This is a genomic window from Dyadobacter sp. (assembly GCF_017744695.1).
In the GTDB taxonomy this organism is placed as follows: Bacteria; Bacteroidota; Bacteroidia; order Cytophagales; family Spirosomataceae; genus Dyadobacter.
The window spans coordinates 115,344-230,686 of record NZ_JAGIAS010000012.1 but is presented as its reverse complement, the minus strand read 5'-3'; the positions used below and the strand labels follow the sequence as shown (position 1 = coordinate 230,686).

General features: G+C 51.0%; 91 protein-coding genes and 1 pseudogene (1 of these 92 only partly in view). 48 read left to right on the top strand and 44 right to left on the bottom strand.

The features are described from left to right. Positions 1 to 125, top strand: the 3' portion of a protein-coding gene (locus J7619_RS31365) for a prohibitin family protein (protein ID WP_291208611.1). Its footprint begins 781 nt before the window's first position; only the last 125 of its 906 coding nucleotides appear in the window; its start codon lies beyond the left edge, outside the window; it ends in the stop codon at positions 123 to 125. A 198-nt stretch (positions 126 to 323) separates the two neighbouring features. Here J7619_RS31365 and J7619_RS31360 read toward each other — a convergent pair whose 3' ends face one another. Beyond that, a complete protein-coding gene (locus tag J7619_RS31360; protein ID WP_291208608.1) occupies positions 324 to 2,288 on the bottom strand; it encodes a KUP/HAK/KT family potassium transporter in 1,965 nt (654 codons plus the stop codon). Positions 2,289 to 2,521: 233 nt separating this feature from the next. Between J7619_RS31360 and J7619_RS31355 the strand changes: the two genes are divergently transcribed. From J7619_RS31355 to J7619_RS31345, 3 genes and pseudogenes are all read left to right on the top strand, one after another. Next, positions 2,522 to 3,451 (top strand): pentapeptide repeat-containing protein, encoded by a 930-nt coding sequence (locus tag J7619_RS31355; protein ID WP_291208605.1) that lies wholly within the window; start codon positions 2,522 to 2,524, stop codon positions 3,449 to 3,451. A gap of 12 nt (positions 3,452 to 3,463) precedes the next feature. Beyond that, positions 3,464 to 4,225, top strand: a pseudogene (locus tag J7619_RS31350) (ABC transporter ATP-binding protein). Position 4,226: 1 nt separating this feature from the next. Further along, complete coding sequence (locus J7619_RS31345; protein WP_291208602.1) at positions 4,227 to 4,994, top strand: ABC transporter permease; 768 nt, start codon at positions 4,227 to 4,229, stop codon at positions 4,992 to 4,994. A 22-nt stretch (positions 4,995 to 5,016) separates the two neighbouring features. On the opposite strand, the gene J7619_RS31340 is transcribed toward J7619_RS31345, so the two are convergent. After that, complete coding sequence (locus tag J7619_RS31340; protein WP_291208599.1) at positions 5,017 to 6,078, bottom strand: aldo/keto reductase; 1,062 nt, start codon at positions 6,076 to 6,078, stop codon at positions 5,017 to 5,019. Positions 6,079 to 6,280: 202 nt separating this feature from the next. Between J7619_RS31340 and J7619_RS31335 the strand changes: the two genes are divergently transcribed. After that, complete coding sequence (locus J7619_RS31335) at positions 6,281 to 7,177, top strand: AraC family transcriptional regulator (RefSeq protein WP_291208596.1); 897 nt, start codon at positions 6,281 to 6,283, stop codon at positions 7,175 to 7,177. A gap of 40 nt (positions 7,178 to 7,217) precedes the next feature. Here the strand turns inward: J7619_RS31335 and J7619_RS31330 are convergent, their stop codons facing one another. The 3 genes from J7619_RS31330 to J7619_RS31320 form a co-directional block, all read right to left on the bottom strand. Further along, entirely contained in the window at positions 7,218 to 7,628 is a 411-nt protein-coding gene (locus tag J7619_RS31330) for a hypothetical protein (protein WP_291208594.1), read from the bottom strand. Further along, positions 7,625 to 8,143 carry a hypothetical protein gene (locus J7619_RS31325; protein WP_291208592.1) on the bottom strand — a complete coding sequence of 173 codons (519 nt, stop codon included), beginning with the start codon at positions 8,141 to 8,143 and terminating at the stop codon, positions 7,625 to 7,627. Before J7619_RS31325 ends, J7619_RS31330 begins: the two co-directional genes overlap by 4 nt. 115 nt (positions 8,144 to 8,258) lie before the next feature. Continuing rightward, a complete protein-coding gene (locus J7619_RS31320; protein WP_291208589.1) occupies positions 8,259 to 11,453 on the bottom strand; it encodes an ATP-binding protein in 3,195 nt (1,064 codons plus the stop codon). A gap of 415 nt (positions 11,454 to 11,868) precedes the next feature. Here J7619_RS31320 and J7619_RS31315 point away from each other — a divergent pair, with 415 nt between their 5' ends. Beyond that, positions 11,869 to 16,017 (top strand): DUF6923 family protein, encoded by a 4,149-nt coding sequence (locus tag J7619_RS31315; protein ID WP_291208586.1) that lies wholly within the window; start codon positions 11,869 to 11,871, stop codon positions 16,015 to 16,017. 83 nt (positions 16,018 to 16,100) lie between these two features. On the opposite strand, the gene J7619_RS31310 is transcribed toward J7619_RS31315, so the two are convergent. After that, on the bottom strand, positions 16,101 to 16,730 hold the full coding sequence (locus J7619_RS31310) for a response regulator transcription factor (RefSeq protein WP_291208583.1): 630 nt from the start codon (positions 16,728 to 16,730) through the stop codon (positions 16,101 to 16,103). Positions 16,731 to 17,025: 295 nt separating this feature from the next. On the opposite strand from J7619_RS31310, the gene J7619_RS31305 reads away from it, so the two are divergent. Further along, on the top strand, positions 17,026 to 17,676 hold the full coding sequence (locus J7619_RS31305) for a response regulator transcription factor (RefSeq protein WP_291208581.1): 651 nt from the start codon (positions 17,026 to 17,028) through the stop codon (positions 17,674 to 17,676). Between the two features lie 736 nt (positions 17,677 to 18,412). Further along, on the top strand, positions 18,413 to 18,874 hold the full coding sequence (locus tag J7619_RS31300) for a hypothetical protein (RefSeq protein ID WP_291208580.1): 462 nt from the start codon (positions 18,413 to 18,415) through the stop codon (positions 18,872 to 18,874). A gap of 9 nt (positions 18,875 to 18,883) precedes the next feature. Here the strand turns inward: J7619_RS31300 and J7619_RS31295 are convergent, their stop codons facing one another. After that, positions 18,884 to 19,366, bottom strand: a complete 483-nt coding sequence (locus J7619_RS31295) for a CinA family protein (RefSeq protein WP_291208577.1) — start codon at positions 19,364 to 19,366, stop codon at positions 18,884 to 18,886. Between the two features lie 146 nt (positions 19,367 to 19,512). Here J7619_RS31295 and J7619_RS31290 point away from each other — a divergent pair, with 146 nt between their 5' ends. After that, positions 19,513 to 20,283: an SDR family NAD(P)-dependent oxidoreductase gene (locus J7619_RS31290; RefSeq protein WP_291208575.1), complete on the top strand. Its 771-nt coding sequence runs from the start codon at positions 19,513 to 19,515 to the stop codon at positions 20,281 to 20,283. 9 nt (positions 20,284 to 20,292) lie between these two features. Here the strand turns inward: J7619_RS31290 and J7619_RS31285 are convergent, their stop codons facing one another. Then, positions 20,293 to 22,392, bottom strand: a complete 2,100-nt coding sequence (locus J7619_RS31285) for an HRDC domain-containing protein (RefSeq protein ID WP_291208572.1) — start codon at positions 22,390 to 22,392, stop codon at positions 20,293 to 20,295. 158 nt (positions 22,393 to 22,550) lie between these two features. Here J7619_RS31285 and J7619_RS31280 point away from each other — a divergent pair, with 158 nt between their 5' ends. Beyond that, on the top strand, positions 22,551 to 22,739 hold the full coding sequence (locus tag J7619_RS31280; protein WP_291208570.1) for a hypothetical protein: 189 nt from the start codon (positions 22,551 to 22,553) through the stop codon (positions 22,737 to 22,739). A 29-nt stretch (positions 22,740 to 22,768) separates the two neighbouring features. Here J7619_RS31280 and J7619_RS31275 read toward each other — a convergent pair whose 3' ends face one another. From J7619_RS31275 to J7619_RS31255, 5 genes are all read right to left on the bottom strand, one after another. Next, on the bottom strand, positions 22,769 to 23,356 hold the full coding sequence (locus J7619_RS31275; protein WP_291208567.1) for a dihydrofolate reductase family protein: 588 nt from the start codon (positions 23,354 to 23,356) through the stop codon (positions 22,769 to 22,771). Between the two features lie 113 nt (positions 23,357 to 23,469). After that, positions 23,470 to 23,934 (bottom strand): hypothetical protein, encoded by a 465-nt coding sequence (locus tag J7619_RS31270; RefSeq protein ID WP_291208565.1) that lies wholly within the window; start codon positions 23,932 to 23,934, stop codon positions 23,470 to 23,472. 261 nt (positions 23,935 to 24,195) lie between these two features. Then, the gene (locus J7619_RS31265) at positions 24,196 to 26,490 is read right to left on the bottom strand and encodes a multicopper oxidase domain-containing protein (RefSeq protein WP_291208562.1); all 2,295 of its coding nucleotides are present in this window, start codon (positions 26,488 to 26,490) and stop codon (positions 24,196 to 24,198) included. 72 nt (positions 26,491 to 26,562) lie between these two features. Beyond that, positions 26,563 to 27,411, bottom strand: a complete 849-nt coding sequence (locus J7619_RS31260; protein WP_291208560.1) for a DUF3347 domain-containing protein — start codon at positions 27,409 to 27,411, stop codon at positions 26,563 to 26,565. Positions 27,412 to 27,500: 89 nt separating this feature from the next. Continuing rightward, entirely contained in the window at positions 27,501 to 27,863 is a 363-nt protein-coding gene (locus J7619_RS31255; protein ID WP_291208558.1) for a hypothetical protein, read from the bottom strand. 352 nt (positions 27,864 to 28,215) lie between these two features. Between J7619_RS31255 and J7619_RS31250 the strand changes: the two genes are divergently transcribed. Further along, a complete protein-coding gene (locus J7619_RS31250) occupies positions 28,216 to 29,274 on the top strand; it encodes a DUF6625 family protein (protein WP_291208557.1) in 1,059 nt (352 codons plus the stop codon). 79 nt (positions 29,275 to 29,353) lie between these two features. On the opposite strand, the gene J7619_RS31245 is transcribed toward J7619_RS31250, so the two are convergent. Next, positions 29,354 to 30,148 carry an FkbM family methyltransferase gene (locus tag J7619_RS31245; protein ID WP_291208554.1) on the bottom strand — a complete coding sequence of 265 codons (795 nt, stop codon included), beginning with the start codon at positions 30,146 to 30,148 and terminating at the stop codon, positions 29,354 to 29,356. Positions 30,149 to 30,263: 115 nt separating this feature from the next. Between J7619_RS31245 and J7619_RS31240 the strand changes: the two genes are divergently transcribed. After that, on the top strand, positions 30,264 to 30,587 hold the full coding sequence (locus J7619_RS31240; protein ID WP_291208551.1) for a hypothetical protein: 324 nt from the start codon (positions 30,264 to 30,266) through the stop codon (positions 30,585 to 30,587). Positions 30,588 to 30,591: 4 nt separating this feature from the next. Here J7619_RS31240 and J7619_RS31235 read toward each other — a convergent pair whose 3' ends face one another. Further along, complete coding sequence (locus J7619_RS31235; RefSeq protein WP_291208548.1) at positions 30,592 to 31,623, bottom strand: YafY family protein; 1,032 nt, start codon at positions 31,621 to 31,623, stop codon at positions 30,592 to 30,594. A 99-nt stretch (positions 31,624 to 31,722) separates the two neighbouring features. Between J7619_RS31235 and J7619_RS31230 the strand changes: the two genes are divergently transcribed. Continuing rightward, on the top strand, positions 31,723 to 33,177 hold the full coding sequence (locus J7619_RS31230) for an RtcB family protein (protein WP_291208546.1): 1,455 nt from the start codon (positions 31,723 to 31,725) through the stop codon (positions 33,175 to 33,177). 105 nt (positions 33,178 to 33,282) lie between these two features. Continuing rightward, entirely contained in the window at positions 33,283 to 34,773 is a 1,491-nt protein-coding gene (locus J7619_RS31225; RefSeq protein ID WP_291208544.1) for a TROVE domain-containing protein, read from the top strand. Positions 34,774 to 35,248: 475 nt separating this feature from the next. On the opposite strand, the gene J7619_RS31220 is transcribed toward J7619_RS31225, so the two are convergent. Then, on the bottom strand, positions 35,249 to 39,211 hold the full coding sequence (locus J7619_RS31220; RefSeq protein ID WP_291208541.1) for a hybrid sensor histidine kinase/response regulator transcription factor: 3,963 nt from the start codon (positions 39,209 to 39,211) through the stop codon (positions 35,249 to 35,251). A gap of 236 nt (positions 39,212 to 39,447) precedes the next feature. On the opposite strand from J7619_RS31220, the gene J7619_RS31215 reads away from it, so the two are divergent. The 3 genes from J7619_RS31215 (at position 39,448) to J7619_RS31205 (ending at position 46,395) form a co-directional block, all read left to right on the top strand. Further along, entirely contained in the window at positions 39,448 to 42,459 is a 3,012-nt protein-coding gene (locus J7619_RS31215; RefSeq protein ID WP_291208538.1) for a SusC/RagA family TonB-linked outer membrane protein, read from the top strand. 14 nt (positions 42,460 to 42,473) lie between these two features. After that, positions 42,474 to 44,201: a RagB/SusD family nutrient uptake outer membrane protein gene (locus tag J7619_RS31210; protein WP_291208534.1), complete on the top strand. Its 1,728-nt coding sequence runs from the start codon at positions 42,474 to 42,476 to the stop codon at positions 44,199 to 44,201. Positions 44,202 to 44,475: 274 nt separating this feature from the next. Then, entirely contained in the window at positions 44,476 to 46,395 is a 1,920-nt protein-coding gene (locus J7619_RS31205; RefSeq protein ID WP_291208531.1) for a tetratricopeptide repeat-containing sensor histidine kinase, read from the top strand. Between the two features lie 13 nt (positions 46,396 to 46,408). Here the strand turns inward: J7619_RS31205 and bla are convergent, their stop codons facing one another. After that, the gene (gene bla, locus J7619_RS31200) at positions 46,409 to 47,293 is read right to left on the bottom strand and encodes a subclass B3 metallo-beta-lactamase (protein ID WP_291208529.1); all 885 of its coding nucleotides are present in this window, start codon (positions 47,291 to 47,293) and stop codon (positions 46,409 to 46,411) included. A 215-nt stretch (positions 47,294 to 47,508) separates the two neighbouring features. Here bla and J7619_RS31195 point away from each other — a divergent pair, with 215 nt between their 5' ends. The 3 genes from J7619_RS31195 (at position 47,509) to J7619_RS31185 (ending at position 52,114) form a co-directional block, all read left to right on the top strand. Beyond that, positions 47,509 to 48,978, top strand: coding sequence for a hypothetical protein (locus tag J7619_RS31195; RefSeq protein ID WP_291208527.1), 1,470 nt, complete (start codon positions 47,509 to 47,511; stop codon positions 48,976 to 48,978). 77 nt (positions 48,979 to 49,055) lie between these two features. Next, the gene (locus J7619_RS31190) at positions 49,056 to 50,885 is read left to right on the top strand and encodes a cytochrome-c peroxidase (protein WP_291208524.1); all 1,830 of its coding nucleotides are present in this window, start codon (positions 49,056 to 49,058) and stop codon (positions 50,883 to 50,885) included. A gap of 419 nt (positions 50,886 to 51,304) precedes the next feature. Beyond that, positions 51,305 to 52,114, top strand: a complete 810-nt coding sequence (locus tag J7619_RS31185) for an alpha/beta fold hydrolase (protein ID WP_291208521.1) — start codon at positions 51,305 to 51,307, stop codon at positions 52,112 to 52,114. Here J7619_RS31185 and J7619_RS31180 read toward each other — a convergent pair. From J7619_RS31180 to J7619_RS31115, 14 genes are all read right to left on the bottom strand, one after another. Then, complete coding sequence (locus J7619_RS31180; RefSeq protein ID WP_291208518.1) at positions 52,104 to 53,342, bottom strand: RNA polymerase sigma factor; 1,239 nt, start codon at positions 53,340 to 53,342, stop codon at positions 52,104 to 52,106. The two genes, J7619_RS31185 and J7619_RS31180, sit on opposite strands and share 11 nt — an antisense overlap. A 9-nt stretch (positions 53,343 to 53,351) precedes the next feature. Next, entirely contained in the window at positions 53,352 to 53,687 is a 336-nt protein-coding gene (locus J7619_RS31175; protein ID WP_291208515.1) for a YciI family protein, read from the bottom strand. Positions 53,688 to 53,887: 200 nt separating this feature from the next. Further along, on the bottom strand, positions 53,888 to 55,780 hold the full coding sequence (locus J7619_RS31170) for a PKD domain-containing protein (protein WP_291208512.1): 1,893 nt from the start codon (positions 55,778 to 55,780) through the stop codon (positions 53,888 to 53,890). 33 nt (positions 55,781 to 55,813) lie between these two features. Then, the gene (locus tag J7619_RS31165) at positions 55,814 to 56,671 is read right to left on the bottom strand and encodes an anti-sigma factor (protein WP_291208510.1); all 858 of its coding nucleotides are present in this window, start codon (positions 56,669 to 56,671) and stop codon (positions 55,814 to 55,816) included. 66 nt (positions 56,672 to 56,737) lie between these two features. Beyond that, on the bottom strand, positions 56,738 to 57,400 hold the full coding sequence (locus tag J7619_RS31160) for an RNA polymerase sigma factor (protein ID WP_291208507.1): 663 nt from the start codon (positions 57,398 to 57,400) through the stop codon (positions 56,738 to 56,740). 42 nt (positions 57,401 to 57,442) lie between these two features. Beyond that, positions 57,443 to 58,909: a hypothetical protein gene (locus J7619_RS31155; protein ID WP_291208505.1), complete on the bottom strand. Its 1,467-nt coding sequence runs from the start codon at positions 58,907 to 58,909 to the stop codon at positions 57,443 to 57,445. A 20-nt stretch (positions 58,910 to 58,929) separates the two neighbouring features. Then, complete coding sequence (locus J7619_RS31150; protein ID WP_291208503.1) at positions 58,930 to 60,189, bottom strand: caspase family protein; 1,260 nt, start codon at positions 60,187 to 60,189, stop codon at positions 58,930 to 58,932. A gap of 32 nt (positions 60,190 to 60,221) precedes the next feature. Next, complete coding sequence (locus J7619_RS31145; RefSeq protein ID WP_291208501.1) at positions 60,222 to 61,016, bottom strand: hypothetical protein; 795 nt, start codon at positions 61,014 to 61,016, stop codon at positions 60,222 to 60,224. Positions 61,017 to 61,123: 107 nt separating this feature from the next. Then, positions 61,124 to 62,599 carry a DUF4384 domain-containing protein gene (locus tag J7619_RS31140; RefSeq protein ID WP_291208498.1) on the bottom strand — a complete coding sequence of 492 codons (1,476 nt, stop codon included), beginning with the start codon at positions 62,597 to 62,599 and terminating at the stop codon, positions 61,124 to 61,126. Positions 62,600 to 62,639: 40 nt separating this feature from the next. Then, positions 62,640 to 63,230: a hypothetical protein gene (locus J7619_RS31135; protein ID WP_291208495.1), complete on the bottom strand. Its 591-nt coding sequence runs from the start codon at positions 63,228 to 63,230 to the stop codon at positions 62,640 to 62,642. Between the two features lie 79 nt (positions 63,231 to 63,309). Then, positions 63,310 to 64,128 (bottom strand): hypothetical protein, encoded by an 819-nt coding sequence (locus J7619_RS31130; protein ID WP_291208493.1) that lies wholly within the window; start codon positions 64,126 to 64,128, stop codon positions 63,310 to 63,312. 11 nt (positions 64,129 to 64,139) lie between these two features. Then, complete coding sequence (locus J7619_RS31125) at positions 64,140 to 64,751, bottom strand: hypothetical protein (RefSeq protein ID WP_291208490.1); 612 nt, start codon at positions 64,749 to 64,751, stop codon at positions 64,140 to 64,142. A 21-nt stretch (positions 64,752 to 64,772) separates the two neighbouring features. Continuing rightward, positions 64,773 to 65,846 carry a caspase family protein gene (locus J7619_RS31120; RefSeq protein ID WP_291208487.1) on the bottom strand — a complete coding sequence of 358 codons (1,074 nt, stop codon included), beginning with the start codon at positions 65,844 to 65,846 and terminating at the stop codon, positions 64,773 to 64,775. 269 nt (positions 65,847 to 66,115) lie between these two features. After that, positions 66,116 to 66,985, bottom strand: coding sequence for a GNAT family N-acetyltransferase (locus J7619_RS31115; protein WP_291208484.1), 870 nt, complete (start codon positions 66,983 to 66,985; stop codon positions 66,116 to 66,118). Positions 66,986 to 67,206: 221 nt separating this feature from the next. Here J7619_RS31115 and J7619_RS31110 point away from each other — a divergent pair, with 221 nt between their 5' ends. The 5 genes from J7619_RS31110 (at position 67,207) to J7619_RS31090 (ending at position 74,605) form a co-directional block, all read left to right on the top strand. Continuing rightward, positions 67,207 to 67,902 carry a response regulator transcription factor gene (locus tag J7619_RS31110; RefSeq protein ID WP_291208481.1) on the top strand — a complete coding sequence of 232 codons (696 nt, stop codon included), beginning with the start codon at positions 67,207 to 67,209 and terminating at the stop codon, positions 67,900 to 67,902. Positions 67,903 to 68,055: 153 nt separating this feature from the next. Then, positions 68,056 to 69,306, top strand: a complete 1,251-nt coding sequence (locus J7619_RS31105) for a TolC family protein (protein WP_291208478.1) — start codon at positions 68,056 to 68,058, stop codon at positions 69,304 to 69,306. A 15-nt stretch (positions 69,307 to 69,321) separates the two neighbouring features. Next, entirely contained in the window at positions 69,322 to 70,410 is a 1,089-nt protein-coding gene (locus tag J7619_RS31100; RefSeq protein WP_291208475.1) for an efflux RND transporter periplasmic adaptor subunit, read from the top strand. A 209-nt stretch (positions 70,411 to 70,619) separates the two neighbouring features. Continuing rightward, a complete protein-coding gene (locus tag J7619_RS31095) occupies positions 70,620 to 73,739 on the top strand; it encodes an efflux RND transporter permease subunit (RefSeq protein WP_291208472.1) in 3,120 nt (1,039 codons plus the stop codon). A gap of 158 nt (positions 73,740 to 73,897) precedes the next feature. Next, positions 73,898 to 74,605 (top strand): hypothetical protein, encoded by a 708-nt coding sequence (locus J7619_RS31090; RefSeq protein ID WP_291208470.1) that lies wholly within the window; start codon positions 73,898 to 73,900, stop codon positions 74,603 to 74,605. A gap of 73 nt (positions 74,606 to 74,678) precedes the next feature. Here the strand turns inward: J7619_RS31090 and J7619_RS31085 are convergent, their stop codons facing one another. From J7619_RS31085 to J7619_RS31075, 3 genes are all read right to left on the bottom strand, one after another. After that, entirely contained in the window at positions 74,679 to 75,113 is a 435-nt protein-coding gene (locus J7619_RS31085; protein WP_291208467.1) for an FKBP-type peptidyl-prolyl cis-trans isomerase, read from the bottom strand. Positions 75,114 to 75,307: 194 nt separating this feature from the next. Beyond that, entirely contained in the window at positions 75,308 to 76,168 is an 861-nt protein-coding gene (locus J7619_RS31080; RefSeq protein WP_291208464.1) for an alpha/beta fold hydrolase, read from the bottom strand. A gap of 79 nt (positions 76,169 to 76,247) precedes the next feature. Beyond that, positions 76,248 to 77,132, bottom strand: a complete 885-nt coding sequence (locus tag J7619_RS31075; RefSeq protein ID WP_291208461.1) for an alpha/beta hydrolase — start codon at positions 77,130 to 77,132, stop codon at positions 76,248 to 76,250. A 152-nt stretch (positions 77,133 to 77,284) separates the two neighbouring features. On the opposite strand from J7619_RS31075, the gene J7619_RS31070 reads away from it, so the two are divergent. From J7619_RS31070 to J7619_RS31040, 7 genes are read left to right on the top strand one after another with little or no spacing between them, the layout of a single operon-like run. Further along, positions 77,285 to 77,641, top strand: a complete 357-nt coding sequence (locus J7619_RS31070) for an S-adenosylmethionine decarboxylase family protein (protein ID WP_291208458.1) — start codon at positions 77,285 to 77,287, stop codon at positions 77,639 to 77,641. Positions 77,642 to 77,643: 2 nt separating this feature from the next. Next, entirely contained in the window at positions 77,644 to 79,521 is a 1,878-nt protein-coding gene (locus J7619_RS31065) for a DUF4178 domain-containing protein (RefSeq protein ID WP_291208455.1), read from the top strand. 12 nt (positions 79,522 to 79,533) lie between these two features. Beyond that, on the top strand, positions 79,534 to 79,713 hold the full coding sequence (locus J7619_RS31060) for a hypothetical protein (RefSeq protein ID WP_291208453.1): 180 nt from the start codon (positions 79,534 to 79,536) through the stop codon (positions 79,711 to 79,713). Positions 79,714 to 79,737: 24 nt separating this feature from the next. Beyond that, positions 79,738 to 79,944, top strand: a complete 207-nt coding sequence (locus J7619_RS31055; RefSeq protein ID WP_090387275.1) for a DUF350 domain-containing protein — start codon at positions 79,738 to 79,740, stop codon at positions 79,942 to 79,944. Beyond that, positions 79,945 to 81,477, top strand: a complete 1,533-nt coding sequence (locus tag J7619_RS31050; protein ID WP_291208448.1) for a polyamine aminopropyltransferase — start codon at positions 79,945 to 79,947, stop codon at positions 81,475 to 81,477. Continuing rightward, a complete protein-coding gene (locus J7619_RS31045; protein ID WP_291208445.1) occupies positions 81,474 to 83,084 on the top strand; it encodes an FAD-dependent oxidoreductase in 1,611 nt (536 codons plus the stop codon). Before J7619_RS31050 ends, J7619_RS31045 begins: the two co-directional genes overlap by 4 nt. A 7-nt stretch (positions 83,085 to 83,091) precedes the next feature. Then, positions 83,092 to 84,141, top strand: coding sequence for a hypothetical protein (locus J7619_RS31040; RefSeq protein WP_291208442.1), 1,050 nt, complete (start codon positions 83,092 to 83,094; stop codon positions 84,139 to 84,141). On the opposite strand, the gene J7619_RS31035 is transcribed toward J7619_RS31040, so the two are convergent. From J7619_RS31035 to J7619_RS31025, 3 genes are read right to left on the bottom strand one after another with little or no spacing between them, the layout of a single operon-like run. Continuing rightward, complete coding sequence (locus J7619_RS31035) at positions 84,138 to 87,239, bottom strand: T9SS type A sorting domain-containing protein (RefSeq protein WP_291208439.1); 3,102 nt, start codon at positions 87,237 to 87,239, stop codon at positions 84,138 to 84,140. The genes J7619_RS31040 and J7619_RS31035 overlap by 4 nt on opposite strands. A 27-nt stretch (positions 87,240 to 87,266) precedes the next feature. After that, the gene (locus J7619_RS31030; RefSeq protein ID WP_291208436.1) at positions 87,267 to 88,019 is read right to left on the bottom strand and encodes a LytTR family DNA-binding domain-containing protein; all 753 of its coding nucleotides are present in this window, start codon (positions 88,017 to 88,019) and stop codon (positions 87,267 to 87,269) included. Further along, entirely contained in the window at positions 88,016 to 89,752 is a 1,737-nt protein-coding gene (locus J7619_RS31025) for a sensor histidine kinase (protein ID WP_291208433.1), read from the bottom strand. The genes J7619_RS31030 and J7619_RS31025 overlap by 4 nt, the downstream gene beginning before the upstream one ends. 258 nt (positions 89,753 to 90,010) lie before the next feature. On the opposite strand from J7619_RS31025, the gene J7619_RS31020 reads away from it, so the two are divergent. Then, positions 90,011 to 90,787 (top strand): phytanoyl-CoA dioxygenase family protein, encoded by a 777-nt coding sequence (locus tag J7619_RS31020; RefSeq protein ID WP_291208431.1) that lies wholly within the window; start codon positions 90,011 to 90,013, stop codon positions 90,785 to 90,787. Between the two features lie 114 nt (positions 90,788 to 90,901). Here the strand turns inward: J7619_RS31020 and dgoD are convergent, their stop codons facing one another. The 4 genes from dgoD to J7619_RS31000 form a co-directional block, all read right to left on the bottom strand. Then, positions 90,902 to 92,050: a galactonate dehydratase gene (gene dgoD, locus J7619_RS31015; protein WP_291208428.1), complete on the bottom strand. Its 1,149-nt coding sequence runs from the start codon at positions 92,048 to 92,050 to the stop codon at positions 90,902 to 90,904. A gap of 30 nt (positions 92,051 to 92,080) precedes the next feature. After that, positions 92,081 to 92,719, bottom strand: coding sequence for an START domain-containing protein (locus J7619_RS31010; RefSeq protein WP_291208425.1), 639 nt, complete (start codon positions 92,717 to 92,719; stop codon positions 92,081 to 92,083). Between the two features lie 160 nt (positions 92,720 to 92,879). Then, the gene (locus J7619_RS31005) at positions 92,880 to 93,557 is read right to left on the bottom strand and encodes a hypothetical protein (RefSeq protein ID WP_291208422.1); all 678 of its coding nucleotides are present in this window, start codon (positions 93,555 to 93,557) and stop codon (positions 92,880 to 92,882) included. A 53-nt stretch (positions 93,558 to 93,610) separates the two neighbouring features. After that, positions 93,611 to 94,894, bottom strand: coding sequence for a Gfo/Idh/MocA family protein (locus J7619_RS31000; RefSeq protein WP_291208419.1), 1,284 nt, complete (start codon positions 94,892 to 94,894; stop codon positions 93,611 to 93,613). Between the two features lie 230 nt (positions 94,895 to 95,124). Here J7619_RS31000 and J7619_RS30995 point away from each other — a divergent pair, with 230 nt between their 5' ends. From J7619_RS30995 to J7619_RS30985, 3 genes are all read left to right on the top strand, one after another. Continuing rightward, complete coding sequence (locus J7619_RS30995) at positions 95,125 to 95,433, top strand: hypothetical protein (RefSeq protein WP_291208416.1); 309 nt, start codon at positions 95,125 to 95,127, stop codon at positions 95,431 to 95,433. 70 nt (positions 95,434 to 95,503) lie between these two features. Next, entirely contained in the window at positions 95,504 to 96,004 is a 501-nt protein-coding gene (locus J7619_RS30990; RefSeq protein WP_291208413.1) for a DUF6934 family protein, read from the top strand. 37 nt (positions 96,005 to 96,041) lie between these two features. Further along, the gene (locus tag J7619_RS30985; RefSeq protein ID WP_291208411.1) at positions 96,042 to 96,197 is read left to right on the top strand and encodes a hypothetical protein; all 156 of its coding nucleotides are present in this window, start codon (positions 96,042 to 96,044) and stop codon (positions 96,195 to 96,197) included. 20 nt (positions 96,198 to 96,217) lie between these two features. Here J7619_RS30985 and J7619_RS30980 read toward each other — a convergent pair whose 3' ends face one another. Further along, on the bottom strand, positions 96,218 to 96,982 hold the full coding sequence (locus J7619_RS30980) for an NrtR DNA-binding winged helix domain-containing protein (protein WP_291208409.1): 765 nt from the start codon (positions 96,980 to 96,982) through the stop codon (positions 96,218 to 96,220). Between the two features lie 250 nt (positions 96,983 to 97,232). On the opposite strand from J7619_RS30980, the gene J7619_RS30975 reads away from it, so the two are divergent. Continuing rightward, entirely contained in the window at positions 97,233 to 99,971 is a 2,739-nt protein-coding gene (locus tag J7619_RS30975) for a PQQ-dependent sugar dehydrogenase (protein WP_291208407.1), read from the top strand. Positions 99,972 to 99,995: 24 nt separating this feature from the next. Further along, entirely contained in the window at positions 99,996 to 101,066 is a 1,071-nt protein-coding gene (locus J7619_RS30970) for a sugar phosphate isomerase/epimerase (protein ID WP_291208405.1), read from the top strand. Positions 101,067 to 101,194: 128 nt separating this feature from the next. Here the strand turns inward: J7619_RS30970 and J7619_RS30965 are convergent, their stop codons facing one another. Continuing rightward, on the bottom strand, positions 101,195 to 102,616 hold the full coding sequence (locus tag J7619_RS30965; RefSeq protein ID WP_291208401.1) for a PLP-dependent aminotransferase family protein: 1,422 nt from the start codon (positions 102,614 to 102,616) through the stop codon (positions 101,195 to 101,197). Positions 102,617 to 102,717: 101 nt separating this feature from the next. Between J7619_RS30965 and J7619_RS30960 the strand changes: the two genes are divergently transcribed. The 4 genes from J7619_RS30960 (at position 102,718) to J7619_RS30945 (ending at position 105,577) form a co-directional block, all read left to right on the top strand. Next, positions 102,718 to 103,179 carry a cupin domain-containing protein gene (locus J7619_RS30960; protein WP_291208398.1) on the top strand — a complete coding sequence of 154 codons (462 nt, stop codon included), beginning with the start codon at positions 102,718 to 102,720 and terminating at the stop codon, positions 103,177 to 103,179. Positions 103,180 to 103,231: 52 nt separating this feature from the next. Continuing rightward, positions 103,232 to 104,107 (top strand): dihydrodipicolinate synthase family protein, encoded by an 876-nt coding sequence (locus tag J7619_RS30955; RefSeq protein ID WP_291208396.1) that lies wholly within the window; start codon positions 103,232 to 103,234, stop codon positions 104,105 to 104,107. A 72-nt stretch (positions 104,108 to 104,179) separates the two neighbouring features. After that, the gene (locus J7619_RS30950; RefSeq protein WP_291208393.1) at positions 104,180 to 104,851 is read left to right on the top strand and encodes a hypothetical protein; all 672 of its coding nucleotides are present in this window, start codon (positions 104,180 to 104,182) and stop codon (positions 104,849 to 104,851) included. Between the two features lie 72 nt (positions 104,852 to 104,923). Beyond that, a complete protein-coding gene (locus tag J7619_RS30945; RefSeq protein WP_291208390.1) occupies positions 104,924 to 105,577 on the top strand; it encodes an outer membrane beta-barrel protein in 654 nt (217 codons plus the stop codon). Here J7619_RS30945 and J7619_RS30940 read toward each other — a convergent pair. Continuing rightward, positions 105,567 to 105,947 carry a glyoxalase/bleomycin resistance/extradiol dioxygenase family protein gene (locus J7619_RS30940; RefSeq protein ID WP_291208387.1) on the bottom strand — a complete coding sequence of 127 codons (381 nt, stop codon included), beginning with the start codon at positions 105,945 to 105,947 and terminating at the stop codon, positions 105,567 to 105,569. The two genes, J7619_RS30945 and J7619_RS30940, sit on opposite strands and share 11 nt — an antisense overlap. Positions 105,948 to 106,279: 332 nt before the next feature. Here J7619_RS30940 and J7619_RS30935 point away from each other — a divergent pair, with 332 nt between their 5' ends. The 6 genes from J7619_RS30935 (at position 106,280) to J7619_RS30910 (ending at position 115,151) form a co-directional block, all read left to right on the top strand. Beyond that, positions 106,280 to 106,963: an outer membrane beta-barrel protein gene (locus J7619_RS30935; protein WP_291208384.1), complete on the top strand. Its 684-nt coding sequence runs from the start codon at positions 106,280 to 106,282 to the stop codon at positions 106,961 to 106,963. A gap of 247 nt (positions 106,964 to 107,210) precedes the next feature. Continuing rightward, the gene (locus J7619_RS30930) at positions 107,211 to 107,924 is read left to right on the top strand and encodes an RNA polymerase sigma-70 factor (protein WP_291208381.1); all 714 of its coding nucleotides are present in this window, start codon (positions 107,211 to 107,213) and stop codon (positions 107,922 to 107,924) included. Positions 107,925 to 107,968: 44 nt separating this feature from the next. Further along, a complete protein-coding gene (locus tag J7619_RS30925) occupies positions 107,969 to 108,988 on the top strand; it encodes a FecR family protein (RefSeq protein WP_291208379.1) in 1,020 nt (339 codons plus the stop codon). Between the two features lie 32 nt (positions 108,989 to 109,020). After that, complete coding sequence (locus J7619_RS30920) at positions 109,021 to 112,473, top strand: SusC/RagA family TonB-linked outer membrane protein (protein WP_291208376.1); 3,453 nt, start codon at positions 109,021 to 109,023, stop codon at positions 112,471 to 112,473. A 19-nt stretch (positions 112,474 to 112,492) separates the two neighbouring features. Further along, positions 112,493 to 114,025 carry a SusD/RagB family nutrient-binding outer membrane lipoprotein gene (locus J7619_RS30915; protein ID WP_291208373.1) on the top strand — a complete coding sequence of 511 codons (1,533 nt, stop codon included), beginning with the start codon at positions 112,493 to 112,495 and terminating at the stop codon, positions 114,023 to 114,025. Positions 114,026 to 114,032: 7 nt separating this feature from the next. Then, complete coding sequence (locus J7619_RS30910; protein ID WP_291208371.1) at positions 114,033 to 115,151, top strand: mannonate dehydratase; 1,119 nt, start codon at positions 114,033 to 114,035, stop codon at positions 115,149 to 115,151. Positions 115,152 to 115,343: the final 192 nt, after the last annotated feature.

Here is a 115,343-nt window from a genome sequence, read left to right as displayed (position 1 = left end):
TGACAGACAAACAGCTTCAATACGAAAATATCAAAGCACAAAAAGAGCTGGCGGGATCCCCCAATTCAAAAATTGTCATCATTCCTGCAAAAGGGAATATACCACTGCTATTGAGCGACAAATAATGTATTTAAAGTATTGACGATCATAAAAAAACGCTTTTCACTAAACAGTTCCAACCATGAAACCTCGAAGTCGTAACCGGGTCAAACCTTTCAGCTTCCTTCTTCTCATTCTCTCCATCATGTCAATCACTGCCTTCGCCTGCCGGATATATTTCGGTTAGCGCTTTCCCGGGCAGGTCCGGCGGCAAGGGCATTTTACTAGCTGCCGGCTGCCGGGTTTCGGCGTATTACATATTCATCCAAAGGCTGATACACGAGCGGATATTTTTCATAAATAACATTGCTTTCATCTAACCCGAAGTTGGCTCCTTCCTGCACGCCGATCATTTTCAGGTTGTAATAGGATTTAATCAGAAGGTTTTTCCAAAATGATAAGGCATTGTCATAGGACAGGTAAGAGCTGCCCACTATAAATCGGTAATCTCCCATATCGCGCCGGTCATATTTCTTTTCCTCGGCCTGCTCGTAGACCAATTCCCCGGTTGAGATCAGGTCCTGAACAATGCGGCGGAAGAACAAATCGACTTTGGGCTCGATGCGAAATCCGATGTGGATATTGATAAAGTAGGCATCGTTCGGCGAAATCGTTTTTACATCGTAATGCAACGTGTACGGCTCATCGGCCACGTTAACATGAATGAACCAATAGATATCCGCGCGCTTGGCCGGACTATTGAAAATTGAATCCAGCGCCCTGGTTTCAATCAGATCACTTTTACTGCTTGAAGTGAGGTATATCAGGTTGGTCGCATAACTTCGGATGGCGTAGTTCGTAGAAAGGTCGCTTAGCTTTTGCGCGACAATCGGGGTAATCGGTGAAAAAGCGATCAGTTTTTCCTGCATGCGGCGGCCTTGCTGCCAGGTAAGCATGGTCAACGAAAGAATAGCTCCTACCACGAGCATAATCCAGCCTCCTTCGTGCAGCTTTTGCAGGTTAGCGGTAAGAAACGAACATTCGACGGCCAGGAATACGGCTGTGATCAGTCCCACCAGGGCCATATTTACCCGCCGGGTAACCAGGTATAGCGCCATCAAAAAAGTGGTAATCAACATGGTCAACGTCACGGAAAGGCCGAATGCTGCCTCCATGTTTTTTGATTCGCGGAAGTGCAGGACCATCAGGATACAAGCGCACATGAGAAACCAGTTGAAGAATGGAATGTACATTTGCCCGCGGATTGTGCCCGGGAAGATCACCCGGTTTCGGGGCCACACGCCGAGCCGGATCGCCTCATTAACCAATGTAAAACAGCCAGAGATGAGCGCCTGACTGGCGATCACCGTAGCCATCGAGGCTAAAATGACGGAAGGGATGTAAATGCCCTGGGGGATAATGTTGTAGAAGGGGCTCAATGCATTGGCTTTTCCCACACCCAACAGCCAGGCCGTCTGTCCGGCGTAGCTCAAAATCAGACAAAACTTTACATAGATCCAGCTTACACGGATATTGTTTCGTCCTACATGGCCCATGTCGCTGTAAAGTGCTTCTGCACCCGTGGTACACAAAAATATGCCGCCCAAAAGCCAAAAGCCAGCCGGATAGTTCACCAGCAGCTCGTAGGCATACCAGGGGTTTATGGCCTTCAAGACGGACCAGTCCGACGAGAGCGCCATTAAACCGATCACGCCGATAAACGAAAACCAAATGAGCATCACCGGTCCGAAAAACTTTCCTATCTGCTGGGTACCGAGCTGCTGAATGAGGAAGAGCACAACGATTATCGCTATAACGATCGGGACTGTGTTCAGATGCGGGTCAAATTTTTGAAGCCCTTCGATCGCAGAGGCGACCGATATGGGTGGCGTTATGATCCCGTCGGCGATCAGGAATGCGCCGCCCAGGATGGCGGGCACGATCAGCCATTTACCAAAATACCTCCTGATGAGCGTGTAAAGCGAAAAGATCCCACCTTCACCATGGTTGTCCGCTTGCAAGGTGATGAGAATGTATTTTAAGGTAGTCTGAAGCGTAAGCGTCCAGATAATACAGCTGAGAATGCCTAACGCTTTGGTGGGCGAAACAATTTCTCCTTCATGGAAAAGCGCATTCAGTGTGTAAAGTGGCGAGGTCCCGATGTCGCCGAATACGATCCCGATGGCTATCAAAAGCCCGGCTGGTTTGATCTGTTTGTGAAATGAGTGATAGTCTGCGCTGTGTTCCAAAATGAAAGTTGTTTTCGATTTTTACGAAATAAATCAACTTTCGCAGGAATCTGCAAGATTTCGACGTTTGGGCCTTCAAATCGGCGTGTTTTATAAGGGCTGCAACGCGTTGGATGCAAATAACAACCAGAAGTAGCGTCGATACAACCAAGAGTAGTCGCATTTTTACAGGCCGCTTGGCGTCTCCAACATAGTTTTGCGATATCGAAATCAAAAAACAAAACACAATTCGGATGGACAGCAAGGTAATCGGCGAAAAGATCGCCAAAGCACGAAAAGAGAAGAATATGTCGCAGGCGCAGCTCGCCCAGCAGATATTTATCAGCCCGCAGGCAGTCGGCAAATGGGAGAGAGGAGAATCGATGCCCGACATCACCACATTCGACCGGCTGGCGGAGATTTTAGGGGTAGATCTCAATTATTTTTCCGAAAACGCGCCGTCTGTGGCTGCCGAAATATCTAATGCATCCGAGTTGGCAAAGCCGTCGGCTCATGTAATGGAGAATGCCAACGGTTCCCACGACCGTCAGGTTCTGATAAACCTCACCGCGGCCGATCTTCAAGGAAGCGATTTTGCAGGTGTTGTTTTGCACAAAGGAAAATTCAAAGCCAGCTCGCTACGCGGGGCAGACTTCTCCAATGCCGACCTGACCGGAAGCTCCTTTGACGCCACGGACGCCCGGGAAGCGAATTTTGATGGAGCCGACCTGACAGAATGCAACTTTTCAGTCACTGACCTGACCGGCGCAAGCTTCCGTCAATCCATCCTGGTGCGCACGATGCTAAACATGTCGGGCCAGGGCGCAAAATTTGTGGACGCAAACCTGGTGGATGTGAAGCTGATCAAAACAGACCTCAGAAAAGCAGTATTCGAAAACTGCACATTTACTGGAGTGGATTTCAGCTACTGCGACCTGCGTGGCGTTGACTTTGCCGGTCAAACCTTCGATGGCGTCCGGTTTGACAAATCGGCCCTGAACGATGTGTCCTTCCGGGGTGCAACGCTCAGAAATGTCTCCTTTACAGTTCCTTTCGCTTTGACAAACAAATCACACCTGGCCCTGAAAACCATCAACTTCGATGGGGCCACGATGGACAAGCTCACCTACCTGGCCCTCAAAGGCCTCAGAGTCGTCGATTTGTCAAACGTTACAATCATCTAACCCAAGTCAATCATGCAAAAACTGGCAATACAAGTTGAAGGGCTTCAGAAGTCCTTCAACGGGCTTCCTGTGCTCAAAGGGGTGGATTTCGGGGTAGAAAAGGGCAGCATTTTCGCACTGCTCGGCACCAATGGCTCCGGAAAAACCACAATTGTCAAAATCCTGACCACGCTGCTCAAACCCGATAGCGGGAAAGCCATCGTCAATGGGTTTGATGTTACCGTAAGTCCCGATCAGGTCCGTCAGGTCATCAGCCTGACTGGGTAGTTTGCCGCCGTGGACGAAATGCTTAGCGGGCGGGAGAACCTGATCCTGATCGCCAGGCTACGGCACCTTCAAAATCCTCGTCAAATCGCGGACGATCTGTTAAAACGCTTTGGCCTAACCGAAGCTGCCGGCCGTATGGCATCCACCTATTCAGGCGGAATGCGTCGAAGGCTCGATATCGCGATGAGCCTGGTCGGCAACGCCCCGCTCGTATTTCTGGACGAGCCCACCACTGGTCTTGACCCGGAGGCCCGCATCGAGGTCTGGAGAATCGTTAAAGAACTCGCGGCCGGTGGCACCACCGTCTTTCTGACCACCCAGTACCTGGAAGAAGCCGAACAGCTCGCCGACAGGATCGCTATTCTGGACAAAGGAAAAATTATCGTCAGCGGCACGCTGGCAGAACTGAAAAAGCTGTTCCCCGCTGCGACAGTAGAATACATCGAAAAACAGCCGAGCCTGGAAGAAATCTTCCTTGCGATCGTTGGCGCTAACCAGGAAAAATAAAATGGAAGCTACAAAGACCTATTTTTTTACAGACACTGCCGTCATGCTGGGCCGTTCGTTGCGACATGTTTTCCGCAGCATGGATACGATCATTACCGTTACCTTAATGCCCATTGCCATGATGTTGCTCTTCGTATACGTACTTGGTGGGGCTATTCAGACCGGTACGGACAACTACGTTAACTATTTGCTGCCTGGCATCCTGCTGATCGCCATTGCAAACAGCATCGGATACACTTCCTACCGGTTATTTTTAGATATGCAGAAAGGCATATTCGAGCGGTTTCATTCGATGCCGATTGCGCGCTCGGCCGCATTGTGGGGACATGTGCTGACCTCTCTCGTATCGAATATGATCTCCCTTTTTATCATCGTGCTGGTAGCGCTGCTCATGGGTTTCCGCTCGCCTGCGGGCGTGTTCGAGTGGCTGGGCGTAGTTGGTGTTCTCGCATTATTTACCTTGACATTGACCTGGATTGCGGCCATTGCAGGTTTATCTGCAAAAACTATCGATGGCGCAGCCGCAATCGCTTATCCGATCCATTTCCTACCACTGATCAGCTCGGCATTCGTACCTACTGCCACGATGCCGCCGGCAGTCCGCGTGTTTGCGGAAAATCAGCCGGTGACATCGGTGGTCGAGACGATCCGTGCGCTATTATCCAATCAACCGGCAGGCGATCAGCTTTGGCTTGCGCTCGCCTGGTGTGGAGGAATTGTAGTTTTTGCATACGTGCTTGCAATGCGAGTGTACCGCAGGACAAGCTGAGGCGAAAGATCCCTCGGCACGATTACTTATTCACCTGCTGCGCAGACTGTCCGGTATAACGGTCGCCCACAATGGTGATCTTGTTGAGATCCGCCGTCAACTGGGTGAGCTCTTGAGGTGTGAACTGGTAATCCATCGCCCAGAGGTTTTCCTGCAAATGCGCGAGTTTGGTTGTTCCGGGAATAGGCACGATCCAGGGTTTCTGTGCCATCAGCCACGCCAATGCTACCTGTGCCGCTGAAAGCCCGCGTTGGTTGCCAAAAGTTGTGAGTGTATCGATCATCACCCAATTCGCCTTGATCGCCTCCGGCTGGTAGCGGGGAAGCGATGGCCGGTTGTCGTTGGCCGGGTTGTATTTGGTATGCTCGGTGATGTATCCGGAAAGGAACCCGCGGCTCAGCGGGCTGTATGGGACAAAACCGATGCCAAGCTCTTCGCAGGTTTTGACCACATCTTTTTCAGGCTGGCGCGTCATCAGAGAATACTCGCTTTGCAAGGCGGTGAGGGGTTGCACCACGTGCGCTTTGCGAATCGTTTCGGAGTTGGCTTCGCTCATCCCGAAATGCTTAACCTTACCTTCATAGATAAGGTCTTTTACCGTGCCGGCCACATCTTCGATCGGCACATTCGGATCGACACGGTGCTGGTAGAGCAAATCGATGTAATCCGTTTTCAGTCTTTTCAGAGATTGTTCCACCACTTGCCGAATATGCTGCGGATCGCTGTTGGTCCCGGCCAGTTTGCCATCCTGAATGTTGAAGCCGAATTTGGTACAGAGCACGATATCCTTCCGCCTCGCGCCGAGCGCCTCGCCGACGAGTTCTTCATTGCGATAGGGGCCGTAGGCTTCGGCGGTATCAAAGAATGTGACGCCCATGTCCAATGCTTTGTGAATGAGCGAGATCATGTATTTCTTCTCCGGGATAAAGCTCCGGTGGTAGCTCATCCCCATACAACCCAGGCCGAGGGAGGAAACCTCGATTTTGTTTTTGCCGATCCCAAGCGTCCTTGTTTTAAGGTTCGCAGCTGGGTGGGCTGGCTGTGCGTTGGGCGAGGTGAATGGACCGAATAAACCAGCACCCATTGCCGTAGTAGTTTTGATAAAGTTTCTCCTGTTCTCCATTTGTGTATCTTGACCTAGTTTGACAATGCAAATTTCAATCGCCCCGGCGAATGAAGAATGACACAGATTACGGTTTGAACTACCATTATTACTGATTCGGATGCCGGTACTTTTTGATCGCGCATGCAGTGCTTAAATTTGAGTTTACAACAGATATAAGAACATGGAAGAAATAGTGAAGCTCGATAGTGTGGCCTTTTACAACAACCTGAGAGGTGTAGCAACCCAGCATCCGCTTGTAACCCTGCTTGACTTGTCCAAAGCAGGTCCAATGCCTGCCCAAACGTTCAATTTTGGTCTTTATGCGGTGTATTTGAAAGAGCTCAATTGTGGGGAACTGAAATACGGCCGAAGCCACTACGACTATCAGGAAGGTACGCTGGTGTTCGTCGCCCCGGGGCAGATACTGGCGGTGCAGCCGGCTGTAAAGACATTCGAGCCAAAAGGGTGGGCGCTGCTTTTCCACCCGGAGCTCATCAAAGGAACTTCGTTAGGCAGGCACATTCACGAGTATTCTTTCTTTTCCTACGATGTCAACGAGGCGCTGCACGTCTCCGAAAAAGAGCGGCAGATCGTGCTGGATCTTTTCGGAAAAATCCGGCATGAACTCGACCAATCCATCGATAAACACACCCGCAAACTGATTTCGGCCAATATAGAGTTGCTGCTGGATTATTGCACCCGCTTCTATGACCGGCAGTTTATCACCCGTGATCATTCAAACAACAGCATCATCGAGCGTTTCGAGGGAGTTTTGAATGGCTACTATTCGTCGGACAAACCATTTGAAAACGGCCTGCCTTCGGTAGCCTGGTGTGCTGCCGAGCTGAACCTTTCGGCCAATTATTTCGGGGATGTAATCAAAAAAGAAACCGGCAAAACAGCTCAGGAATACATTCAGGAGAAGGTAATCGATTTGGCGAAAGAAAGGGTTTTCGACCTTGAGAAGTCCGTGGCCCAGGTGGCTTATGATTTGGGCTTCAAATATCCTCAGCATTTTACGCGGCTGTTCAAGCAGCGCGTTGGTTGCACACCCAGCGAATACCGGACCTTGAATTGAGCGGGACTCTGGGAAGACATTATCTTTCTAAACACAATATTCACAGGGCCAGACCGGATTTAAGTTTTATGAACTCCCTGCGGTTGTAACCATCAACCAATTCGTTGGCATAAACTATTCTAAGCAGGTCAGCGTAATGCCTGGTAAATGAAATTCGCCCGTTTGTTAGTGTGTACAGGTGATCAATTCTGGATTTGGTCATTTTAATTGGCACCAGGCTGAAATACAGCGAATTCACCAGGCTTTGCTTGCGAAGTTCTTTACTCCGGTCGCTAAGATTAAAAGAGAGCGATACCTTGGTCTTGATTATTTTGTGGAACATGCAACTCTTTCCGGCAATTGTTTTGCCTTCCTGCAAAACGGCCGGCTTCTGCTGCTTATTTTCTGTCAATGATATGACAATGCCATGGTCAGGTTCGGATGGCTGCTGCTGACCGATCGCAATCTTCAAATTGGGCGACAATTTGCTAAGTTCAGACGAAGCTTCGGCGATAGTGACTGAATCCTCACGGTTAATCCAAAAGTGCTGCTGGTATCTACACCCATCGAAGACAAATCCCCAAAGCCGAGAAATGACGCTACTTCCTCCACATTTCCGAAAAATAGCGGTATTGCAGCACTATCAGGCGCTTGCGCAAGCCGACATTTCAGCGGCAATCCAAGCGCATTGATTTCGGCAATTACCTCCCGGACCGACGCGGTATCCGCCGCCGATGCACGTCCTTTGATAACGATGGAGGGATCAGTCGTCCATTTCCAAAGGTTATCATTATTTCCCTTGGAAAAATCTTCATGAAAAACGGTCTCATAAAAGTAATTGACCGTGCGTGCATCATATTTTCGCTTTAAAGCCAGAAGGTCCCGTTCCTGTATGGCATTCCTGTCACGATTACACGATGTAAATGCCATTAGCAACGCAATAAACATCCGGACTTTTGGCAAAAAGTAATTTAATCTGCAAAGCATAATCCTAATATAGATTGGGCATAACCAACTTTCAAAAAAAGTCCGATAAACAGGAGGGAAGCCATCCAAATCTGTCGTGTGTACCTCGGCTGACGTCAATGCAAGTGTGGGTCGTTTAGCCAAACCTCAGATTCACCGTAGTACCTTCGTCTACTTCGACGGTGATTTCAATCCCCAGAATCTGTGCAATTTCACGGACCATCATCAATCCGAGCCCGTCGTACTTTTCCGGCATCGGTTTGGCCCGGCTTATCTCTGTCAGCGAGAGGTTCAACCAGCTCACCAGGTCGGCGGGCATTCCCGGCCCTTTGTCGCGAATGGTCATGTGAAGCGTACCTTGCAGCTTTCTGGCGCCAATGTGAATGGTATTGCCATCTTTGACCTTTACCGCGTTGTCGATCAAATTGTGGATGATCACGCCAAACAGGCTCGCATTGATCATCACCAAAAGGTCCTCAGGTATGTCGATTTGCAGCCTGCCGTTTTGAGCGGCCAGGATGGGCTTGAAAAGTTCTGTTTTTTCGATAACAAGCTGGCGGAGGTTGGTTTCCTGCACCACCGATTGCGTGTTCGACATTTCGGATTTCGTGAAAGCGACCATCGAATCAAGCAGGTTCACCAGCCGCTTGCTGGTTACGCCTATGGTAGAAGCCAGTTGCTGCGCATGAGGAATCTCGTCGCTTTCCAGGTAATTTTCAATTCCCTCCGAGGCCACGCGGATGTAATGTACAGGCGTGCGCACATCGTGCGAGATGGAGGCAATCATCCGCATATGCAAGCGTAGCTGCCTTGTCAGCTCTTCTTCCGACGACCGTAGAGAGTATAAAGTCTCCCGAAGTTCCTGGGTCCGTTCCGCGACGCTCAGTTCCAAATTGCGGTTGCGCTTTTGAACCCGCCAGACACTCATTCTTTGAGTCGTATACACGACCAGTGCGCCGACAAGCGCCATAAACGCCCTGAAATACCAGGTCTGGTACCATTTCGGGAGTACATTTAATTCCAACGACTTGTAAGCCAGCTGCTTTTCCCCAAAACCGGTCCGTTTTCTTACATGCAGCACATACTTTCCATAATTAAGGCGCGAAACGTTGATCCCCTCTCCGGCGTGAAGCGGTACCCATTCCTGATCGGCCGGAGCTTGTCCTTCGGGCGTGAGCGCGTAGAACAATACCAGATTTTCGGTGTTTCCGAAAAAAGGTGTGCTGACAAATATGTTCCGGTTTTTTTCATCCTGGGATAAAGTCAGATAATTTCCGGTGATCGGGAGAACTTTCCCCTGGCTTTCGACCCTGTCAATAAATATGCCGGGAGTACCTGAATCGTCCGATAGCGCTTCCGGTACAAAAAATAGCAGACCGTTCATGGACGGCATTGAAACATATCCGTTATCCAGCCTTACTGCACAGGGGCGGCATCCGCCGTTGAACTCGTTGGTTTTGAAGCCGTCGTCTGTACTAAAATGTTTGTAGTAGGGAACCCCGCCAGAACTCTTTTCCCCGGCATAGGCGAGCAGCTCGCTTTTCTTTGCCTGGAACAACCCTTTGTTGGTTGGAATCCAGAAAAAGCCGTTGTTATCCTCAAATATATAGTGCGAAGCGGCGAGATAGCCGACGCGGTCCAATGGAAATGCTGTAAGCGCCCCGTTCCGATACAAAACGAACCCGTTGTTGTAGCTGGTGATCCATAAATGCTCACCGGCGGGTTCCCGGGAAACGTATAAACTTCTGACATTATACGCAGCTGTGCCCGGAATTAATGTGAGTTTATTGTCTTTCAGATTCAGCGAATAAACTCCCGCACCGGTCCCGACCCACATGTGGCCATCTTTCCGATGTAGCAAAAAATTGATTCTTTTTTCTTTCAAACGAAGGTCGGCCCAAAGGGATAGGCCAATTGTGTCCCCTTCATATTTCACGCGATACAAGAGATCACGGGTCATTGCAACCCACAATGCGCCGTCATGCCCTAAGTAGATATCGCTGATTTCGCGTTTCAGGTCCCATTTGTTTTTGATGGTGGACCCATCGTTGGCAAAACAATATAAGATATTACCCGTGGTGGTCCAGATATTGCCAAAGCGGTCCGTCGCAATCCGGTATTCGGTCATTCCGCGCCTTGCCGCCCGTATTTTCTTCGCAGGTGACGCGGATATTTCTCCTTTTAAATCAAATATGCGGCCGTTTGGCGTTTGCACCGAACTGGCTCCCAGTCTCATCTGAGCATAAAATACGTCGTCGATTCCTCCGGCTATGGGGGACACTGTCCGAAAATCATTTTTCTTCACAACAAACAGGCCTTTGATCGTGCTACCCAGAAACAACCTGCGGCTCGCCGGGCTGTACAGTATAGTGCCAATGAAGTTGGATGCCAGATCGAAACCCGTTAACACAAGTTGCGTTCGCAGTGTCGCGTCTCCGCCGTCGCTTAGTATGTAGAGGTTATTGCCGATGGATAAAAATACCTGATCCGCGGTATTGTTCCAGTATAGCTTCGTTTTTTCGGACCTGCGCAAGTACAGCGGATCTTTTTCAATATCACCCGATAAGCGGGTTTCACGGATGATGGCACCGGTATTGTCAGGACCATCTGCAAATGAAAGCCTTTTGAGTACCTGATCTTCCGCGCGGTAGAAGAGTGATTTCCCCAGTCGGAACCATTCCCGCGAATTCGTCTCGTTGATCACAATCGCTTTCTGCACTCTCCAATCCTGGTAATACGTCAGTTTTCCATGCCGAAAGTGAAAGTATGCCCCTTCATTCCCGGTAATGGGTATAATATAATCCCTTGGTCTAAAGTCGGGCCTTACCAAATCCATGACGCCTGTGGGGAAATCGGCGTCGCGATCTCCCTGAACGGAACCAATCGCTTTAAAAATGTCGGTAAAAACTGCGGAATCCAGTGCAGCGGTCCCATGTTCTATCCGCAGGTATTGATGCCGGAGATATCCTTCATCCACCTGACGGGCATAGAGCCTGTTGAAAGGGCGCTTCATCGCGGGTAGGATGTACTGGAAGCGGTTGGAGGCAATGCGGGTATTAGATCGGTCAAAAACATAAAAGAAGTTGCCGTCGAAACGTACCAGGCCATTTTCAGTGGTGAGCCAGACAAACCCGTCTGCTCCCTGCGCCAGGCCTTTTACGCTGTTTTGAGGCAGACCGTTCTGGTCATTGTAATGGCTGACCGAATAGCTTCCCGGTTGATAATGAGCTTGCTGCCCCCATACCGGATGTGGGCAACCAAGAGCAACTGAACAAATTAAAATAGTAAAAATCGAATGGCAAATCCGGCGAAGTCGGGTAATAGTAATCATACTCAAAATTCCATCGGGCGACGGTAGTGAAACAAAATACGGAAGTATAAATGAGAAATCAGCTAGAAATACTTCTATTAGTTAACACAAAATATTCTTCTTCTCAGCAATATGCCGTTGCGTCCTCATTGGCGCTATCCCGCGAAAGGGGATGTCCATCCGCTCACCAATTCTTCCATTTAGCAGGTAAGTGCGTCGTATGTGCCGACCTAATCTCCGGGATATATCAAATAGAATTATTTCTAAAATCACCGTGATATATTACTAGGATCCTACTCGAATTGTAGACTTAATTTTGCTGCCTATCGATTCAAGCGCCCTTTTTTACCTCCGTATCACACTATACATACAAATCCCTATTTGAAGAGAATTCGAATCAATTGTGTTCATTTTCTAACTATAAACCACTCGCCAAATGAAGAAAAATCTATTAGTGAGGGCGCTTTTACTGCTTATGGGAGTGCTGTGCTATGGGGCGGCCATAGCGGTCAACATCTCGGGTACTGTCTGGGTCGATACCGACAACGACAAGGTTGTCGACGCCGGCGAAACCAGTACCAATTTCGGCGGCACGATGTACGTCAATGTTGTGAATGCGTCCGGCACAATCATCGCGTCCACCCAGGTAGGTTCCGCGGGTGGCTATTCATTTGCCGGCCTGCCCAACAATTTGACAGGTTACAAGCTTGTGTTGACGAACACTGCTACCAACCCAAAAGGGGGACGAGTACCCGGCATCTATTACGTGGCCGAAGATGTGGTCGGATCCAATAACACGGCCAACCAGGCCAATGCGCCCCTGTTAGGCGAGATCGCATTGACGAATCAGGCTACCAACATGACAAACCAGAATTTCAGGATGGGTTGGCAGGGGGCATTCGGCTGCCTGGACGGCATCGCCTACCAGATCGCAATTACCAGCGGGGCAACGGAGTCTTCGCTTTTCAGTTACAACGTCAGCTCCGGAGTACGTACTCAGATCGGTAACATTACGCCGTATAGCATGAACTCCCTGATTTATAGTACCGCAGCCGACAACTTCCTTTGGGCGACACTGGATAATTCGAACGACATCGTACGTATCGGATCGGGAGGGGGTACTGTTGTTTATGACATCGCTAACCTGCCAACGGGAACCTACTATGTGGGCGTAGAATTGCCCAACGCCTATATGATGATTTACAGCACATCGGATATCCAATTTTTCGTGGTGGATGTAGATCCTTCGCGGGCTACATATCTCGAACTCGTGGACCCGGCTAACGGGTATGCCTTGAAAACTGGCCCAAGCTATGGTATTCCGGTCTCAGCCGCCTTCAATACCTCGGACATGGCCTATCTGGCCTCCACCGGCCTGGGCTATGGCATCAATACTTCCGCGCAGATTACGACGATCAACCCCGTGACCGGTGCCGTTAGTGTCAATGCAACCGCCGTAGCGGGGTTGCCACCTGCTGCGTACGGTGGTATGTTCAGTGATAAGGCAGGCAAATTATATGCATTCAATAATTCTACGGGTGGTTTCTACCGCATAGACCCGGTTGCCAATACGGCCACTCTTCTCTCTACCAGCGCGCCGGGCGGAGGAAACGACGCGGCAAGCTGCCCTAACGCATTTGTGGAATGTGATACCGACATTCCGGTGGTACCAGGCGACGTGACGCTTTGCCCGGGTACTCCAACTACCTTCACAGTCGCACCGGACGGCAACGGCCCTTTTACCTACCAGTGGCAGCAAAGCACTAATGGCGGTGGGACGTGGGTGAATATGCAAACCATTCCGTTTTCCGGAGCCAACGGCAGCTATTCAGGTGGCGGTACCGCTACGCTCACTGTAACACCGTCAACTACCGGCTGGAACAACTATCGCTATCGCTGCGTGATTACGAGTAATCTTTGTACGACAAATTCTTCATCTGCCACGATGAACGTGTTTGCCGTTCCCGGCGCTCCTACCTTGCGGGTCGGTACCGAGGCGCCCATATGCCCGGCAACGACCTACGACCTGAACCGATTGGTAATAGGCACCCCGCCAGCGGGCAGCACCCTGCGTTTTTATACCTCCAACACCCCTTCACCAGCTACATTGGTTGCCGATCCGGCGCATGCGCCCGCAGGCACGTATTACGCCCGTTTCGAAAACGACGGCTGTTCCGGTCCGGTAAGCCAGCCGATTACCATTACTGGCTGCCTTACACCGTTCTCCTGTGAAAACGGCGTGGCCTACCAGGTAGCCGCAGCAGCCGGTGAGCCGGTTTCCTCGCTTTACGCATATAATGTGACCGATGGCACCCGTACGCTCATTGCCCCGTTGAGCGAGACGGTCAATTCGCTCATATATAGCGAAGTAGATAACACGCTTTGGGCGACTAAAAACGGGACCGGTACGATTGTGCGGATAGATGCAGCAGGGACCCTTGTTGAATATGCTATTCCAAATTTGCCGACGACCAATTATAATGTCGGGACTTCGCTTCCGGGCGGTTATATGCTGATTTACACCTCTAACCAGCCTAATTACTATGTGATCGATATCAATCCCGCCCGAGCCAGCTATCTGCGCCTGGTGGACCCCGCTAACGGCTTCGCGCCTCAGACAGGCCCGACATATGGCAAGGCAGTCAGTGCGCCGATTAACGTAGCGGACTTGGTTTATGAGCCCGTAAGCAATCTGATTTACGGTGTGGAAAGTGTTACCGCACGGCTCATCACGCTGAACCACCTCACCGGGGTGACCACCTTGGGATCCGTAGTCGCAGGTTTGCCAACGGGCACAACATTCGGCGCCGTATTCGCCGATCCCTCCGGCAAATTGTATGCTTTTGCCAACGACCCGGGAACATTTCACCGCATTAACCCAACCGCGGCCACATCCACACTGCTTTCGACCAGCATTACCTCCAATAGCAACGACGGGGCCAGTTGCCCGAATGCAATTCTGGAAAACCTGCCTTTCGACTGCACGGATGGTATTACTTACCAGGTGGCCGCTGCTGCCGGCGAGCCGGTATCGACTTTATATGCCTATAATGTCGGCACGGGTGCACGTACCGAAATCGCTCCGCTGCCGATGACGGTCAACTCGCTGATCTATAACTCCGCGGATAACATGCTATGGGCAACGAAGAACGGTACCAACAGCATTGTACAGATCGATCGTGAGGGTGGTACGGTGGAATATCCGATCGCCAACCTGCCGGCATCCGGCAACTTCAATGTCGGCGTAGAGTTGCCTAATGGTTATATGATGGTTTATCAAACCGGTACACCGAGCTTCTACGTCATCGATGTCGACCCGAACCGTCCATCGACTTACCTGAAACTGGTTGACCCAACCAATGGCTTCGCGCTTCAAACCGGGCCAACCTACGGCGTGGCATTGAGTAGTACTTTCGGAGGGTCTGATTTTGCCTACCTGCCTTCGACCCAACTGGTCTACGGATTCACTACCGACGCCCGCATTTCGACGATCAACCCGCTCACAGGAGCTGTTACCACAGGCGCGACGCCGGTGTCAGGCCTGCCCGGCAACAGCGGTTTCGGAGCTGTTTTCGCAGATGCTACCGGTAAGCTGTATGCATTCCACAACGAGTCGGGACGTTTTTACAAAATAGACCCGGTAGCCAATTCGGCCAGCTTTATGTCGACCTCGATCCCGTCTAACAGCAACGACGGCGCCAACTGCGTCACCGCGACCCTTTGCGATATTGAACTTACGCAACCCGATCCGCAAATGCAGACCACGCAGCCAGGTAAGCCCGCTTCATTTACAGTGGAAGCAACCGGTACCGGCACGCTGCGCTATCAGTGGCAGGTCAGCACGGATGGCGGTAATAACTGGACAAACCTGGCCCCGGGCGGCGTAACCGACGCCAACGGGACCTATTCGGGCGCGGCCACCGATTCATTGTCGCTTACACCGGCCACCACCGCCTGGGATGGCTATCAATATCGTGTCATCGTCGATAGCGACAGCGATATCTGCACACTTACTTCGGCATTGGGGACGCTGTACGTCAAGCCGCTGCCTGTCACACTGGTATCATTCAGTGTAAAAAAGGAGGGAAGCAGTGCGAAGGGTATTTCCGTCCTGAACTGGGCTACCACCGAAGAAACCAACAGCGACCGTTTTGAGATCGAGCGCAGCAGCGATGCACGCAAGTGGATAAATATCGGTGTAAAAGCATCGCATGGAGAAAGTGCATCGCTGAAACGATACGATTTCATCGACAATGCACCTGCCGAAGGGATCAACTACTACCGTTTGAAAATGGTCGATAAAGATGCCACATTCGCTTACAGTAGCATTCAGCGTGCGGAGTTCGACGTCTCCGGATTATTGGCCGCTTATCCGAATCCGGCAAGCGATCGTTTGAAAATCACAGATTTCGCACGGGTCCGGAAAGTGACTTTACACAATGCAACGGGGGTAAAAGTGTTGGACAACCCGTCGGTACCAGCGGAAGGGCTGGATATCAGAAAACTGGCTGCCGGCATTTACTCCGTTACACTCACATTCGATAATGGCGTCCAGCGTGTGCAGAAAGTCATGATCGTAAGGTAATCAGGCGATAGCATGTTAACACAAGATGGCCATCTCATTGCGGGATGGCCATCTTGTGTTAAATCATTAACCGGACTAATGCGCTACACCGCGGATACTTTCCAGTAAAGTTCGACGGAGTCGTTGACCTGCATTTTTTGAAAGATCCGCTTCTTATAGGTGCTCACCGTGTTATCCTTCAAGTGCAGGCGCGCGGCGATCTGCCTCGTGGACCCTCCCTGGACTAAAAGCTTCATGACAGCGTTCTCCTGTTTTGAAAGTTTCTCTGTAAAATCCAGAGAGAAAGGGTGCCAGTGGTTAGCAGGCAGGTAAGGTAAATACAGTGATTGCAGCTCCATACTCAGGTATTTACCGCCCGCCAGAACCGTCAAAATCGCTTTCGACAGCTCCTCTATGGAGCATCTCTTGGAAACAAACCCGGAAGCTCCGGCTTTTAAGAAAGGCAATGCAAAAGTCTTTTCTGGAAATGATGAATAGAATAGAATTGGCGCATCCGGTTGATAGCAAAGCAATTCGGCTATCACTCCGAGTGTTTTGGTTTTGCCACTATTGATCTCCGTAATAACCAGGCCGAATGTCCTGGTTTTCAACAATTGCAGCGCGGATTCGAAATCTGTTGCCTCATATGGCCGGTAACCGCCGGGCAGTGTCTTTAAAAAATCCCGCATTCCGAGGCGGAGCGTGGTGTGAGGGTCGATGATAAGTACATTCATTGTAGCAGATCTGCAACAGAGCCAGGCAACAGCAATTACGCTCCGATAAGTGTCATAGGATATTTTCGTAAAGGTATCCGAGCAAGCCAAGCCGGAGTATCGTGATATCACACCGCGCTGTTAGAAATTTTTCGAGAGGGGGCTATTAAAATGCAGGTGGAATCCGCACGACAACGAGCATTTCGATCCTTCACATTCAGGTATTCCAAAATGACTCGCACCAATGCACCTTATCGAAATATTACTATTACCTTGTACTAGGCTATTCGCTAATTTTGGTTTTCAATAAATCCTTATGAAGCAAATCCTCATCGTTGACGACCACTTCCTGACCGGTCTGGGTCTTGAACTATTGATTAAGAAAGTGATTAAAAAGTGCTCGGTATATATGGCCGGGAATTTTGAGGCGGCATCGCGGAAGTTGAAAGACCAGCGGATCGACGTGATGCTGCTGGATCTGGGTATTCCTGGCGGGCATGCATCGGAAATGATCCAGACTTTTCTTAAAGTTCAGCCGGACCTGAGAATCCTTGTCTGCAGCGGGAGGGACGAGCTCGTCAATGCACCCGGATGCATTCATGCGGGTGCATATGGTTTTCTTCCTAAAAATGCCCCGGATACGGAGGCGCAGACAGCGGTTGAAATGGTTGTACAGGGCAAGAAATATATCAGTGACCGTGTGCAGGCCAAAATTGTGGATGATTTTATGTACGGGCAAAACAGTGCCCTGAATCCGATAGAAACACTTTCGCCGAGGGAAAAAGAGGTAATGGACCTGATGTTGAAAGGATGCACCAGCAAGCAGATCTGCAACACGCTCCGTATTAAGTTCTCCACCGTCAGTTCCCACAAAAACAGGGTGTATCAAAAAATGAGTGTAGAAAACAGTATTGAACTCTTCAAAAAAGTGGAGTACTACACCGACGAGGCGGCCACGCATGATTAAAGGGGGGCGATGATAAGAATATTCCTACGCGTCGATCTTTAAGTTCTGGCAATAAAAATTTGGCGGCCCGAATCTGTGTCGGGCCGTCAAACCGGAATCAATTTTCAACTAGTGCGTGTGCGGTATTTGTTAGCGTTATGGGATACTACTAGTGCGTGAATGGCCGTAGCCTTTTCCTGGATAGCGGGAGGTTCCGGCAATCTACCTCCATCTCGAAACTTTCCATCAAAAGATTCTACATATGGTTTGTCTGTTGGTTTTCCCGGTTTTGAAAAATCCAGAGGTGCGCACTCTTGATTTTCAGAACCTCGGATGTCGGGTTGGTATATACCGACAAATATTTCGAGCCGGTATAGATTTACTCCCATCTTCGGTGTAACGTCGAAAAATTGGTAATCCTTCCACAGGGTAGTGGGTCCAACGGCGAAGTGAAACTGTATGTATAGTGTTATTGCCAGGGAGCCAGCTAATGCAGCTCATTCAGGTGAAGCAAAACTAGGCAGGGTATGCCACACTTTTTGTCAAAGTATTACACGTTAACTTGCAAATTATTATGATAGTGTTTAAGTATGGGAAGAGATTGCTTTCAAACAAATCGAATCCAAAGGCCGACTCGTCAGTCGCCCATTCGGTTGCTTGTTTGATAGATGCGAATAATATAGCTGTGATCAGCTACTTTCGAAATTTGAAATAGTTTGAATGATACTAATTTGCAAAAGAGTCAGTCTGAATCATAATGAACCAATCCATCACGGTAGATAAGGTACGTTTTCCGGTAATCACTTTCGACCGCTTTGCATTTAATGTTGTCCCGGACCTGGATAAATTGACCCGGACTACTTCGGCCGGCCTGGCAAACGGGCTGTTTAAGAATCTGCAAATCATCGATTCCGACGGAACGCTCTATTTCGTTACCGCGGCGACCAAGGTGAAAGGAATCGGACCGTTCTGGGGATATACTATTTTCCTGAACCAAAACATCCGTCTGAATCTGGTTTTGTCAACGGAAACAAGAGAGCTGAAACTGCCTGAGATGAAAGCCAAAGTAATCTCCGCGATTAACAAAAAACGGGATTTTTGGAGCTCCGGCGGCAACGTAAGCAAGATCCGTAGTTTAGTGAATGATGCCGCTTCTATCGAGGACCTCATTCAAAAGCTCGACACTGTTGTTCATGGAAGGCCGACTTATGGCGGATGAGGCCGACCGTCACATTGCCTCCAATTCATTCATAATTGTCTTTGCTGCTAAATCGGCCGTCAGCAAAACGATCTGCTCGGGAGATCCTTCGAACACATTTCGCACCGCGATCGATCGCCCCTCGATCAGAATATGAATGAACATGGTACCGACCGGCTTTTGGGGTGTTTCGCTTCCGCCGAGTGTGGTGAGGCCAGTCACAGCGACCTGAATATCGGAGCTGATCAGGTCGCGGAGGCGAAAAGCCAGCTCCCTGGTTACCTCTTCGGATTCAGGTGTAAACTGCCGGATCAGACCCGGATCGATCCCTAAAACATTTTCCTTCACACAGACATCGTAGCAGACCAGCCCGCCTTTCAGCATACCGCCGGAATCGGCGCACAGCGAAAATTCGGAGGCAAGACGTCCGGCAGTCGCGCTTTCGGCGAAGGCAATGCTTAGTCCCCGGTCTTTCAACATTTTACCGCAGTCAAGTATCAGTTTTGAGGGCATAATCGGATACAGTTAAGCGAGGTCAGGTGCCTGGCGTGGTTTTAGTACAGGTAGTCCAAGGCTTGTCAAACTAAAAAAATGTGCCACCATCTTTTCAAAACCTCTGTCAGCTTTCGATCTCAAAGACCTTAAACCAAGCGGACAACATGAATAAAAAACTTTCTAAAAGCCTCAGTTTAAAAGGAAAGACCGCCCTGATCACAGGATCCAGTCAGGGGATAGGGGAGGGAATAGCGCTGGCTTTCGCAGAGTACGGCGCGGATATCATCCTGCATTACCGGGAGGACCAGGACCAGGTGGCCAATGTGCTGGAAGAAATCGGCGAATTCGGTGTGAAGAGCTCGGTCATCCGCGCCGATTTTTCCAAAACCGGAAGTGTCGCATCCCTGGAAAAGCAACTCAACAAAAAAGTGAAACCCGATATCCTGGTCATCAATGCCTCATTACAAATAGCAAAGCCATGGGAGCAGATTACGCAGCGCGATTTTGATATCCAGATGAACGTGAATGTCAAATCGACGATGCTGCTGATACAACGGTTTTCGCCTTCCATGATCCAAAAAGGGTGGGGGCGTATCATCACGATCGGCAGCGTTCAGCAGGTAAAACCCCATCCCGCGATGCTGGTATATGCGGCCAGCAAAGCCGCGGTGCTGAATATGGTCCGGAATCTGGCCATGCAGCTGGCCGACAAAGGGGTGACCGTCAACAACCTCGCGCCCGGGGTCATAGATACGCCCCGCATCCGCGAGCCGCTGCCCGAGGTGGATGAACGGATCATGAAAAGGCAGGAAACACCGCTGGGCGGCGTCGGAGAGCCGCTGGATTGCGCCGCCATGGCGGTGCTCCTGGCCTCCGACGCCGGAAAGTTTATCACCGGCCAGAATATTTTCGTCGACGGCGGGATGAGCTTGTGAACCCGACCGTTAAAAAAGTTGGGACGTCCCGTTGTTTGCCAGAATAATGCGGATAATGTCCTGACCGAAATCGGAGGCCCTGGCTTGTCCGAAGTTTTTGATTTGTGACAACTGGGTTAGTGTATTGGGCATTTTATCGGCCACCTGCCCCAATACGGTGTCCGACACGATGGTGTACGGTTGGGCGTTTCGCTGTTCGGCGATATGGGCCCGCCATTCGACGAGTTGATCAAAGAGCGCCGCATTAACAGGCTCTTTGCTGCGGCTTTTTCCAGATTTTGTTTCGGCCTTGTCGGAGCGATGCTGGCTTAGCGCACTTTCGGCAATCACAACAAGTTTGTCCAGGCTTGTTGCTTCCGATAGCCTCAAAAAGATGCCTGCTTTCAGCCCGAGGCAGTACGTCAGTCGCGCTGCGGGCAAATGAAAATCAGGATCGGTCACATGCTGATCACATTGGGCAAGCAGATGACCAGCCTCGCGCACAGCTTCGTCGAGTTTGGAGAAGAAATAGCCGATGGCTTTGGTGAGCCTCTCCGGCAGTGCTTCTGAAAGCTGGCTTTGGGACGAGTCGAGGAGCGTCAGCAGTTCCTGTTTGCGAAAACTGGCCGCGACCCTGATCAACTCAGCGTCAATCAGCCTGGATATGGTGTTAGTCCCTTGTTGGACGGACGCATTGAGCGTGTTATTTTCTCTGATAAATCCTAGTACCTGCTCCCAGCATTCCGACAGGATCGTAAAATCAAACAGATCCAGCACGGCCTCCCGCATACTATCATGCCGCATGGCTGGCAATGCTGAGTTGTCGCACGCATTAATGGAGGCGTTTTGCATAAATGCTTTCACGGCAGGTGCTACCATCACACTGGCGGTGCTGACGGGTTGAAGGAGCACAAGGCCTTCCAGCGAGCGGCACCGGCTCAGGGCCACATACACCTGACCGGGTGCAAATGCGGTCCGGACGTCGACCACGAGCTTGTCGAAGGTCAATCCCTGACTTTTATGAATGGTTACCGCCCAGGACAGTCTCAAAGGTAACTGGGTGAATGTTCCCGCAGTCGATTCACTGATTTTTCCTTCCGTCTCGGACAAAGCATATTTCACATTCTGCCAGATCTCGGGAGTTACGATAAAATCAGAGCCGTCATCAAAAAAGGTGACGTGCACACGCCCGTTCTCGATACGCGACACCCGCGCCGCGCGTCCGTTGTAGTATTGCTTTTTCCCGGAGCTATCATTTTTAATAAACATCACGTAAGCCCCTTCTTTGAGGATAAGCTCCTTTTCGGCGGGATACGCTTCGGAAGGAAAGTCGGCGGAAATCGTCGCGCTGAAAAGATGCTCAGGGGCCTGCAATTCGTCGAGCCGTTGTTGGTTGATCTCTTTGACCTTGTTGTTATGCGTGGAAAGTGTGACGTAGTCTGACAGCTCAAAATCCGGCTGGGGTATGTGCCGCGCGTTTAGCGCAGAGAGCGTGTTTTCCGTGACCTTGCCGTCCCTGACGCTGTTGAGGATATCGATAAAAACGGGGTCGCTCTGACGGTAAACACGCGATAGCTCAAAGGTGAGAAAGCCTGAGGTACGCCAAACGATACTGTCGAAAAAATACGGGCTTTTATAAAAAGGGCTTAATATATCCCAGTCGTTGTTGGTGACAGGCGGTAACTGGTAAGGATCGCCGATCATCAGCAGCTGAACCCCTCCGAAGGGCCGTGCCGATGCTCTCACCAGCCGAAGTAGCGCGTCGATGTAGTCCAGGGTGTCGGCGCGTACCATACTGATCTCGTCGATGATCAGCAATTGCATCCGGCGAAGCATTTTCTCGTTCTCCGGGTTGACCGAACGGATTGCCGGCTGGGGCGTGCTTTTTCCACGAACACCCGGCATGAGAGGGCCCAATGGGACCTGGAAAAATGAATGTATGGTGGCCCCGCCGGCATTAATGGCTGCCACGGCCGTCGGGGCTACCACGACCATTTCTTTGGCTACGTTGGCGCGAATATGTTGCAGAAAAGTGGTTTTACCTGTGCCGGCCCTTCCGGTTAAAAAAATGGGCTTGTCGGTCTGCGTCAGGTAATTCAGGATAGTTTGATGATGAAGATCTGGTTGCATGCTGGTTTTTTACCGCAAATTAACCGGAATCCAACCAATTTTATAAATGCTTCGGGAATATCGATTGTGGCTAAAAGTTACTATTTTGACCTGACGTTCCTGAATCAGAACTGTGAATAGGGTAATCCTGATCCCGGGACATCACTCAGCTACTGAATATGCAAAAGATCTACATTACAACAGCCCGTGTCTTAATCCTGATAGCGATTGCCGCAATCCTGATGTTGCTTATTCAATTCAAGCTCCAACATTGGGAGATAGGCGCAACCTTGCCCGTGATACTTGGCGTACTGACGGCCATCGTGTTGTTCGATATGCTATGGAGCAGAAGCAGGGGGCGGAAATGACCAGCTCGTGCGCTGACGGTTGAGACTTTTTATCCGTAAGACTGCACGACAATCCCTCCCGGGAAGGCCTTCACCTCAATCAATTTAAGATAAAGGGGCATCTGAAGGCCCGTGAAGATCGGTAGTCCCGAGCCTAAGGCGACCGGGTGAACGGCCAGGTGATACTCGTCAATGAGCCCTGTTGCAATGAGGCATTGCATAAACTCCGCGCCACCGATCGCCACGATCGGCTTCCCTTCCTCGGATTTAAGTTGCCGGATGCCTTCGGCAAGGTCGCCGTCCATAACCCGCGCCTGAGACCAGGAGTCAGCGGCGGAGGACAATTCCGGGTTACTTGTGTGCCCTGTGCCGATCCCTTTAAATCCATTCCGGGTAAAAACGGCCTTGGGAATTTCATTCATGGGTGCGGCAAACGGGCCGGTCGCGGTCGGCCAGTAGGGGGCCATGGTCTCGAACGATTTCCTGCCCATGATAATCAAGCCGGCCTCGCGGATCTTTCCGACACTCCAGGCCAGCGACTCGGCGTCCCCTGTTTTGAAAAGCCAGTCTTTGCCGCCGTCGGCGTCGCTTACAAAACCGTCGACCGAAACCGACATTTTCATGATTAATTTTCGCATAGCTCAGTGTTTTTTTAACAAATGTACCGAGCTTAAAATCAACGTCCGGTGGGTTAAAACGACAATCCTGAGGGGCGATTGCGACAGGATGAGGCTAAGGTCCTTTTCGTACTTCAATAGGGGATATAGCCGTGTTCTTTCTCTGCCGGCCGCATTTTTTCGCACTGGATCACGAGCTCGTCCGTCATGGCGCCTATTTGTTTCCGATGCTGATGGAGGATTTTGGTGTTGATATTGGAGTCTTCCACCAGGTCGAGTAGTGTCTCATATTCGGCGATGATTTGCCGGTGGGCAACCGCAATCCTTTCGAGGACCATGCGGATGTCCCGTTCCGGGGCCATCATAATGCTTCCGTCGCTGTCCGGACGAAACCTGTCGCCCATGCAGCATCGAAGGCCGTCGTAGAAGTTTGCCATTTCCTTTTTCAGCAGTGAGCAAATCATATAGTCCCTGCTTAGCAACGTTCTTAGTTGAAACGGGATCTCCTCGCGCATCGCAGCTGTCAGTACCAGTTGCTGGGTTTTATAAAGACGCCAAATCTTTACAACCTGTATCACAATCGCTTTCACGTTTTCCATAATCAGTTGATGTTTACATGAATAAGTAATATCTGCCTGACTCACCACTGACGGGGGCGGAATAGGTATTGGTTGAATGAATGTATCCACAATATGCCGGGATTCCAATACGTTACACCGGATAATTGCGCCGTTATTGGAATTATTCTATTATTTTATTTAACATTTTAAATCCGATTTCAAGGATTATTCCAATTTCGAAAAAGGCCCTGATCCCGCATTTGCTACGGGATCAGGGCCTTTTTCGAAGAGATTGGCTTGTCAGTAGTTTAAAGTGAGCCCGAGCCCGAAGCCCATGTCGCTGTCGTAATGGGCTGTGGCACCTACGTTACGGGTGAAAATATACCGGAGGGCAGCCATGTATTCTTTGTCGGTATTGACCATGAGGTTCATCCGCAGGCGACGTGAGACGGGTATATCCATCCTTTCCAGCTGGAAACGCACATTACCGTCGGTGAAAATCTCCGCCTGGGCGGTCACCAGCATCGGCAGCACATAGTTTACACCCGCGCTGAACAGCGCTCTCTGGTCCTTGGTATTTCGCTGGCCGAACAGGTTACTCTCCACCTCATCCATTCCCATTCTCCGGTACCGCCAGTCGAAGCCGATGAAAGGCATCAGCCATTGCATTCTGCCGATGTACCGGCCCAAGTGGGTTTCTACCTCGTAACCGTGGTGGTCGTTATAACCCAGCCTCCATTCGGAACCAATGCTCCAGCGGGTATTTTGTACCATCGCCTGGCCGTCGTTCCCGTTGGTGGCAATGTCGTTTTCAGCCATGAAATGAAACATCCGGTCGTCGGCAAACAGTTTGCGTTGCGCGAACCTTGGGTTGGGTATTTCAGGATTGGCGGGTGAATTCTCGTAGGAAAATATCCCGCCCATACCGCTCATCATGTGGTACAGGATATGGCAATGGAAAAACCAGTCCCCGCTTTCGGTAGCGGCAAATTCCAGCGTATCGGTTTCCATGGGCATAATGTCGATTATATTTTTCAACGGCGCATTGGCTCCCTGGCCGTTAAGTACCCTGAAATCGTGCCCATGCAGGTGCATCGGGTGCCGCATCATGGAATTGTTGTAAATGATCATCCGCACGTTCTCGCCCTTTTTGATCAGGATTTTGTCCCGTTCCGAAACCACCTTGTTGTCCATACTCCACACATAGCGGTTCATATTCCCGGTGAGTGTGAAACGGAGTTCTTTCACGGGCGCATCTTTGGGGAGCGAGGTGTTTTCCGGCGCTTTGAGCATGGCATAGTTCAGCGTGGTGATCGACGACATTGCATTGCTATTGTACCTGTCGGCATGATTGGCGTGGCTGTCGGCCCCGTGTGTTCCGGACTTCTCCATCTGCATGCCGCCCATGTCGGTTTCCTTTTTCCTGCCTTTCAAAGGGCCGGTGATTTCGGGGTACATCACTACATTCATATCCATCTGGTTCAGGCTCATTTTCATGCCCATGTCATCCAGATTGCCGTCCATTTTCATCATCCCGTTCATCATTTTCATCCCTTCGAAATATTTGAGGCGGGGTAATGGCGACGCGAGTTGTCGGATACCCTCACCCAGGTAGAGCGAGGCCGATTTCGTGCGATCCTCCGAGGTAGCCAGAAACTCGTAGGCAACCGGCGCAGCGCCCGGTTTTACATCCGGGATGGTCACGATGACGTCATAGGTTTCCGAAACGGCGATGATCAGCCGGTCCACTTCCACGGGCTCCACGTCGTTACCGTCCGTAGCGACGACGGTCATTTTGCCGCCGGCGTAGGTGAGCCAGAAATAGGTAGAAGCACCTCCGTTGGAAATCCGCAATCGTACCTTATCACCCGGTTTGAATTGGGAGAGCTGGCTTTCATGCTTCCCATTGATCAGAAACCGGTCGTAATACACATCGCTGACGTCCATGGCGGTCATCCGCTTCCATTCGTTTCCTATTTTGGTCTTGAAATAGCCCTGCGCTATCGCTTCGGAATAGCTCTGCGTCGCGCCCTTTTTGATGGCGAACCAGTCGCTGGCATTGTGCAGCATGCGGTGTACATTGTTCGGGTTCATGTCCGTCCATTCGCTGAGGATAATCGGCACGGTCGGTATGGGCAGTTCCTTCTTTTTATTGAGTATCATGGAGCCGTACATGCCTATTTGTTCCTGCAACTCGGTATGGCTATGGTACCAGTGCGTTCCGTGCTGGATAATGGCGAAGCGGTACAAATGCGTCGTGTGCGGCTTGATGGGCATTTGCGTCAGGTTCGGGACGCCGTCGTATTTGTTGGGCAGGAACAATCCGTGCCAGTGGAGCGATGTCTCTTCGTCGAGCTCGTTGTGCACGTAAATTTCAGCGGTATCGCCTTCCGTAAAGGTCAGGGTAGGCATCGGTATCTGCCCGTTTACCGCGATGGCACGTTTGGGCGTGCCCGTAAAATTGACGGTGGTGTCTTTGACATACAAGTCGTACCGCACGACCTTCTGGGCAAACAATGCATGGGAAAAAACAGTAAGGAAAACCGCCCATAAAATTACAGGCGTTATCCGTGGGATTCCTTGAAAATCCTTCATAACAGGTGCGTTAATTAAGAAGAGGCCGTCCCGAAAGTATCGGACCACAATGCCTGTCGGGACGGCTGTTGACTATTTGAGCGTTTCGGTGGTTTTGCCGCAGTTTAACATCTGAGCGCCATAGTACGGGTTTTTAATGGCAGGTACCTGGCTGAGCCAGTTAGCTCCTTTCCCTTCTTTTGCCATGGGGCAATGCTGGTAATAGACTGCCTCCGAAGGTTTTGCGGCCTTGATGACCTTGTACATATTCTCCGAAAGTGAAGAAAAATGGTCGCGTTGGTGGCCTACGTCTTTGGTCTCGGAAATGTGGTCCGCGTCGAAATCCAGGTCTTTCATCACTTTCATCCACACGTTGTGCTGTTCCTGGCCGAGTTCGTTCATTTTTACCTCCTTGATAGCCTTAACCAGACTGGCTGCCTTTGCGGAAGCAGCATTACCGTCGGAAGCTACCAACGCGTCTTTGATCCCGTAATAAGCTTCCAGCACCGGTTTCAGGGGATCGGCTTCCGCCGGTTTGGCTGCGGCGGCGTCCATGGCATGGTGCTCATGCGCGGCTGGTTTTACCTCTGCGGGCTCGCTTTTGCCGGCACGTTCGTAACGGCAGCATGCTTCCAGTTCGGCGTAAGCCTTGTCGGGAGCGAGGTAGCGCTGGTTATCGAAGCCCGCCAACGCGATCTTTTTCAGGATTGCGTCCAACGACGTCTTTTTGCTGTTGTAGGTCACCGAGGCAATGCTCGTTTCTTTGTTCCAGCTCGCTTCGGAAATGTTCTTTTCAAATGCAGCCGATTCGATACGCGCTTCGCATAGCGCACAGGAACCGCTTATTTTCACATTCTCGGTCACCGGATTCTTAATCGCTGCCTGGGATAATAAGGCCGATAGCAATAGCACCATTGCCATCAATATTTTTATTGATTTCATCGGAATAAGTTTAAGCTGTTAATCAGTTTGAATGGCGGGGGAAACGCATTGCGGATTCCCGAATGGGCGCACCTGTGGCTGTCAGGTGCTTAACAGCTTATATTGGGAGGCATCCAAAGCGTGAGATAGACGGGCTTGGGAATAACCTGCCGGAAAAACCACGACATCGTCTTGTCAACCCTGCCAAATGGTTTTTCGGAAAAATCGACGGGCTGAGTTTTCACCGCGAAAGCGGCAGCCGGGTGTGCACAGTCGCAGCCGGATTCGCCGCAGTGATGCATGCATTGTTTGCCATGTCCCGCTTTGTGGTAGTTGCGGCAGGCGTTCCGGGGGGCCTGGACGTGCCTCGTCTCTTTTGTAACGAGGGCGTGTTGGCTACCGCATGCGTAACCCGACCTACCCGAAACAAGCAGGCAAAAGATCGTGAGCACCCATATTAGACAACCTCTCATTTGTACCACAGACGGTTTTTGACCGTACAAAGATCACTGTTTGCCCGCCGGTTTTTCTACATAATTTTTATGCCGTATTACATAATTATGGGATTGAGGAGGGAAGCGCTCAAAAGTTCAAAAAGACATTTAGTAAAACGTCATTTTTGTTCTGCAATACCGTATAATAAGTTATTTGATTATTCGTCGGGGAATTGAAAAACTTTTATCTGGAAATGGCTATTTGATTTGGGAAAATAGCTATTTTTCATGCATCAATTCTTTTTCAAAATATAATTCTGGTTATTATTAATTAAGCCTTATATATTTTGAAAAGAAATACTACTCATCCCTCATTGCAAACTCTATCGCCGTGAAAATTGTCTTTATAATACCTTACTTCGGTAAGCTGCCCTCTAACTTCGATCTGTGGCTAAAAACCTGCAAAGCCAATCCCGAAATCAACTGGTTGATCGTAGGCGATAACGACCTTCCCTCAAATCTGGCAGAAAATGTGAGTTATTTTTATTTTGAGGATATAGCGGCATTGGCCAAATTCATTCAGGCCAGGTTGAATCTCAAAATTAGAATCAACAACGCCTACAAATTCTGCGATTACAGGCCATTGTACGGTGCTATATTTGAAGACTACCTGGAAGGATATGATTTTTGGGGTTTTTGTGATATGGATGTCTTTTTTGGGAGACTGGCTAACTTTCTTACCCCTGAAATTCTGAATAATCACGACATCATTCAACGCTGGGGACATCTTACGCTGGTCCGGAATAATGAAATATGCAATAAACTTTATGAAAAGTGTTTTGATTATTCCACAATGGGATCGGTGCTGAACTGGGATATGAACCAGGGAACGGATGAGCGTATCATGCCCTATGTTGGCCAGAATGCCGGTTTAAGATGTTATTACAATCAAACCTGGATGGCTGATGTCGCTCCGCACACATTCCAGTATCGTATGGACAAGTTGGGAAGCAATAATTATACTTCACAAATTTTTGCCTGGGAAAGCGGAGTGCTTTATCGCTATTTTTTAAATGATGGGCATATACACCGCGATGAATTTATGTATATCCACCTTCAAAAGCGGGATATCGAGATTCTTAACAGGATAACCGGAGATTTTATGATCACTCCCAACGGGGTTTATCAAAAAACGAGGGAAGTAAACCTGTCCGATTTTTTCAGCGACTCCCGATTAAAAGAGCGGTTTGACATGCGCTATAAACAAATGTTCAAAGGCCTGGTCCGAAAACGCGTTTTAGACACGCTTTTGAATGGAAATGTCTTCAAATACCTGATTTATAAGCGATATCTGTCCAATTTGTGGAAACAAACCCCCGATATCACCGTTACCATTCGCGAGCATAACGCAGCGGAACTGGTGACCGAGGAGGCCGGGGTAATAGGCTAGGTCTCGCGATACGCATACTGCCCATTGCAAAATGGATTTACAAACCCGGACAAGTTTCGGGTTTGTTAAACGTAAATGCTTAAAAAAGATCCAGATTGTAAATGATAATATTCTCGCCGGCTTGTGCGAAACGATATTGTGTGAAAGCTTCGTTGATTGCCGTAAAGAAAGGTTTCGAGCAGCCGGGGACCATCCAGTCGTGCAGCTCGATTACAATCACCTTTACTTTGGGAAGCCAGCTCATGTAATTTTCAGAAAACAGTTGCTTCTCAGCGGTTTCAATATCCAGTTTCAGCAAATCTATCTGCTCCCAACCAAATTCATTCATCACCGAATCGATCGTACAGGTATTGGGTTCTCCCGCCACCTCAGCGTCGGCGTCGTCCATTTCCTCTACCACTATTCCCCATTTCCCGACGCCGAATTTATCGGAAATTTTCGCCACGGTCCGGCGGGGCCATATAGCGGCCTGTTTTACATGCACATTGGGGTAATGCTTCGTGTTGCCTATAACAGCAGCCGCATTTTCTGAATCCGGCTCGATGGCTACGATTTGCGCTTTCGGAAATTTAGTGGTGAAGTAAATGCTGGCCAGACCTATATTAGCCCCGCCGTCAATAATTGTTTCGGGCACGAAACCCAGCGGGACATTGTATTCATTTTTAATAAAAACCTGCACAAATACCTTTTCATCCGTTGTTTTGGGCCTTAAATGAATAGGGTATTTTACTTTGGGATGGTTGATCTTCCGGTTGCTCTGCAAAATGCGGCCAATAAAAAAGGAGGTGCCTTTTATGACGCCAAGTTCAGAATGGTACGAGGCCAGCTTTTCGAGATAACGGAACATTTTTTTGATAGGGAAGATATGGATCATAAAGCTGGATCTGTTCTGTTTCTACTGGTTCTCCAAGGGCTTTTTATACGTAGCACCAATCATTTTTTTAATGTCAAACTTGGGCAGTGATATTGTCCGACATATTTCTTTATTCGTGAAAGCGATTATTAGCTATATGGCTTTTTTCGGACAAAGCCTTCCTAATCCAAAATCATTCAAACCGGTAATTCCGCCGATCCCATTCTCCGCCGCCGAAAACGTGGCCTGGAAAGGGATGTCTTTCAGTACCAACGTCGGGTCCATCAGCAGTTTGAACGAAAGCCTGAAATCGCTCAGCGACCAGCTGGGCCAGCTCAACGCGTGGTCGTTCAGCAGTGCCGGCTGGGACACCAGTTGGAGCGGCACCGACGCCTACCGGCAGCGGAATATCAGGAAACAATACCTTGGGATAATCGAAGAGATCAGGAATATGTTTTGAGATATCAAACGAGCTTTCCCGGTACATTGTATTGTTCCGCTGCTCGGGCTAGCTGATCCAGAATCTGCTTTTTGAGGATTCTTGGGCCTAATACGGTGATTTTTGCTCCGAAGCCCAGCAACTCGCGTTCGAGCTCGAAGTTGAGTACGACCCGGATGCTGAAAATTTTGCCCTCTGCGTCGCTGGCGATCAGCTTCTGCGAAGCATGAAGCGGCTTGGTGATTACATAGGGAGCGTGGGCATGCTCAATGCGGAATATAACTTCGGTGTTTCGCTGACCGGCTGTTTTGGTAACACCGATTACGTCATTATAATAAGTGCTGAGGTCGATACCGGTATTCTCCCGATAGGATTCCGACGGCTCTTCACCCAGAAGTTGAATGCGATCGAGCGCCAATGTGAGGAGGGGAGAACGGCGCTGGTGCGATTGACCTAACACAAACCATCGGTTGCGGTATTCCTTAAGTAAGTAGGGACTGAAACAAAAAGTGTTCGCTTGCCTCGCCTTGAAAGATTGATAGGTCATGCATAAAGTCGTTTTAGAGATGATTGCGCGTCTGATTTCCTCAATATGTTCCAATCCTTTCAGGTGATCATTCTTTTCAAAATCGACCACGGGCATGCTGCGGGTGCGGCGCGCGTGGATCTTATCTTCCAGGCGGCTCACCATTTCATTCAGGTCTGCAAAGTGGTTGAATCCTTTGAATTGCCGCAATAGTCCCGATACCTCGCTCAGCACCTTCATGTCCTGGGGAGTAAGCGGAATGTTCGTAATGCTGTAATTTTTGTCTTCGTAGGTGTAATACTTCCTGTCAACCACGATAATGGGCGCCTCATAGCCCAACTTATCACTTCGCATCATTTCAATGTCGGCTTGCACGGACCGCCTGCTGACGCCTTTTCTAATTCCCTCGTATTCATACAAGGCTTCCGAACAAGCTTCGATCAGATCATCCAGCGTCCATTTGCGGAACCGGTTCTGCAAGCATTGATCGATAGTCCGGTAACGGATCAGTGCATTTCGGTTAACAGGCATGTTGAAATTTTTCTGAAAAAATATCAAAATAAAATTGACTGCGCAAAAAGACTGCGCAGTAGGCCTGTTGCTTTGTAACTGTCAAACAGAAACACAGTCATGGAAAAAGAAAAAATCAGCAATGGTGAAATAGGGGCACTCGGAATCGAAAACCTGGATTTGCTGGTGGCATTCAGCCGCGTAGCCAATGGCCTTTTGAAGCACGAAGTGATGGACAAGGTCAGTATCCTGACCAATCTCGAAGCCCTGATCGCCGATCCGATGCCGTATGCCTTGAAGCGTAATGGAAAGTTCAAGAACATAGCCGACCGGGTAATCGAGCTGCGTAAGGACGGCAACTTCGTGAAACAGGTGCGTAGCATCCATAAGCTGAAAGAAGAGATCGCCGATTTCCCGGTATTCGGTTTAGAGCACATTGAGGTGGGCGCCCTGGCACAGATGAAAACGGCGGTTCAGCTACCCATCGCCGTTGCCGGCGCCCTCATGCCCGACGCCCACCAGGGTTACGGGCTGCCGATCGGCGGAGTGCTGGCAACCACTGCCAACAAGATCATACCTTACGCAGTCGGCGTCGATATAGCTTGCCGGATGTGCCTGTCTATTTTCGATATGTCAGGTTGGGTGATTGACAGGGAAAAAGACAAACTCGAAAAACTGCTGGGCGAACACACGCATTTTGGCATGGGTTCGACCTCTGCCCGACATCTGGATACCAGTCTGTTTGATCGGGCTGAGTGGAATGCAACCAAGGCGTTAAGGTCATTAAAGACGAAGGCTTTCAATCAGTTAGGGACGTCGGGGACTGGTAATCATTTTGTGGAATGGGGAGAGCTTTCTGTGGAAGATAATATGCTGGAAGGTATTCCCGGAGGCACCTATCTGGCATTGCTGTCGCACTCAGGTTCGAGAGGTTTTGGAGGGAATATCGCGGATATTTATTCCAAAATAGCCATGGAAAAGACCCGGCTGCCGAACGAAGCCAAACATCTTGCCTGGCTTGACCTGAATGCCGATGAGGGGCAGGAATACTGGATAGCCATGAACCTTGCGGGAGATTATGCATCTGCCAATCATCACGAAATCCATAACAAAATTGCTCAGGCGCTGAAAATCACTCCCGCTATGCGGATCGAAAATCATCACAATTTTGCCTGGAAGGAGCAGCTTGCGGATGGTACCGAAGTGATGGTGCACAGGAAAGGCGCGACGCCGGCAGGCAGCGGCGTGCTCGGAATCATTCCGGGTTCGATGAGTACCCCGGGATTTGTCGTACGGGGAAAAGGGGAGGCGAGTTCGCTCCAATCGGCGTCCCACGGTGCAGGAAGAGTCATGAGCAGAAGTGCGGCATTCAAAACGATCCGCAAAGAGGATGTTGACAAAAACCTGAAAGATAACCGTATCACGGTGATCGGTTCAGGATTGGACGAAGCACCTATGGTTTACAAGGACATTCATACGGTAATGGCGGCTCAAACAGGCCTGGTCGACGTCCTTGCCCGATTCCAACCACATATCGTGCGCATGGCGGACCCGAAGGAAAAAGCGGAAGATTAACAAAGAACACGAAAGGAGGACATCATGAAATTCAATACGCCGGTTGTTAAAACCAACACAACCCTAAACTAAGAAGGAGCCAAAGCTTACAAACTTGACCCGGCTATGGAGCTTTACACAGCTGTTGTGACCTGGTCTTTGAATGACTCTTTTTATGAAAAGAACGACCAACGCATCATGCGGATCAGGTCGCTGGTAGAGCAGGTAGACCGGGTATTTGTAGCAAAACTGGCAGTCTACGCCCGGCATTTCATGTATATGCGCTCAGTGCCGCTGGTATTGCTTACGGAACTCGCGCGCGTACACAAGGGCGACGATCTGGTAGCAAAAACGACCGCAAAGGTGATAGCGCGCGCCGATGAAATTATGGAACTATTGGCGTGTTACCAGCTTCTGAATGAACGAAAAGGCGTGAAAAAGCTGAATGGACTGTCAAAACAACTCCAGAAAGGACTTGCATCGGCCTTCAACAATTTTGATGCGTACCAGTTCGGTAAATACAATCGGGACAATAGTGCCGTGAAATTGCGCGATGCATTGTTTCTGGTTCACCCAAAAGCGAAGAGCGCAGAACAGCAAGTGGTTTTCAACAAGATTGCAACCAATCAGTTAGATACGGCATACACCTGGGAAACGGAGTTGTCGGCATTGGGCCAGGTGATTTTTGCCAACGAAACAGAGCGCGCGGCTGCCTTCCGGGCGAAATGGGAAGATCTGATCGATAGCGGAAGGTTGGGTTATATGGCACTATTGCGAAATCTCCGCAACTTGTTGGAGGTGAACATCTCCCCGGTGCATATTGAAAAGGTTTGCGAAATATTGTCATCGCAAAAGGAAGTGGCCAAGGCGAAGCAGTTTCCGTTTCGGTACCTGTCGGCTTACCGCGAGCTTTTGAAAATGAAAAAGCCGGAAGGCAAAGTTTCAAACAGGCTGACGCAGCTTTTCGGAAGCGAGCCTGACAATCGCGAACGGTTTATCCAGGCATTGGAAAAGGCTATTCTCCAAAGTGCAGAGGCGATCAGCGGCTTCGGGAGGGGAACGAGCGTGTTGCTGGCCTGCGATGTTTCGGGATCAATGCAAACTCCCGTTTCGTCGATGTCGAGTATAATGCTGTACGATGTAGGCCTCGTGTTGGCTATGTTGTTGCAAAGCCGCTGTGCCAATGTTGAGGTAGGGATGTTTGGAGATACCTGGAAGCGGATTCGTGTTAGCCGGAATAATATCCTGGCCAATGTGCAGCAGTTCTATAACCGGCAGGGAGAGGTGGGATATGCTACCAACGGGTATCTGGTGATCAAAGACCTGCTGCAACGCAAAGTGGTGATAGATAAGGTAATGCTTTTTACCGATGGCCAGCTTTGGAATAATGCGGGAACCGAGAATATCCGGACATTGTGGGTCCGTTATAAACGCGAGCTTGCTCCCAACGCGCGACTTTACCTATTCGATTTGCAGGGTTATAAACAAGCGCCGCTGCAAATAATGGTGAATGACGTCTATCTGATAGCAGGTTGGAGCGACAAAATCTTTGGTGTACTCGATGCTTTGGAAAACGGGGCTTCCGGTTTGGATTCCATCCATAATATATCAATGTAAAAATGGCGGTGCCGCAATGGCGCCGCCGCAAAAACAAGGATGCCGTAGAAATGGGATACTTCGCTACATTTAGGGGGAAGGCATTGTGATGCTAATCATGATGGAGGTTCGAGTCCTCGCGGCGAGCCCCCGCCCCGGATCGATTGTTGCTCCTTGATTTCAAGACATTGGAAAAGTGCCGTAAATGCGTGATACTTCGACTATCCCTCGCCGTGTCGCCGGGCGCCGGGCCGCCGGTTCGAGCCCGGCCTGTTGCTTGCAGCAGTGGCTCAGTTGGTAGAGCAGGAGCACCGAAAGGTGCATTCACGTATTGCTTTTTGCCTTTTCCAACCCTATTGAAGGATGTCGTACATGCGTGATACTTCGTATGGTGATGCTGCCCTCGCTGGCAGCCGGGGTTCGAGTCCCCAAAGCGCACGCCTGGCTTGTTACTCCTTCATTTTTAGCCTAAACAAACTCTTTTCCCATCCAAAACTCACAACGCATTCACATACCCCGACGGGCTTACGCCGAACTGTTTCTGAAAATCGCGGGAGAAGTTGGTCGGGACGCTGTATCCAACCATGTCGGCCACCTCGTTGATTTTGTAATTTTTCTCTGCCAGCAATTCCGCCGCTTTTTTGAGGCGCGAGAGGTTGATCAGCTCGTTGGGCGTCATGTCGGAAATACCCTTGATCTTCCGGTAAAGGGTAGGGCGGCTCATATTCATTTTGGAAGAAAGCATGTCCACGTCCAGGTCGCTGTCGGCGATGTGGGCCGAGATAATTGCGTTGAGCTGTTCGAGAAAATCCTTGTCTGCGCGGGAGAATGCAATGCCTTTGATGTGTGTAAGCGGCGAGCGGGCGAAATAGTCCTTGATAATGTCGCGGTTTTGAAGCAGGTTGCTGATCTGCGCCGACAAGTGATCGAGGGAGAACGGCTTTTCGATATAAGCATCTGCACCCACTTCCAAACCTTCGATTTTCGAGCTGATCGAATTTTTGGCCGTCAGCAAAATAATGGGAATGTGGCTGAAACGCACATCGTTTTTCATTTCGCGACACAGGGCAATGCCGTCCATTACCGGCATCATAATGTCGCTGATCACCAGGTGAATATGCTCTTCCTGCAACAGGTCGATGGCCTGCCGTCCGTCTCCGGCCCTGAAAATGTTGTATTCCAATGCCAGTTCCCGGCCCAGATAACCCAGGATTTCGGTATTGTCCTCCACTAGCAGCACGTTGGGTTTGCCGGGATTTGGCTGCTCAGCCATTTGAGCACTTTTGGTACCGGCCGTTTCGTCGCTTTCCCTGTTCAAATCCAGCTCGTAATCCTGGTGAATAGGGATCGAAAGGAGGAAGGTATTCCGGTCGAGCTCCGAGCGTTTCAGTTCGAGTGTGCCCTTGTGCAGCTCTGCGAGCGAGCGCGCGAGCGGCAGTCCGATGCCCGTTCCCGGTTCCTTGCTATTGCCCTCGGCGCGGTAGAACGGTTCGAAAATACGGTCGCGATCGTCGTAACCGATCAACGGGCCGTCGTTGGTGAACTCGATATGGAATAACAAATCGTCGCTGTTGAAAGGAGAAAGCTTCACTTTAACGCTGCTTTCAGCGTATTTGATCGCATTGCTCACCAGGTTGCTTGTGATTTTCTTGCATGCTTCCTCGTCTACGAATGCCTGCAAGGTAATGCGGGGGAGTTCGAGTTTGTACTGCAATTGCTTTTGCTCGGCTGCCGGTCGGAACGTCGCGAAAACGTCGCTCAGCAGATCGTTAATATCGGTTTTGGTAAAATTGAGGCTGTAATTGTTGGCCTCTGCCTTGCGGAAGTCGAGGAGCTGGTTGGTCAGGTCTATCAGTCGGGAGGTGTTTTTATCAATCATATTCAAACTCTCAGTCATTTCAGGATCCGACTTTTGCGTTGCCAGCAGCTTATCGAGCGGCATTTTGATCAGCGTCAGCGGCGTGCGGATCTCGTGCGCCACATTGGTAAAAAAGTCGATCTTGGCATTATAAATTTCCCGCTCTTTCCCCATTTCGATGGTCTCGATCTGTCGTCGGTTCTTCTCATGAAGGGCGAGAAAATAATAACGGAAAATCACTACAATAATACTCACTACCAGCACCACATAAAACAGCCAGGCCCAACCGGTCGCCCAAACGGGCGGCAGAATGGTAATCCGCAGCCTGGTTTCGCGGTTATTCCAGAGGCCGTCGTTATTGGCTCCCCGGATTTTTAATGTATAATCGCCCGGCGGCAGCTTCGAAAAATGAATGCGGCGGTTGCCATGGAACGGTACCCATTCCCGGGCGAGGCCTTCGAGCTGGTACTGATAGGAATTCTGTTCGGGAATGACATAACTCAGCACGGCGACATCGAAACTCAGGCTCGAACTCTGGTAAGGCAGGGTAAGCTCGTCGGCGTACATGATCGATTGTTTTAGCGGCGCGTCGTCCTGTCGTATGTCGACGTCGCGGTTATTGACCTGTAACCGGGTAATGTAAACCGGTGGTACGAATGTGTTCCGGATCAGTTCCGACGGTTTGAAACCCACCATTCCCGCCACAGTGCCGAAATACAGCGTGCCGTCGGCATCTTTGTAGGAGGAGTTGTAGTTGAACTGATCGGTAGGAAGGCCATTGCCGATGTGGAAGTTGGTGAAACGGTCGGTGCGGCTGTCGAGCCTGGCGAGCCCGCGCGAGGTGGTCACCCAGAAATTCCCCGCATTGTCTTCCAGGATTCGGAAAACCTGGTTATCCGGCAGGCCGTTGGTCTTGCGGTAGTTCCGGAATTGCCCGGTTTCGGGATTGTAGCGTGAAAGGCCGTGTTCAGTGCAGAGCCAGATGCTCTTGTCGGAGCTTTGGTAAATACTGTTGACGTAGTTATCGGGCAGGCCGCCGGGGCGATCGGCGCTGTATTGCAAATGTCCTTTCTGCTGTGTTTTGGGGTTGAAATAGCGGACCCCGCCCCCGTAGCTTGCCACCCAGAGGGTCCCTTCGGAATCCTCGTGAATACTCTGGACCTGCGTATTGAAGAAGGGTAACCGCGTAAAGTCGTCGGTCTCGCGGTTGTATTGGCAGAGGCCCGACCACGTGCCCACGAGGATGTCGCCGGAGCGCGTTTTGTATATAGTGACGATAAAATTACCGCTCAGCGACCGGGGGCTGGATGTTAAGTTGTAATGCCGGATCACGCGTTCGGTGCGCAGGTCCATCACGTCGAGCCCATGCTCGTAGGTGCCTATCCAAAGCTCGTTGCCGTCGACCACCATTCCGTGGAGGTTGCGGTAGGCAATGCTCCCGGGCCGGCCATCGGGCAGGAATGCTTTGAACTGGCCTGTACGAATGTCGAGGCGGTTGAGCCCCGCATCCTCGGTGCCGACCCACAAATGGCCGTATTGGTCTTTGGTGATCTCATGCACAATGCTGCCGCTGATACTGTTTCCGGGTTTGGGAAAAAACTTGCGGAAGTTGTTGAACTGCGTCGAATAGTAATTGATGCCGCCAAACTGCGTCGTGATCCATATCCCGCCCTCGCGGTCGCGCAGGATCGAGTTCACGATATTGTCGGTAATCGAGTAACGGTTGAATTGCTCCCGCACGATGTGTTGCGAGCGGCCCGAGATCAGGTCGAGAATGTACAGGCCCGATTCGGTGCCGAGCCAGAATTCGCGGTCGCTTTTCTGGAAAATGGTATGGACCTGAACGTCCTCTCCCGGCAAACCGGCGGCGGTGAGGTTACGGACCTGTTTTTTGACAAAATTCAGCAGCAACACCTTCTTCATCGAGCCGATCAGCAGCGCCGAGTCGCCTACCGAATGCAGGGTGGTGGACCCGTAAATATCTTTAATGCCGGACAGCTCTCCCAGGTTGAATGCCTCAAAACGGCCGGTATCCTGGTGGTAATGCCGCACCACGCCATTGCCGCACGCCACCCATACAGCCCCTTCGGCCGATACATGCAGCGAAACGGGCTGGTCGTTGCCGAGGCTAATGCGCGCAACGCGACCCGTGCGTACATGGTAGCGGTACAATGTCCGATCGGAGATGATCCAGATATTGCCGCTGCGGTCGCCGCGGATTTCCAGCACTTCGCCGGCGGGGATCAGTTTGAAGGGGGCAAAGCGGTCGGCGACGGGATCATAGCGGTACACGCCCCTGTGCGTACCCACCCAGAGCTTTTCGGAGGAGTCTTCGTATAATGCAAAAATGGAGTTGCTGCCGATACTCGTCGAATCACCGGCAATGCTCTGGAAAATCCGGAAATTATGGCCATCGAAGCGGTTGAGGCCGTTGCGGCTGGCAAACCACATAAAGCCTTTTTTGTCCTGTACCATCTTGCCCACGGCATTGCCTGAAAGACCGTCGGAAACCTGGTAGTTCCTGAAATAGAAGGGGATGTCCTGCGCAATTGCCTGCGTGGCGACAAAAAGGAAAAGCAGGATGGAAACAAGTATTCTCACCAATTTAAGCTACATATAAACACACGACCCGACACAACCAATAGGTAAAGATATCCACTAAAATCTTAGTTAAATCATAAAAACAGGTGGTGAGACATTTTGATTCAAAATTGAGACAAAACGATCACCCGGTTATCCGCTAAACCCGGAACTTCGCAGCAGTCTTAATTAATCCAATATTATAGTTAAAAAGTAACAACGCTGCGGAGCCTTTCACCTTACTATCCTTCATGAAAATGAAATTATACAAATCTACCGGCCAGGGCAGACGCTTGTTACCGGTCGGACATTCTCTTGCGCGGGCAACCGCCTGGTTGGGCTGTCTGCTGCTGCTACTTTCGGCCTGGCAAGCCAGCGCTCAGAATACCGTACAAATTTCCGGTAAAATTTCGGATTCCAAAGACGTATTGCCGGGGGTAGCGATTCTGGAAAAAGGAACGAACAACGGAACGGTCTCCCAGGTGGACGGGACTTTCAAGTTGCAAGTTGGTAACCCTAATGCGACGTTGGTTATTTCAAATGTGGGTTACATCACTCAGGAAATAGCGCTCGCGGGCAAGACGTTTATCGAGGTAAACCTTGCCGAAGACCAGAAGCAGCTGAACGAGGTAGTCGTGATCGGTTATGGCTCTTTAAATAAAAAGGAGGTTTCCAGTGCTATTACGCACCTTTCGGGCAAAGACCTGCTTCGCGTAGGCGGTAACAACCCACTGATGGCCATCCAGGGCAAGGTAGCGGGCCTTTCGGTGACCAACACGGCTGCGGCGGACCCGAACTCTTCGCCTAATATTCAGTTGCGGGGCGCGTCGTCGCGCAGTGCGGGCCTGGGGCCTTTGTTTGTCATCAACGGCGTGCCGGGCGGTAATATCGACAACATCAACCAGAACGAGATCGAATCGATCGACGTCCTCAAAGGTGGTGCGGCATCGGCTATTTACGGTACACGCGGCAGTAATGGGGTAATCGTGATCACGACCAAAAAAGGGTCGGAAAGCTCGCGTATATTCTATGACGGTTATACCACTTTCGACTGGGCTACCAACCAGCTGGAAGTGCTTTCGAAGGACGAATTCCTGCGTAACAAGCGCGGCGTCGACTTCGGCGGTAATACCAACTGGATGAACGAGGTGAAACGCAACCCATCTTTCTCGCACAAGCATACCCTCCAGTTCTCGGGCGGTAATGGCAAAACCAACTATTTCACTTCCCTCGACTACCGCGATGCCAACGGCCTTGACCTTCGTTCGAGCAAGCGCGAGTACGGTGGAAGGATCAATATCAACCACAAGACGGCCAATAACCTCGTCGAACTGGCATTTACCGCTGCGCCGCGCTATACCAAAAACAGCGACGCCGATTACAGCGGTTTTAACTACGCACTGACCCTGAACCCGACGCTCTCCGTACGCGACTCAATCGGCAAGTATGCTTATCTGACATCCGGATTTTTTGCCAACAACCCGGTTGAAGTCGCTAAGGGCGTGAAGTCCGACCGGGAATACAAGCTCCTGGATATGAACGGTTCGGCTAAGATCAATATCCTGGAAAACCTGAACACGGTGGTGACGATCGGGGAGGTGAACTCGTCGATGAGAAGGTATCTGTTTACTCCTTCGACGCTGACGACGGTCATCAATGGCAGCAAACGGAACACCGGCGAGCAGATTTTGGAAGAAAACGACCAGAAAAGCTTCGAGTGGATCGGTAACTATTACCTGGACCTGAACAAGCATTCCGTGAAGTTGCTCGGCGGGTACTCATTCCAGTATTTCACCTCTTCCGGTTTCAATGCGAAGAATGAGAATTTTCCTTCCAATGTATTGACCTACAATAACCTGGGTAGCGGATTGTGGAACTTGCAGCAGGGAATCAACAATGTAGGTTCTTACAAGAATTCCTCTAAACTGATCGCATTCTTCGGCCGTTTGAACTACGATTTCGATCAGAAGTACTACCTGTCGGCCAGCTTGCGCCGGGAGGGGTCTTCAAAATTCGGTTATTCCAATAAATGGGGGTACTTCCCGGCGGCTTCGGTGGCCTGGCGTGCCACGCAGGAGAGTTTCCTGAAAGATATTCCCTGGCTGAACGAGCTGAAAGTACGTGCGGATTACGGCGAGACGGGTAACCAGGATTTTGGCAACTACCTTTCGCTTGATACATACGGCGGTTATGGTTACTATCTGTACAATGGCATCAACTACCAGGTTTGGGGCCCGAACCAGAATACCAACTACGATCTGCGCTGGGAAAAAGCGGCCAACTTTAATGCCGGTCTGGATTTTGAGCTTTTCGGTAGCAAAGTTTCCGGTAGTTTGAACTACTACATCCGTACCAACCGCGACTTGCTGGGGAATTATAATGTATCCAACCCGCCGAACATTCAGGGACAGACTTTCGCGAACGTGGGGACCATGCGTAATACGGGCATAGAGTTGCAGTTGAACGCATCGGTAATCCGTAAAGGCGATTTCTCTTATGACCTCGGTTTCACAGGCGCTTATAACAACAACAAGTTCGTATCCTTCTCGAATGCGCTTTTCAAGGGGCAGAAGTACGTCGATGTTGTAGGTATGCCGGCTCCGGGCAGCCCAGGTACGTTGCAACGCTTGCAGGAGGATACCCGCATTGGGAGCTTCTACGCGCTCAAATCGGCGGGTGTGAACGAGCAAGGCGCGTTGCTGGTGTATAATAAAAAGGGTGAGGTAATCCCCGGTAACCAGGCCACGAACGACGACAAGCAGTTTGTAGGAAACGGCCTGCCGAAATTTACGATGGGTCTTTCCAATAATTTCAAATACAAAAAATGGGACCTGAGCGTATTCCTGCGCGGTGCGTTTGACTATAAGCTGTTCAACACTTATGCATTCTACCTGGGCACGCCTGCGACGCAGGAGAATGCCAATGTGCTGAAATCGGCTTATGACGGCAGCAAATATTCGAAACTGACGAACCCCGCGACGTATTCAACGTTGTCGGATTACTTCCTCGAACAAGGCGGGTTCTTGAAAGTCGATAACGTGACGCTGAGCTATACCCAGCCGGTTCAGACCAAATTCCTGCAATCGGTGCGGATTTACGCGACCACCCGTAACCTGGCGACTTTCACCAAGTTCACCGGCGGTGATCCCGACCTGATCAACGTGAACGGTCTGTACCCTGGTGTAAATAAAAACCCGGATAACAACGGTACGCTCGATTACTACCCATCGACCACCCAGTTGCTGCTGGGCGTTCAGCTCACCTTCTAACATTTTGAAATACAATGAAAAGCATTAATATATTTAAAAGCACATCCAGAATCGGGGCAGGCATGCTGTTGCTCGCGACAGTGGGCTGTACCAACCTCGACGAGGAGCTGTACGACCGGATTACTTCCGGCAACTTCCTCCAAACCCGCGAAGACGTAACCCGCGACTTCCTGCGCGCATTCGAGCACAGCTATTGGAGTATCCAGGGCGGTAACACGTTTATGTTGCAGGAAAACAGCTCCGACGAGATCATGACCCCCAACCGCCAGGGCGACTGGTTTGACGGCGGGCAGTTTCAGCGGGTGCATTACCACACCTGGACACCCAACGACGGCTTTACCGCCGATCCATGGAATGCATTGTATGGCGGTATAACGCTCGCGACCAACTCGCTGGAAGATTTGCAGGGAATCAAGGACCCTTCGAAATTCGACATGACCCAGGCCGAACTCGATGGCATGATCGCCGAGTTGCGCACGCTCCGCGCGTGGCTGAATATCCGCCTGCTGGACTTCTATCGCAATATCGTGATTGTGACCAAGGTGAAAGGCGAAACTACCGGCGGACCACAAGTTACGCCTCAGGAGGCATTCGCATTCATTGAGCAGGAATTGAAAGAGTCACTACCTAAACTGCCGACGGTGCAGAGCCTGGGGGCAAATGCGGTAGGTCGCTGGACGCAGGGAGGTGCGGTATCGTTGCTGGTGAGGTTGTATCTCAACTCGAAAGTCTACACCGGTACCGATCGCTTTGCAGACTGCGCGAAGCTTTGCCAGGAAATGATCGACGGGAAATACGGAACCTACGTGCTCGAATCGCGCTGGGACGCACCATTTGATTATAACAATGCGACCTCGAAGGAAACGGTGTTCGGTTTCCCCGGCAGTTTCGGGCTTACCCACTGGCAGTATGACGGCGGGATGTACTTCTGGATGCTGCCCAACCTGGCGCCCAGCTATTTCGGGTTCACCGATTTTGGCAATGCCAACCCGAAATATGCGATGCAGCCGGGCCTGGATGTGGACGGAAAAGAGTATCCCCATGCATTGGGCAAGCCGTTTGTGAAGTTCCAGAAATATCCGGATGATGTTCGCTTGAAAAAATACAAGAATCTGGGCAACAGCAAGCGTGAGGGGATGTTTCTGCACGGTTACCTGACCTATACCAATTCGGCTGGCAAGCCTGATACCGTTCGTGGTTTCAAAGGCCCTTATGCTTTGTATTTCCGCGACCAGGTGGGTAAGTTCCTTGATGCGAAACCGGGCACACCGATCGCCGACAAGACTTCGAATATGAACAATGCGGATAACAACTCGGGTATTTTCCCGGTGAAATATCCATTCTATCCAAGCGACGACCTGAACAAGATTGCGTCGGCCTATGCGGAGATCCGTTTCGCGGAAATCTACTATTCACTGGCTGAATGCAAGTACCGGGCGGGCGATAAAGCGGGCGCTGCGGCATTGCTGAATGCAGTCCGCAAACGTAACTACCCGGCCGGCTCGCCAAGCCTTTACAAAGCGGACGGCAGCCAGCTTACCGACCAGGAAATGCTCGACGAATGGGGTAGGGAGTTCCTCGTGGAAGGCCGTCGTCGTACGGACATGATCCGCTGGGGCGTGTTCAACAAAGGTACATGGTGGGACAAGACCGCGGACGCCGACAATCACACCGAGATTTTCCCGATCGGGCAAACGGTGCTGAACTCATCGCCGCAGCTTAAACAAAACCCCGGCTATTAGCCAATTTAATCAATTCCCGTCGGTTTAAACCGACGGCAAGGATCTAATTTTCTGATCAATTTCCGTCGATTGAATCGATGGATGAGATTTAAATTTTTCTGATCAATTCCCGTCGATTGAATCGACGGATAAGATTTAACTAAAACCGATGACTGAACACTGTCGCAAGGAGCGGCGGGATGAATCCCGCGCTCCGGGACGGTGGATGCGCCCCGCAAGGGCGCATTTTTATTTTTCTTGGATTTAAATCGAAAGTTTGTAATATTTATTTGAAGTGTTTCGGAACTACTATGGCGTGATTTGTTACATGAGGGCTGTTTTCATTTGCTTGGTGGTATTACTGGGGCCGTTCCATTCCGCCTGGGCACAGATCAACAAAATCCGCGAGCTGCAAATGAGCCTTTCCGGCATTCGCGACAGTTCAAACTATGTGGATGTTATCAACCGGATTTCCCTGCTTTTCTACGAACAAAATGCCGACAGTACACTCTACTATGCATTGCAAGCCAGGCAAATAGCCTATCGGAACGACTACGAAAAAGGCCGGGCGGATGCCACCAATAACCTGGGCGTGGTGTTCGATATCAAGGGCAATATCCAGCTCGCATTGCGCTACTATAATGATGCTTATAATCAATATGTAACGCTGGACGATTCGTCGAATATCGTGCAGACGCTGATGAATATCGGTTCGGTATACAATATCAGTGGCCGCCACGACAAGGCGCAGGCCAATTACGACAGGGCCATGGCGCTTGGCGACCGCATTGAGCACGATTCCATTACGGCGCTGGTGATCTATAACTACATGCTGCTGTATCCCCAGAAATTCAGCAGCACGCGTCGACGAGCGCTCATCGACAGGGCATACAAGATTGCCGAAAAGTACCGGGACGTCCGCCTCGAACTGGCAATCGACCAGCTCAGGGCGACCGAACTGATCGACACCGGGCAACGTGAGAAGGGGCTGGCATTTCTGGAAGAGACGCTCAACAAAGCCCTGGCATTGGAACTGAACTACCTCAGTATGGATCTTTTGCTCGACCTTGGCGATCATTACCTGGCTGAGGATCGCGACAAGGGCATTCAGTTTTACAACAAGGCCCTCGAACTGGCGGAGCAAAAAAACTATCGCATGTACGCACGCGACGTGTGCAAGAAACTGTACGACTACTATGCGGCCCGGAAGGAGAATGCCGAAGCATTCATTTACAGCCAGAAACTGCTGAAACTGTTTGAAGAGCAGGCCGAAATCGACCGGGTTTCGGGAATCGATTATATTGAATATGCCGTCAAAGACCAGCAGCTGATCTCGGCGGAGATGAAATCCCGGTACAATGCGGAAATGCTTACACTGGCCGTAGCGGTGTGTGTGCTTACGTTGCTGAGTATCGTCGTGCTCTGGCGGAACTGGAAGCTGAGCAAAAAGACCAATCGCGTACTGACCATGCAGTTCCGGCAACTGGAATCGACTACCGACGCTTTGGAGCAAAGCAACCAGAACTACGCGCGGCTGATCAAAATTCTGGCGCACGACCTCCGCAATCCGATCGGCGGGATTAATGCATTGTGTTCGCTGCTGCAAGACGAGGACACAACGGCCGGGGAGGCGCAGCAATATGTGGAGCTTATCCGCGAATCGAGCACCACCTGCCTGCACATGATCAGCGATCTGCTCCAGACGGATTTTGATTTCAAGGAAACCGAGTTGCACAAAAAGCCCGTGGATTTGCCGGTTTTTCTGGACCACGCCGTGACATTGCTGACTTTCCGCGCTGCCGAGAAAAACCAGCGCCTTATCCTGGATGATCCTGCGCGGGCGGTCGTGCATGCGGACCCGGATAAGTTACTCCGGGTCTTGAATAACCTCATTGTGAATGCAATCAAGTTTAGCCCCGATGGAGAGACGATCCGGGTCAAAACGACGCAGTCGGATAAGGGCGTTACCATTTCCGTCGAGGATCACGGGTTGGGCATTCCCAAAGAGGCCATACCCAACCTTTTTGATCCATTTACCGCTTCCAGGCGCCCAGGCACGGCCGGTGAACAGGCATTTGGTTTAGGATTGTATATCTCCAAACAGATTGTGGAGGCACATGGAGGCAAGCTCTGGTTTAAAACCGAGGAGGGCAGCGGCACTACATTCTACGTTTTCCTGCCCGGAGAGAATGTCGATTCACTCTCTCCGGCCTGATCAGGAACATTGATCATTTCTGTTTCAGCTTTTCGTCATACCGTTTTTTCAGCCCGGCGAGCGATTTGTCGTAGCCTGCTTTGTCAAAAAAGGCTTCCGGACGGTACGGGTCCGTAGGTTTATGTTTTTCGTGCAGGGAAAACTGGCTCGCGTGCGACGACAGCCAGATATCGAACTGCTCGTTTTGCATGCTAGCCAGTGTTTTTGCATAATCCTTGCCTACTTCGGGATACCCGGGCATACCGGATAGTTTGGTTTCGTCCAGGATGCTCGGCATATTGGCGATCAGTACTTTGTAGGTGCGTTTTTCATCCCTTACTGTCAGTAAAAAGCTGCTTGCGCCGGGCGTATGGCCAGGATGGTGCAGTAATTTTACTTGCATGGTGCCCAGTTTGATAATTTCCCCGTTTTTGAGCAGTTGATCCGGCTGTACCGGTTCGAAAGTGGCTCCGTGCCCACCCAATGCATAGTCGGAAGCGCCACCGTCGGCCATGGCTTTGGCGTCTTTTTCCTGGATCATGAATTTGGCGCCGGTGGCCTTTTTGATAGCCGCGATACCCGCTACGTGGTCGTAGTGCGCGTGCGTGGCCAGCAAAATTTTGATATCCTCAAATTTGAAACCCAGCGCCTGTACGTGCTTGCGGATGAGCGGTACCGATTCTTCGAGGCCTGTGTTGATCAGTATATGCCCTTTGGGCGTGGCAATGAGGTAGCAAGCCAGGTCGTAAGTGCCTACATAATAAAGGTTTCCGGCGATGCGGAACGGGCGGTAGTCCTTCGACCATTCCTGCTGGACGAATGGCAATTTTCTCGTTTTACTTTGCGCCTGCGTGGCAAAAGGAGTGAGGAGAGCTCCTGCAATGAGTGTTGTTACAAGTGTTTTTTGAAGTGTCGGCATAGGATCGATGGTAAGCGCGCAAAGATAGGCGCGACGACGCGGGTGTGCAAGGTGAATTGTTGACCGCCGACCGTTGGGCCGTCAGGCCCGGCGGTCGCCCGTCAGGCCACGCCCGCCATGCCTTCTTAACAAACTGATAATAAATGCATAAACTCCGCGAAAAGTGAATGGCTGTTCTTTGTGCTACTATTTCACTTAATCAGTTTATGTTCACCATGAAGCCTTTATTTACTTATTCCGCATTGGCCGGCCTGCTTGCGCTGGGCGCGTGTACGGATCACCGCGATCCGAACAGCCCGGACATTACCTTGCAAAACCGCTCGGTAACGCCCGTGTTGGCCAAATTGCTCCCGGGCGCGACTTCCGGACGCGTAGCGGCAAGCAATGTGAAACTCTTTTCACTCCTGAGCAGCGACGATCAGCTCGAACAATCGCCCGCTTACGTTTTTGGTGGGTCGGCCGACGGCGCGGGGCTTTTCCAGAATGCCGATGGCAACTACACGATCCTGGTGAACAATGAAGATAACTTCTCCGTATCACGCATTACGCTCGATAAAGGTTTCAAGCCTGTAAAAGGGGAGTATGTGCTTAACTCCGATGGTGGAACCTGGCGTTTGTGCTCAGCCACGCTGGTAACGCCTGCCGAGCACGGCTTCGGTCCGGTATTCCTGACTTCCGGCGAAAGCGGCCAGGAGTCGCGTACGCATGCGCTCAACGTAGATGCGAACGTAAGCCAGGCGAATATCTCCCGCGAAGTGGCCGGTCTTGGCCGTTGGAGCGCTGAAAACGCGGTTCCGCTTCCTAAAACGGCGTATCCGGGCAAAACCGTGATTGTGATCGGTGACGACGATTCGGATGTAAACGGTGGCCAGCTGGCGATGTATTTGTCGAGCACCGTGGGCGATCTCGATAACGGTTCGCTCTATATGCTGAAACGCGCTGACAACAACCAGCGAGAAATGGACATGAAGCCAGGCTCTACCTATGATGTGGAGTTTGTGAAAATCGATAACCACAAGACTCTGACCGGTGCGCAGATCAACGGAAAAGTGAATGATCTGAAAGCTATCAAATTCGGACGTGTGGAAGACGTGGATTACCGCAAGGGTGGAGCTGCGCAAGGCCGCGAGGTGATTTTCTCAGTAACGGGCCAGGAAGACAAAGGGGTGAATGCAGACTATTCACGCTCGAAGTATGGCCGTATTTACCGCGTCGTACTCGATGCGAACGACCCGCTCAAAGGCAAACTGGAAGTATTGCTCGACGGCGACGACCGCACCGGCATCGCCAAAACTTTCCAGAACCCGGATAACGTTTGCGCGACTTTCGACTACGTGTACATCATGGAGGACCCGAACGGTTACGGCGACGAAAAACACGACGGTTATGTATACCAGTTCAATCTCAACACGAAACAATTGACGCCTGTTCTCGAAATCGACCACCGTCGTACGGAGGCTGATGCGGCCAAATACAACGTAGGCGGTACTTCCGCATTCGGTTCGTGGGAAAGCAGCGGGATGATCGACGTGTCGGATGTTACCGGCCGCCCGAACACATTCATGCTCGGCATTCAGGCGCATACCTGGCGCGGCGATAAATATAAGGGAGTTGACGGCGGCTCGGTCCGTAAATCGGAGAACCAGGCCAGCCAGCTGATCCTCATTGAAGGTCTGCCTCGTTAATTACATAGTTTTCAGACTCCTGGCCGGAATTTTCGGGCCAGGAGTTTTCCTTTTGAATTAATACCCACTCCTGCAACATGCTGAAATTCGAGCGTAACCCCAATTCATTTATTTACCGCCACAGGAGGCTGCTCTTTTCCATATTCCTGATCATCGTTATCCCGCTGATCGTCTGCCTGATCTGGTGGTTGACACGCCCGGAGGCCGTTCCTGCCAAAGAGGTGAAACGGACTTTTATGCAAAACATCACCTCGCTCGACAGTGCCGTGAGCCGTTTGCAGGCCAATATCCATGCGAAACAGCCGGCCGCCATCCAGGAATCCTTCAAGCGTGCCCGCATTGCCTACAAGCGCGTCGAATTCATTTCCGCTTATTACAGTCCCGAAACCACCCGCGCCCTCAACGGCCCAAACATCCCCGAAGTGGACGACGACCTTCGTGTGAATGAGCCGCAGGGTTTTCAGGTTTTGGAAGAAATGGTATTTCCGGAAGTCGCAACTGACGCTTATCCCGATATGGAGCATGCCGCCAACGTGATCCGCGCGAATGTGAACCGGCTTCGGAAGATCTCGGAAACTAATGACCTTACCGACAGCCACATATTCGATGCCATGCGGCTGGAAGTTTTCCGGATCGTGTCGATGGGCATCACCGGCTTCGATTCGCCCGTTGCTTTCCATTCGTTGCCCGAAGCGGCCGCTGCGCTGGAAAGCGTGCATGAACAATGGGGGCATTACACTCGGAACAGTAAAAATAATGCATTGGGAGCCAGGCTCGATAGCACCTTTCATGCAGCTATCCGGTACGTCCGCAAGTCTCCGGATTTCAATGCGTTCGACAGGCTGGTTTTTATCAAGCAATATGCCAATCCGCTCAGCAGCCAGTTGCTCGACGCGCAGAAGGTACTGGGGATCCCGGTTTTTACGGAGAAAAGATTGCTGTCCCCGTCCGCACGTACGCTCACGGATTCGGGCGCATTCAATGCCAATTACTTCATCAACTTTGAGGAGCAGGCCATGACGACCCAGCGTGTTGCATTGGGCAAAATGCTGTTTTTCAATCCAATATTATCCAATAACTCGGGCCGTACGTGCGCTACCTGCCACCAGCCCGACAAAGCTTTTACCGATGGTGAGCCCAAGAGCTTTGCGGTCGGATTCAACGGCCAGCGGATCAGCCGCAATGCGCCTACCTTATTGAATGCGTCTTTCCAGGCCGTCCAGTTCGCCGACTCCCGCGTAACTTTCCTGGAAGACCAGGCGAGCGACGTGATCCGCAATCCTGATGAAATGCATGGTTCGCTGCCCGACGCCGTAGCTGCTTTGCGCAAGCAGGACGGATCACGCAAGCTTTTCGAAGATGCTTACGCCGACGGCGTGACGGAAAGCAATCTTAAAAATGCGATCGCGAGCTACATCCGGTCATTATCATCACTGGACTCGCGCCTCGACCGCCATTTCCGTTGTTCCGAAAATGCATTGACCGTCGAGGAAAAGGCCGGGTTCAATCTTTTTATGGGGAAGGCCAAATGCGCTACGTGCCATTTCTTTCCGCTTTTCAATGGTACCGTGCCGCCTGCTTATGTCGAAACCGAGAGTGAAGTGCTTGGTACGCCTGCCACCGCCGAGGGCAAAGCCGTGGATCCGGACGTCGGAAAATTTGTGCTGACCAAACGTGAACCGCATCGTTATGCATTCAAAACCCCCACCGTCCGTCACGTAGCGCTCACCGCGCCCTACATGCACAATGGTGTTTTCAAGACACTGGAAGAGGTGGTCGATTTTTATGATCGCGGCGGCGGGAATGGGTTGGGCTTTAATCTGGAAAACCAGACATTACCTTTTGACGAACTCAACTTAACCGATGCCGAGAAAAGAGCGCTGGTTGCGTTTATGAAGATTTTGTAGGGCCTGGTAATGGTTGTTACATCCCTACGGGATTTTACGAAACAAGCGTACGGTTATCTTCTACCCATATTACGTGCCTGACGGCACTATTCTAGGCAAATGCCCAATCGCGTCAGCGATGTAACGCTGGTAGCCAGTCTCATTTTCCGGACGGCTTGCAAATGCCGTAGGCATGTGACAACAAATTAAGCGAGCGTCCAGCGTCGTCATTTTCTACCCATGTTAGGTGCCTGTCGGCACTATTTTAGGCAAATACCCAATCGCGTCAGCGATGTAACGTTGGTAGAACCTGGCGCCCGTCCTGAATCTTTTCAAAATGCCGTAGGCATGTAACTTTTTTTAAAACGTACTGACAATAGGTTGTCATTCTGGCGTGGTTTATTTGAAGTAAATTAATATTCACTTTAAACAACAGCCCTATGAAAACGATCATCAGCAACGGAACCCCAATTAGTTACAACGTGTACGGCACAGGCCCCGCGACGTTGCTTTTCGTCCATGGCTCGTTCATCGACCAGACCTACTGGAAGGAACAGGTTTCTTTTTTCAAAGAGAAATACAAAGTGGTCACGATGGATCTGGCCGGCCACGGCGAGTCGGGCACTAACCGAGACGAATGGACGCTCCAAAGTATGGCCGACGACGTGGTCAACCTCATCAGGGAATTGAACCTGGAAGATGTGATCCTGGTTGGGCATTCCCTCGGCGCGAACCTGATTCTGATGGCTGCTGCGGCTTATCCGGGCCCTATTATCGGTTTTATCGCCATCGACAATTTCAAAAATCTCGCTACACCGCTCCCCGCTGAATACGACAGTCAGGTAGAAGCGATCATTGAAAATTCCAGAACGGCCTACGCCGATACCAATGAGCAATACGCCCGGATGGTGCTCGTCACCCCTGAAACCCCGCTTTGGATTACCGATAAGGTCGTGGCCGCGTTTCGCAACTCTTATGAGCCGATGGGACAGCAAACCTTGCCGCAATTTTTTGTGATGGACCGCGTCGAACGGGCAGCTTTGCCGCTGTTGAAACCCAGAATGAACCTGATTAATGTCAACTATATGCCCACCAACGTAGAGGCGTTGGAGAAGAACGCTGTAAATGGCTATACACTGATCGAAATCACCGGTACCTGTCACTACCCGATGCTCGAATCGCCGAAAGCGTTGAATGAGGCTTTGGACGAAGTGATCGACAGTGTGCTGGAAGCGAAAATCATGGCGTAGTGCCCGTCAGCCGCGCATATTCGTATTCGAGCGTCCGGATTTCGGCAGGTGATTGGGAGAGGCCAATGGCCCGGCGGTAATGTTCGGCTGCTTGTTCGGCGGAGACGGGGGTATAGAGATAGCCGAGCAATGAATGGTAGTAGGTGTTGTTTTCCAGCCCAAGCTTCCGGGCTTCTGCCAAACCGGCCTCATGGCCGTACACTTTGGCAAAGGCGAATGTCCGGTTGAGCGCTGTTGCGGCCGAGTACTCGATGACGATCAGCTGGTTGTATAAATGCAGGATATGCTCCCACTTCTGCGTCCCGGGCGGGGTGGTATGCCAATAGGCAATGCCGGCCTCGATGTGGTATTTGGAAACCACGCTGCCCGAGCAGGCATTGACCAGGTAGTAATGGCCGCGGTCGATCAGCTCCGTGTCCCACATGTCCTGGTCCTGCGCTTCGAACAAAATGGTTTGGCCATGACCGTCTAGTCGCGCTTCGAACCTGGAACTTTGGTAACACATCAATGCCAGCAGCGCTTCCACCAGCCGTGAGTTGGTGACCGCATTTTCGGTCAGCATATGGGTAAGGCGCATGGCCTCCGCGCACAGGTCCTTGCGTATGAGGGCGTTGCCTGATTTGGAAAAATACCCTTCATTGAAGAGCAAATAAAGTGTGCGGAGCACGACATCGAGGCGCGTCTGCACTTCCGTGGGGTGTAAAGGTTCTAGCCGGAACTGGTCGTTCCGCAGGTTAGCCCGCGCCCGCAGGAGCCTTTTTTTGATAGTCTCAGGTTTGGAGAGAAAGGCGTCGGCGATTTCGGTGATGCTGAAACCGCACAGGATTTGTAATGCGAGGCTGATCTGGCTTTCGGGGGAATTGGCGGGGTTGCACACCGCGAAAATCATGGCTAGCTGACTGTCAGCGATTGTTTCAGCCGAGAAGTCGAATGCAGGTTCCGATTGGCCCGGGCCGCGCAGCAGCGTGGGGGAGACCTGCGTTTCGAAAATCCGGGTATGTTTGAGGTAATCCTTTGTTTTGTTTTTGGCAACCGTGTACAGCCACGCGGTCGGATTTTCCGGAACACCTTGCAATGGCCATGTTTCGCTGGCTTTCAGAAAAGTTTCGCTCACGATATCTTCCGCTATTTCAATGTGTTTTAATCCAAAATGACGGCATAGTACCGCCGTCATTTTGGTATACTCCCTTCTGAAGAGGCCGGGCAGTATTTCGGGGATTTCAGCCATTCGAGTAAGTTACTTGCGCTGTACGATTTCCCTTACTTCGATATTCCCCCCGATTTTGAATATCGGGTTGGCTTTCGCGAGCTCCACGGCCTCTTCGATGGTGTCGGTTTTGACGATCACATACCCGCTGACGAATTCCTTGATTTCGGTAAAGGGGCCGTCGGTAACCACATTGTCGGCATACACCGTTTTGGCGCTTTCATTCGAAAGCGTATTGCCTTTGTCGGCGAGTTTGTTCTGCGCGGCAATACCCGCAAGCCAGTTCATGCGCTCCTGTATCTGCTCCGGTGTAGGACGGAAATCGGTCTGATTGTTAAGCCGGAAGATTAATGCGAATTCTTTCATGATGGAATTGATTTGATTTCCCTTACGACGACCGAACGGTCCGGACGGGGACAATACAATTTTAATTAAACCGGATTGTAACAAAAATGCAAGATAATCGTCTATGCCATGTCAAGTGTAAGCAACGGCTTCACATCCAAAAACAAAAGAGCAGGCGTTTCGTCTGCTCTTTTTTAGTATTTGAAAGAAAGGGAAGTGTTTTACAGCTTGTAGCGGACGATGAAGGTGTTATCCACACTGCTGACCCCGGTTAATGGGACATTATTGAATGTGGCAGTTCCTCTGAACCAGCCTGTGGCGTAGACATAACCGGATGCAACGCAAATTCTGTTCACACGATCGTTGCCTGTGCCACCATCAGACACCGTGAACCGGCCCGTCGCATTGAGTTCTGAGGGGTCTACCTCGGTGATCAGGATATCGATATTTCCCTTGCCGCTTTTCTGTGGACCGGTCGCCATCGGGAAGCGACCGTTGTCTTCAAATGAGCCTGCGATCAGAATATTTCCGTTGGTACTTAGTGCAACGCCCCCGTGGAAATCGTCTTTCAATTCATTGAAGCCGTTTTTGCCTTTCTGCACTTCTCCGTTGGCATTCCATTTGCCCAGGTATACATTTTTAAATGTTGAGGCAGATAAACCCAGTTCGGTGATGTTTCCATCATGCATGCCCGTTACGTAAACATTTTTGGAAGCGTCCACCACAATATCGTAGGTGAAATCGTCGGCACCGGAACCTGCGCGTTTAGCCCATTGAAACTGACCGGAGCTTGCGGCCCATTTGGCCACGAACACATCGTATTCCCCCGCAGCAGATAGTGACTGCACAACAGAGGGGAATGACATTGTTCCCGCAAATGCGCCTGTGAGGTAAATATTTCCATCAGTATCGATGGTCATATCCTCAACCTGTTGTTCTCCGCCACCTCCGAAGATCGTCGGTTGCGCGAATTCTCCGCTGGATGGGTTCACCGATACCAGAAATGCATCGGTACCATTGGCGGATGACGCAGTACCGCCAAAATCGATGTTGCCGGTGACGAAGCCGGTGAGGTATATTTTATTGTTGAAATAGGCAATGGAGCGCCCCTGGTCTTTGTCTGCACCGCCAAAAGTCTTGATCCACTGCCGAACGCCCGAAGATCCGTTGATTTTAGCCACAAAGCCGTCAAGGCCGCCTTTCGCCGACGTACCCCCACCCACGAGCGCACCCGACAGGAAACCAGTTACATACACATCACCGTTTCCGTCGAGCGCAAGGCCGTTGGCGTGGTCGTCGGCTGTGCTTCCTCCACCGGTCACCCATTGACAGAGCATGGCACTGTTGTATTTGGCTATAAAGAAGTCCGTAGAGCCGGATTGTGATGTGTAGGATTTACCATTACCCAACTGGATCGTGCCCGCAGCTTCACCGCAGATGTAAATATTTCCGCTGTTATCTGCGAGAATATCCGTAGTAAAATTACTTCCGCTCGAAATGCTGATCGCGTCCACGCTCGGTACCTGTGCCTTCACCACAATCGTGTAGGTTTGGGTGTCCGTCACATTTTCATCGTTCTTGGCCGTCAGCGTAACCACGTAGCTGCCCGCATTTTCGAAGGTATGAACCGGGTTCTGGTCTGCACTTGTGTTGGAAGCAGAACCGGTGTCACCAAAGTCCCAGGTATAGGTGGTGGCGTTTTTCGACTGGTTATTAAATGTAACCGTTGCAGGGGCGATGCTGTCATTGGTAATGGTGTATTTGAAATCCGCCTCGGGTGCTGATGCCGCCGCGGCATCGATCTTGACGGACCGCGTTTCTCCGCTCGTACCGCCGTCGACGCCTTTCACCATCAGCTTTACCTCGTAAATTTTTCCCGATGTAAATGTGCGTTTAATTTCGTTTCCCGATGCCGTTTGCATAGGCAGGCCGTCGTTGAAGTCCCACTGTAATGACACCGCATTCTCCGACTCACTTGTAAATGTGACTTCACAAGGCGCCTGGCAGCCGTTTTCAGGTGTAAACCGGAACTTTGCCAACGGTTTCTGCGGCATGTCGATGTGGCAACCGAGGGTGGCCGAGGCAAGGAGTATGTAAACAAATAATCGCTTCATGGAATAAAATATCGATGGGAGGTGAGGTATGGATTATTGGATTTTGGCTAATAGTTCTGTGGCCTGTTTGCTATATGTATTGTCCGGATCTGCCATGACCTTTTTCAGTTGTTCCTTACAGTTTTTCAGGTCGTTCTGCTGCAAATAGGCAAGGGCCTTGTACCAATCGGCGGTGCCTTTTACCTGCTGGTACCGGCTGTTTTCAACCTGACCGAGCTCCTGCAAAGCCTGTGCGGCCTCCCGGTTGGCAAGATAGCGGATACCTTGCTGCACATGCGCGGTATCCGAGCGCCATTGGGCTATGGCCGAAGGACTTACCCCCAGCTTCTCTCCTGAAAATGGGCTTTTGAGCTCCGCGTTCGTATCGAAGTAGGTGGCAAAAAACTCGCTTGTATTGACTCTGGCCGGGGCCGGTTTGACAGGCTGCTGCACCGGCGCATTGTTTTTAGCGGTGTCGGGCCGCTCTGTCGGTGGCGTTTGTGTGACGGTATCCTTCACGGTCGGCGTGTCGGAAGCTACCTGGGGATCTTCGGGGCCGAAATTGAAATACCAGACCAAACCGACGGCAATTAATACACTTGCTGCCGCGGCCAGGTACGGCCAGCGCGCATTCGCCCGGGCATGGTCGGGAGCGAGCGGCACGATCTTCGCGTCGGCTTGCGGTTTGCCGGGTAATGCGCCTTCGCTTTCCAGCTGGGCATGAATGTCTTTGAAAAGCGCCTTGTATCCATTCGCTTTCAGGCCATTTCGGATACGTTGCTGAGATGCCACTTCACGCGCCAGTTCTTCGTCGGCATTCATCCGGCGCTCGAACGCTGCGCGCTCTTCCGGCGTGCCCTGGCCGCTCAGGTATTGGTGGATTTCATGAAAGGTTTCTTCCGATAATTCCATATGCTCAAATCGAGATTCGCTGGTGGTATTTTATAGGTTGATACGCGTTTCCGCCGATTCTTATCATTACAAATGAAATTTCTCTTTCAGGTATTTGGCGCATTTGAAGCGTTTTACGGTGGCGGAGGCTTCGGTCATGCCCAGTTCGCCGGCAATGTCGCGCAATGAGCGGTCTTCGACATAAAACCATTTCAGTACTTTCCGGCAGTCTTCCGCCAGAAGTTGAAACGCCCGATCGAGCTTTTTGAATATCCAGTTGCGTTCTTCCTCGTCATAGGCCTGGGAAACGGCGTCGGGCAGGTCGGTGCTGAACGCATTGCCCTCGTCGTCCACACCCGCGATCCTGAACGACCCGCCGGCTGAGCCTTTGTAAGATTCCTCCTCGTCATCTGCCGCCAGCCGCGTTTCCAGCCTCACCTCCGCACGCCGGGTGAGCTGGTCGAGGCTTTTTTTCCATTGATTGATATAAATCCGATGAAAATAGGTGGTAATCCGCGTGCCTTCCTGGTAAACGTAGCTGCCGTCGCGTACTTTGCTGACGAAAATGGCCAGGCATTCCTGCAAAAGGTCTTCCGCCTGCTCCTGATTACTGCCACGTTTGAGCACATAAGGAATGCATTGCTGGTAGGTTTGCAGGTATAAACAAGAAAACGCTTCCCGTTTTTCATGAAGCAGTTCTTCGTAAAATACTAAATCAGAATCACGATAGCGTTTGCAGGAATCCGTCATTCAAATCGATATTAACTTAATTTCATTCTTATTTCAATGCATTCAAAACGCCTTTCTTTTTGCCTGTGTGGTAATCGGAATAGTGCATTTTACAATCTTTTCTTTTTCATTGCCGGAGGCGGTAATATCTACTATATTCTTCAAATCGTCGAGAATAAATGTGAAGCCATTCTGCTCCTGTATTTTTTCAATCGGTTTGAAATTCCCTTCGGTGGCATAAGCGAGCAGCATTTCAAATCCGAAAGGCGCCGCGCATTCAAATTTTTCGGGTATTTCAATCCATTTATCCACGGCATCGGCAGCGATTCTGAAATCGTCATTGCGTAGCCGCACAATGTTTTTGGCGGCGTCCCGGTAAATCATCCGAACCGTGCAGGGTTTGTTGGCTCTTACTTTCAAACGCATAATATCCCCCTCGCGGTAGGACTGCGGCCCGTAACCTTTGTCGGTGCTCACCTCCAACAGCAATTCGGTCGCTTTGATGTCCCCGCCGGCGGTTTTTGAATCGGTGATCTCCCGTATGCGCTGCGCCTCGCGTACGAGATGTTCCGCAGGCTCGATTTCTGCATTGGGAATGTTGAGCAGCAAAATCTCGGCAAACAGCTCGCTTCCGACCGGCTGATCGTACCCGTCAAAAAGCTGTACCCCGATTTTCAGGAAGTTACCGGCCTTCTGATAGCCGCCTTTCAGTTTCAGCAACGCATCCATGCTTCGCGTTGCGCTCAGTCCGATCTGAATGTCGCTGTTCATACGCGTCAGCGCCGACTTCAATGTGCCGGTAAGTTGTTTGGAAAAATCATTGGACACGCCCAGCCCCTGGAATGTAATCTCCTCAATGAACAGTCTGGTTACGCCGCTTTTGGGAATGGCGCGTGCGACCTGCCCCGACAGTTTATCGATCACCTCAGGCAGGGTGATGAATTCCAGCGGGTTGCGTTGATCGGTGAGGGAGATCGTATTTTTCCCTTTCTCCTTTAAGTCGGTATCCATGAAGCCTATCCGGGCTTCGGTCACTTGATTTTCAACGACCTTGATAAACACCCCGGCGCGGCAGGGCACGTTTTCCAGTTGCAGCCGTTTCACGCCCTGGTAGTTTCCGAAAAGCGATTTTGAGCCATAAAACAGCACCAGGTAACCTTGCGGAACGACCTTGAATTCAGCCTCATCCCAGTCGGCGTGGTAGGTGAGTCCGCTCTTTTTGTAGCTAATGAACGCGATCCGCTGGTACTCGGCGAAATCGATGTTTTTGGCGCCCTTGTGGTCCGGTACGAGGTCATTTTCAAAACGGGCGTCGTCGCGCAGGCTTGCGCGCATGCGGTAGCTGGCTTCGTCCCGCTCTTCGGAATCAATGATATAGGGGTTTGTCAGCAGCCCGAATGCCGATTCAAAGTCTTTCAGCACCTGCTTCACCCGGTCGGCCGCTTTGATCTTGTAATACGGGCTGAGCTCTTGCCCCAATGAGCAATGCAGTGGTAAAACGAAGAACAGGACGGTCAGGAACCGTTTCATAGCATGCTGAACGGATAATGTTACCTGGTCCGGTTAAGGATCAGTTCACGGGTGAGTAGGCTGTTTTCCATCGGGATCTGCTGCCGGTTGGTTAGCTCCATTACCCGGACCCGCACCGTGCGGAAAATGTCTTCCAGGCGCAGGTCGGGCACGTCGAGCGCTTTCAGCAGCTCGGAGGTATACGGGCTGTTTTTGCCGTCGCCATCCAGGGCAGTCGATCCGGGTTTGGTCGAAAAGGTAATGAGTGTACCCGGAGGCGCGCTCATGCCTGCGAGCCCTTTTGCGCCCGAGCTGCGCGTCCAGGTGCGGCTCAGCGGATTGTCACGGCAGGCGTCCAGTATCATAATGTTCGTTCTTTGAGAATTTTCATCGTTGGAGGACATCTGGTCGAGGATCTCGTCGGCCGAAACGGCCAGTACTTTCAGCTCCATTTCGGATTGCGGGCTGATATCGACCGGCATCAGGTAGTTTTTGCCTGCTACCTGGATACCATGACCGGCGTAGTAGAAGAGCGCGACTTCGAAATCCTGGCTCTGCACGCTGCTGCCAAACTGCGCCACTGCTGCCCGAAGGTCGCCCTGGTTGGCATCGATCCGCTCTATGACGTTGAACCCGAGTCCGGTAAGTTTTTGAGAAATGGCTTTTGCATCGTTTTCAGGGTTCTGCAACTTGCTGCCCGACTGGTATTTCGAATTGCCGATCACCAGCGCAATGCGCTTTTTGGACTTTTCATACAGAATGGATAGCGTTTCCGAATGGCTGGCGCCTGAGCCATTGCTGGCGATCAGCCTGATGCTGTTTTTTCCTTCCTTCAATGCAACTTGCTGTGAAATCTGCATGCCGCCGGAGCAGCCTTCTTCCTTCACCGTTTTGAATGAACGCGCTGCTACGGGTGCGGGCGTTCCATTCACTTCGATCTGGACCTTTTCGGGCTCATTGAGCACGCAGGCGGTCAGCCTTACTTCCGGTCTATCGCTGTATGAAATATTACTCAGCCATTTGATTTCCGGCTTTCCGGCTGCATGGTAGGCGTTGAAAACATCCTTAATACCATTGTTATACACAATTTCAGCGATGTCTTTGACGGGCACGGTTACCAGGCCTTTTCCATTCGCTGATTTGTATTTTACCTGGTCAGGATAAACTTCCCTGATTTCAACGACTTTCTTTTCGCGTGTTCGCAAATAGAGTGTATCGGCGGGGGCGGTTCCCGCAATGGTCGGTTCCGAATGGGACAGCGCCAAACAGGTGAGGGCAAAAAAGGTAAAAATGTGTTTCATGGAACGTTGAAAAGGGTAAAAGAGGGCAGGAGTCAAAACGAAAGCGCGATTCTTAAACCGGTCGTCTGGTATGATGCATCGTAAAATGGCTGCAATGAAAGTTCTTTCTGTTTCCCCGCGAGTTCTGTCCGGGCTTTCTGAGCCAATTGCATATTTCTGAGTCCGATCAGATCCAGTGCAAGGCCGCCGATTAATGCAGCCGCGCCGCCGTAAATGCCGGGCTTGGCAAATGCGGCGAAACTCTCCTGTTTTTGGAGATCGCCCGCAGGAGGAGCCGTTTTATAATTCGTTTGATACCAGGTCGTGTAGGAATCATTAGTCCCCTGAACGGCCTTTTTATATTTGTTATAGTCGCCTGTCAATTTCAGCATTGTAATGGCCCCGGCCACAATCGCTACGCTACCCGCAGTGAGGAACGTCATGCTTCTTTTCTGGTACTTTGCGACTTTTCGCTGCAACGTTTCGAGCTGGGCCGTCGTGTTCCTGGCAGGTTCCTGCGTTACTTTTTCAGGCTCTGTCTGGAGTTCTGTTTTACCATTCTCATATTCGATTTTCCATATATCGGAGCGGAACAGGAAATAGTCGGGACCATTCGGATTGTCATATCTTTTATACCGGATATATTGGGAATCGGTACCCAGCACTTTTGCTTTGATTTCTTTCCCGTTTTTTTGAATGATTTTGTCCTGTGCGTAGGCTGTGGAAGAGGAGAAAATGCAAAAAAGTACCATCAAAGCCGGAATAGCGATTGTTTTCGGAAGGAGAGCATTTATGCTGCAATGCTTCTTTTTGCCTTTACTTTGACTGGTAGAGAATGACTTGTCCAAAACGTAGAGGATTGATGGTGATAATTTGATTTAAAAATAATCAATTATGTGTAAACGAGAAGCCCATACAATCTGATTTGTATGGGCTTCCCGTGCGGGCGATTTATTTATTGGTGTACTATTTTTACCAGAATGGGCACCACACTTCCTTTGGGATCTCCTTTTACTTCGTAAGCGATTTTACCCGGATCGTAGGCAATTTCTTTGGGAGATATAAATTCTTCTCCCAATGCCGCATAAGCCTTTTGTACAATGGTGCCTTCGGCTTTTTTTACTTTGTTGGCCAGCTCGTCGAGGTTCAATTCATTTTGAGATATAAATACCACGAAATAATCTTCCCCTTTCACTTCATCGAGGGTGAACGAAGTGTTGGCCGATGGCATAAGCACCGTACTGTTCGCCGGTACCATGGCCGAGGTTACCACTTCTTCGGAGTTGTAGGGGAAGAGCGCCGACACGCGATTCTCCTGGTCGGAGCCGAGAATGTACACGTAGGATTGCTTCGTATTGCTGATCATCATTTTAAAACGCGTTCCGGAGGCATACGGCTGGCTCATATTGTACGTGATCATCTCGGTTTTGCTGTTCGGTTGATCCGGTGTTACCTGAATACCCTTGTAGACCGTTGAGTGGACCGCCATTCCGCCGGCTCCGATAGAGAAATCGACATTGCCTTTAAGGGTAATGGCCTGTGGTTGCGGCTTGGCAGCGGGTTCGGGGAAAATCTGGTAGGCATTTCTGGTGAAGCGGACGAGGTCGTCGTATTTGGCCCAGGTGTAACCGTCCTTACCCCAGCCTTTGCCCCAGCTGTTGGCGATCAGGAACGATCCGCCTTTTACACTATCATCATAACCCACTACGGCCATCGCGTGGCCGCCAGCGGTGTTGTCAACGCTTTCTGCGGGAGATGCCTGCCAAAATTCGGCCGCTTCCTCGATGAACGACGGCGGTACCATCATACCGATCAGTACGGCATTTTTGCCTTCCACCAACGCGGCCTTGATCGCATTGATGCGTTGTTCGGGCGTTGCATCCTTGTCTTTCGGATTGAAGAGGGTCGCATAATCGGCGATTTTGTAGCCGGCCGCTTTCTCATCGCATTGTTCGTATTTGGCATCGCAGTCCGCAGGTGCGCAGCTCAGGAGAGCGGTACCCTTGGTCTTCATCACTTCCAGGGCGTCTTCGAGGAAAACGCCTTCCACACATCCGTTATCCAGCCCCGATTTGACTTGTCCGTACAACCAGCTGGGTGAGAACGCCGTTGCCGCGATTTTTGCCGGCTGACTGCCTATTCCCTGTTTGCCGGCTTCCATACCGGTGCGCATGTAGTACGCGGCAGCCCAACCCACGCAGGTTCCGTCTTGTCCCTGGTCGGCAATTTCAGGCAGGAACTCGCGGATGCTGTACGACGCGGGCATAGCGCCTTTCAGTTTCACATTGGACGATTTACGCGGGAGGCGCAGGTATTTGGTGTCGTCCATTTTCAATCCCATCCGGCGGGTTTGGGCCAGGGATTCGGATGCTGGAAAAAGAGCGGCCCATGCGAGCATGGATAAAGCGGCAATTTTGATGGAGGATCTCATTTCTGGTAGTTGGATTACGGTAAATATGGATTCAGTCAGGTTACTTTTCGGTTAATGTGAGCTCGATGATCTGCCAGTAGCTTTCTGCCCCGGCCGTGGCCCTGTCACGCATTGGTTTACGTTTTACCGATGTGACTTTCTCAGGGATCGGGTAGTCGCCGTCGAACCGGCTTACTTCATGGAAAGTGGTGCTGCGGCAATACCAGCGGTCGTTCGGACCTTTGCGGAACTGATCGTTCAATACCAATGTGGCTTTTTTCAATTTGTAGGTGGCCTGGCGGTCGCGGGCGCGGGTGAGGAATTCGCCGCGGGTGAGCCGCAGGTGCTGGCCGTCGGCGCTTTCGAGATTAATATAGCCGCTTACTGTAAAAAGGGAATCACTCTGATCGCGGAGCCGTATGAACTCGCTATCCGATACCCGGTGTTGGAGCCGGCCGATGAATGCCAGTGCCGTATCGATTTTCGCTTTGGCCGAAAGGTCGATCAACGAACCCAGCGCTACCGGCACCGCGGCGGTCGGCACCGCGGCGGTCGACACCGCGGCGGTCACGGGTAATATCGCCGCAGCAGCTACCAGCAACGCTGCGAACAAGGTTCTGAACATCAGGTTTGAAATCGGACTATTTTTCATCGGCGTATATTTTTAAGGTTTTCCGGTATTCCCGAGGATGGGCATCTGGTACTTGATCCTTCCCGGACATAAAACCTTATCACTTTTCATTTGCATTTTTTTCGATCAGATCGCTGATCAGCCAGCCTGAGTTCTCCTTCTCCCGTATAAACTCGCTCAGTTCCATTTCCCAGTCGCCGGCGGTTAGGTAAATTTTGCTGGATACCACAGTCTCGGCGGTCATCCGGCCGCTTTGCAACGCATTTTCGACTTTTTGCCACGCCTTGTCGCGGCATTCCAGGCAATGCGTAAATGGCGCTAGGCTCTGGTAATCATTCAGCCCGCGGAGCAGCGGCAGAAAGCTCACTTCATTCGCATTAGGCGGAAGTTCGACACGTGTCTCCGGGGCTGATGCTTTGTAAACATTTCCCTTTTCTTCCAAAAGCCGCCGGGGAGCGACGACCTTGATAATGTGCCAGTAAGCCGCGCTGTCGCTCGTGTAATCCTTGCGTAAATGTAATTTCAGGGTATCCGGCAGGCCGTCGCGACGCACGGTAACCCCGATCACGGCATTCATGGTACTGCGTTTGGGGATCATTATTTTCCCCCTTTGCACCGATTGGATAAATGCATTCACCCGGCTGGCATAGGGTTGGTACGGGCGCCCGGTGCCGGGTAACCGGGGATCGTCTTCATTGAAAAGCATTCTGAGCGTATTGTCGCTTCCATTTTCAGCTTTTATGGCATTGTTAAAGCGGTCAATAAAGTCGCTTACGTGCTTGACTTGCCCGCGCATGTAGCTTTCGGGCGCTCGTTTGTTAAGGCCCGTTTGCCGGGTAGTGTCGGTCCGCGAGGGGGCGATTTGCGCTTGCAATTCCGAAAAGGGTATGAGCAACGTGAATAGCCAAAGCCTGGTCATGGTGGTTGCCGTTAGAAACCGGGAATCGGGACAGTGTCTCTCACGGTAATATCGCCGAAGAATATCTTCAAATCCTCCTTCCCCGCCTGCGCGTACACGGCGGCGCTCTGCGCGGTTACGCGGATGTCCTTGCGGTCGCGGCTGCCGTATAGCAGGTTGCCTTGCTTGTCCATCCCTTTAAACTGTTGGTAATAGGTTGCCGTAGCGTGGTAATTCCCGTCGGTGCCTTTTTCAAACTCGGATACGACCGCCGCGTCGTAGTAAGTGATTTCTACCTTGTCGAACTTCACATTCATCAGGTTTTTGAAGTAGATACGCACGGGTACGGACGAGATTTTGCCGCTCCTGCGGGATACCTGTACATAAGGTGTATGCCGTTTTCCATTCACCATATAATCCTTTTCAAAAAGACTTACCGCGAGTTCCACGGCCTGTTCGCGTTGCTCGACGGAGAGACTTTTATCGGCGATAAGGGAAATGTAAAGTTGCAGGTCGTTGACGCGCTGCTGGGTAAGTTTCTGAAACTCTGCGAGTCTTTTCTCGTCCATTTCGGGTTGCGCGCGCAGCTGCCCGATGCCGGAAAAGAGGCCCACAAACAGGTAGAGGTAAATGTATTTCATCATGATGAGTCGGGGTAAGGTGGTTTACTTCGCTTTGCGGATCTCCTGCAATGTCACGAGATCATAGGTGCATCCATTTCCCAGGGTCGAAAGCCGCTCCACGAAATTGAACTCGTCGATCAGCGGGGCCGTGTTCACGATCCTTTTCAGGAAGAGGTCGACAGGCTGGGTTTCCACCGGTTTTTCAGGGTCGCTCATGTAAATGCTCACCTGCGCGGAAGGTCCGAAAAAGCCTTTCTGACCCAAAGTCCGTAACTTGTTACGCTCATGGAAGCCCAGTTTTTCATCTGCAAGTACGTTCAGAAACCGGTTGATTTCCGTAAAACTGGTCTCCGCGCACGGCAGTACCGTTTCCGGAAAGCTTCGCACCCATTGTGAATGGTGTTTCAGGGAGTCCGGTAAGCTTTTCAGGCTTTCCTGCAAGCGGTTCTCGGCGTCGGCGAGAAGGGTTTCCCAGGAGACATGCGTGTTGTGGTTTTCGGCATATGCCATCGCCTGTATCCAGGTATTGCTGTAAAAACTGCCTTCATTAGGATGTGCGGTTGCCCTTTCACCTTTTTTTGCACTGCTGATGAGCAGGTCGCCATTGGCTTCGACGAAGAGTTTACGGAGGATTTTGGTATCCTGCGTCACCCCGATCCCTTTCAGCACGGGCGTGGCCGAGCGCATTCCGCGCCTGCCCGGGAAGAGGTTATTACAGCAATCGCCCATGGTAAGGCAAAAACGGGGTTTCTTTTCTTTCAGCAGCCGATGAACCGTTTCCAGTTCCATATTTTCATCTTTCAGATAAAGAATAGGGAAGTCGCTTTTTTCGGTTGCGGTATTGATTCCATGGCCGGTATAATAGAAGAAAATAATGTCTTCCGGTTTGCATTGGATTTTGGAAATCGCTTCCTGAATGCCCCCTTTTCCGAACTTGTCCTGATTACAAATCAGCTCCTGGTAATTGTATTCTATTTTTTTAGAGATGTTCCGTAAGGTGCCGGACATTTCTTCGAGATCTTTTTCGCAACTTGCTCCTAATGACGGATCTTTGGTGTCGGCCACAAGGACTGCGTAAAATGATTGCGCACGGCATAATGGGCTGACGAGTAGCATGATAACCAGTGGCCAATTGCAACGGATTCGGAATGTCGGAAAGGAAATCATCGCGCCGGATTGGGGGACAGGAATTTCGAAGAGGATATAAGCTTCATCATGAATGCTGCATCAAACTAATTTGAAGTCGACAAATAAACATGGATTTGCTTAAAGTAAGTGAAACCTGACGACTATTTTTTGCCAATTACCCGAATATAAACGGAATATTATTGAACGGTTTGGATTGGTGAGCAGCGATGATTAACAGCTGTTTGTTAACCTGTTTTCTAACCTTTTTCAGGGCCCGAACTGGCCCAGATCAGCTCCGGTTTATCATTTATCTTTTTACCCCTGTACATTCTGATAAACCGCCGCTGTTCTTCCAATCCAATGGATTTGGCCCAGCGTAATGCCGCCTTGTTAGGGACCGGAATGTCGATAAAGACGGGTAAACCATTAAAATGATGCAGCATCGCATCGCAAATCTGCCGGCCCGCTTCGGGTGTCGATGCGACCGCCGGGCCGAGCTGCACCGCATTGCGTCCCCTGCGGGAGCCTGCATATGCGAGCTCGTCTTCGAACATGGAATAATAAAAAGTATTCGAGCCGAGTAACGAATGCAGGAATGCCTGCCGATGCGTAGCTGTTACGCGGAAATCGAGGTCGAGAATTGCGGGGATGGAGGTCTCCCGTGTCCAGGGCATCGCCTCGTCGCCCAGGCTTCCCTGCATTTTGGGAATACCTTTCATTCGTACCACTTCATATTCTTCCTGAAACCCCAGTTTTTCATACAGCCCTTTTCCAAAAATCGTCGCATCGAGCCTTTGTGTTTCAACCCCCAGCGTGTCCAAATGTGCTATGGCGTGTTCCATCAGCCTCCGACCGATGCCCTGGTTCCGCGCGGAGGTATCCACCAGCACCATCGCAATCCAGGCAACGGGGGGCCGCTCACCGGAGTGCCGGCCATCCAAAATGCAGCTCGTAACAGTTCCGACAGGCGCCCCCGCCTGCTCAGCGAGGAAACATCCTTCCGGATGGAGCGCGAGCGCGCGGCGCCAGTCGGCTTCGAGCTGGTTCCAGCCTGCCTGCTGCACCAGCTGCATACCGAACGGGATGTCGGTAAGGAGCATTTGTCGGATGGTAATCGGATTTTCCAAGGTTTTAGGATTACGTATATACTAATGCGGTGATTTTGGCCGCCTTTGGGCGGGGTAGATTGATACATTTTTAGCTATCCGCTGATTTTCAATGGTGAAATATGCATTTGCCTGATATTTAATTAAAATCTAATCACTTTCAGCGGGTGTTGCAAATCGGGACCTCCATCTTTGCATCACTCCTGACTCTTCTTTTTGACGCAAACCTGATCGGAATATGTATGAAGATGAAGAAAACGATACTCATTATCGAGGACGACCTGCGGATTGCGCAGAACATTTACCGGGTTTTACAATCGGAAGATTTCGACGCCGAGATCGCCCGCGATGGGCTTGCCGGCAAAAAAATGGCACTGGAAGGGCGTTATGACCTCGTGTTGCTGGATATTAACCTGCCGGGAATGAATGGTTTCGACGTGTGCAGGCTCATCCGGCAATTCAAGCCGGTAATGCCCGTCATTATGCTCACGGCCTATGGCGAGGTGGAGGATAAGGTTGAGGGTTTGGGGCGCGGTGCGACGGATTATATTGTTAAACCGTTTGATTTCAGAGAGTTGATCGCTCGCGTGAATGCGGCATTACGCCTTTCGGTTGTCGGGAAATCGGGCGAGGGGAGACGGATATTGGGCATAGCGGATTTACAATTGAACGTCGACACGAAGGTGGTGACCCGTGCGGGGAAGTTTATCGGGTTGACGGCCAAGGAGTTCGCCTTGCTCGAATACTTTTTGCTTCACCCCGGTACGATCATTTCGAAGATGGACCTGGCCAAGAATATCTGGCATTTGAATTTCGACCCGGGGACCAATTTTGTGGAAGTGTACATTAACTACCTGCGTAAAAAGATTGATAAGGGCTATGATGTGAAGCTGATCCAGACCAGACCCGGACTGGGGTACATATTGATGGCGGAGTGAGTTTTGATGGGTTTTGTATCCAAAATGTGCCTCAGTGATGTCCAGACGCCATTTTTAATTTTCTTCTAATTTACTTTTAAGGATTTTCTAAATGGAAAAATGGTGACGGGAATGCACCGTTTCCCAATCTTTGCATTGTCAAAAACAAGAGTTATGCGATTTTACCTGATCGGGTTACTGGCCTGTGTGAACTTTGTTTCACAGGCCCAGGATACCCTCAAAGTGACCGTCCGGCAGGCGGACAGTCTCTTTTTAAAAAACAACCTGACCTTGCTCGCGGAGCGCTACCAGATCGACATAGCCAAGGCCGCCGAAATTCAGGCCAAACTTTGGGATAACCCCAACCTGAATGTCGAACTGAGCGCTTATAACCCTTCGCGGGGGTGGCTGGATGTCGGCAAGGGAGGACAGAAGTTTATCAGCCTGCAACAGGTCATTACCCGCGCCGGCAAGCGCACGAAGCAAGTGGCGCTCGATGTGGAGACGACGCGGAAAACCGAACTGGAATTTTTCGACCTTGCCCGGACGCTGAAATTCGATCTCCGGCAGCTCTTTTTCGAAACCCATTTCCTGCGCCAGACATTGCAATTGCTGGATAATCAGATCGGTACGCTGGCAACGACCGTGGAGGCGTTCGATAAAGAGTATGGCCGCAACAATGTGTCTCTCAAAGAGGTGGTACGCCTGAAAGCACTGCTTTTTCAGCTTAGAAATAACAGGGCGGACATTCTTTTTGAATTAACCGAAAACCAGCGTGATATGCGGATTTACTGCAATACCGAGGCTTATGTGGTGCCGGTCGTCGATAGCCTGGACATGGCGCGGTACCATATTGAAGCGCAGGTACCGGAACGGTTGCGGGAACTTGCATTAATGCGCCGGACAGATTTGAAGGTGGCCGAGTCGTCGGTGAAACAGGCCGAGTTGAACTACAACCTGCAAAAGACCCTCGCGAAACCGAATGTACAGTTAGGCGCGGTGTACGATCAGGCGAGCAATTACCAGAACCATTATTTCGGTATTTCGGCTTCGATGGACCTGCCATTCTTCAACCGGAACCAGGGGAATATCCGGGCCGCCAAAAGCGGGATTAGCTATTTCAAAACACAGGAAACGGCGAAAAGGAACAGCATTGCCAACGAGGTGAATGCGGCCTGGAACAAGGTAATCGTGGCGGAAAATACCTATCGGAGCGTAGAGGACCGCTTTACCGACCAGTTTTCGCAACTCAGCAGGGGCATTTACGACAATTTTCAGAAGAGAAATATAACCCTCCTCGAATTCATCGATTTTATCGAAACCTACAACGAGAGCGTGCGGGAGTTCAACCGGCTGCAATCCGACCGCATCAAAGTGTATGAAGAGCTGAACTTTGTCGTAGGGGAGGAATTATTCGCCTTTTAAACCATCAAATACACAATGCAAAAAATAGCAATTGCCATTCTGGGCGGAATGGTGACCGTATCGGCTGTGTCCTGTCGGAACCAAACCAGTCCCCAGGAAGAATCCAGGGCATTTATGCTGTCCGATTCGATGATGCGGCAGATCGTGCTGGATACCGTCAGAACGGAAACCGTACGCAACGAGCTGACGCTGGTAGGGAAGGTCGTGCCCGACGAAAACCGGGTGATCAGGGTGTTTCCGCTGGTGGGCGGGAACGTCGAGGACGTGAAAGTGGAGCTCGGTGACCACGTACGGAAAGGGCAGGAACTGGCCACGATCCGTTCGGGCGAGGTGGCCGAAGTGGAACGGCAAATGATTGAAGCACAGTCCGATCTGCTGGTTGCACGGAAAAACCTCTCTTCGACCGAAGATCTCTTTGAAAGCAAGCTCGTACCCGAGCGCGAGGTGATTACGGCCCGGCAAATGGTCGACAAATCGCAGGCGGAGCTCGATCGCGTGAAAGCCGTGTTTGCGATATATGGTCTTTCTAAATCAGCCGGTTATGTGGTCCGTTCGCCGATTGACGGGTTTATCGTGGACAAAAATGTGAACCGCGGCATGCAACTCCGCTCCGACAATTCGGAAAGCCTCTTTACCGTAGGGCAGATTTCCGACGTGTGGGTGATGGCCAATGTCAGTGAGAGCGATATTCCCAAAATCCAGCTAGGTATGGCGGCAGATATCAAGACGATCAGCTTTCCCGACGAGGTTTTCAAAGGCAAAGTCGATAAAATATACAATGTCCTTGACCCCGAAACTCGGGCGATGAAGATCCGCATCCAGCTTTCGAATGCGGGTTACCGGCTTAAACCCGAAATGCATGCCACCGTAGGCCTCAATTTCGAGGAAAATACACGGATGCAATCCATCCCGTCCAAGGCGGTGATTTTCGACAGGAGCAAAAACTGGGTACTCGTTTTCACGAGCAAAAGTAAAATCGAGGCTCGACCGGTTGACGTTTTCCGCAGTCTTTCCAAACGCGCATACATCAGCAGCGGGCTGGCAGATGGAGAAGCTGTTGTGTCTAAAAACCAGTTGCTTATCTATAATGCGCTGAATCAATGAATGAATGATTGAATGAGTTTTGAATGAGCGAATGAGCGAATGAGTGAATGAGTGAATGCCTTTGCTGGCCCTGTCTCCTCTATTTTCCCTTTGAAAATTCAGTCATTCAAAACTCGGTTTCATAAACGATCTATTCACTCATTCACACATTCAAAATTCACTCATTCACTCATTCAAAATTCACCCATTCACTCATTCAAAACTGAATCATGAACAAATTCATCAGGGGGATCGTTGGGTTTTCTCTTCGGAACCGCTTTTTTATATTTTTCCTGACCGGGCTGCTCGTTGTGGCGGGTGTGGCGAGCTACCGGGCGACGCCGCTGGAAGCTTTTCCGGACATTACCAACACCCAGATCATCATCGTTTCGCAATGGAATGGCCGCAGCGCCGAAGAGATTGAACGGTTTGTGACACAGCCGATCGAGATCGCGATGAACTCCGTGCAGAAGAAAGCCAACGTGCGGAGCGTGACGATGTTCGGGTTGTCGGTGATCAAGATCATATTCGACGACGGGGTTGAGGATTTCTTTGCCCGGCAGCAGGTGAATAACCAGCTCCGGACGGTGTCGCTACCCGACGGCGTGGATCCCGAAGTGCAGCCGCCATACGGTCCCACCGGTGAGATATTCAGGTACACGCTCGAAAGCAAAGACCGCGATAGCCGCGAGCTGCTCACGTTGCAGAACTGGGTAATCGACCGTCAGTTGCGCAGCGTGCCGGGTGTGGCCGACGTGGTCGCATTTGGGGGAAGGGAGAAGATCTACGAAGTGCAGGTGAATCCTACTGCGCTGGCGAAATACAATATCACGCCTGCGGATGTGTACGAAGCGGTTACGAAAAGCAACATCAATGTAGGCGGCGATGTGATCGAGAAAAACGGCCAGGCGTACGTCGTCCGCGGGATCGGGCTGCTGGAATCGGTGCAGGATATCGAGAATATCATCGTCGAGTATGTGAAGGATTACCCGGTGCTGGTGAAGCATGTAGCGGATGTGAGAGAGTCGGATTTGCCGCGCGTGGGACAGGTTGGACTGGATGGTAAGGACGATGTCGTGGAAGGTATTGTGGTGCAGCGGAAAGGGGAGAACCCGAGCGAGGTACTGGCGCGTATCAAGGAGAAAATCACGGAGTTGAACACCAAAATACTGCCGCCGGACGTGAAAATGGTCACTTTCTACGACCGTGATAACCTGATCGAGTTCTGCGCCGATACGGTCAAGCATAACCTGGTGGAAGGCATTGTGTTTGTGACGGTTATCGTGTTCCTGTTCATGGCCGACTGGCGTACTACCGTCATCGTGTCGATCATCATCCCGCTCGCATTGCTTTTTGCATTCACGTGTTTGTACCTGAAAGGGATGTCGGCCAACCTACTTTCGATGGGCGCGATCGATTTTGGGATTATCATCGATGGGGCTGTGGTGATGGTCGAGGGCGTGTTTGTCGCGCTCGATCATATGGCGCACAAGCGGGGAATGGAGCGATTCAACCGGTTGTCCAAATTAGGTTTGATCAAAAAAACGGGCGGTGAGCTTGGTAAAGCTATTTTCTTTTCTAAACTCATTATTATCACTGCATTGATCCCGATTTTCAGTTTCCAGAAGGTGGAGGGTAAAATGTTCAGCCCGCTGGCCTACACGCTGGGTTTTGCATTACTCGGGGCATTGTTTTACACGCTAACGCTGGTGCCGGTGCTCTGCTCGTTTTTGCTGAACAAGAATGTGCGGGAGAGGAATAACCCGATCGTCAATTTCTTTGACAAGACTGTTTCGAAGGGTTTTGAATGGTGTTACGGACATAAAAAGATCAGCATGATCGCCGCGACGGCTTTCCTGGGTGCATCGCTTTTCTCTGCCACTATGCTGGGGACCGAGTTTTTGCCCCAGCTGAATGAGGGGGCATTATGGGTAACGGCCGAACTTCCGATGAGCATGTCATTGCCGGAGAGCGTGAAGATGTCGCAAAAGATCCGCCGCGACCTGAAAACATTCCCGGAAGTGAAGCAGGTACTTTCCCAGGTGGGCCGCTCCAACGACGGTACCGATCCCAATGGGTTCTATTTCTGCCAGTTTCAGGTGGACCTGGTACCGCAGAAAGAATGGAAGCGGAAAATCAACGTCGAGCAGCTGACCGATGAAATGAACAAATTGCTGAGCAACTATCCGGGCGTTCTCTACAACTACTCGCAGCCGATCGTCGACAACGTGGCCGAAGCCGTGGCGGGTTACAAGGCAAGCAACGGTATCAAGATATTCGGTTCCGATTTGCAGGAGCTGGAAAAATATGCGAACATCGCCATGGACGCTGTGCGGAATGTGGACGGGATCAAAGACCTCGGCCTGATCCGGAACATCGGCCAGCCGGAGATCAGCGTGATCCTCCACGACCACAAAATGGCGCAATACGGCGTGAGTACGGCCGACGCCCAGGCCGTGATCGAAATGGCGATCGGTGGCAAGACTGCCTCTATTTTGTACGAAGGCGAGCGGAAATTCGATATCAGGCTGCGCTACAAAGAGGAATACCGCGCCGATGAGCAAAGCATTCAGCAACTCATGGTGCCGACACTTACCGGCAGCAAAATACCATTGAAGGAGATCGCGACGATCCGTAAAATCACCGGTCCTGCATTCGTTTACAGGGACAATAACAAACGATTTATCGGTGTTAAATTTTCTGTTCGCGGAAGAGACCTGGGCGGTACCATCGCGGAGGCGCAGCAGCGCGTGAAGGAAAAGCTGACCGATTTGCCGAAGGGTTATTCCGTAGAATGGGTGGGAGAATTCGAAAACCAGGTGCGCGCCACCGACCGGCTGGCGCAAGTGGTGCCGGTGAGCCTTATAGGTATTTTCATTCTGCTGTTTATCATGTTCAGCAATGCCAAGGATGCAGGGCTCGTACTCGCCAATGTGCCTTTCGCATTGGTTGGGGGAATCCTTGCGCTGCATGTTACGCATATGAATTTCGGAATATCGGCCGGCGTGGGGTTCATTGCATTGTTTGGATTATGCGTGCAAAACGGGGTGATACTGATCTCGGTATTCAACAAAAACCTGGCGGCGCGGATGCCACTCGAAGAGGCCGTGCGGCAAGGGGTGAAATCGCGGATCAGGCCGGTGGTGATGACGGCCCTGATGGCGGCGATAGGCTTGCTGCCTGCGGCAATGTCGACCGGTATCGGCTCCGAAACGCAGAAGCCACTGGCCATCGTGGTGATCGGCGGGCTCATCACGGCGACCATTCTCACGTTGCTCGTTTTCCCGATTATTTACACGTTTTTCAACCGTAAAAAGCAGGGCAGAACATCCCGGTATGCGGCTTCCTAACCAGGTGTTTTGAGAGGGTTACCCAAAAATTTAACATGAACTAGATCGTTCATTTTCAGAAAGACATGGCCGGGCAGGAATAACTTTTGTGAGATTGTTCCAACCAAATCGACGCGGTTTTGCATCACTTAGCTGATTTTAAAACCAAATAACAGCTCATGAAAAAGTTAGTTTTGATGCTCGGCCTGCCATTCCTGTTCCTTGCTTGCAACGATGATGACAGTGGCCCGGGACTGCCTGCGCAAATAGAGGTTAACGACCAGTTTAACGGCGACAAGAAAGGATGGACAGCCGGTTTTGCCGATTACCCGGTGAAGATGGAAACGGATTGGAAGCTCGAAGAGGGGATTGCGAACCTGCCGGCACCACTCGATACCCAGAAAAAGGGCTTCCGCATTTCGGGGAATAACCATAGCGACGACCTGTTTATGTATTTCAAAAAGAAAGTCGCCGGCCTGAAACCGAACCAGGAATACAATGCGGCTTTCACGCTTGAATTTGCGTCTGATGCGCCCTCGGAAGGCTGGATAGGTGTAGGCGGGGCGCCTAATGCCGTAAGCGTAGGCATCGGTGCGGTGCCCATCGAGCCCAAAACGACCGTCGATAACCTGGACCATTACCGCATGAACATCGACAAGATCCAGCAGAAAAACGACGGCAAGGACATGAAAATCATCGGCGACGTCGGTAATGGAACGGATAAGGTAGGCTACAAGCTGCTCACGAAAACCGGAGAATTCAAAGGGAAGACCGACGCCAGCGGTAACCTCTGGCTCATTTTCGGAACCGATTCCGGCTTCGAGGCAACCACTACCTTATATTATACTTCCGTGAAAGTGAAACTAACGGAGGCGACTACGAAGTAGCATTCGTTTTTATCGAAAGTTCAGCAATGAGGCAGTTATGAAAGTAGCTGCCTCCTCGTTTTTTAGGCGGTTACTACAAAATTTTGTGCAGGATCATTTTAATCACCAGCGCAGAGTCGGGGTGGACATTGGAAGGATATTCCTTTCGCTTCACCAGATAAGGCGGCGCGATAATCTGCTTAATTTCTCCCTCCTGCATTCCCATAAGCGCTTCATCGACAGCCTTAGTCGCCTGGTTGCCACCGATGAGGACCTTCACAGGTGTAGTGGTATTTTCATTGGAATACAATACCTGCCCCGTCCGGTAGCTTGTCGTTTCAAAAAGCAGGACCTCCTGCCCGATTTTCGCCTTCGGGCCATTGCCTTTCTTTAAAATGGTATATTGAAGGCCGGAGGCCGATTGCTGCATTTTAGTGGAGATGCAGGAAACGAGCAGGAAAGCAAGGACGAAAAAGCGGGCTTTTTTAAGTGCTGTCAGGAAATTCAACTTGCTGGAATTGATGCGCATACTGATCATGTGTTGAAGTACTTTAATAGAAAAGCCGTTTTCAACTGTTTTGTCTCAAACATATCAGTCAGGTGATGCGATATGGTTCGGATGGGTGTAAAAGTTTGTTAACGTGTTGTAAAAGTTTGCGTAACGATCTGTGTTTTTTTTAATTGTATTACCGTAAATCACTGATTGATAATTGTTTATGTGCTTCATTTAAGCCGCGACTTTAACGCTCCGATAAACCGTGCCTGTTGATCAATAAAGCAGGTGTGTGAGCAGTTATCGAGATAAACCAATCTCGACTTACCTGTTATATGAGACAAATACGCAATCTGTTTCTTTGAGTAAAGTCCATCCTGTTTTCCGTAAATGGCGTATACCGGGACCTTCCTGTTTCTGAGTTTTTTCAAGACTGGCGTGACATCGATGTTCTTTCGAACTTCATTTTTCCAGAGCGTTTCCACGGCCCGCTCGTTTTTCACGTACCGGGCGATTAATGTGTCGGTTGGGTAGGTCGAATAGATTTGCCTGGCTTCCGAATCGGGTTTTGGAAGGCTGAAAAAACTATTTTTGGAGGCGTGCGCAAAAACAGCCGTTCTGTAAGGAAGGGAATTATTATCCATTTCCCTGATGGCATTTACCTGTGCGAGATTGGCCGAATCGTTTTGATCCCGGTAAATACGTTCAACGGATTTGAGAATGGTGTTGTACGACGCCTGCTGGGAAACCAATGCGCTTGCGAGGACAACAGACCTGACTTTTTCAGGGTGTTTTTCCGCGTAAAGCGTAGCAACAAGTCCACCGAAACTGAAACCGATTATATGGGCGCGGTTAAGGTGGTACTTTTGATAAATGGTGTTTAAATCTTCGAAAAACTCTTCGTAGTTCATCCTGGCGGTGCTGTCCCTGGACCTGCCTTCGCCGCGCCGGTCGTAAATGATTACATAAAATCCTTCATCGGCGAGTTTTTGGGCGGTCGTAGCTTCAAAGTAGACGGCGCTGCTGCCCGGGCCGCCATGCAAAAATAGGATTGGTTCGTCACTTGCTTTTCCGAACGCTCTGGAATACAAGGATTGTGCTCCGGCCGGGAACCCAAGCAAAAGTATAAGGACAGACAATTTTAAAAATGTACGCATTGTAACAAATCTCCTATCTACCATATTTCTTCACCCACTCGACAATCCTCCCGGCCATATGCCTGGCCATCTCCGGTGGCGTACCTTCGCCGCCGTGGCCGCCGTTGGGTAGCGTAATGAGTTCGGAAGGTACTTTCAATTCCTGCAAATGCGCGTACATCGTGCGCGCTTGCGCTACGGGTACGATCATGTCTGCTTCGCCGTGCATGAGCAAGGTGGGCTTGAAGGTTTGGGCATAATACGGACTGGCGGCCCGGTACGACGGGGCAAATGCGCCGGGTTTCCAGGGATCGCCCGTGATGATGGGCAGTAAGCCCTCGAGATCGGATTGTTTGGCCCCTTTAAGGGTTTCGGGGGCATCGAGGCGGGTAGGGCCTCCGAGTGTGGTGACGGCGGCAATGACATTGTTGCGGTCGTATTTGTAGGTGTAGAGCATTGCCAGGTGGCCGCCGGCGCTGCCACCCCAGAATATGTATTTGTCCTTGCGCACGAGCCATTCGTCGGCGCTGGTGAGGATATGCGCGATGGCGAGGTCAATATCGTCCATGATTTCCTGATAATGCAAGTCGGTCTGGTTGGCCAGCCGGTAGTTGATATTGATGATGTTGAAGCCCTGCGGATAGAGGAAATCCTTCATGAAATTGCAGGCTTCCTTATCCCCGTTCATCCAGCCGCCACCATGCACGAGGATCACGAGCGGTGTCCCGCGCGTGCGCTTCGGGTGGAGGTATACGTCCATCTTGTGAAGGATATGTGGCCCGTACGATTCGTCGAAGAGCGTTGTTTCCTTGGCATCCGCATAGGTGGCCGTTTGGGCGGACGCTGTGGCGGCGATGAACATCAGGGCATACAACCAGCCCAGAATCAATTTGTTGAAATATGCCATGTGTTGTTTCATATATCATGTCGCGATTCCCGGACAGGGACCGGCAAGTTGCCCTGTCAAGTTATGTGCCCGATGGTTGCACGCAAGTAACCATTTAAATAAATTACACCTTGCGCATTGCCGGGTTTTTTATAAAATTGCTTGTTATCAAAGACCTGTCTCTATTGGAAACTTATACTCCCGGATTGCACCTTATTGCCACGCTCCATTCCGACAAAACGGCCTTATTGGCCGGACACGACGGTTTTAAGAGCCTGGCCGACGATCTCACCCGCACGTTTGACCTGCAAAAACTGGGCGAGGTATACCATGATTTCGAACCAGGCGGCTTTACGGGTATTATTTGTCTCAGTGAAAGCCACCTCTCGGTGCATACCTGGCCGGAATTCGGCAAAGTTAACCTGGATATTTACCTGAGCAATTTTCAGCGGGTCAACAATGGCACCGTACGGGCTATTTTCGACCGGGTTACTGCCTATTTCGAAGCCGAAGTTGTTTCTGAAAACCAAATCACCCGATAACCATGGGAACCAGCAAACTTGCGATTTGCCCATCCTGCGGCAAACCGGTGTATTTTCAGGGAGGCAACAATCTGGCTGGGTGCGGCTGCGGAAAAGTGTGGTACCGCGCGGGAGATGACTTGACGGAAGTCAAAATGGAGACAATTCAGTCCTCCGCTGATGTTATTCAGCCCGGTACTACAGGAAACTGGAAAGACGTCGCGTTTACCGTCACTGGCAGGCTGCGAGTACTTTTCGAAGATCAAGCCTACAATTACTGGACGCTCGACTGCAACGATGGTCTAGCGCGCCATTTAGCAGAAGGTTATGGAATGTACACAATCTGCGAGGCGCTGCCGTTCAATGATGCGACCATAGCCCGGAAATTCAGGTCCGATGGGCAGATGTTGAACCTGCCTGACGACCGGGAGTTCTGGGTAACATCCCGGAACGAAAGCCGCGCGATGGAAATTGAAGGCAATGTGCATGTTCCGGCCTTGCCCGACCGGCATAATAGTATTGACGCAACTTCCGATACAGAACATGTGGAGCTGGTCGCGTACAATGAAACGTTAGCCATCGCATTTGCTTGCTACGACGTGGAACCGGAACTGCTTTTTCTGGGTAATACTAGGGAGACCGGGCTGGAAGGGAAGGTTTTTGCCTGTCGCACCTGCAATGCTGAAAGCCTTGTGCTAACCTATCCGTACGGGCAGAGCTGGGTTTGCGGCAAATGCGGAACGCGGCATTCGTACGCCGGCGGAGAATACGCTACGCACGGAGCCCTGCATACTTATAATCAGGAATTTTGTTTCGATATCGGCGACGGCATTACCATTGAAGGCGGAGACTACCAAGTAGTGGGTCTTGCCCATAAATATGACACCAATTCGCGTACCGATTACTGGCATGAATACACCCTTTACAGTAGGCTTCACGGGTTTATGTTTCTCACCGAGTCGGACGGGCATTGGACTTACCTGAAAGAAACCCGGCATGCACCGAAGCCGACCGACGCAAGGCTGCACCGCATTATTTTTGATAAGCGGGAATTCAGGCGTTATTCCAAATACCATTACCGCATTCTTTATGCACTGGGCGAGTTTCCCGGCAATGTATTTTCGAACCATGAGAAAACGGAGTCGATGGACTACATTGCTCCGCCGGAGATACTAAGCATCGAGAAAGATCACAAAAAGCGGGTTACCTGGTTCAGAGGGAAATATGTGCCGCGTGGAGTGATTGCCGAGCAAACCACCAGCTCGCTTCTCGAGCGTGCGGGCATTGCTCCAGCGCAGCCATCATTCGTCAATGTGAGTACCGAAACGATCGTGAAATCGGGCGGAATTGCATTGCTGCTCGCGATGCTGGTGCAGATACTGACAGGCAGCACGCACACCAATCGTGTGATTTTTAACTCCGAGTATACCTTTTCGGATTCGCTGAACACACAGCTTTTTATTTCCCCCAAATTCGATCTGGAGAAAAGCAGCAGTAACCTTGAACTGGATTTTAACGCGCCGCTGAGCAATACCTGGTTAGAGCTTAATGCAACGCTCGTCAATGCCGTAAACGGTAATGAATACAGCGCCGAGGAGGGTATCGAGTTTTATTCCGGTACCGAAGACGGTGAATACTGGACGGAAGGTTCCCAGAACCAAACCATCCATTTCACCAAGATACCTGCCGGAACTTACTTCCTGCAAATGACAGCCAGTCGGGATTCAAATCAATATACCCGGGCGGGGCTGTTCACCGGAAAGCTGGTGTACGATGTCACCACGTACCGGAACATCTGGATTGTGGTCATATTGCTTTTCCTGTGGCCGGCGATCATGGGGACTATAAGGTACTATTCAGAAAGTGCACGCTGGGCTAACAGTGAGTTTGCCAATTCCTAAAACATGAAAAACATGAAAGAACTTTTAAAAGAACTCTTGCCGATGAAATGGTACTTTGTGTACGTGGCGGTACTGCTGGCCTGGCTGGCGTACGCCAATCTGTATGGCGACCGGATTTTATCGTTTGATAACCAGGAGCAATGGAGTTCCAGCGGAATCTCGCACAGCAACGGCATCATGCACCATAAATAGTCATTCAAACCTAAACATATATCGATGCAACAATACATCATCAGCTCGCTCGTGTACTCGGGCATAGGCATATTGGTCCTGTTTGTCACATTTGCCGCTATTGAAATACTCACTCCGAAGCATAACCTCCGGCGGGAAATCATGGAAAACAAGAACGTGGCGCTGGCCATCTTCGCGGGCTTTTTCATGCTGGCGATTGCCATTATCATCGCGTCGGCAATTCACGGGTAAATGAAAAATACGGCAGGCAGGAACAGTGCGCAGTGGGTGCTGCTCGTGGCGGTGTTCATCATCGCTACGTGCGGATTGATTTACGAACTGGTTGCGGGAACGCTGGCAAGTTACCTGCTGGGTGACAGCGTCACGCAGTTCAGTATCATCATCGGCGTGTACCTTTTTTCAATGGGGATAGGGTCTTACCTCTCCCGGTTTTTCAATGACGATCTGCTCGAATGGTTTATAAGGATAGAACTGCTGGTCGGGCTGGTGGGCGGTTTCAGTGCGATCCTGCTGTTTCTCGTGTTCCCGCTCGCATTCAGTTTCCAACCCGTGTTATATGCGCTGGTAGGGGTGACCGGTATTCTGGTAGGGATTGAGATACCGCTTCTCCTGCGGATTTTGAAGGATAAGGTGGAGTTCGCCGAGCTGGTGAGCAGGGTTTTTACCTATGACTATATCGGGGCATTGCTGGCCTCGCTGATCTTCCCGCTGATTTTTGTGCCGTACCTCGGGCTGATCCGCACGAGTTTGTTCTTCGGTTTGCTGAATGTAGGCGTAGGGTTATACCTCTGCCGGTATTTCGCCGGGGAAGTGAGGAGCGTTACGGCTATCCGCTTCAGCGGCATTCTGATCCTGATCGCCGAGGTGGCGGCATTCATTTTCTCCGAGCAGATTATGAGTTTCAGCGAGACGCTCGCCTATAATGATCACGTTGTTTATTCCACCTCCACACCTTACCAGCGGATCGTGATCACCAAAAACAAGCACGATCTCCGGCTGTATCTGAACAATAACCTTCAATTCAGTTCGGCCGACGAGTACCGCTATCATGAGGCGCTCGTGCATCCGGCGATGACAGCAGCCGCCGGGCCCCGTAACGTGCTCATCCTCGGCGGGGGCGACGGGCTGGCGGCCAGGGAGATATTGAAATACCCATCAGTCCAGAAAGTGCAGCTTGTGGACCTCGACCCGGTGATGACGAAGCTGTTCACCACCCAGGATATTCTGGCCGAAATCAACCGGCATTCGCTGAAAGATCCGCGGGTGACCGTAACGAATGCAGATGCATTTATCTGGTTGAAAGAGAATAAAAAGCAGTTCGATTGCGTGATCATCGATTTCCCGGACCCGTCCGGCTTTTCGGTCGGCAAGCTGTATACTACGGCGTTTTACCGATTGCTGAAAACCGCCATGACGCCGCAAGCGGTGGCAGTGGTGCAAAGCACGTCGCCGTATGTGGCGCCTAAGAGTTTCTGGTGTGTCAATGAAACGCTCAAAGCATCCGGTTTTCAGACAATTCCGTATCATAACTATGTGCCGTCATTCGGCGAATGGGGGTATGTCATGGCCCGGCAATCGGGAGGTTATCAGCTTCCCGACACGTTTGCGATCGAGAAAAAGTACATTAGTCAGGCGGTGATGGAGCAAATGCTGCAATTTCCCGCCGATATGCTGGCCCACGAGCCGCTGGAAGTGAACAAGCTGAATAACCAGGCTTTGGTGAATTATTTTGAAAAGGAGTGGGGCAAATACCTGGATCAATGAGAAGGGACGAATTCATCAGACTAACCGCCGGCATGGCCGTTGCCGCTCCGCTCCTGCATGCCTGCAGTGAGAAAAGGAATGGTAGCACAGTTATTCCCGGGGAGATAGTGGGCGCTTCGGCTGCGGCGGGACATTTACTGCGCGACCACAGTTTCAATCCGCCTGCGGAATACGAAACCAGGGAAGTGGTGATAATTGGTGCGGGGGTGAGCGGTTTGTCGGCGGCAAGGTACCTGTCGCAACAGGGGATAAAGGACCTTATCGTGCTCGATCTGGAACAGCAACCCGGTGGTAATGCGGCTTCGGGGCGCAATGCATTTTCCAGATATCCCTGGGGAGCGCATTATGTGCCGGTGCCGAACAATAACCTGACCGAATACCTCTCATTTTTGGAAGAAGCCAAAGTGATAACCGGCTATGACCAGGCCGGTTTGCCCGTATACGACGAATTTTACCTCTGCCACGATCCCGAGGAACGTTTGTACATCAACGGCCATTGGCAGGAGGGCCTGATCCCGAACTTCGGGCTGAATGCGGCCGAGCTGGCTGAATTCAAAAAGTTCTTTTCCCTCATCGATCATTTCAAAAAGCTAAAAGGCTCCGACGGCCTCGATGCATTCAGTATTCCGGTCGATACTTCGAGCCGCGACGAATCGCTGCGCGCGCTCGACCGCGTGACGATGAAAGCGTGGTTGGACAGCCAGCATTTGACGAGCGAATACATTCGTTGGTACATCGATTACTGTACCCGCGACGATTTTGGCACTCCTTACGATGTAGTGAGCGCCTGGGCAGGGATTCATTACTTTGCTTCCAGAAAAGGCAAAGCGGCCAATGCGGCATATAACGACGTACTTACCTGGGAGCAGGGAAACGGGTTCCTGATCGAGGCGCTGCGTCAGAATCTCGACGGCAAAATTGCTACCGGAGCATTGGCAACGTCCGTCAATGCTACGGCGGACGGTGTGAAAGTCAGCTACCTTGATGTCGCCTCGCGACAGCTCAGAGGGTTGAAGGCCAGGCATTGCATTCTGGCGGTGCCGCAATTCGTTGCTGCCCGGCTTTTGGGAGATACCGAACGGGGGAAAGCGGTAACCGATCATTTTCGCTACGTACCCTGGATGGTCGCAAATCTGACCGTCGGCGACTTGCATGAACGCGGTGGCCAGCCCGCCAGTTGGGATAATGTGATTTACGGAAGTGCTTCATTGGGCTATGTGGATGCTACCCACCAGCAGGTACAGCAACGGAAGGAGCGGCGAAACCTTACTTACTACCTCCCGCTCACGCACACCTCGCCCGAGGTCGCACGCAGGGAAGCGTTTCGTGCCGGACACGCATTCTGGGCGGAAAAAGTACTTGCCGACCTGCAACGCGTGCATCCCGACATCCGGGAGCGGACAGAGCGTATCGATATCATGCTCTGGGGCCACGCCATGGTGCAGCCGCGGCCGGGGATGGTCACCGGTGAGGTGAGAAAGGCACTTTCGAAGAGCGTCGGCGCGGCTATTCATTTCGCACACACCGATCTGGCTGGTGTGAGTATATTCGAGGAGGGCTTTTATCAGGGTATCAAAGCTGCCAGGAAGCTCCTGGAACAAACCTGAACGTCTGATGGAAAAACAGCAGCCCTGGCTGGGTAAGCCGCTAACCGACATTCTTTTTATCCTCGCACCGCCGTTCCTGAGCCTGGCGGTGGTTATTTGTTTTCCTGCCATTTTTCAGGGCAATGCACATATGCCCGATGCCTGGTGGGTAGTTTTGATATTGCTTATCGACGTCGCGCACGTGTATAGCACGCTCTACCGCACGTACCTGAACAAGGAGCTCTACCATCGTTTCAAACCGCTGTTGATTGGTATTCCGGTGTTGGCGTTGCTGGTTGGGGCAGGTATTTACTCGCTGAGCGGGTTATGGTTCTGGCGGGTGTTGGCTTACCTGGCTGTCTATCATTTTGTGCGGCAGCAGTATGGATTCATGCGTTTGTACAGTCGTTTCGAACATACGCCCGCCTGGTACCGGCATGTCGATCAGTTTGTGATTTATTATGCGACGATCTATCCGCTGCTGTACTGGCACCTGCATGGCGGCCGTAACTTCAACTGGTTTATCGAGAACGAATTCCTGATCGCCGCCTCCCGACCGGCCCTGAATGCGGCCACAGGTGTATATTGCGTCATGCTGGTGGTATATGTATGCAAAGAAGTACATTACTGGCTGCATTTCAGAAGTCTTAACATCCCGCGGATCGGAGTCATTACCGGCACGCTGGTGTCCTGGTATTTTGGGATTGTGTATTTCAATGGCGACCTGGCGTTTACCCTGCTGAACGTCGTCAGCCACGGTATCCCCTACATGGCACTGATCTGGATATTCGGGCAAAAGGAAGCTGCCCGTCCGGAATCGGGAAGGTGGTTGCCGCTTTTCTTCGGACAATATGGTGTTGCGCTTTTCCTGGGACTGATCTTCCTGCTGGCCTGGTTTGAAGAGGGCCTTTGGGACTGGACCGTCTGGAAAGAGCACCGGAACCTTTTTGCCCTGTTCCATCAATTTCCGATTATGGTAGGAAAACCGGCACTCGCATTAATCGTGCCGCTACTGGCTGTCCCTCAAATCACCCATTACGTGATCGACGGCTTCATTTGGAAGAAGGGACAGCATTAAAGCTTCACGATTTTCTTGACGGCCTGGCCGTTGGCGCCCGAATAGATGATTACATATTGACCCGGAGGCAGGCTTTTGACGTCCAGTCGTTTAGTCTTACCAACCGTGAGTTTAAGTAGCTCATATCCCTTCGGATCCAGGATCCGGATCAACCCGCCTTCTTTCAGATCAATGTTAAGGTCGTTCATAACCGGATTCGGATACACATTCAAATTCAGGTTGTCGGGCAGGTTGCCGATGCGGTCGGGTATGTCGGGGTGTGTCACCACCAGCTCGCCGTCATGGTCGGGAAAAAGAGGCATTTCGTCCATTTTCCATACCTGTAAGCCTTTCGAATAGGTGAAAGCCGATGCATACACGCTTCCCTTGAAATGGAAAGCTTCCTGTAATGAGATGCCCTCCTGGCCTTTGACGATTTCGGGAAAGCGATACAGCGAATCGCTGTCAAAGCGGGCAAGCTCAAAACCGGTAGCAGTGGTATTGAAGGATGTATAATTGGAAAGAGGGCTGCCGAGGGCGTCATACCAGCCGGGCACCTGGTATTTTTTTACAGGAACATCGCCCGCTACCGAGTAGACGCTCACGGACGAAGGAATGGCCGGATCGGCTACCAGTGCAAGATCCTCGTTCAGAGACCTGATCACAAAAACTCCCGCCGGGAAATCGACGCGTTTCCCATTGGCAATATCTACCAGGATGGGGTGCCGGTTATTTCCCATATCGTTGAACACCAACTTGTCGCCAAGCCCCGCCAGCGTGAATTCGGCTGACTGGTCTTTGAAGAGATTAATAATTTTGCCGCGTTTCTGGTCGTATACATACCAGGAGCTGCCGGCATTGCTTCTGACTTTGATCAGTACGCCCTGGGGAACGGTCTGCGTAGATTCAATATCCTCGGTAAATTGCTGACTGACAACGTTATCGTTGTGTACAATCACGATCTGGCGTGTCCCCAAAAGCGTGGCGATATTGCCCGTCATGACGTCGACGGGTTGCACGTTGGTGAATTCACCCAGCAATTCGGCTGTACTTCCCCTGTAAATTTTTACATCCTGCCCGCTCTTGGTGCCGGCGATCAGGCAATCGCCCTTGCGGAACAGGTAAGTCATCGAGCCGTTGAAAAGACGGTTGACTTTATCGGAGCCGGCGTCGGTATAACAAATATCGTTCAGATAGCCATTGCTGTTGCGCAGCATATAGTAAATCCGTTTTTCGAAAATCTGGGGACTCATAGGATCGGCACCGCCTTTGTTGAGCTCGATCGGTTTCGGGTCGCCATTTTCAAATCGATAGACCATGTCATAACTCATCCCGTTTTTGACCGCTGCATGGACCATGAAAATGTCGTTGGAAGTTGCGTGGAATTCCCGCTGCTCGAACCGCGCATTGTCAATTTCCCAGACTTTTTCCAAATCGGTAACAAGGCCCACCTTCTTTCCGGCCGCGAAGAATTCAAACACAGCCATGCGGTTGTTGGTGATCGTTTTATCCAAAGTTGGCCAGTCGGTGGTTGGGTAAACATAAAGTTCGCGGGTTCCGGCTTTGGTGCCGTCTGTTTTGAAGATCCTGATGCCTTGCATGCTCGCCGAGGTGAACACGATCTGGTTTCCCGCCCTGATAGAATCCGTTGCCATCTTCCAGGATATCACCGTGCCCTCGTAAGACAACAGCTCGGATGTTGTCTTACCATCGCTTACCCACAGTTTTCCGGTGCGTTGCGCTTCATTATTCGTCCAGAATAGCAGCCGGTTATCGAGTACAGCTCTGTGAGCCAGGTATTTTTCAGCATAAATCGGCCGGGTACTGACCAGCGGCAGACGGAGGGTACCGATGCCGGTGTATACATTGTCTGAAAGTTCATATTCCTTGTTGGCAACCATAACTTTTTGAAAGCCAAAAGGAAGCATTTCGACAGATACGGGTTTGTTCTCGGCGATATTATAAATGCATTTCGCGTAGCCGTATCGAATCTCGAACACGTCGCGAGACTGCGGCACCACCTGCACCTGGCGCCCGGTAACCTCCCTCGGAAGCATGGGCGAAATGCGTTTGGTATTCTTTTTAAAATCAAAAACACCCAGATAGGATGAGTAAATGCTTTCGTAGCCAAAAAGCGTGGTAAAAGTAAGCTGGTCGCCGTCAATCACGAAGTTGGTATGAAACGGACCTTCTACCGAACCTGTGGGCGTTTTCGCATACATCATGCTCGATTCCAGATCACCGACGGTTTCCCAGTTATGCCCCTCGATGACTTTGAATACTTTCAGTCCCAGGTTGTTTTTGGAATAAATGCCGTCGTTGATCAGATAAAGTGCGCCGGCGTTGTCCCGCAGCATGAGCGGTGCAGCACCCCGGTTCCAATCGTACGTTTTGGCATTTTCAGTTCGGTTCGCAGGGACTACCACCAGTTTCTTTTCAACATACCCGGCATCGACGGCTATATATTCGTATCCATTTTGCCTTTCTATCAGGATGTCGTTCAGCGGAGGGCCGGGATGGGTTGCAAGAATCCTTGCTTCGCTGTCAAACACTTTCAGCGTCCATTTCTTAGCGGTCGAATCATATAAACCGTAGTACAGACTTCCGCCGGAGTATTTAAAAGTGGTCGCATCTTCATTCAGAAAATCAGTTTGCCCAGCGGCGTCCAGCCACGCAAATGAAAACTGCTGGGTAAAACTATTCCGGAAAGTCACGAGCAGCTTTTCCGCCACGATGTTCAGGTTCAGCGTGCTGTCGGAGCGCAACAGCTTTTCCGTGCCAGCCGGGGTACCATCGGTTTTCCAGATTTCAGTCCCGTTGGCGACGAAATACAAGAGATCGCCGAATTTAGCGAAATCGGTAGAGTAGGAGTCTTGATACCCTGGAACAATGTCCTTTAGAAGCTTTGTGTTTGCCTTTGTCCCGTCCGAAACCCATAGCTCGTTACCATTTGCCGGAGAAAACAGGGAGAAGATCATCCGGTTTCCGATTTGCGACTGATACACCGGATTGAGCGCTTGTTTGTTATTGCTGTTATCGAAATTGGTAATCTGTTTTTGTGCGATACAGCAGGTTGTCGTCGACAGCACTAAATGCAGGAAGTAAAGATATTTTTTCATGGCTAATCATTGATGGTGTATGTAATATTAGGCAAACAATTCCTTCAAAAGATGTTTTCGCTGCTTGCTGATAATGGCCTGATAATTACCTTCCATGAGCAAATATCCGCCTTCTTCCTTTCTGAAAGATACGATCCTGTTTTTGTTAATCAAATACGATTGATGTGTCCTGATAAACCCATAAGGTTCAAGAATGTTTTCATATTCCGAAATGGGTTTGCTGACGGTTATATTTTTGTTTCCTGTTAAATGAAAGGTGGTATAACTATTATCCGATTTGCAGAATATAATATCGTCGATCAGCACATAATGAATTTCATTGGCCTCCGCCAATGCGATCTTTTTTTGCCGTTGGGAAGGCAGGTTTTCAAATGATTGGATCAGCATGGAAATCTGTGCGCTTTGATCGCGTTCCTTCTTTTTGTCGGCCGCTTTTCTGACAGCCCCGGTCAGTTCGAGGTGATCGAGCGGTTTAAGCAAATAGTCGGTGGCCGAAAATTTAATGGCTTGAATGCCGTACAGATCGTAAGCGGTTGTGAAAATAATGCTGCCCTGGAAATGGCAGAGCCGTTTTAACAGGTCGAAACCCGTTTCGCTTTGCAGACGGATATCCAGAAAAAGGATATCCGTCTGCTCTTTGATCAGAAAGTCATACGCGTCGCCTACGTTGTGTGCATAACCCGCGACTTCCACGTGCGGGCAATGCGTTGCCAGAGCGAGGCGCAGGTTGTGCACCGCCTGGATCTCGTCGTCGAGTATAAAACAGCGAATGGGTGTCATGAGAGCCATTTCAATAGTCTGATTTCCGTGGTAGTCCCGGCACCGGGGCTGGATTTGGTTTGAAGGACAATTTGCATGGCCGGCAGCTTTTCGTTGATCAGGGCTATTCGCTTACCGGTTAAAGAAAGGCCATGCCCCGGTACTTTTAATGACGGGTCGTATCCAATGCCGTTGTCCGCAATTACGACAACAAGGTCGGTAGCATCGCAGCGGATGGTAATGGTCAGCGTGGGGTTGCGCACAGTTTCCGCAAGCCCGTGACGAATGCTGTTTTCGATGATGGGCTGTAAAAGAAGTGGCGGGAAATCGATCGAAGAGAGCTCATTCCCGCACTCGGTCCGGAAGGTGTACGTAAATGTTTTTCGTTTTTGTTCCAATGCAATGTATTTTTCCTCGATACCGATTTCCTCGGCAAGCGAGACAAGATCTTTTCGGCCACTATCCATGATCGTGCGCATGAAAGTCGCTACTTCGGTAATGTACTGGTTGGCCGCTTCCGGGTCGTTCTGCCGGATCAGTGATTGCACGGCATTCAGCGAATTGAACAGGAAATGCGGGTTCAACTGGCCGCTGAGCAATTGGAGCTGGTTTTCGATTTCGCTTTTCTTGCGATCGAGGCGTGCGAGCTGTCTTTTGTGGCGCTGTTTTTGAATAAAAATGGCCAGCAGTGCGAGCGCAATTACGCCCAGTATCAGCTGTGCGACATCGATCCAGCCCGGACGTCTGGGCAGCGGTTTTACGTCGATTGTTACCCGGTGAATGCTTTCCGGCTGGTGTTTGTACCGAAGAAATATTTTTAGGATCTTACCGGGCTCCGGTTTGTCGAGGTAAATGTAGGAGTAACCCTGGCTAAACTTGATATCATCCTGACCGCCCAGCCGCTGCCAGTTTTCCGGCTCTCCAATCGCGTACTCAATGCCGCTGTTACGGGGCATTTTGCCAAAGAAATAGTACTGGTCATGATTCGAAAACCGCAGAAATGCCGAATGCCCGCCCTCGATTTCGAAATGGTTGGCTTGCGGGCCTTGTTCCGTCCGTACTTTGTTGATTTCGGTGTTCAGAATGTCCTGAAAGTTCTTTTCCGATGAAAACTCTACGAAATTGAAATAGTTGGGTACGCTCCGCACGCGGGTGATGGAGAAATGGTACACATCTGCCAGGGTACTTTTATTTCGGAAAGCGACATTCAGCGAATCGCCGAGCCGCAGCTCGAATTTTCCTGCATGGTAATGTTCGGCTGGTATCGTTTCAACCTCGCTGATCTCATGACGGAAATCGCTGCTTACGTGGCCTATGTAAAAATCGGGATCGTTTTGAAGCGATGTAACGTCCGTCCAATCATTTTTCAACACGCCGTTAACAGCCGTCCTGAATTGTAAGTCTTTGAAATCGATGTAAGGAATTTGCTCTCCTTTCTGTGCGAGTACTTTGCCAAATGGATAAAAGTCGAGCGAGAAGCGGCCCATTGAGACATAGAATTTCGATGGGTCGACGGTCGAAAGTTCCCTTGTTAGTGAGGCGTCGGTGTAAAGAAACTGGTTGTCATAGTTAGGAGTGAGGAATGAAATTTTATCCGAATTGGCAGTAACGTTGCCCGCCATGGTAACAATGCAGGAATCGCACACAACGCCATCATGGATTTCCTTGATGGCAAGCATGTTGTTTGCCACATATTGCCCTCGCGCGGCGGTCAAGGAAATAAGCAAAAGGAGAAGCGAGGTTAGGTTTTTCATATTTGTGAAAAGGTCTGGTTCTGCCGCAAATACGTGATGGTACCGGACAGCAACCTCACCAAAACTGAATACGATGCTTTTCAATTTGAATTTGGCATATTATCAGGCAAAACCGACCGCAAATGCCTAAATTTGTAACCATGAGATTCGCACCAACACTCTGACACTCCTTCTCGTGCAGCCGTTGCACACTGTCCCCGTTTTTCGGGGATCAGGATTTTATTATCCCGATTTTTCAATCTTTAACTATTGAAATCCATGGAAGGAGTACTGAATTCCCAGCAAATAGATCAATTCATCACAGAGGGCTTTATCCGCATTGATCATGCGTTTTCAGCCGAAATAGCCGGGCAGGCAAGGGACATTTTGTGGAACGACCTCAGCCTTGACCGAAACAATCCTGCCACGTGGACCAGGCCGGTGATCCGCCAGGGTATGTACGCGCAGGGGCCATTCGTTGCATCCGCCAACACGCCGGTCTTGCACGCGGCCTTCGATCGGTTGGTAGGAGCAGGCAAATGGCTGCCTTGCCGCAGCATGGGCACATTTCCGGTACGGTTCCCCTCCGACGAAGACCCTGGTGATGCGGGCTGGCACGTCGATGCCAGCTTCCCGGGCAACGATCCGGCCAATTTTCTGGACTGGCGTGTGAATATTCATTCAAAAGGCCGGGGCCTACTGATGCTCTTCCTGTACTCGGACGTAGGCGAGCACGATGCGCCCACGCGTATACGTGTAGGTTCGCACATGGACGTGGCACGTGCGCTGGCACCGGAAGGGGAAACCGGACTGTCTTTTATGGAGCTCGCGGGCAAGCTGGATTCCATGCCGGAAAGAGAGATCGTATGGGCTACCGGGAAAGCCGGTACTGTTTACCTCTGTCACCCATTCATCGTTCACGCCGCGCAAGCGCACCAGGGAACGGAGCCGAAGTTTATGGCACAGCCGCCATTGTTGTTGTGTGAGGATTTGACTGTCGAGGGCGCTTCGCCTGTCGAGAGGGCTATTAAAGAAGCGCTCGTGCAAATCTCCTGATTTGCATAAACTATTCGTAGGCCTCCGGCCGGTCGGTATTGCACCGCGTCTTTGCATTATAGACCGGCCGGAGGCCTACGAATAGTTTGTCACGAAGAAGACCTTCGCGCTATTTTACCACTCCGCTGCACTGCCGTCGTCGTGCGACCAGAGCGGGTTTTTCCAGTTATGGCCGATCGCCGCCATTCTCCGTACCTGCTCTTCGTCTATTTCGATGCCCAGGCCTGGGCCGGAAGGAATCTGAACGTAGCCGTCTTTGTAATCAAATACCGTTCTGTCACTGAGGTAATCCATCAGGTCGCTGCCCTGGTTGTAGTGGATGCCCAGGCTTTGCTCCTGGATGAATGCGTTGTGGGCAGTTGCATCCACCTGCAAACACGCCGCGAGTGCGATCGGACCCAGCGGGCAATGTGGCGCTGCCGCTACGTCGAACGCCTCGGCCATGGAAAGGATTTTTTTGCATTCGGTAATGCCGCCGGCGTGGGACAGGTCGGGCTGGATAATGTCGACATACCCGTCCATGAGCAGGTTTTTGAAATCCCAGCGACTGAACATCCGTTCGCCCGTCGCGATCGGGATGGAAGTATGGGCCGCAATTTCACGCAGGGCCTCGTTGTTTTCGGACAATACCGGTTCTTCGATGAACATCGGTCGGAACGGCTCCAATTCCTTGGCGAGCACTTTGGCCATTGGCTTGTGCAGCCGCCCGTGGAAATCTACGCCGATTTCAAGTCCATACCCGAGCGCCTCGCGGATCGATGCCACTCTTTTGATAGCCAGGTCGATCTTTTCAAAAGAATCGATGTACTGCATTTCATTGGTTGCATTCATTTTAATGGCCTTGAAACCACGGTCGAAGCATTCTTTCGCAGCTCCGGCCACTTCGTCGGGCCTGTCGCCGCCGATCCACGAATAAACCTTGATCTTATCGCGGCATTTGCCTCCGAGAAGCTGATACACGGGCGCATTGAAGTACTTGCCTTTGATGTCCCACAGTGCCTGGTCGATACCTGCGATGGCGCTCATCAGGATCGGTCCGCCGCGATAAAATCCGCCCCGGTACATGGTATTCCAGTGACCTTCGATGTCGAGGGGATCCTTGCCGATCAACGCTTCCATCAATTCGTGCACCGCTGCGGCGACTGTTGCAGCTTTCCCTTCGATCACCGGCTCGCCCCAGCCGACGATGCCTTCATCCGTTTCAATTTTTAAAAACAACCATCTGGGAGGTACCTGGAACAGCTCGTAACTTCTGATTTTCATTCTATTTTTCTTTTACATTGTATAACCCTGCTAATTGGCTATAAATGTAAGGGAGGCATTTCTATATTTCGGCAATTTGAGTTGCTGTTTCATACTTTTAAATGTCTCCATGGGGCCTTCTGCCGCGAATGCGTTCACCGCCCAGGCGGGCAGGTACCCACCCGGGTCCGTGTGCAGCATGTATTCGATACGAACCTTTGCCCCGAGCGGTGTAAGTAGCCACCGGCCCTTCGAATCACTCACCCTGACCACGTTCTTCTTCTTAGGCACCATGCCGGCCACTACCGGGCCGTCGATCGTTACAGCTTTCGTGTAAGGATCCTGGCGCGCTACCAGGTGCGCCACAAAATCGCGGTTGTCGAGCGGCCAGGGCAGGTTTATTTCGGAATGATAATACAAATCGGTGGGAGAGACCCGTTTGACGAGCGTGCACGACTTGGTTTTGTAAACCCATTGCGTCCCGGCCTCCACATCGAGCACCAGCGACACCATCTGAGTGAGCGAAGCATCGACAACACAATCGACCTTAATAGCTTTGATTTTGGATTCAGGAACCGCCGAAGAGTAAATGCGTATCTGTTCCTGGTCGGCAATCAGCTTCCATTTGGTTTGGGCTGACGCTGAGGGGAGAATACCAATGATAACGAGTAATAGGATGAATTTCTGCATTTGTTGGATGAAGTATGGATGGGTAGCATACCTGGTTTTTCAGTATGACAACCCAATCTCAACAACCCCTACTAATGGCATTAAATTCCGGTTAATGCTTTAAAAAAATGTGCAGGCGGGCTATTCTTGAGCACTTCCCGCCTAAGCGAGGCAAGAGTGACTAGTCAACGACAATCAATTTCTGCGGAAATTTCATCCCCCTTATCTCTATTTGGTATTTTCCGGGTTTGAGCTCCCTGTCAATGGGAGAATACAACGTGATTGCGATGCGATTTGGCTCTTCGGCGCGGCAGCCAGTAAGGCAGGCGCCATCTGCATACACCCAGGCACTACTTTTGCCATCCTCGCCCTTGAAAGAAATTTGATCGAAGTAATAGTTATTGTATAAATGCTGCACCGGTAAAGTCATATTTAGAACACCGGTTTTTAGTGAAAAGATTGTTTCTTCATAAACGTCCAGTGGCGCTAGCGGGCCCGTGGCCACAATGTTTAACCGGTAGGTGGCAGTTTTCGTCTTGTTACCAATCCGGAAGAAAACATCTTGCGTTGGTTTACTACAATGGCAAAAAGCAGAAATATCAATCGTCCCGTCCGGAAGCAGGCCGACAGGCTCTGCACCTTCCGTGAGTTTCAAAACAGGTTTCAAACCACCTGCAAGCACTGCCGGCATCCTGACGGTAATCACCGAATTGGCGGCGTCGAACGTCACATTTTCGTCGGACAAGCCCACGAATGAAATGCTCTGAATGGCAGGCATGTCGCTTATCGGGCCAGACGAATCCTTGCAACCGGGCAGCAGAATGCCGGCCATGACGGTGGTCAACAGAATGTGTTTCATGGCGTTAGCTGGTGGTTTTTGGTGAATATACAAAAAAGCTAACGATGGTTACATCAGGTCAAATCCCATTCTTTTCTGGGCTTGCGCGATAACAACCGGTTAGCCTCCTTGTCACCGGTGAACTTTTCCTTTTTCGCATTCCAGGTCAGTTCGCGTTTCAGGCGGTAGGAAATCAATCCCAAATGCATCGGGATGGTCATTTCGCGCGCGTAGGCGAGGTTGGATTCGGGCTGTTTGCGGGATTTCACGCAGTCGATGAAGTTCTGCTGGTGCCCGGGTGAGCGCGGATTGGTGATAGGGACGGCCGCGATATCGGTCATTTTCTCGCCGTTGATCGTCAGTTCGCGCATGCTGTAATCGCAGATCAGCGTTCCCTTATCCCCCTCGAAGAATGCACCGATGCCACGGTCGGCAGCGCCAGGGACGTCGGGTGGGTTGGACGACCAGTATACTTTCAAGCCATCGAATTCATAATCCACATCCAGCGTTTTCGGCGCGTCGGCAATGCCGGCGTATGCGGTACCCCGTGCGTTGATTTTTTTCAATCCCGTCGGATGGATCGCCGAATACATCACATCGGCGATGTGGCACCAGAAATCGGCAAACTCACCGCCGGAGTAATCGAGGAAATAGCGGTAGGTGAAGTGGCATTTCTCGGGAATATATTCCGTGAACGGTGCCGGTCCGAGCCACATGTCCCAGTTCAATGTTTTAGGGACTGGCTGCACCGTCGGTGAGCCTAATTCTTTGGTACCCGATTTTTTCCAAAGCCGAACTGTATGCACTTTACCGATGGATCCTGATTGAATGAGCTCCACCACCCGGTGAAAATTATCGCCCGCGTGGATCTGGTTGCCCATCTGGAACACCCGGTCATGCTTTTCAAGCTGTTTCAGCATCATTTTTCCTTCTTTCAAACAATAGGAAAGCGGCTTTTCGCCATACACATCCTTCCCTGCCTGAAACGCCAGCGTCGCGATCTGCGCATGCCAATGGTCGGGCGTGGCCACGGTAATGGCATCGATGTCTTTTCTTTCGAGAATGCGCCGGAAATCACCATACGTATCCACTTTGATGCCCGGTTTCATCGCTTCGAGCCGTTGTTTCGTCTCGCCCAAATGCAGCTCATCCACATCGCAGAGCGCGACGATCTCTGCGTCCGGCAGGTTTGCAAACCATTTCATATGGTTATTCCCCATTCCGCCCAATCCGATGTGCGCTATACGCACGCGGTCGCTGGGCGCAGCGCGGGTGATCAGGTTGGGTAAAATTGTCAGCCCGAGGGTAGTAAGCCCGGCCGTCTTAATGAAATCGCGGCGGTTAGTCGATTGGGTCATTGGTGATTGGTTTAGGAAGTTGGTGGTATTAAAAGGGAGGAGTGGGGGAATGTTACTGGTTTTTCCGGCGCTTGATAATTCATTGGTTGCCGTTCGTGCATCGCTGCGTTCGACTCGTTGGAATAGTTAAGGCATCTTTCAAATTTGCCAATTCCAAAAACATAGTATTAAAGAAATTAAGAAACTGCCTTGTTATGGTGAGGGTCAGCGAAAGTTCCCTAAACGTCACTATGAACGTTTGGACACCTAAGACAAGGCATTACACTTCCATCAATCATATTATGAATACTTTGCTCAAAAGCGTGGAGTCAGACGAAGCCATTTGTCTCAGTTATGGTAAAAACGTCAAAGAACTATTAAGCCAAAGCACCGCATCCGAATGGATTGAGGACCTTTGGATCATTTACAGTGATCACATGGCATTTCAAAAAGAGGCCGGATGCAATCCGCGCATCGGGGAGATTTTTCTGTCGTTTCGGGAGTTGGTGTTTTTCTTTCAAAAGTTGGACCCGGGCAGAGAGGTAAAAATTGGAGGATAGTAGGGAATGGCGCTGCCTACGCAGCGGCGCTGCCCTCCTTTATTAATATTTGAATTTTTTTCGTTTTCATATGAATCCCGAAAATTATCCGACCTGCAAAACCTCGAATGGGGAATACCAATTTTTTAGCGATGGGCGACGGGGTGTTTTCGAAATGAGAGTTGTCTTTGAACAAGTTGGTGACGATACTTATAATTTGGCTTTTGGGGTTTGGGATCCTGTATCGGGGAGCATCAATGACAGCGAAGTACTTCGAAATGGAGATATGGATAAGATATTGGCGACCGTGGGATTCGCAGTGATTGAATTTTTAAGAATGAGAGAAAAGGCTCTTATAATCGCAACAGGAAGGGTGCTGCCCGGTGCTAATCCTACTCGTAACCGCAAGTATCGCATGAGCATAGGTAAGCACCTCGATTGGCTCGCAAGAGATTACCACATTCTTGGTTTCTTAGCCGACCGTGGTGATGATCAAGAGATAATTGGGCAATGGCCTCATGGATGGTCTGGCACCTGGAAGGTTTTCAATAGAGAGACTAACTTCGATGCATTCTTGTTAAGAAAGAAGTAAATTATTAACTTTCAAATACTAAAAACAAATGATCGTGATGAAAACAGCCTTAGAGAACAGCCAAAGTGCAAAATCAGGTAATCAGGTGCCTAATGCGCAAACAAATAATGGTGAAAAGGCGCTTTCAAAAAAAGCGACAGAAATGAAAGTTTTCCTCGCTAACAACCCTATACCCAAAGAATTCCTACAATAATTTTCCTCCATCTAACAACCTCACATCGAAAACGAAATCCCCGTCGCGCCGGCCTGGTCGTATTTCTCCTTTACAAACCGGTACAAATACGGCGATTTGTTCGCGGCGCCAACGCGCTTTTCGTCCAGGCGTTCGAGGATGTCGTAGCTCATGATTAGTTTCTGGAAATTACGGCGGTCGAACTGCCGGTCGAGAATGGTTTCATACAGGCGCTGGAGTTCCGGCATGGTGAATTTCTCCGGGAGGAGATTGTAGCCTATCGGGTGGTTGCGGGCGTGCTGGCGCAGGGCTTTTAACGCGCGTTCGATCATTTCGTTGTGGTCGAAGAGGAGGTTAGGGACGTCGGCGAGCGACCACCAGCGGCATTCGTCCGTGAACCAGTCGGGCGTGGGCTGTACCTGGTCGAACTCTACGAGGGCATAGTAGCCGATCGAGACGACGCGCCGGAAGATAATGCCGTCGAAAAAGCCTTTTCCGAACGTCGCTTCCAACTTTTCAAGCAGTTCTTTTTCGGGATGATACGTGTAGCGGTTTACATTGCCGAATGTGTAGAACTGTTGCAGGTATACATCGTTCAGGCCGGTACGTTGGGTGAGAATGCGGTTCGCCGCATCGTCGGCAGACTCGTCGAGCAGGATATGCCCTCCCGGCAGGCTCCACCCGTCGGTGCCTTTCCAGCGCAGCAGCAACACTTTCAGTTCCCCCTCGTGGAACCCGAATACGGTACAGTCGAGGGAAACCTCTTTCAATGCCTTATCAAAAAACTCCTTCAAATTGTGCTCCATCGGTAATAAGCTGGCAATGAGAAAAATTTTTAATGCGTAAATTTTACACAAAGAAAATTTTCTTTATCATTGTATCCATATTTTGGATTGATAAAATTCAATTTTTTAGAAAATAGTTGCTATGTCAGCCGGAGCGGACAGGGCCGCCGGGCGGTCGAAGGCTTCAAAATACTTTCGACCGCCCGGCGACCCCGTCCGCTGACACGGGCTATACTTTTCACTAACAAACCTAATCAACAACATCTGCTTCATGAACAAAACCTCTACACTTTTCTCCCTGCTTTTCTGCGCTACGCTCGCTCATGCGCAGGCGCCGGAGGAAAACCGGTTCCGGAAGGTCGTCCTGACCGAGAACCTGAACGAGCCACTCGAACTCACCGTACTTCCCGACGAGCGTGTAGTGTTTATCGAACGGCACGGCACGGTGAAGCTTTACAGTCCGGTATCTAAAAAGACGACGGTGATCGCCACCATACCCGTCAGCACTAAGTACAGCGACGATTCCGAGGCCGAAGATGGGCTGCTGGGCGTCAATATCGACCCGAACTTTAACCAAAACCACTGGATTTATTTCTACTATTCACCCGCAGGCAGCACGCCTGAGAACATGCTCACGCGGTATGAGCTGAAAGGTAATGCGCTTGACCTCGCTTCGAAAAAGGTGATCCTGCGCATTCCGGTGCAGCGTGATAATTGCTGCCACACCGGCGGCTCGATCGACTGGGATACACAGGGCAATCTCTATCTTTCAACCGGCGATAACACCAGCCCGCGTGCATCGGACGGGTACGCGCCGATCGACGAGCGCCCTGGCCGGAGTCCTTTCGACGCACAGAAATCGTCGTCGAACACAGCCGACTTGCGTGGGAAGATCATCCGCATTCACCCGGAACCGGACGGGACGTACACGATTCCCGAAGGTAATTTGTTTCCCAGGAATGCGTCAGGAGCCTATGACGCGAAAACAAGACCGGAGATTTACACCATGGGGCACCGCAATCCCTATCGCATTTCGGTCGACAGGAAGAATGGTTACCTCTATTGGGGCGATGTCGGGCCGGATGCCGGTAAAGATTCAACGGGCCTGGGGCCCGCGGCGGAGGACGAGTTCGGCCAGGCGCGGAAGGCTGGAAACTATGGCTGGCCGTATTTCGTGGGTGATAATAAGGCTTACTGGGACTTCAACTTCGAGACGAAGCAATCAGGGGAGAAATTCAACCCTGAAAAGCCGGTCAACAATTCACCGAACAATACCGGGCTGACGGAACTCCCGCCAGCGCAAAAGGCGCTGATCTGGTACACTGCCGCGGAGACGAAACGTTTTCCACTGCTCGGTTCGGGCGGGCGCAGCGCGATGGCCGGGCCGGTTTACTACGCCGATCAGTTCAAAGAAGCAAAGCGTGCATTCCCAGCTTACTATGACAAGAAACTGTTCATCTACGAGTGGATGCGCGACTGGATTATGGCCGTAACGCTCAGTCCGAAAGGTGATTATGTAAAAATGGAGCGCTTCCTTCCCAACCTGAAACTGGAACATCCGATCGATATGGCATTTGGGCCGAATGGCGATTTGTATATCCTCGAATATGGCCAGGGCTGGTTTATGGGTAATCCGGAATCGAAATTGGTGCGGATCGAGTACAATGGCGGTAACCGCAAGCCGGCCGTGGCGGCGTCGGTGGATAAAAAGGCGGGTGCCGTGCCATTCCAGGCGCAGTTTTCATCGGCCGGTACCGAGGATTTCGATAAGGACACCCTGCAATACCAATGGAAGATCATTCCGGTAAACGGCGGCGTACCGGTCGTTTTGAATGAACCGAATCCTTCCTATACTTTCAAAAAGAAGGGTATTTACAAGGTTTTGCTTACGGTAACCGATTCCAAGGGGTTGAAAGATTCGCAAAGCCTCTCTGTGCAGGCAGGAAATGAACCGCCGCAGGTTTCACTGGAACTGGCAGGCGGGAACAAGACTTTTTTCTTTCCGGGCAAGCCTGTTCATTACAAAGTGAATGTGTCTGACCAGGAGGACGGTAGTTTGGAGAAAAACACCATTGCGGCGTCGAAAGTGAAGATTACCGCCGCTTACCAGGACGCCGAGGACAAGCAGGCTGCCAATGCAGGAGGGCATCAGGAAGCGCCGGTCACGTTTACCGCAGGAAAAACATTGATCGAAAAAAGCGATTGTAAGGCCTGCCATTTCACGGATAAAAAGTCGGTAGGTCCCGCATTCAGAGATGTCGCAGCCAGGTACCGCGCCGATGCGAATGCCGTAGCTTCGCTTTCGGATAAAATTATCAAAGGCGGCGCGGGCGTGTGGGGTGAAACGGCCATGTCGGCCCATCCGTCCATCGGCCTGCCGGAAGCCGGGCAAATGGTAAAATACATACTCAGCCTTGCGGATGAAAAACAGGCTGCGCAAATGCTGCCACCAACGGGTGAAGTATTGGCCCAAATCCCTGACGGCGGCGATGCAGGCAAGGGCATTTACAAGTTCATAGCCAGTTATACCGACAAAGGTGCCAACGGAATGCCCGCCCAAACTACCGAAAAAACACTCGTTTTGAAGAGCCCGACGTTGCTGTTCGGCAATGCCGATGACGCGTCCAAGAATATCATGCGCTTTAAAATGGGCGAGAATAACCTGCTGATCGTGACGCAGCCCAATACCCACGCCATTTTCAAAAATGTTGACCTGACCGACATTACGGCGCTCGATATGGTGGTGGCTGCACCGAAAGACCAGTTGAATGCACAAGGCGGCGTGGTGGAAGTACACGACGGCTCGCCCGACGGCACATTGCTGGGAAAAACAGAATGGATACCGCCCACCGACGATGCCAGTGCATTTACCTCCAAAACCCCGCCCAAGCCATTCCGCGTACCCCTTTCTCCGCAGAGCGGTGCCCGCGACCTGTATTTTGTTTTTAAAAACGACAATGCAAAAGGGGCCTTGTTTGTCCCGTTCTCGGTCACATTTATTTCGAAATGATTTTCAATTCTAACTAATCTACTCATGAACCATTCACGTCGTCAATTTTTGGGCCAGCTCGGGTTTGCTACCGCCGGGCTTGGTTTTGTTTCAATGAATGCTTTAACTGCCGGATCGCCGGCCGCTGCCGCGCCTGCCGCCGGATCGCCGGCCGCTGCCACGTCGGCCGCCAAATTCAATTTTGACATTTCGCTGGCTGAATTTTCGTTCGCGTCTGAGCTTTTCGGCGGCAAGATGACCAACATGGATTTCCCCGCCCGGGCAAAGAATGACTATGATATTACGATTTTGGAATACGTCTCCGGTTTTTTCAATAATAAACACAAGGATCAGGCTTATCTCAATGAACTGAAAAAGCGCTGCGATGACCTGGGGATGAAAAACCACCTTATTATGGTCGATGGCGAGAATCTGACGGCGCTGGATAATGCGGCGCGAATGAAGGCGGTAGAGGCGCATTATCCGTGGGTGGACGCGGCCAAATTTCTCGGTTGCACGGCTATCCGCGTGAACCTGGGCGATGCGATGGCGATGCTTTCGGGTAAAAAAGAGGAAGGCACGCCTGCGCAGCTCGCGACTGCCGCCGTGGACGGCTACGGCAAGTTGCTTGAATATGCGGGTAAAGCGGGTTTGAATGTGATCGTGGAGAACCACTTCGGCGTCTCTACCGATCCGGATTGGCTGGTAGGCGTGATGAAACAGCTGAAAGCCCCTAACAAGGGCCTTTTGCCCGATTTTGGAAATTTCTGCGCGGAACGGAGCAAGCCTGAGACGCTGGATATCAAGGGTTTTATGGCTACCAAATGTATGAAAGAGCACGACAAATACGACGGCGTGCGCAAAATGATGCCCTATGCCAGGGGTATCAGTGCCAAGACGCACCAGTTCGATGCGAATGGCAATGATCCGGAGACGGACTTTATCAAAATCTTCAAGATCATCAAAGATTCTGGCTGGAATAACGGCATTGTCGGTATTGAATACGAAGGTGGCTTGATGCGCGACATGGGCGGGGATACAACGAAGCCTACCAACGATGAAGGTATCCGGCAGACGAAAGCGCTGTTGGAGAAGGTGTTGGTGGAGCTGGGGTAGTGGGGCTGCGGTCGATTGCTGATGTCGGTCGGCCGCAAGTTGTTAAAACTTCACTTGTCCGACATCGCGATTTGTTCGCTGACGGTATTTGTGGATGACGATTGTTAGTGAGGGGTAGTCAGTTATGGTCAGGTTGGCCAGTTGGCGGCGATGGCCTGGATTCCTTCGCGCATTTGCGCTTCGGAGAGCGAGGCATACCCGAGCCGGAGGCCGTTGGCAAAGCCCTTGTAACAAAACGTATCGGGTGAAATTAATGCAATGTTTTTTTGTTTCAATTTCGCTGTGAGTTGTACCAGGTCGACTGGTTTTTTAGGCGTGATCCAGAATGCCAGGCCGCCTTCCGGTTTGACGAAACCCACTTTATCGGACAAGTGTTGTAGGAGCAGTTTCTCGAAATTATCCCTTTTGGACTTGTACAGGGAAGTCGTTCGCTTCAAATGCCTGCGGATTTCTCCGTCTTGAATTAATTGAAACACAGCCTGTTCCATGATGTAATCGCCCTGCACGTCGATGATCTTGCGGATGTTCGTAACCTTGTCGATGACCGACGCGCAGGACGCGAGGTAACCGATCCTTAGCGCAGGCGCAACGATCTTGCTCATCGTGCCGATGTACACGTAGTTACGGGCCTGTTCAAGACTGCTCACGGGCATGACCGGTCGCGGGCTGAAATGAAATTCATGATCGTAATCATCCTCGATAATCATGAAACCGTATTCGTTGGATAATGCGACGAGCTCCATTCGCCGACGCAGATTAAGTGTCACGGTCGTCGGGAACTGATGGTGCGGGGTAATGTAGACTGCTTTAATATTGGGATATTCTTTCAAATATGCTCTGATTTCGTCGATTACGATCCCCTGTGCGTCTACATTCACGGGTAGCAGCCCCGCGCCCGCATGCGTGAAGGCTTCCCAAGCGGGTTTGTAGCCCGGGTTTTCGATCAGCACGTGGTCGCCGGGTTTCAGCAATGCATGCGCCGTGAGAAACATGGCCATCTGGCTGCCCCGGGTAATGAATACCTGGTCGGCTGAGAGCCGCATACTCCTTTTGTAATTCAGCATTTGGGCGATGGCCTCCCGGAACTCGGGATCACCTGCCTCGTGCCGGTAGCCCATCATTTGCCAACGTCCTTTTCGGGCGAAAATCTGCCGGTAGGCGCGGGCCAGCTCGTCGATGGGCGCCAAAGCGCTGTCGGGCAGACCGTCGTCGAATACCACCAACGGCTTCGTATCCAACTCCCTGACAATGCCTGACTTTCTGACTATTGACTTTTCGGACGAATTAGCCGGCTGTACATCTGCCACAAATATCCCGCGCCGTTCTTTCGGCACCAGCCAGCCCTCGGCTATCAGCACGTCCAGCGCCTCCACGACTGTGTTGCGGTTTACATTCAATTGTGCCGCGAGCTGACGGCTCCCCGGCAAAATACTGCCTGCAACAAGTTTCCCACCCTGAACAGCGGCAATCACCGCGTCGGCAATCTGCATATAAACCGCCTTTTCTTCATCGCGGTCGAGCGGTATGACGAGCTCCCAGGGTCTCAACATCTGGACTACTTATTTTTATGAATTCTGAACCAGTAAGCTGGTCCAAAGATACGGTTGTTTTGTATCGCGATCATGCAGCAACACTCAAAAATTTCCGAACCATGGAAACCAAAACACAGCCATTCAGCTCTAAGGATTTTCACCAGACTTTCGCGCGTCCCGTGTATGTGAAGCCCGAAAAACTCATTCACCGCAATGTGGAGCAAGCCGGTGAGCACAGCCAGTTTTCGACAGAAAGAAAGCACCCGGTATTCTTCGTCGATCTGCCTACCAAAAATGTCAGCATGACGGTCGGCGGCCTGCTGCCGGGCCAGCTCACCAACCGTCACCGTCACACCTACGAAACGGTTTTGTATGTGCTCGAAGGAAAGGGGTACACCGAAGTGGAAGGCGAGCGTGTGGAGTGGCAGGCCGGCGACGCCGTTTACATCCCGAGCTGGGCATGGCACCGTCACCAGAACCTGAGCGACACCGAACCCGCCCGTTATCTGGCCTGTGAGAATGCGCCGCAGCTTCAAAACCTGGGCGTGGCGCTCCGCGAGGAAGAGGGGCGAGACCTTTAAGTAGTTTAATGTATTTGGGTTAATTATTTGAAATACAGATTGTTATAATAGAATGAGTAAATCGGAAACTTTAAGAGGCATCATTGCCTATCCCATAACCCCGTTCGACGCTGAAGAGCGAGTGGATATTGGCTTGTTTAAAAAACTCACGGACAGACTGGTAACTTCCGGCTCGCATGCGATTGCACCGCTGGGAAGCACCGGTGTGCTTCCGTACCTGAACGACCAGGAGAAGGAGGCAATCGTGGAAGCAACCCTCGATGTGGTAGCAGGCCGTGTACCGGTGGTTGCAGGCGTTTCCAATCTCACGACGGAACGCACGATTTACCATGCCCGCTTTGCCGAAACCGCCGGTGCGGCCGCGGTGATGATCATACCGATGAGCTACTGGAAACTGACGGAAGACGAGATATTTGCGCATTACCGCAAGGTCGCCGAGGCGATTTCCATTCCTATTATGGCCTACAATAACCCGGCTACGGGCGGTATCGATATGTCGCCCGCATTGCTGAAACGCCTGCTCGAAATTCCGAATGTGACGATGATCAAGGAAAGCACAGGCGATGTGCAGCGGATGCATTATCTTCGGCGGGTACTGGGTGAGGACGTAGCGTTTTTCAACGGATCTAATCCATTGGCACTGGCCGCATTTTCGGCCGGAGCGGTGGGCTGGTGCACCGCGGCCCCGAACCTGATTCCGAAACAAAACCTGGCTTTGTATCATGCAATTCTGGATAATGACCTCGCAGGCGCGCGCGACGCGTACGACAGGCAATCGGAGTTGCTCACGTTCATTACTGCCAACGGATTGCCGCGCACGATTGCCGCCGGATTACAGATACAAGGAGTTGAAAGCGGTTTGTTGAGAAGCCCGCTCGCGCCGTTAGGTATGGCCGATTTTGAGAAGCTGAGAGGCCTTTTGCAATGAATGTACGTGGTTGTTGCAACAAATGCAGGCGTTTAGGGGGCATTTCGGTTACAAAATTTTAACCAAGCCTGCATGAGATATCTGTACACGTTTATTATCGGCATCCTGCCCGCGCTAGAGTCTGGGCAGGATGCTGTGCAAAAGGGGCATTTTGAATACGGCGTGTTTGGAGGCAAGCAGCTCTGGGGCAAGATTTACGATGACCGCAAAATGGAGGCTGTGTCGGGATGGGTTGGTGGCATCGACCTGGGCTACCGGGATAAATCCGGTATTTCTTTTCACCTGCAACCCAATTACAGCACGTTCGGAAGCATCCTTGAGGAAGGAAAAAACACCCAGGTTTATCTTTGGCGCAAATGGAATTGGTATGCGATCAATGTGCCGCTGACAGTCCGGTACACGCTGTCCAGTGGCAAAATCCGTCCATTCGCCGAAGTAGGTCTTAACCTCAGGCTCCGGACCAAGATAACGATGAAATATGACGGCTACGGTTGCGGAGTGGTCGGCTGTTACGGCTCTGAGGGTATAGATGACGTGCAGCGGTCTACGACGAAGGATCCCGCGGGGCTGGTTGCTGCAATCGGCGCAGAAATAGATGTTTTAAGTGTGACAATACCTGTTTCTATCAGGCTCAACGAGAGCTTCGGGACATTTGGCGGCAAGCCTGACTCAACGCCCGGAAGTAGTTACGGAACACTTAAAACAAGAGTCGTGCAGGTTACTGCGGGGATCAGCATTCCTTGAATGCGTTGAAGTAACGTTGTATCTTTTACGAAATAAACACGGCCTATGAGGACATTTTGCGTTTTGCTCTGTTTGACTTTTTTGTATACGAACGTCTATGGCCAGTTGGATGTCCCGCGCAAGCAATGGCGGTTCGGTTTATTGGCAGGTCGCCCGGTAGCAGGTAAAATATTTGAGGGAGCCAATACGGAGTCGGCTTCCGGGCTGGTTGCAGGGCTGGATTTAAGCTACGATTTCGAAAAGGTAAAGTCCAGGGCATCCATTCATTTCCAACCGGCTTTTGTGACATTTAAAATGACAAAAGAAACGGGCCAGAAAAATAGTCAATATTATATCAAACAGCAGTGGAAGTGGGAAGCGATTCATTTGCCATTGTCCTTCCGTTATACGCTACCCACTGGAATAGTCCGGCCGTTCTTAGAACTGGGATTCAATTTCAGGTTTAGAACTGCCCTTGCCGTGAGTGCGTCTGGTACTAATTGTGGCATTGCCGGGTGTATTCCGGTCTCTTCCAGCCAGAGTGTACAGAATATTGCGGATAAAGATAAATTGGGGATTCTCGCCGGTGCCGGCGTCGAAATAGATGCGGGAAAAGTAACGATTCCCTTGACGATACGGCTTGTGGACGGCATTGCTAAAAAGAGATACGACGATCCGGCATCTCCAACAACATATTCCAACCTGAAAACGAAACTGATTCAGGTGACCGCAGGCGTTACTTTGTAACTGTATCGCCTACAAAAGCAATCAGATTCCCATCCGGATCGGCGATGTAAAACTCCTTCCCGTAAGGCATTTCCCGGAGCGGCTGCACGATGTCAATTTCCTTTTTGGAGATTTCTTCAAAGAGCGCTTCCAGATTGTCTACTGCGAACAAAAGATCGATATTTTCCGCTTCGTTTTGTGCACGGGCTTCTTTCGGTGCTTTATAATCCGTTTTTAAATGGATCGGATGCCCGTCTTTTTCAATACTTGCATAAAAATCTTCATAACGGAACACAAGTGTGAAACCGAGTTGCCGCACGTAAAATGCAATGGCCGCTTCGAGGTCATGCACCAGAAGCAACGGAGTGATTTCTTTTATCTTGAAGTGCATTTGAGTATAAATAAATGATTGAAAAATGCCGTTAGGCATGCAATATTGGTAGTTAAGGTAATCGTCCGAGTATAGGAATGCCTTTGGGCATGTAACGGCAGAGGCTGCGCGTGCTTTGTTGTCGCATCCCTGACGGGATTTTCCAAATGGAATCCAGCGGCGGATTGCTACCGATATGACATCGCTACGCGATTGTTTACTGCTTCCGGATCGGGAATTCTCCTGCTAATATGCAGTATATTTTTTATTGAAAAAGTATAATTGGCTCTGTTCTAATGTAATTAATGTTTACATTTATGTGTCAGTGGGTTACAACGTAGACCGGCATCGCTATGAAAAGACTTTCCGCCTCCGTCTTTTTAATCTTATTTCTTCAAAACTTCGTGCATGGGCAACCGACAGATACGTTTCGCCGGTGGTATTTTGGGGTTATGGCGGGGCCACAATTTTCAAGACTGATACCCAAGGATCCCGGCGCTGGCTGGACGACCGGTATTTTTTCCGCGATCGATGTCAGTTATGCTTTGCAACATTCGGCAAAGGGCTGGTCGGTACATTTTCAGCCCGGCGTTAACGGGTCAAGATCCAAGCGGACAAATAGTGACAGCACCTTCCATATGACATGGAAGTCGAAAGTGATGTCTGTTAATTTGCCATTGCTGGTCCGCTATACATTCCTGGAAGGAAAGATACGGCCATTCGCAGAGGCCGGGGCCAGCTATCTGATGTATAATTCCTGGTCGCTCAAAGGCGAGGGGTATTTTTGTCAGGATGGCGGATGTTATCCGAACGAATTTGACGCGAAGATCAAAAACAGTGTGAAGAAGGGCCGGTTCTCTGCGCTTGCGGGCGTCGGGGTAGAATTCGATTTAGGGAAAGTAACGATTCCGGTTACCGTACGCTGGAATGAACAACTGTTAAAAAAGGAAACCTTCTACGACCCTGTTTCTGCGACCACTACGTATGCTTCTTTCAAATCCCGAACGATACAGGTAGCTGCGGGTATCACGTTCTGACCGCGCAGGTCGTTTTTGCACTGCCCCAAAAAATCTGCACTTTTTACGTTATCCCACTCCCCAAACCAGACAATGTAATGTACTGGTAATCACGTGCGTTGAATCGCGTCCTTTTGATACAGGCAATCCTGAATAATGCAATTTTTTAAAAATATAGAACAATTGACCACGTGTCCTCCCGCATTTTCCTGTCTTACTTCTAAAAGCCTGTTTTAGAAAAATACCCATTTATATTTAAAGTTTACCAATGCTTTCATCGCGGGGTTCGGAGGATAACGAGAAGGAGATTTCCTGGGAAATGGGAGGGGTGCAGCGCGAACGCGAGATCCGGCCGGGCAGTGAGGCGGATAAAGTCCATCCGGACCGGGTCAGTCCAGACCGGGTCAGTCCAGACCGGGAACTTTTTATCCGCAAGACATTTGAAGAAAGTCCCGAGGAGGGGTGCGCATTGCTTTTCAGGTTGTATTACAGTGCGTTATGTTCCTATGCCGTGCGTTTCCTGTATTCCAAAGACGCGGCCGCGGACCTGGTTTCGGAGATGTTCTATGCATTCTGGAAAAACCGTTCTTATGAATCGGTCAAGTCATCTTACAGGGCTTATCTTTTCAAATCGGTGCAGAACCGGGCCTATAACTATCTCGCCAGCGAACTTAAAAACACCGATTCTTTTGAAGTGATGCCCCATTACGACGTCGCTTCACCCGAACGTCCGGAGGCTTTGATGTATTTCGAGGAATTGGCGAGCCGCATCGATCGCCTGGTGGAGCAATTGCCGCCGCAATGCCAGAAGGCATTCATGCTCAACCGTTTTGAAAACAAAAAAATACAGGAGATCGCGGCCGAGATGAACCTGTCGAGCCGGACGGTCGAAGGGCATATCAGCAAGGCATTGAGCGCATTACGGCAGGGATTGAAAGACCACTGGACGTGGTTGCTGGTGCTATACCCTCTTTTCAGCTGATCCTATAACATCCTTAACACTATTCGATATTTAAAATCACTGATATGAACACATTGTCAGTAAACAAAGCACTCCTGTTCCAGTATTTCGCCGGTAATGCAAGCCCGGCACAAAAGCGGCTGATCGCCGAATGGCTGGCGCATGCCGATAATCAGGAATTGTATTTTGAATGGCTCGCCGAATGGCAGTTGCAGTCGCCGCAATTCCTGCCCGATGGTCAGGAGTGTTATGACGCTTACGTGCGCTACATGCGCGAGAACGCGAATCCGGGCGAGACGCTCGAAAGTAATGCGCAGGAGCCGTTTCCGGTTGCAGGAACCAGGCGCTTCGGTCGTCGCTCCTGGTTGATGGCTGCCGCGTCGGTATTCGTGCTAGGTATGACGGCCTGGCTCGGCCGGGACCAGATTTTGTACAAAACCTATGCGACCGACTTCGGCGAGACGCGCTCTGTGGAGCTTTCGGATGGAACCAAAGTCATATTGAATGCGAATACTTCGATGAAAGTCCCGCGGTTCGGTTTCGGGGAAAATACCCGGGAGGTGAAGCTGAACGGCGAAGCATTTTTCAATGTGACCCACACCATCGATAACAAGCGGTTTATGGTCAAAACCGAGGATGATTTCGAAGTGATGGTGCTCGGGACCGAGTTTTCGGTGTACGCGCGGCAGAAAGGCGGGAAGGTATTGCTGAAAAAAGGTAAAGTACACGTGCTGTTTTCGGAAGGTAACCGGAAAAAAGAGCTGGTCATGAAACCGGGCGACCTTGTAACGATGGCGAAATCGGCAGCGAAGCCAACCGTCAGGCCGAATGCAGACACACAGAAGCTGATCGCATGGACCGGTAACCGGTTTGTTTTTGACAAAACACCCTTGTCGGAAGTGGCGACCCAGTTGCAGGAGCATTATGGTATCCGGGTGGAAATCAAAGATAACCGGTTTGCCAGCCGTACCGTGAGCGGCACCTTCCAACCCGAGAGCGGCGAAGAACTGCTCGCATTGCTTTCGGAGCTTTTCGATTTCCGCCTGGCGCGCGAAGGCGATGCCTACCTGATTTTGCAGAAATAAAGACCTTAATATATCCCTATCCAGATCCCCGTATGAAACAAAGATCATTACTGTCATTGGTTTGCTGTGGCCTGATGCTCATCGCCGCGCCGCCTTTGGACGCCCAGGTGCTGGCCTTTAATGCGCATAAAAACCGCATGCTCCCACCGGAGCAAACCACCAACCAGGTGAAGCTGCTCGACGTGCTTTTGCAACTCAAAAAATTTTACAATGCCGATATCCTGTTCGAAGAGAGCCAGATGAGCGGTATTACTGTGCCCGATTTCGTATTCGACAAGAGCCTTTCGGCAGAAAAGAATATGGAAGCATTGCTGAAATCGACAAACCTGACGCTGAAAAAGGTGCGGAAGAATGCATACATGATTTTGCCAAGGAGGATTGAAACTTCGGTTATCGGCAGTCGGCCGACGGCGGGAGCAATGCAGGTACTGACCGCAAGCCGGACAGTTGCGGCTGAAATCAAAGTGAGCGGGACGGTGACGGATGCCAATGGTGAAGGATTGCCCGGTGTGAACGTGCTGGTAAAGGGGACTATCAATGGTACCAATACCGATGTGAACGGGAAGTATTCGCTCGATGTGCCTTCGGCGGAATCGGTGCTGGTGTTTACTTCGATTGGTTTCCAAAAGCAGGAGCTGACGGTGGGCCAGCGCTCGGTGGTGGATGTGAAAATGGCCGTCGAAACGCAAACGCTTGATGAGGTAGTGGTCACTGCTTTGGGTATCAAAAAGGAAAAGAAGGCATTGGGTTATGCCATTTCCGAAGTAAAAGGGGAGGACCTCACGCAAGCGCGCTCCACCAACATCGCCAACAGTCTCGTAGGTAAAGTAGCCGGTCTGAATATTTCGAGCACGGCAACAGGGCCCAGCGGTTCGTCGCGTATAGTGATCCGCGGTAATGGATCGATTTCGGGTAATAACCAGCCGCTGATCATCGTGGACGGTATCCCGATCAACAACGACAACCTTGGCTCGGTAGCAATCGGTGCCAACCGGGAGGGCTCCTGGACCGGTTCGGACCGCGGAGACGGTATTTCCAGCCTTAACCCGGACGAAATAGAGAGCATCAGCGTACTGAAAGGTGCCACTGCGGCGGCATTGTACGGTTCGAGGGCTTCCAATGGCGCTATTTTGGTGACTACAAAGGGCGGCAAGGCCGATAAAGGCATAGGTGTGGAAGTGAACAGCAACTTCCTGGCGGAGGATCTTTTGTTTAAATCCTACAAAGACTATCAATACGAATATGGCCTCGGAAGCAACGGAATCAAACCAACGACCGTAGCCGAAACGGCAACGCGAAACAGCTGGGGTGGCCGCCTGGATGGCAGCAATTCGATGAACTACGACGGCGTCGAGCGCCCGTATGTGGCCGCGAAGGATAACCTGCGGAAGTTTTACAACGTCGGGACTACCTTTACCAACTCCGTGGCATTGACCGGCGCTACCGAAAAGGTCACTTACCGGCTTTCGATGAATGATCTGAACAATAAAGGTGTGCTGCCGAACAACACGCTCCGCCGCAACAATTTTGCGTTGAATACGAATGGTAACCTCGGCAAACGCATTTCATTCGTAGCGAATGCGAAGTACATCATCGAGAAAAACCACAATCGCCCACGCGTGAACGACTCGCCGGGAAATGCCAATTTCGCGATGTACGTGCTGCCGACTTCACTTGATGTGGATGTGCTGAAAAACGCGCAGTTCGACGCAAACGGCAACGAAAAGGTATGGTCGGATAACCAGTACACCCAAAACCCGTATTTTGCCACAGAGCAATACCAGCAGGATGATAACAAAAAGCGTGTAATCGCCTCTTTTGAGCCAAAATACACTATTACTGACTGGCTTTACCTGAAAGGCCGCATTGGTTTCGATAATTTCAATTACCGTTACAAGAGTATCGAGCCCTACGGCACGGGTTATGTGTTGCGGGGAAGCTATACGTCGTCGCTGCGCGAATTTACCGAAACCAACAAGGAACTTTTGGTGGGTGTTAACCGGAAAATCGGGGAGAAATTTGCCTTCAACGGCCTTTTTGGGGGGAATATGATGAAGCAGGTAACGAACCTGAACGAAGTTTCGGCCAACAACAGCTTCAACATTCCATTCTTCTACGACGTTTCGAACATCGATCCGGCGGCACGGACCGTCACCGAGGCTTACATTGAAAAGCGCATCAACTCGGTGTATGGCTCGGCGGAGTTTTCCTACAACAACTACCTGTTCGTAACGGCGACTGCGCGTAACGACTGGTTCTCGACGCTGGCGAAGGGTAAGAACAGCATTTTTTATCCTTCGTTCGGTGTGAGTTTCGTGGCTTCGGAGGCTTTGAAATTGCCTTCGGCGATCAATTACCTGAAATTCCGCGGGTCGTGGGCGCAGGCAGGTGGCGATACCGATCCCTATAATCTGTCGCTCTACTACTCGTTGAGCGGTGCGCATTTAGGGTCCGCAATGGCGCAGATTAACGGTACCCGCGTACCGAACGGCGGCTTGCAGCCATTGACTTCGACGGTTTCAGAATTGGGTTTAGAGGCTAAATTGTTCAACAACCTCCTGAATGTGGATTTGGCGGTTTACGACCGCAAAACAACCGATGATATTGTAAGTGCCACGATTTCGGAAACATCCGGCTACACGAGCGCCTTGTTTAATGTGGGGGCGATCCGCAACCGTGGGATCGAATTGCTTTTGGGCGCTACGATCGTGAATGGCAAGAAATTTACCTGGGATGCTTCCTTTAATATGGGGTACAATGCGAGCGAGGTGCTGAGCCTGTACGGCGACCTGCAAACGCTTCGTGTGGACCAGTCGCGGCCGGGCTCGGCATTCATTCACCAGGATGTGGGCAAGCCGTACAGCCAGATCAAAGGTTACGATTTCAAACGCGACGCGAGCGGCAATATCGTGTACAACTCGCAGGGATTGGCCATGGCAGGGGACATCAGGACCTTCGGCTCGGGGGTATCGCCTTATACGTTGGGTTTGAACAATACATTTAATTATAAAGGCATTAGCCTGAGCGTGCTCGTGGATGGTAAATTCGGCGGGTACATTTATTCGGGTACCAATGCGCTGGCTTACCGGTTTGGCCTGCAAAAGGAGACACTGGTGGGTCGTGAGGGTGGCGTAACCGGCGAAGGCGTGACCGAATCGGGCGAGCCTAACACGGCAAAAGCGCCAGCACAAGCCTATTACAGCAACTGGTACTCGGCCATTGCCACGCCGTTTGTCTACAAATCGGATTTTATCAAACTCCGCCAGATCATCCTGCAATACTCGATCCCGGGCCGACTCCTGGGTAAGCTGCCGTTCAAAGGAGCATCGGTATCCATCGTGGGACGCAACCTGGCCGTGCTGATGAAAAAAGTGCCGATTATCGACCCGGAAGCGACTTACAATAACGGCAATGCCCAAGGCGTGGAGTTTGCCGGTACGCCGCCGACGCGCTCCTATGGCGTTAACCTGAACCTGAAATTCTGATCCTTCAAAAAGAGAAATCATGCTTAAAAAATTAACTATATGCCTGGCATTGCTCGCAGGAGCCGGCGCCTGTACCAAGGATTTCGAGGAAATCAATGTCAACCCGAATGCGCCCAGCAACGTGCCGGTGGATTACCTGCTGGGCCAGTCGCAGCTGTTGCTGACGGGCTCAGCAAGTGGCCCCGCGTCGAAAGCCTGGCGTGCCAACTTCGGGTATGCGGCCTGCCTGATCCAGCAGATGTCGTCTATCGACGCGACTTTTTACAAAGGCAGTTTTTACACTTTCCTGGGGGAAATCAATTCTGCTTTTTTCGATAACTCTTACACTTATGCTGTCAAAAGCATGGTGAACCTGATCGAGGTGGCGAAGCAGGATCCGAAGAATGTGAATGTGCTTTCGATGGCACGCATTATTAAAGTCATGGAGTTCTCGCGCACGACGGACCTCTATGGTGATATCCCGTATTTCGAAGCAGGAAAGGGTTTTATCGACGGCAATTTCTCGCCGAAATACGACGCCCAGCAGGAAATTTACATGGATATGCTGAAAGAGCTCGACGAAGCAGGTAAGGCATTTGATACGGCCCAATATATTCCCAAAGCGGCCGACTATATCTATGGCGGCGATCTCGATAAATGGAAGCGCGCGGCGAACTCGTTCATGCTGCGTCTGGCCATGCGTATGCAAAAGGCCGATCCGGCCAATGCACAGCTCTGGGCTAAAAAAGCCATCGATGGCGGGTTGATTACAGGAAATACGGAAACTATCGCAGTGAAGTTCGCCAATACCGGAGCGGAGATCAACTCGAACCCCAATTCGTGGATCCTTGGCCCAAGCGGCTCGAACATTACCAATATCCCTAATGCCGGCGTACAATGGGCCAAAACGCTGATCGACATGATGAAGGAGCGCCAGGACCCGCGACTGCCGATTATTTCGATGATCAAAGGCGGGGACAATAGCATAGCCAGGCAACGAGGCCTGCCGAATGCGACCGACGCCACCGGCCTCGCTGCCCTGGATGAAAAGAACCTCGATAACTACTCGCGCCCCGCAACCGGCGTGATCGGTATCGCATTGCCATGGATTTACATGAGCTACGCCGAAACCCAGCTCCTCAAAGCAGAGGCGATCGAACGCGGCTGGGCGACGGGTAATGCCAAAGCGGCATTCCAGGAAGGGCAGTCTGCTGCGCTGGCGCAGATGTCATGGGCTAATGCGACCATTTCGAATACGGATATCGCTGCCTACGCTGCTAAAAATCCATATCCGGAAGCCGGAACGCTGGCCGCGAAAATGAATGCGATCCACACGGAGGTATATTTGCTGTCGGCTAGTACTTTTAACCATATCGAAGGCTGGGCCAACTGGCGCAGAACGGGTTACCCGGTGCTGACGCCGGTGAATTACCTCGGCAACGACACCAACGGCCAGATCCCGCGCCGCCTGCGCTATCCGCTTAGCGAAGAGGGCATTAACCCAAACTTCAAAACGGCGATCGAGCGGCAGGGGCCTGATGTGTTCATGACCCGAATCTGGTGGGACAAGTAAACCGATCATGATGGAAAATTCACGCAGGAATTTTATCAAAAACACCGCGCTGGTGACGGCGGCCAGCGCGCTTACCGGGCCAGCCTCGGTCGCCACTTCGCAGACAAGGGAAATGGCTGGTTATGCGCAGGACGGCGGCATGAAGTTCTGCCTGGCGCATTTCTTCGGAATGGACCCCAACCGCATTGCGCTTTCAAAGCAAATGAATGTGCTGGGCGCGGTAGGAGGGATCAACCCGCAGAGTGTGGGCCTGGGCAATGTCAAAAACTGGGAGTACGAGGCCATTGTGGCCGTGCGCGATTTCTGGGCGAAACATGGTATTACCTACCGTGTGATCGAGGGGCCGCCGTCGCTGTACGAAAAGACCAAGCTGGGGCTGGATGGTAAAGATCAGGAAATAGAGACCTTTATCCGGTTTATCCAAAACCTTTCGAAGGCCGGGATCGACACGGTTTGCTACAACTGGATGCCCGTCATCAGCTGGGCGCGCACGAAGCTCGACAAACCCTCACGCGGGGGCGCGCTCGTGAGCTCGTTCGATTACGAGGACGTGAAGGACAAGCCGCTCACCCAATACGGCGATTTCACGCACGATACCATGTGGAAGAACCTCGAATACTTTCTCAAAGCCGTGGTACCCGAGGCCGAGAAAGTCGGTGTGAAGCTCGCATTACACCCGGATGATCCCCCGGTCGACAAAATCCAGGGTATCCCGCGCATTATGACCTCGTCCAATGCATTCAAGCGCCTGATCGAGATCGTACCGAGTGAGAGCAACGGCATTACATTATGCCAGGGCACCTTCGCGACGATGGGCGAGGATATCCCGTCGGCGATCAAATACTTCGGCAGCCGAAAGAAAATCCACTTTGTGCACTTTCGTGATGTTCGTGGCAACAAAAACAACTTCGAAGAAACCTTCCACGACGACGGCAAGACCGATATGTACGAAGCGATGAAAACCTATTACGAAGTAGGCTTCCGCGGCCCCATGCGCCCGGACCATGTGCCTACCGTCGCTGGCGACAGCAACGAACACGCCGGTTACAGCAACTACGGCGCGCTGTTCGCGATCGGGTACATGCGAGGGCTGGTCGAGTCGATTGCGAAGGCGCACCGGGCGTGATTTGAATGATTGAATGATCCGCGGTGGAATGGGGAATGGGTGAATGATTGAATGATTGAATGATTGAATGATTGAATGATTGAATGAGCCGCCGTGGAATGGGGAATGAGTGAATGAGTGAATTTTGAATGAGTGAATTTTGAATGGTTGAATGAGAATCGATCCGAAGTGTTGAAAGAAAAATATTCACTC

Bases quoted from the DNA above. Each gene is read 5' to 3' on its own strand.
- J7619_RS30910 (WP_291208371.1), top strand. From the start codon at position 114,033: ATGATGGAAAATTCACGCAGGAATTTTATCAAAAACACCGCGCTGGTG.
- J7619_RS31235 (WP_291208548.1), bottom strand. From the start codon at position 31,623: ATGCCTGTTAACCGAAATGCACTGATCCGTTACCGGACTATCGATCAA.
- J7619_RS31010 (WP_291208425.1), bottom strand. From the start codon at position 92,719: ATGCAGAAATTCATCCTATTACTCGTTATCATTGGTATTCTCCCCTCA.
- J7619_RS31030 (WP_291208436.1), bottom strand. From the start codon at position 88,019: ATGACACCCATTCGCTGTTTTATACTCGACGACGAGATCCAGGCGGTG.
- J7619_RS31170 (WP_291208512.1), bottom strand. From the start codon at position 55,780: ATGAAGCGATTATTTGTTTACATACTCCTTGCCTCGGCCACCCTCGGT.
- J7619_RS30915 (WP_291208373.1), top strand. From the start codon at position 112,493: ATGCTTAAAAAATTAACTATATGCCTGGCATTGCTCGCAGGAGCCGGC.
- J7619_RS31315 (WP_291208586.1), top strand. From the start codon at position 11,869: ATGAAGAAAAATCTATTAGTGAGGGCGCTTTTACTGCTTATGGGAGTG.
- J7619_RS30950 (WP_291208393.1), top strand. From the start codon at position 104,180: ATGAGATATCTGTACACGTTTATTATCGGCATCCTGCCCGCGCTAGAG.
- J7619_RS31260 (WP_291208560.1), bottom strand. From the start codon at position 27,411: ATGAAATCAATAAAAATATTGATGGCAATGGTGCTATTGCTATCGGCC.
- J7619_RS31215 (WP_291208538.1), top strand. From the start codon at position 39,448: ATGAAATTATACAAATCTACCGGCCAGGGCAGACGCTTGTTACCGGTC.
- J7619_RS30925 (WP_291208379.1), top strand. From the start codon at position 107,969: ATGAACACATTGTCAGTAAACAAAGCACTCCTGTTCCAGTATTTCGCC.
- J7619_RS30990 (WP_291208413.1), top strand. From the start codon at position 95,504: ATGAATCCCGAAAATTATCCGACCTGCAAAACCTCGAATGGGGAATAC.
- J7619_RS31345 (WP_291208602.1), top strand. From the start codon at position 4,227: ATGGAAGCTACAAAGACCTATTTTTTTACAGACACTGCCGTCATGCTG.
- J7619_RS30955 (WP_291208396.1), top strand. From the start codon at position 103,232: ATGAGTAAATCGGAAACTTTAAGAGGCATCATTGCCTATCCCATAACC.
- J7619_RS30935 (WP_291208384.1), top strand. From the start codon at position 106,280: ATGAAAAGACTTTCCGCCTCCGTCTTTTTAATCTTATTTCTTCAAAAC.
- bla (WP_291208529.1), bottom strand. From the start codon at position 47,293: ATGCCGACACTTCAAAAAACACTTGTAACAACACTCATTGCAGGAGCT.
- J7619_RS30975 (WP_291208407.1), top strand. From the start codon at position 97,233: ATGAACAAAACCTCTACACTTTTCTCCCTGCTTTTCTGCGCTACGCTC.
- J7619_RS31265 (WP_291208562.1), bottom strand. From the start codon at position 26,490: ATGAAGGATTTTCAAGGAATCCCACGGATAACGCCTGTAATTTTATGG.
- J7619_RS31025 (WP_291208433.1), bottom strand. From the start codon at position 89,752: ATGAAAAACCTAACCTCGCTTCTCCTTTTGCTTATTTCCTTGACCGCC.
- J7619_RS31245 (WP_291208554.1), bottom strand. From the start codon at position 30,148: ATGATCCATATCTTCCCTATCAAAAAAATGTTCCGTTATCTCGAAAAG.
- J7619_RS31150 (WP_291208503.1), bottom strand. From the start codon at position 60,189: ATGAAACACATTTTTACCTTTTTTGCCCTCACCTGTTTGGCGCTGTCC.
- J7619_RS31135 (WP_291208495.1), bottom strand. From the start codon at position 63,230: ATGAAAAATAGTCCGATTTCAAACCTGATGTTCAGAACCTTGTTCGCA.
- J7619_RS30930 (WP_291208381.1), top strand. From the start codon at position 107,211: ATGCTTTCATCGCGGGGTTCGGAGGATAACGAGAAGGAGATTTCCTGG.
- J7619_RS31090 (WP_291208470.1), top strand. From the start codon at position 73,898: ATGAAAAAGTTAGTTTTGATGCTCGGCCTGCCATTCCTGTTCCTTGCT.
- J7619_RS31035 (WP_291208439.1), bottom strand. From the start codon at position 87,239: ATGAAAAAATATCTTTACTTCCTGCATTTAGTGCTGTCGACGACAACC.
- J7619_RS31275 (WP_291208567.1), bottom strand. From the start codon at position 23,356: ATGCGAAAATTAATCATGAAAATGTCGGTTTCGGTCGACGGTTTTGTA.
- J7619_RS30970 (WP_291208405.1), top strand. From the start codon at position 99,996: ATGAACCATTCACGTCGTCAATTTTTGGGCCAGCTCGGGTTTGCTACC.
- J7619_RS31285 (WP_291208572.1), bottom strand. From the start codon at position 22,392: ATGCAACCAGATCTTCATCATCAAACTATCCTGAATTACCTGACGCAG.
- J7619_RS31060 (WP_291208453.1), top strand. From the start codon at position 79,534: ATGAAAGAACTTTTAAAAGAACTCTTGCCGATGAAATGGTACTTTGTG.
- J7619_RS31055 (WP_090387275.1), top strand. From the start codon at position 79,738: ATGCAACAATACATCATCAGCTCGCTCGTGTACTCGGGCATAGGCATA.
- J7619_RS31120 (WP_291208487.1), bottom strand. From the start codon at position 65,846: ATGCTACTCGTCAGCCCATTATGCCGTGCGCAATCATTTTACGCAGTC.
- J7619_RS30985 (WP_291208411.1), top strand. From the start codon at position 96,042: ATGAAAACAGCCTTAGAGAACAGCCAAAGTGCAAAATCAGGTAATCAG.
- J7619_RS31085 (WP_291208467.1), bottom strand. From the start codon at position 75,113: ATGCGCATCAATTCCAGCAAGTTGAATTTCCTGACAGCACTTAAAAAA.
- J7619_RS31185 (WP_291208521.1), top strand. From the start codon at position 51,305: ATGAAAACGATCATCAGCAACGGAACCCCAATTAGTTACAACGTGTAC.
- J7619_RS31075 (WP_291208461.1), bottom strand. From the start codon at position 77,132: ATGAAACAACACATGGCATATTTCAACAAATTGATTCTGGGCTGGTTG.
- J7619_RS30920 (WP_291208376.1), top strand. From the start codon at position 109,021: ATGAAACAAAGATCATTACTGTCATTGGTTTGCTGTGGCCTGATGCTC.
- dgoD (WP_291208428.1), bottom strand. From the start codon at position 92,050: ATGAAAATCAGAAGTTACGAGCTGTTCCAGGTACCTCCCAGATGGTTG.
- J7619_RS31110 (WP_291208481.1), top strand. From the start codon at position 67,207: ATGAAGATGAAGAAAACGATACTCATTATCGAGGACGACCTGCGGATT.
- J7619_RS31295 (WP_291208577.1), bottom strand. From the start codon at position 19,366: ATGCCCTCAAAACTGATACTTGACTGCGGTAAAATGTTGAAAGACCGG.
- J7619_RS30940 (WP_291208387.1), bottom strand. From the start codon at position 105,947: ATGCACTTCAAGATAAAAGAAATCACTCCGTTGCTTCTGGTGCATGAC.
- J7619_RS31195 (WP_291208527.1), top strand. From the start codon at position 47,509: ATGAAGCCTTTATTTACTTATTCCGCATTGGCCGGCCTGCTTGCGCTG.
- J7619_RS30980 (WP_291208409.1), bottom strand. From the start codon at position 96,982: ATGGAGCACAATTTGAAGGAGTTTTTTGATAAGGCATTGAAAGAGGTT.
- J7619_RS31320 (WP_291208589.1), bottom strand. From the start codon at position 11,453: ATGATTACTATTACCCGACTTCGCCGGATTTGCCATTCGATTTTTACT.
- J7619_RS31155 (WP_291208505.1), bottom strand. From the start codon at position 58,909: ATGAAACGGTTCCTGACCGTCCTGTTCTTCGTTTTACCACTGCATTGC.
- J7619_RS31255 (WP_291208558.1), bottom strand. From the start codon at position 27,863: ATGAGAGGTTGTCTAATATGGGTGCTCACGATCTTTTGCCTGCTTGTT.
- J7619_RS31355 (WP_291208605.1), top strand. From the start codon at position 2,522: ATGGACAGCAAGGTAATCGGCGAAAAGATCGCCAAAGCACGAAAAGAG.
- J7619_RS31180 (WP_291208518.1), bottom strand. From the start codon at position 53,342: ATGGCTGAAATCCCCGAAATACTGCCCGGCCTCTTCAGAAGGGAGTAT.
- J7619_RS31045 (WP_291208445.1), top strand. From the start codon at position 81,474: ATGAGAAGGGACGAATTCATCAGACTAACCGCCGGCATGGCCGTTGCC.
- J7619_RS31165 (WP_291208510.1), bottom strand. From the start codon at position 56,671: ATGGAATTATCGGAAGAAACCTTTCATGAAATCCACCAATACCTGAGC.
- J7619_RS31210 (WP_291208534.1), top strand. From the start codon at position 42,474: ATGAAAAGCATTAATATATTTAAAAGCACATCCAGAATCGGGGCAGGC.
- J7619_RS31340 (WP_291208599.1), bottom strand. From the start codon at position 6,078: ATGGGTGCTGGTTTATTCGGTCCATTCACCTCGCCCAACGCACAGCCA.
- J7619_RS31050 (WP_291208448.1), top strand. From the start codon at position 79,945: ATGAAAAATACGGCAGGCAGGAACAGTGCGCAGTGGGTGCTGCTCGTG.
- J7619_RS31100 (WP_291208475.1), top strand. From the start codon at position 69,322: ATGCAAAAAATAGCAATTGCCATTCTGGGCGGAATGGTGACCGTATCG.
- J7619_RS31230 (WP_291208546.1), top strand. From the start codon at position 31,723: ATGGAAAAAGAAAAAATCAGCAATGGTGAAATAGGGGCACTCGGAATC.
- J7619_RS31305 (WP_291208581.1), top strand. From the start codon at position 17,026: ATGAAGCAAATCCTCATCGTTGACGACCACTTCCTGACCGGTCTGGGT.
- J7619_RS31095 (WP_291208472.1), top strand. From the start codon at position 70,620: ATGAACAAATTCATCAGGGGGATCGTTGGGTTTTCTCTTCGGAACCGC.
- J7619_RS30995 (WP_291208416.1), top strand. From the start codon at position 95,125: ATGAACGTTTGGACACCTAAGACAAGGCATTACACTTCCATCAATCAT.
- J7619_RS31140 (WP_291208498.1), bottom strand. From the start codon at position 62,599: ATGAGATCCTCCATCAAAATTGCCGCTTTATCCATGCTCGCATGGGCC.
- J7619_RS31225 (WP_291208544.1), top strand. From the start codon at position 33,283: ATGGAGCTTTACACAGCTGTTGTGACCTGGTCTTTGAATGACTCTTTT.
- J7619_RS30960 (WP_291208398.1), top strand. From the start codon at position 102,718: ATGGAAACCAAAACACAGCCATTCAGCTCTAAGGATTTTCACCAGACT.
- J7619_RS31065 (WP_291208455.1), top strand. From the start codon at position 77,644: ATGGGAACCAGCAAACTTGCGATTTGCCCATCCTGCGGCAAACCGGTG.
- J7619_RS31310 (WP_291208583.1), bottom strand. From the start codon at position 16,730: ATGAATGTACTTATCATCGACCCTCACACCACGCTCCGCCTCGGAATG.
- J7619_RS31290 (WP_291208575.1), top strand. From the start codon at position 19,513: ATGAATAAAAAACTTTCTAAAAGCCTCAGTTTAAAAGGAAAGACCGCC.
- J7619_RS31280 (WP_291208570.1), top strand. From the start codon at position 22,551: ATGCAAAAGATCTACATTACAACAGCCCGTGTCTTAATCCTGATAGCG.
- J7619_RS31335 (WP_291208596.1), top strand. From the start codon at position 6,281: ATGGAAGAAATAGTGAAGCTCGATAGTGTGGCCTTTTACAACAACCTG.
- J7619_RS31020 (WP_291208431.1), top strand. From the start codon at position 90,011: ATGGAAGGAGTACTGAATTCCCAGCAAATAGATCAATTCATCACAGAG.
- J7619_RS31160 (WP_291208507.1), bottom strand. From the start codon at position 57,400: ATGACGGATTCCTGCAAACGCTATCGTGATTCTGATTTAGTATTTTAC.
- J7619_RS31040 (WP_291208442.1), top strand. From the start codon at position 83,092: ATGGAAAAACAGCAGCCCTGGCTGGGTAAGCCGCTAACCGACATTCTT.
- J7619_RS31005 (WP_291208422.1), bottom strand. From the start codon at position 93,557: ATGAAACACATTCTGTTGACCACCGTCATGGCCGGCATTCTGCTGCCC.
- J7619_RS31105 (WP_291208478.1), top strand. From the start codon at position 68,056: ATGCGATTTTACCTGATCGGGTTACTGGCCTGTGTGAACTTTGTTTCA.
- J7619_RS30965 (WP_291208401.1), bottom strand. From the start codon at position 102,616: ATGTTGAGACCCTGGGAGCTCGTCATACCGCTCGACCGCGATGAAGAA.
- J7619_RS31000 (WP_291208419.1), bottom strand. From the start codon at position 94,894: ATGACCCAATCGACTAACCGCCGCGATTTCATTAAGACGGCCGGGCTT.
- J7619_RS31325 (WP_291208592.1), bottom strand. From the start codon at position 8,143: ATGCTTTGCAGATTAAATTACTTTTTGCCAAAAGTCCGGATGTTTATT.
- J7619_RS31270 (WP_291208565.1), bottom strand. From the start codon at position 23,934: ATGGAAAACGTGAAAGCGATTGTGATACAGGTTGTAAAGATTTGGCGT.
- J7619_RS31190 (WP_291208524.1), top strand. From the start codon at position 49,056: ATGCTGAAATTCGAGCGTAACCCCAATTCATTTATTTACCGCCACAGG.
- J7619_RS31175 (WP_291208515.1), bottom strand. From the start codon at position 53,687: ATGAAAGAATTCGCATTAATCTTCCGGCTTAACAATCAGACCGATTTC.
- J7619_RS31130 (WP_291208493.1), bottom strand. From the start codon at position 64,128: ATGACCAGGCTTTGGCTATTCACGTTGCTCATACCCTTTTCGGAATTG.
- J7619_RS31125 (WP_291208490.1), bottom strand. From the start codon at position 64,751: ATGATGAAATACATTTACCTCTACCTGTTTGTGGGCCTCTTTTCCGGC.
- J7619_RS31300 (WP_291208580.1), top strand. From the start codon at position 18,413: ATGAACCAATCCATCACGGTAGATAAGGTACGTTTTCCGGTAATCACT.